Origin of the sequence: Microbacterium deminutum (assembly GCF_039530205.1) — a bacterium.
Taxonomy (GTDB): domain Bacteria; phylum Actinomycetota; class Actinomycetes; order Actinomycetales; family Microbacteriaceae; genus Microbacterium; species Microbacterium deminutum.
On sequence record NZ_BAAAOG010000005.1, the window covers coordinates 1 to 111408 of the forward strand.

108 protein-coding genes (1 of these 108 only partly in view) are annotated in these 111408 nt (G+C 67.8%); 57 read left to right on the forward strand and 51 right to left on the reverse strand.

The features are described 5' to 3' along the window. The first annotated feature begins 200 nt into the window (after nucleotides 1–200). Entirely contained in the window at nucleotides 201–803 is a 603-nt protein-coding gene (locus ABD212_RS12950) for a TetR/AcrR family transcriptional regulator (RefSeq protein WP_344095271.1), read from the forward strand. A 36-nt stretch (nucleotides 804–839) separates the two neighbouring features. On the opposite strand, the gene ABD212_RS12955 is transcribed toward ABD212_RS12950, so the two are convergent. Both ABD212_RS12955 and ABD212_RS12960 read right to left on the reverse strand, forming a co-directional pair. Further along, nucleotides 840–1793, reverse strand: a complete 954-nt coding sequence (locus tag ABD212_RS12955) for an amidohydrolase family protein (RefSeq protein ID WP_344095273.1) — start codon at nucleotides 1791–1793, stop codon at nucleotides 840–842. A gap of 21 nt (nucleotides 1794–1814) precedes the next feature. Beyond that, nucleotides 1815–3098, reverse strand: coding sequence for an MFS transporter (locus ABD212_RS12960; protein ID WP_344095274.1), 1284 nt, complete (start codon nucleotides 3096–3098; stop codon nucleotides 1815–1817). Nucleotides 3099–3188: 90 nt separating this feature from the next. Between ABD212_RS12960 and ABD212_RS12965 the strand changes: the two genes are divergently transcribed. Next, nucleotides 3189–4091, forward strand: a complete 903-nt coding sequence (locus ABD212_RS12965; RefSeq protein WP_344095276.1) for a LysR family transcriptional regulator — start codon at nucleotides 3189–3191, stop codon at nucleotides 4089–4091. A gap of 312 nt (nucleotides 4092–4403) precedes the next feature. On the opposite strand, the gene ABD212_RS12970 is transcribed toward ABD212_RS12965, so the two are convergent. From ABD212_RS12970 to ABD212_RS12980, 3 genes are read right to left on the reverse strand one after another with little or no spacing between them, the layout of a single operon-like run. Beyond that, nucleotides 4404–4565 (reverse strand): hypothetical protein, encoded by a 162-nt coding sequence (locus ABD212_RS12970; RefSeq protein WP_344095278.1) that lies wholly within the window; start codon nucleotides 4563–4565, stop codon nucleotides 4404–4406. Nucleotide 4566: 1 nt separating this feature from the next. After that, complete coding sequence (locus ABD212_RS12975; RefSeq protein WP_344095280.1) at nucleotides 4567–5025, reverse strand: DUF6325 family protein; 459 nt, start codon at nucleotides 5023–5025, stop codon at nucleotides 4567–4569. A gap of 31 nt (nucleotides 5026–5056) precedes the next feature. Then, a complete protein-coding gene (locus ABD212_RS12980; RefSeq protein WP_344095282.1) occupies nucleotides 5057–5440 on the reverse strand; it encodes an SHOCT domain-containing protein in 384 nt (127 codons plus the stop codon). A 207-nt stretch (nucleotides 5441–5647) separates the two neighbouring features. Between ABD212_RS12980 and ABD212_RS12985 the strand changes: the two genes are divergently transcribed. Next, entirely contained in the window at nucleotides 5648–7891 is a 2244-nt protein-coding gene (locus ABD212_RS12985; protein ID WP_344095284.1) for a winged helix-turn-helix domain-containing protein, read from the forward strand. 4 nt (nucleotides 7892–7895) lie between these two features. Here ABD212_RS12985 and ABD212_RS12990 read toward each other — a convergent pair whose 3' ends face one another. Next, nucleotides 7896–8222 carry a carboxymuconolactone decarboxylase family protein gene (locus ABD212_RS12990; protein ID WP_344095286.1) on the reverse strand — a complete coding sequence of 109 codons (327 nt, stop codon included), beginning with the start codon at nucleotides 8220–8222 and terminating at the stop codon, nucleotides 7896–7898. A gap of 151 nt (nucleotides 8223–8373) precedes the next feature. Between ABD212_RS12990 and ABD212_RS12995 the strand changes: the two genes are divergently transcribed. From ABD212_RS12995 to ABD212_RS13020, 6 genes are all read left to right on the forward strand, one after another. Next, entirely contained in the window at nucleotides 8374–10740 is a 2367-nt protein-coding gene (locus ABD212_RS12995) for an arylsulfatase (RefSeq protein WP_344095288.1), read from the forward strand. 65 nt (nucleotides 10741–10805) lie between these two features. Then, complete coding sequence (locus ABD212_RS13000; protein ID WP_344095290.1) at nucleotides 10806–12245, forward strand: DUF2252 domain-containing protein; 1440 nt, start codon at nucleotides 10806–10808, stop codon at nucleotides 12243–12245. Nucleotides 12246–12368: 123 nt separating this feature from the next. Further along, nucleotides 12369–13001: a hypothetical protein gene (locus tag ABD212_RS13005; RefSeq protein ID WP_344095292.1), complete on the forward strand. Its 633-nt coding sequence runs from the start codon at nucleotides 12369–12371 to the stop codon at nucleotides 12999–13001. A gap of 324 nt (nucleotides 13002–13325) precedes the next feature. Next, nucleotides 13326–16106: a hypothetical protein gene (locus tag ABD212_RS13010; protein ID WP_344095294.1), complete on the forward strand. Its 2781-nt coding sequence runs from the start codon at nucleotides 13326–13328 to the stop codon at nucleotides 16104–16106. Between the two features lie 429 nt (nucleotides 16107–16535). Further along, nucleotides 16536–17816: a glycoside hydrolase family 88 protein gene (locus ABD212_RS13015; RefSeq protein WP_344095296.1), complete on the forward strand. Its 1281-nt coding sequence runs from the start codon at nucleotides 16536–16538 to the stop codon at nucleotides 17814–17816. Nucleotides 17817–17969: 153 nt separating this feature from the next. After that, nucleotides 17970–18677: a response regulator transcription factor gene (locus ABD212_RS13020; protein WP_344095298.1), complete on the forward strand. Its 708-nt coding sequence runs from the start codon at nucleotides 17970–17972 to the stop codon at nucleotides 18675–18677. A 21-nt stretch (nucleotides 18678–18698) separates the two neighbouring features. On the opposite strand, the gene ABD212_RS13025 is transcribed toward ABD212_RS13020, so the two are convergent. The 4 genes from ABD212_RS13025 to ABD212_RS13040 are packed head-to-tail and all read right to left on the reverse strand — an operon-like array spanning nucleotide 18699 to nucleotide 23357. Next, nucleotides 18699–21356 (reverse strand): ABC transporter permease, encoded by a 2658-nt coding sequence (locus ABD212_RS13025; protein WP_344095300.1) that lies wholly within the window; start codon nucleotides 21354–21356, stop codon nucleotides 18699–18701. After that, complete coding sequence (locus ABD212_RS13030; RefSeq protein WP_344095301.1) at nucleotides 21353–22093, reverse strand: ABC transporter ATP-binding protein; 741 nt, start codon at nucleotides 22091–22093, stop codon at nucleotides 21353–21355. Before ABD212_RS13030 ends, ABD212_RS13025 begins: the two co-directional genes overlap by 4 nt. Further along, entirely contained in the window at nucleotides 22090–22764 is a 675-nt protein-coding gene (locus ABD212_RS13035; RefSeq protein WP_344095303.1) for an ABC transporter ATP-binding protein, read from the reverse strand. The genes ABD212_RS13030 and ABD212_RS13035 overlap by 4 nt, the downstream gene beginning before the upstream one ends. Then, nucleotides 22755–23357 carry a hypothetical protein gene (locus tag ABD212_RS13040; RefSeq protein ID WP_344095305.1) on the reverse strand — a complete coding sequence of 201 codons (603 nt, stop codon included), beginning with the start codon at nucleotides 23355–23357 and terminating at the stop codon, nucleotides 22755–22757. Before ABD212_RS13040 ends, ABD212_RS13035 begins: the two co-directional genes overlap by 10 nt. Before the next feature lie 112 nt (nucleotides 23358–23469). Here ABD212_RS13040 and ABD212_RS13045 point away from each other — a divergent pair, with 112 nt between their 5' ends. Then, nucleotides 23470–24783 carry a sensor histidine kinase gene (locus tag ABD212_RS13045; RefSeq protein WP_344095307.1) on the forward strand — a complete coding sequence of 438 codons (1314 nt, stop codon included), beginning with the start codon at nucleotides 23470–23472 and terminating at the stop codon, nucleotides 24781–24783. 95 nt (nucleotides 24784–24878) lie between these two features. Beyond that, complete coding sequence (locus ABD212_RS13050; protein ID WP_344095309.1) at nucleotides 24879–26216, forward strand: hypothetical protein; 1338 nt, start codon at nucleotides 24879–24881, stop codon at nucleotides 26214–26216. A 53-nt stretch (nucleotides 26217–26269) separates the two neighbouring features. Here the strand turns inward: ABD212_RS13050 and ABD212_RS13055 are convergent, their stop codons facing one another. Together ABD212_RS13055 and ABD212_RS13060 are read right to left on the reverse strand one after the other, a co-directional pair. Continuing rightward, nucleotides 26270–27901 carry a family 43 glycosylhydrolase gene (locus ABD212_RS13055; protein WP_344095311.1) on the reverse strand — a complete coding sequence of 544 codons (1632 nt, stop codon included), beginning with the start codon at nucleotides 27899–27901 and terminating at the stop codon, nucleotides 26270–26272. Between the two features lie 40 nt (nucleotides 27902–27941). Beyond that, nucleotides 27942–28577, reverse strand: coding sequence for a TetR/AcrR family transcriptional regulator (locus tag ABD212_RS13060; protein ID WP_344095313.1), 636 nt, complete (start codon nucleotides 28575–28577; stop codon nucleotides 27942–27944). Between the two features lie 94 nt (nucleotides 28578–28671). Here ABD212_RS13060 and ABD212_RS13065 point away from each other — a divergent pair, with 94 nt between their 5' ends. Together ABD212_RS13065 and ABD212_RS13070 are read left to right on the forward strand one after the other, a co-directional pair. After that, on the forward strand, nucleotides 28672–30837 hold the full coding sequence (locus ABD212_RS13065) for a glycoside hydrolase family 3 protein (RefSeq protein WP_344095315.1): 2166 nt from the start codon (nucleotides 28672–28674) through the stop codon (nucleotides 30835–30837). Between the two features lie 76 nt (nucleotides 30838–30913). Continuing rightward, a complete protein-coding gene (locus ABD212_RS13070) occupies nucleotides 30914–32230 on the forward strand; it encodes an MFS transporter (RefSeq protein WP_344095317.1) in 1317 nt (438 codons plus the stop codon). On the opposite strand, the gene ABD212_RS13075 is transcribed toward ABD212_RS13070, so the two are convergent. Next, entirely contained in the window at nucleotides 32214–32402 is a 189-nt protein-coding gene (locus tag ABD212_RS13075) for a hypothetical protein (protein ID WP_344095318.1), read from the reverse strand. The genes ABD212_RS13070 and ABD212_RS13075 overlap by 17 nt on opposite strands. A 612-nt stretch (nucleotides 32403–33014) precedes the next feature. Between ABD212_RS13075 and ABD212_RS13080 the strand changes: the two genes are divergently transcribed. From ABD212_RS13080 to ABD212_RS13100, 5 genes are read left to right on the forward strand one after another with little or no spacing between them, the layout of a single operon-like run. Then, a complete protein-coding gene (locus ABD212_RS13080) occupies nucleotides 33015–33704 on the forward strand; it encodes a hypothetical protein (protein WP_344095320.1) in 690 nt (229 codons plus the stop codon). Further along, complete coding sequence (locus tag ABD212_RS13085; RefSeq protein ID WP_344095322.1) at nucleotides 33682–34095, forward strand: phage holin family protein; 414 nt, start codon at nucleotides 33682–33684, stop codon at nucleotides 34093–34095. Before ABD212_RS13080 ends, ABD212_RS13085 begins: the two co-directional genes overlap by 23 nt. Then, on the forward strand, nucleotides 34092–34655 hold the full coding sequence (locus tag ABD212_RS13090) for a DUF3618 domain-containing protein (protein ID WP_344095324.1): 564 nt from the start codon (nucleotides 34092–34094) through the stop codon (nucleotides 34653–34655). Before ABD212_RS13085 ends, ABD212_RS13090 begins: the two co-directional genes overlap by 4 nt. Beyond that, nucleotides 34652–34780 (forward strand): hypothetical protein, encoded by a 129-nt coding sequence (locus ABD212_RS13095; protein WP_344095326.1) that lies wholly within the window; start codon nucleotides 34652–34654, stop codon nucleotides 34778–34780. The genes ABD212_RS13090 and ABD212_RS13095 overlap by 4 nt, the downstream gene beginning before the upstream one ends. Before the next feature lie 2 nt (nucleotides 34781–34782). Continuing rightward, a complete protein-coding gene (locus ABD212_RS13100; RefSeq protein ID WP_344095328.1) occupies nucleotides 34783–35679 on the forward strand; it encodes an SDR family oxidoreductase in 897 nt (298 codons plus the stop codon). A 66-nt stretch (nucleotides 35680–35745) separates the two neighbouring features. On the opposite strand, the gene ABD212_RS13105 is transcribed toward ABD212_RS13100, so the two are convergent. Both ABD212_RS13105 and ABD212_RS13110 read right to left on the reverse strand, forming a co-directional pair. After that, the gene (locus ABD212_RS13105) at nucleotides 35746–36510 is read right to left on the reverse strand and encodes a glycosyltransferase family 2 protein (RefSeq protein WP_344095330.1); all 765 of its coding nucleotides are present in this window, start codon (nucleotides 36508–36510) and stop codon (nucleotides 35746–35748) included. After that, on the reverse strand, nucleotides 36507–37382 hold the full coding sequence (locus tag ABD212_RS13110; protein WP_344095332.1) for a phosphatase PAP2 family protein: 876 nt from the start codon (nucleotides 37380–37382) through the stop codon (nucleotides 36507–36509). Before ABD212_RS13110 ends, ABD212_RS13105 begins: the two co-directional genes overlap by 4 nt. Nucleotides 37383–37679: 297 nt before the next feature. On the opposite strand from ABD212_RS13110, the gene ABD212_RS13115 reads away from it, so the two are divergent. After that, on the forward strand, nucleotides 37680–37808 hold the full coding sequence (locus ABD212_RS13115) for a hypothetical protein (RefSeq protein WP_344095334.1): 129 nt from the start codon (nucleotides 37680–37682) through the stop codon (nucleotides 37806–37808). Between the two features lie 85 nt (nucleotides 37809–37893). On the opposite strand, the gene ABD212_RS13120 is transcribed toward ABD212_RS13115, so the two are convergent. Genes ABD212_RS13120 through ABD212_RS13130 form a run of 3 tightly spaced genes read right to left on the reverse strand, consistent with a single transcriptional unit; the run spans nucleotide 37894 to nucleotide 40067 of the window. After that, on the reverse strand, nucleotides 37894–39372 hold the full coding sequence (locus ABD212_RS13120) for a phytoene desaturase family protein (RefSeq protein WP_344095336.1): 1479 nt from the start codon (nucleotides 39370–39372) through the stop codon (nucleotides 37894–37896). 2 nt (nucleotides 39373–39374) lie between these two features. Then, nucleotides 39375–39887, reverse strand: coding sequence for an SRPBCC family protein (locus ABD212_RS13125; protein ID WP_344095338.1), 513 nt, complete (start codon nucleotides 39885–39887; stop codon nucleotides 39375–39377). Nucleotides 39888–39896: 9 nt separating this feature from the next. Then, nucleotides 39897–40067, reverse strand: coding sequence for a hypothetical protein (locus tag ABD212_RS13130; protein ID WP_344095340.1), 171 nt, complete (start codon nucleotides 40065–40067; stop codon nucleotides 39897–39899). A gap of 298 nt (nucleotides 40068–40365) precedes the next feature. Between ABD212_RS13130 and ABD212_RS13135 the strand changes: the two genes are divergently transcribed. After that, the gene (locus tag ABD212_RS13135) at nucleotides 40366–40659 is read left to right on the forward strand and encodes a hypothetical protein (RefSeq protein WP_344095341.1); all 294 of its coding nucleotides are present in this window, start codon (nucleotides 40366–40368) and stop codon (nucleotides 40657–40659) included. 28 nt (nucleotides 40660–40687) lie between these two features. Here the strand turns inward: ABD212_RS13135 and ABD212_RS13140 are convergent, their stop codons facing one another. Then, nucleotides 40688–41035 carry a hypothetical protein gene (locus ABD212_RS13140; RefSeq protein ID WP_344095343.1) on the reverse strand — a complete coding sequence of 116 codons (348 nt, stop codon included), beginning with the start codon at nucleotides 41033–41035 and terminating at the stop codon, nucleotides 40688–40690. Continuing rightward, complete coding sequence (locus ABD212_RS13145) at nucleotides 41035–41295, reverse strand: HAD family hydrolase (RefSeq protein ID WP_344095345.1); 261 nt, start codon at nucleotides 41293–41295, stop codon at nucleotides 41035–41037. The genes ABD212_RS13140 and ABD212_RS13145 overlap by 1 nt, the downstream gene beginning before the upstream one ends. A 291-nt stretch (nucleotides 41296–41586) precedes the next feature. On the opposite strand from ABD212_RS13145, the gene ABD212_RS13150 reads away from it, so the two are divergent. Together ABD212_RS13150 and ABD212_RS13155 are read left to right on the forward strand one after the other, a co-directional pair. Further along, entirely contained in the window at nucleotides 41587–41928 is a 342-nt protein-coding gene (locus tag ABD212_RS13150) for a DUF7882 family protein (RefSeq protein ID WP_486341488.1), read from the forward strand. A 26-nt stretch (nucleotides 41929–41954) separates the two neighbouring features. Further along, nucleotides 41955–43034 carry a fatty acid desaturase family protein gene (locus tag ABD212_RS13155; protein WP_344095634.1) on the forward strand — a complete coding sequence of 360 codons (1080 nt, stop codon included), beginning with the start codon at nucleotides 41955–41957 and terminating at the stop codon, nucleotides 43032–43034. A gap of 163 nt (nucleotides 43035–43197) precedes the next feature. Here ABD212_RS13155 and ABD212_RS13160 read toward each other — a convergent pair whose 3' ends face one another. The 4 genes from ABD212_RS13160 to ABD212_RS13175 all read right to left on the reverse strand — a co-directional run bounded on the left by ABD212_RS13160 (nucleotide 43198) and on the right by ABD212_RS13175 (nucleotide 47558). Then, entirely contained in the window at nucleotides 43198–43992 is a 795-nt protein-coding gene (locus ABD212_RS13160) for a shikimate dehydrogenase family protein (RefSeq protein WP_344095349.1), read from the reverse strand. Between the two features lie 176 nt (nucleotides 43993–44168). After that, complete coding sequence (locus ABD212_RS13165; RefSeq protein ID WP_344095351.1) at nucleotides 44169–44579, reverse strand: hypothetical protein; 411 nt, start codon at nucleotides 44577–44579, stop codon at nucleotides 44169–44171. A 117-nt stretch (nucleotides 44580–44696) separates the two neighbouring features. Next, entirely contained in the window at nucleotides 44697–46607 is a 1911-nt protein-coding gene (locus ABD212_RS13170) for a potassium transporter Kup (protein ID WP_344095353.1), read from the reverse strand. 162 nt (nucleotides 46608–46769) lie between these two features. Further along, nucleotides 46770–47558 carry a CPBP family intramembrane glutamic endopeptidase gene (locus ABD212_RS13175; protein ID WP_344095354.1) on the reverse strand — a complete coding sequence of 263 codons (789 nt, stop codon included), beginning with the start codon at nucleotides 47556–47558 and terminating at the stop codon, nucleotides 46770–46772. Nucleotides 47559–47783: 225 nt separating this feature from the next. Here ABD212_RS13175 and ABD212_RS13180 point away from each other — a divergent pair, with 225 nt between their 5' ends. Next, complete coding sequence (locus tag ABD212_RS13180) at nucleotides 47784–48470, forward strand: response regulator (protein WP_344095356.1); 687 nt, start codon at nucleotides 47784–47786, stop codon at nucleotides 48468–48470. Here ABD212_RS13180 and ABD212_RS13185 read toward each other — a convergent pair. After that, nucleotides 48442–49599: a sensor histidine kinase gene (locus ABD212_RS13185; RefSeq protein WP_344095358.1), complete on the reverse strand. Its 1158-nt coding sequence runs from the start codon at nucleotides 49597–49599 to the stop codon at nucleotides 48442–48444. The two genes, ABD212_RS13180 and ABD212_RS13185, sit on opposite strands and share 29 nt — an antisense overlap. 93 nt (nucleotides 49600–49692) lie before the next feature. Between ABD212_RS13185 and ABD212_RS13190 the strand changes: the two genes are divergently transcribed. Continuing rightward, nucleotides 49693–49920, forward strand: coding sequence for a hypothetical protein (locus ABD212_RS13190; protein WP_344095360.1), 228 nt, complete (start codon nucleotides 49693–49695; stop codon nucleotides 49918–49920). A 19-nt stretch (nucleotides 49921–49939) separates the two neighbouring features. On the opposite strand, the gene ABD212_RS13195 is transcribed toward ABD212_RS13190, so the two are convergent. After that, entirely contained in the window at nucleotides 49940–50665 is a 726-nt protein-coding gene (locus ABD212_RS13195) for a PNPOx family protein (RefSeq protein ID WP_344095362.1), read from the reverse strand. Nucleotides 50666–50970: 305 nt separating this feature from the next. Between ABD212_RS13195 and ABD212_RS13200 the strand changes: the two genes are divergently transcribed. The 3 genes from ABD212_RS13200 (at nucleotide 50971) to ABD212_RS13210 (ending at nucleotide 54949) form a co-directional block, all read left to right on the forward strand. Next, entirely contained in the window at nucleotides 50971–52551 is a 1581-nt protein-coding gene (locus ABD212_RS13200) for an alkaline phosphatase family protein (RefSeq protein ID WP_344095364.1), read from the forward strand. Nucleotides 52552–52655: 104 nt separating this feature from the next. Then, nucleotides 52656–54119 carry a glutamate-cysteine ligase family protein gene (locus tag ABD212_RS13205; RefSeq protein ID WP_344095366.1) on the forward strand — a complete coding sequence of 488 codons (1464 nt, stop codon included), beginning with the start codon at nucleotides 52656–52658 and terminating at the stop codon, nucleotides 54117–54119. A gap of 140 nt (nucleotides 54120–54259) precedes the next feature. After that, entirely contained in the window at nucleotides 54260–54949 is a 690-nt protein-coding gene (locus ABD212_RS13210) for a hypothetical protein (RefSeq protein WP_344095368.1), read from the forward strand. A 77-nt stretch (nucleotides 54950–55026) separates the two neighbouring features. Here the strand turns inward: ABD212_RS13210 and ABD212_RS13215 are convergent, their stop codons facing one another. Continuing rightward, on the reverse strand, nucleotides 55027–55698 hold the full coding sequence (locus tag ABD212_RS13215; protein WP_344095370.1) for a VOC family protein: 672 nt from the start codon (nucleotides 55696–55698) through the stop codon (nucleotides 55027–55029). Between the two features lie 197 nt (nucleotides 55699–55895). Between ABD212_RS13215 and ABD212_RS13220 the strand changes: the two genes are divergently transcribed. Beyond that, complete coding sequence (locus ABD212_RS13220; RefSeq protein WP_344095372.1) at nucleotides 55896–56456, forward strand: GNAT family N-acetyltransferase; 561 nt, start codon at nucleotides 55896–55898, stop codon at nucleotides 56454–56456. 35 nt (nucleotides 56457–56491) lie between these two features. Here ABD212_RS13220 and ABD212_RS13225 read toward each other — a convergent pair whose 3' ends face one another. Then, nucleotides 56492–56887 carry a DUF1801 domain-containing protein gene (locus ABD212_RS13225; RefSeq protein WP_344095374.1) on the reverse strand — a complete coding sequence of 132 codons (396 nt, stop codon included), beginning with the start codon at nucleotides 56885–56887 and terminating at the stop codon, nucleotides 56492–56494. A gap of 84 nt (nucleotides 56888–56971) precedes the next feature. Here ABD212_RS13225 and ABD212_RS13230 point away from each other — a divergent pair, with 84 nt between their 5' ends. Both ABD212_RS13230 and ABD212_RS13235 read left to right on the forward strand, forming a co-directional pair. Continuing rightward, nucleotides 56972–58207 carry a low temperature requirement protein A gene (locus ABD212_RS13230; protein WP_344095376.1) on the forward strand — a complete coding sequence of 412 codons (1236 nt, stop codon included), beginning with the start codon at nucleotides 56972–56974 and terminating at the stop codon, nucleotides 58205–58207. A gap of 188 nt (nucleotides 58208–58395) precedes the next feature. Beyond that, nucleotides 58396–58668 (forward strand): nickel-binding protein, encoded by a 273-nt coding sequence (locus ABD212_RS13235; protein WP_344095378.1) that lies wholly within the window; start codon nucleotides 58396–58398, stop codon nucleotides 58666–58668. 9 nt (nucleotides 58669–58677) lie between these two features. Here ABD212_RS13235 and ABD212_RS13240 read toward each other — a convergent pair whose 3' ends face one another. Then, nucleotides 58678–61590: a helix-turn-helix transcriptional regulator gene (locus ABD212_RS13240; protein ID WP_344095380.1), complete on the reverse strand. Its 2913-nt coding sequence runs from the start codon at nucleotides 61588–61590 to the stop codon at nucleotides 58678–58680. A gap of 162 nt (nucleotides 61591–61752) precedes the next feature. Here ABD212_RS13240 and ABD212_RS13245 point away from each other — a divergent pair, with 162 nt between their 5' ends. Beyond that, a complete protein-coding gene (locus ABD212_RS13245; protein ID WP_344095382.1) occupies nucleotides 61753–62250 on the forward strand; it encodes a hypothetical protein in 498 nt (165 codons plus the stop codon). A gap of 7 nt (nucleotides 62251–62257) precedes the next feature. Further along, nucleotides 62258–62626, forward strand: coding sequence for a DUF4440 domain-containing protein (locus ABD212_RS13250; protein ID WP_344095384.1), 369 nt, complete (start codon nucleotides 62258–62260; stop codon nucleotides 62624–62626). A gap of 39 nt (nucleotides 62627–62665) precedes the next feature. On the opposite strand, the gene ABD212_RS13255 is transcribed toward ABD212_RS13250, so the two are convergent. Both ABD212_RS13255 and ABD212_RS13260 read right to left on the reverse strand, forming a co-directional pair. Continuing rightward, nucleotides 62666–63139, reverse strand: coding sequence for a GNAT family N-acetyltransferase (locus ABD212_RS13255; protein WP_344095386.1), 474 nt, complete (start codon nucleotides 63137–63139; stop codon nucleotides 62666–62668). 58 nt (nucleotides 63140–63197) lie between these two features. Then, entirely contained in the window at nucleotides 63198–67517 is a 4320-nt protein-coding gene (locus ABD212_RS13260; RefSeq protein ID WP_344095388.1) for a Tc toxin subunit A-related protein, read from the reverse strand. Nucleotides 67518–67791: 274 nt separating this feature from the next. Here ABD212_RS13260 and ABD212_RS13265 point away from each other — a divergent pair, with 274 nt between their 5' ends. From ABD212_RS13265 to ABD212_RS13275, 3 genes are all read left to right on the forward strand, one after another. After that, the gene (locus tag ABD212_RS13265; protein ID WP_344095390.1) at nucleotides 67792–68229 is read left to right on the forward strand and encodes a VOC family protein; all 438 of its coding nucleotides are present in this window, start codon (nucleotides 67792–67794) and stop codon (nucleotides 68227–68229) included. Between the two features lie 79 nt (nucleotides 68230–68308). Next, a complete protein-coding gene (locus ABD212_RS13270; RefSeq protein ID WP_344095392.1) occupies nucleotides 68309–68632 on the forward strand; it encodes an ArsR/SmtB family transcription factor in 324 nt (107 codons plus the stop codon). Beyond that, nucleotides 68629–69132 (forward strand): SRPBCC domain-containing protein, encoded by a 504-nt coding sequence (locus ABD212_RS13275; protein ID WP_344095394.1) that lies wholly within the window; start codon nucleotides 68629–68631, stop codon nucleotides 69130–69132. Before ABD212_RS13270 ends, ABD212_RS13275 begins: the two co-directional genes overlap by 4 nt. Before the next feature lie 45 nt (nucleotides 69133–69177). Here the strand turns inward: ABD212_RS13275 and ABD212_RS13280 are convergent, their stop codons facing one another. Next, nucleotides 69178–69684 carry a 2'-5' RNA ligase family protein gene (locus ABD212_RS13280; protein ID WP_344095396.1) on the reverse strand — a complete coding sequence of 169 codons (507 nt, stop codon included), beginning with the start codon at nucleotides 69682–69684 and terminating at the stop codon, nucleotides 69178–69180. A 21-nt stretch (nucleotides 69685–69705) separates the two neighbouring features. Continuing rightward, nucleotides 69706–70146, reverse strand: coding sequence for a DUF1801 domain-containing protein (locus tag ABD212_RS13285; protein ID WP_344095398.1), 441 nt, complete (start codon nucleotides 70144–70146; stop codon nucleotides 69706–69708). A 160-nt stretch (nucleotides 70147–70306) separates the two neighbouring features. On the opposite strand from ABD212_RS13285, the gene ABD212_RS13290 reads away from it, so the two are divergent. After that, on the forward strand, nucleotides 70307–72904 hold the full coding sequence (locus ABD212_RS13290; RefSeq protein ID WP_344095400.1) for an ATP-binding protein: 2598 nt from the start codon (nucleotides 70307–70309) through the stop codon (nucleotides 72902–72904). Between the two features lie 123 nt (nucleotides 72905–73027). Further along, a complete protein-coding gene (locus ABD212_RS13295) occupies nucleotides 73028–73567 on the forward strand; it encodes a hypothetical protein (protein ID WP_344095402.1) in 540 nt (179 codons plus the stop codon). 22 nt (nucleotides 73568–73589) lie between these two features. Here ABD212_RS13295 and ABD212_RS13300 read toward each other — a convergent pair whose 3' ends face one another. Together ABD212_RS13300 and ABD212_RS13305 are read right to left on the reverse strand one after the other, a co-directional pair. Then, nucleotides 73590–73949 carry a hypothetical protein gene (locus ABD212_RS13300; protein WP_344095403.1) on the reverse strand — a complete coding sequence of 120 codons (360 nt, stop codon included), beginning with the start codon at nucleotides 73947–73949 and terminating at the stop codon, nucleotides 73590–73592. 25 nt (nucleotides 73950–73974) lie between these two features. Continuing rightward, on the reverse strand, nucleotides 73975–75633 hold the full coding sequence (locus ABD212_RS13305) for a caspase family protein (RefSeq protein ID WP_344095405.1): 1659 nt from the start codon (nucleotides 75631–75633) through the stop codon (nucleotides 73975–73977). Between the two features lie 951 nt (nucleotides 75634–76584). Between ABD212_RS13305 and ABD212_RS13310 the strand changes: the two genes are divergently transcribed. After that, entirely contained in the window at nucleotides 76585–77334 is a 750-nt protein-coding gene (locus tag ABD212_RS13310; RefSeq protein ID WP_344095407.1) for an AfsR/SARP family transcriptional regulator, read from the forward strand. Nucleotides 77335–77397: 63 nt separating this feature from the next. Here ABD212_RS13310 and ABD212_RS13315 read toward each other — a convergent pair whose 3' ends face one another. Continuing rightward, nucleotides 77398–78000, reverse strand: coding sequence for a TetR/AcrR family transcriptional regulator (locus tag ABD212_RS13315; protein WP_344095409.1), 603 nt, complete (start codon nucleotides 77998–78000; stop codon nucleotides 77398–77400). Beyond that, nucleotides 77997–80648 carry a PEP/pyruvate-binding domain-containing protein gene (locus tag ABD212_RS13320; protein ID WP_344095411.1) on the reverse strand — a complete coding sequence of 884 codons (2652 nt, stop codon included), beginning with the start codon at nucleotides 80646–80648 and terminating at the stop codon, nucleotides 77997–77999. The genes ABD212_RS13315 and ABD212_RS13320 overlap by 4 nt, the downstream gene beginning before the upstream one ends. A 151-nt stretch (nucleotides 80649–80799) precedes the next feature. On the opposite strand from ABD212_RS13320, the gene ABD212_RS13325 reads away from it, so the two are divergent. From ABD212_RS13325 to ABD212_RS13335, 3 genes are all read left to right on the forward strand, one after another. Then, nucleotides 80800–81147 carry a DUF4190 domain-containing protein gene (locus tag ABD212_RS13325; protein ID WP_344095413.1) on the forward strand — a complete coding sequence of 116 codons (348 nt, stop codon included), beginning with the start codon at nucleotides 80800–80802 and terminating at the stop codon, nucleotides 81145–81147. 122 nt (nucleotides 81148–81269) lie between these two features. Continuing rightward, complete coding sequence (locus ABD212_RS13330) at nucleotides 81270–81941, forward strand: glycoside hydrolase family 99-like domain-containing protein (RefSeq protein WP_344095415.1); 672 nt, start codon at nucleotides 81270–81272, stop codon at nucleotides 81939–81941. A gap of 82 nt (nucleotides 81942–82023) precedes the next feature. Then, complete coding sequence (locus ABD212_RS13335; protein ID WP_344095417.1) at nucleotides 82024–82566, forward strand: methyltransferase family protein; 543 nt, start codon at nucleotides 82024–82026, stop codon at nucleotides 82564–82566. Nucleotides 82567–82616: 50 nt separating this feature from the next. On the opposite strand, the gene ABD212_RS13340 is transcribed toward ABD212_RS13335, so the two are convergent. Genes ABD212_RS13340 through ABD212_RS13350 form a run of 3 tightly spaced genes read right to left on the reverse strand, consistent with a single transcriptional unit; the run spans nucleotide 82617 to nucleotide 84673 of the window. Continuing rightward, a complete protein-coding gene (locus tag ABD212_RS13340) occupies nucleotides 82617–83729 on the reverse strand; it encodes a substrate-binding domain-containing protein (protein ID WP_344095419.1) in 1113 nt (370 codons plus the stop codon). Beyond that, complete coding sequence (locus ABD212_RS13345; protein ID WP_344095421.1) at nucleotides 83726–83947, reverse strand: hypothetical protein; 222 nt, start codon at nucleotides 83945–83947, stop codon at nucleotides 83726–83728. Before ABD212_RS13345 ends, ABD212_RS13340 begins: the two co-directional genes overlap by 4 nt. A gap of 48 nt (nucleotides 83948–83995) precedes the next feature. Then, nucleotides 83996–84673: a hypothetical protein gene (locus tag ABD212_RS13350; protein WP_344095423.1), complete on the reverse strand. Its 678-nt coding sequence runs from the start codon at nucleotides 84671–84673 to the stop codon at nucleotides 83996–83998. Between the two features lie 34 nt (nucleotides 84674–84707). On the opposite strand from ABD212_RS13350, the gene ABD212_RS13355 reads away from it, so the two are divergent. The 3 genes from ABD212_RS13355 to ABD212_RS13365 are packed head-to-tail and all read left to right on the forward strand — an operon-like array spanning nucleotide 84708 to nucleotide 86767. Further along, the gene (locus tag ABD212_RS13355) at nucleotides 84708–85052 is read left to right on the forward strand and encodes a hypothetical protein (protein WP_344095425.1); all 345 of its coding nucleotides are present in this window, start codon (nucleotides 84708–84710) and stop codon (nucleotides 85050–85052) included. 18 nt (nucleotides 85053–85070) lie between these two features. Continuing rightward, nucleotides 85071–85307 (forward strand): hypothetical protein, encoded by a 237-nt coding sequence (locus tag ABD212_RS13360; RefSeq protein WP_344095427.1) that lies wholly within the window; start codon nucleotides 85071–85073, stop codon nucleotides 85305–85307. Continuing rightward, nucleotides 85304–86767: an FAD-dependent monooxygenase gene (locus tag ABD212_RS13365; RefSeq protein WP_344095429.1), complete on the forward strand. Its 1464-nt coding sequence runs from the start codon at nucleotides 85304–85306 to the stop codon at nucleotides 86765–86767. Before ABD212_RS13360 ends, ABD212_RS13365 begins: the two co-directional genes overlap by 4 nt. A 6-nt stretch (nucleotides 86768–86773) precedes the next feature. Here the strand turns inward: ABD212_RS13365 and ABD212_RS13370 are convergent, their stop codons facing one another. Continuing rightward, the gene (locus ABD212_RS13370) at nucleotides 86774–87169 is read right to left on the reverse strand and encodes a VOC family protein (RefSeq protein WP_344095431.1); all 396 of its coding nucleotides are present in this window, start codon (nucleotides 87167–87169) and stop codon (nucleotides 86774–86776) included. 90 nt (nucleotides 87170–87259) lie between these two features. Between ABD212_RS13370 and ABD212_RS13375 the strand changes: the two genes are divergently transcribed. The 4 genes from ABD212_RS13375 to ABD212_RS13390 all read left to right on the forward strand — a co-directional run bounded on the left by ABD212_RS13375 (nucleotide 87260) and on the right by ABD212_RS13390 (nucleotide 91743). Next, nucleotides 87260–87670 (forward strand): nitroreductase/quinone reductase family protein, encoded by a 411-nt coding sequence (locus ABD212_RS13375; RefSeq protein ID WP_344095433.1) that lies wholly within the window; start codon nucleotides 87260–87262, stop codon nucleotides 87668–87670. A gap of 168 nt (nucleotides 87671–87838) precedes the next feature. After that, complete coding sequence (gene opgC, locus ABD212_RS13380) at nucleotides 87839–89008, forward strand: OpgC domain-containing protein (RefSeq protein WP_344095435.1); 1170 nt, start codon at nucleotides 87839–87841, stop codon at nucleotides 89006–89008. A gap of 9 nt (nucleotides 89009–89017) precedes the next feature. After that, nucleotides 89018–90397 (forward strand): FAD-binding oxidoreductase, encoded by a 1380-nt coding sequence (locus ABD212_RS13385; RefSeq protein ID WP_344095437.1) that lies wholly within the window; start codon nucleotides 89018–89020, stop codon nucleotides 90395–90397. Next, nucleotides 90394–91743 (forward strand): class I SAM-dependent methyltransferase, encoded by a 1350-nt coding sequence (locus tag ABD212_RS13390; protein WP_344095439.1) that lies wholly within the window; start codon nucleotides 90394–90396, stop codon nucleotides 91741–91743. Before ABD212_RS13385 ends, ABD212_RS13390 begins: the two co-directional genes overlap by 4 nt. Before the next feature lie 11 nt (nucleotides 91744–91754). Here ABD212_RS13390 and ABD212_RS13395 read toward each other — a convergent pair whose 3' ends face one another. Then, nucleotides 91755–92117, reverse strand: a complete 363-nt coding sequence (locus ABD212_RS13395) for an MmcQ/YjbR family DNA-binding protein (RefSeq protein ID WP_344095441.1) — start codon at nucleotides 92115–92117, stop codon at nucleotides 91755–91757. A 122-nt stretch (nucleotides 92118–92239) separates the two neighbouring features. On the opposite strand from ABD212_RS13395, the gene ABD212_RS13400 reads away from it, so the two are divergent. The 3 genes from ABD212_RS13400 to ABD212_RS13410 all read left to right on the forward strand — a co-directional run bounded on the left by ABD212_RS13400 (nucleotide 92240) and on the right by ABD212_RS13410 (nucleotide 95906). Continuing rightward, nucleotides 92240–93019: an ion transporter gene (locus ABD212_RS13400; protein ID WP_344095443.1), complete on the forward strand. Its 780-nt coding sequence runs from the start codon at nucleotides 92240–92242 to the stop codon at nucleotides 93017–93019. A 41-nt stretch (nucleotides 93020–93060) separates the two neighbouring features. Next, nucleotides 93061–94767, forward strand: coding sequence for a SulP family inorganic anion transporter (locus ABD212_RS13405; protein WP_344095445.1), 1707 nt, complete (start codon nucleotides 93061–93063; stop codon nucleotides 94765–94767). 152 nt (nucleotides 94768–94919) lie between these two features. Beyond that, nucleotides 94920–95906, forward strand: a complete 987-nt coding sequence (locus ABD212_RS13410; RefSeq protein ID WP_344095447.1) for an aldo/keto reductase — start codon at nucleotides 94920–94922, stop codon at nucleotides 95904–95906. A gap of 5 nt (nucleotides 95907–95911) precedes the next feature. On the opposite strand, the gene ABD212_RS13415 is transcribed toward ABD212_RS13410, so the two are convergent. The 5 genes from ABD212_RS13415 to ABD212_RS13435 all read right to left on the reverse strand — a co-directional run bounded on the left by ABD212_RS13415 (nucleotide 95912) and on the right by ABD212_RS13435 (nucleotide 99794). Next, nucleotides 95912–96991, reverse strand: coding sequence for a DNA polymerase IV (locus ABD212_RS13415; protein ID WP_344095449.1), 1080 nt, complete (start codon nucleotides 96989–96991; stop codon nucleotides 95912–95914). A gap of 66 nt (nucleotides 96992–97057) precedes the next feature. Further along, entirely contained in the window at nucleotides 97058–98365 is a 1308-nt protein-coding gene (locus ABD212_RS13420) for a DUF6895 family protein (RefSeq protein ID WP_344095451.1), read from the reverse strand. A 5-nt stretch (nucleotides 98366–98370) separates the two neighbouring features. Next, nucleotides 98371–98634 carry a hypothetical protein gene (locus ABD212_RS13425; RefSeq protein ID WP_344095453.1) on the reverse strand — a complete coding sequence of 88 codons (264 nt, stop codon included), beginning with the start codon at nucleotides 98632–98634 and terminating at the stop codon, nucleotides 98371–98373. A 149-nt stretch (nucleotides 98635–98783) separates the two neighbouring features. Then, on the reverse strand, nucleotides 98784–99467 hold the full coding sequence (locus ABD212_RS13430; RefSeq protein ID WP_344095454.1) for a DUF72 domain-containing protein: 684 nt from the start codon (nucleotides 99465–99467) through the stop codon (nucleotides 98784–98786). Nucleotides 99468–99617: 150 nt separating this feature from the next. Beyond that, entirely contained in the window at nucleotides 99618–99794 is a 177-nt protein-coding gene (locus ABD212_RS13435) for a CsbD family protein (protein ID WP_344095456.1), read from the reverse strand. A 316-nt stretch (nucleotides 99795–100110) separates the two neighbouring features. On the opposite strand from ABD212_RS13435, the gene ABD212_RS13440 reads away from it, so the two are divergent. From ABD212_RS13440 to ABD212_RS13460, 5 genes are read left to right on the forward strand one after another with little or no spacing between them, the layout of a single operon-like run. Further along, nucleotides 100111–100962, forward strand: a complete 852-nt coding sequence (locus ABD212_RS13440; RefSeq protein WP_344095458.1) for a DUF2510 domain-containing protein — start codon at nucleotides 100111–100113, stop codon at nucleotides 100960–100962. A 3-nt stretch (nucleotides 100963–100965) separates the two neighbouring features. Then, entirely contained in the window at nucleotides 100966–101796 is an 831-nt protein-coding gene (locus tag ABD212_RS13445; protein ID WP_344095460.1) for a sulfite exporter TauE/SafE family protein, read from the forward strand. A gap of 9 nt (nucleotides 101797–101805) precedes the next feature. Further along, entirely contained in the window at nucleotides 101806–102255 is a 450-nt protein-coding gene (locus ABD212_RS13450; protein ID WP_344095462.1) for an FAS1-like dehydratase domain-containing protein, read from the forward strand. Continuing rightward, on the forward strand, nucleotides 102252–102656 hold the full coding sequence (locus tag ABD212_RS13455) for a MaoC/PaaZ C-terminal domain-containing protein (RefSeq protein ID WP_344095464.1): 405 nt from the start codon (nucleotides 102252–102254) through the stop codon (nucleotides 102654–102656). The genes ABD212_RS13450 and ABD212_RS13455 overlap by 4 nt, the downstream gene beginning before the upstream one ends. A gap of 3 nt (nucleotides 102657–102659) precedes the next feature. Beyond that, a complete protein-coding gene (locus tag ABD212_RS13460; protein WP_344095466.1) occupies nucleotides 102660–103796 on the forward strand; it encodes a UDP-N-acetylmuramate dehydrogenase in 1137 nt (378 codons plus the stop codon). A gap of 141 nt (nucleotides 103797–103937) precedes the next feature. Here ABD212_RS13460 and ABD212_RS13465 read toward each other — a convergent pair whose 3' ends face one another. The 3 genes from ABD212_RS13465 to aceA form a co-directional block, all read right to left on the reverse strand. Continuing rightward, nucleotides 103938–105137: a pyridoxal phosphate-dependent aminotransferase gene (locus ABD212_RS13465; RefSeq protein ID WP_344095468.1), complete on the reverse strand. Its 1200-nt coding sequence runs from the start codon at nucleotides 105135–105137 to the stop codon at nucleotides 103938–103940. Nucleotides 105138–105257: 120 nt separating this feature from the next. Then, complete coding sequence (gene aceB, locus ABD212_RS13470) at nucleotides 105258–106913, reverse strand: malate synthase A (RefSeq protein WP_344095470.1); 1656 nt, start codon at nucleotides 106911–106913, stop codon at nucleotides 105258–105260. Between the two features lie 105 nt (nucleotides 106914–107018). Further along, nucleotides 107019–108335 carry an isocitrate lyase gene (gene aceA / locus ABD212_RS13475; protein ID WP_344095472.1) on the reverse strand — a complete coding sequence of 439 codons (1317 nt, stop codon included), beginning with the start codon at nucleotides 108333–108335 and terminating at the stop codon, nucleotides 107019–107021. Nucleotides 108336–108497: 162 nt separating this feature from the next. Between aceA and ABD212_RS13480 the strand changes: the two genes are divergently transcribed. Continuing rightward, a complete protein-coding gene (locus ABD212_RS13480) occupies nucleotides 108498–109976 on the forward strand; it encodes a helix-turn-helix domain-containing protein (RefSeq protein ID WP_344095474.1) in 1479 nt (492 codons plus the stop codon). A gap of 156 nt (nucleotides 109977–110132) precedes the next feature. Here ABD212_RS13480 and ABD212_RS13485 read toward each other — a convergent pair whose 3' ends face one another. Then, a protein-coding gene (locus ABD212_RS13485; RefSeq protein WP_344095476.1) for a PucR family transcriptional regulator crosses the window boundary here: on the reverse strand, nucleotides 110133–111408 show its 3' portion. Its footprint extends 257 nt past the window's final position; only the last 1276 of its 1533 coding nucleotides appear in the window; the start codon falls outside the window, past its right edge — the gene reads right to left on this strand; its stop codon occupies nucleotides 110133–110135.

Below are 111408 nucleotides of genomic sequence, written 5' to 3' on the forward strand. Positions count from 1 at the left end.
GCTCACCGGCATCCTCGCCTACGTCGGCGCCTACCCGAACTTCACCCTGGTGCTCTGGGTCGCCGGCGCCGCCGCCCTGATCGGCGCGGTCGTGATCATACCGATCAAGAAGGTGAGGTAAGCCGCGACCGTTTCTCCCCGCGGTATCCTCGGGACGGCAGGGTCGGTCGCGAGGATCCTCGCCTGGGGAGCTGACGGACATGGGTGGTCGGGGTGCGTACGCCAAGGGCGTGGCCAAGCGCGAGGAAATCCTCGCGGTTGCGCTCGAAGTGGTGGCGAAGAACGGATGCCGCAAGGCGACCACCAGCGAGATCGCGGAGCGCGTCGGACTGACCCAGCCCGGTCTGATGCATCATTTCGGCTCACGCGAAGAGCTGTATCAAGAGGTGCTTCGTGCTCGCGACGTTCATGACCTCGACGAGTACTACGCGCCGAATCCTCGCTTCGAAGGCTTCCTCTCGGTCATCCAACACAACACCCAAGTGCCAGGCCTCGTACAGCTCTACGCCGAGTTCGCCGCCGAAGCGAGCATCGTCGGGCACCCGGCGCACGACTACTTCGTCGAGCGCTACGCGTGGGTTCGTGGTCTTCTCTCCAGCGCCATCGAGCGTGCGCAGGAGGAGGGCGAGATGGGTCCGGATCTTGACGTTGCCGAGGCGGCGGACCTCATTGTCGCGACCTCGGACGGATTCCAGGTGGAGTGGCTGCACGATCCGACGATCGACATGGTCGGTCGGCTCACTCGCGTGTGGGAGCTGCTTCGCCGCTCATCGTGGCCCGAGAGTGGTGCTGGCCCGACCTGAGACCATCCAGCCGATCACCTTTCTGCCCACCACGCGTCAGATGCGCAGCAGCGCCTCGGCGTTGCGGTGGGCGATCTGCTCCCGGTCCCTCTCCGAGAGCGGAGCGGACCGCAGGTTGGTCGTCGCCCGTGTGCTGCTGGCGAAGGGATGGTCGACCGAGAACAGGATGTGCTCGACTCCGAACGTCGCGAGTGCGCACTGCAGCGGCGCGTCGGCGACGTACCCCGAGGTTGTCAGGTGCAGGTTTCGTCGCAGCGTCTCGGCCACCGTGAGGGAGTGGCCGGTCACGACGGGCGTGAGCATGTCGTCGATCCGATCGAGGTGGAAGGGAAGGCCCTCGCCCATGTGTCCGACGATGAGGGTGAGGCTGGGGAGTTCCTCGAACACACCGTCGACGACCATCCGGAGCACGTGCATCGCGGTCTCCGAGTGCCAGCCCCAGCCCGAGGTCGAAAGGCACGCGGCGACCGCCGGTTCCAGGTCGAAGTAGTACGCGTCCATCACGGTCGGCGGCGGCGGGGCGGGGTGGAGGTAGAGCGGAACCTCGAGGCGCTCGGCGGCGGACAGGATCGGGCGCATCGAGGGATGGTCCAGGAAGACGCCGCGAGTCTGCCCGTGGATCATCGCACCGACGAAACCGAGCTCCTCCACGGTGCGGGTGAGCTCATCCGCAGCCGCCAGCGGATCGGTCACCGGAAGGGAAGCAAAGGCGGAAAAGCGGTCAGGATGACGCCCCACAGCACTCGCCAGCCGCTCGTTGAGGAGCCTGCTGACGTCGATCGACCGGGCCGGCGGGAGGTTCTGCACGGTCCACCCGAGCGCCGAGAGCACTTGGACGTCGATGCCCGCGGCATCCATCACCTGAAGCCGCCCTTCGTCGACGTCGTCGAGCTGCTCGACCCGGGCGCTCGCGCGCAAGCCGAAGTCGAGGTTCGCGGACTGGATGATGTCCCGGGGGAACATGTGCTCTTCGAGCGCGATGACCTTCATGGCGCCGCCCCGTCGTGATGGTCAGCGGGCATCGCGACGGCTGGTCGGCACCGAGAGTGCGAGCACGGCGCCGATCAATCCGACGATCGCGAAGACGTAGAAGTTCCATTGCACACCGAGGCCCGAGGTCAGCACCCATGCTCCGAGGAGCGGCCCGACCATCGCCCCGGGACGGCCGGCGGCGAGCGTCCAGCTCAACCCGTTTCCGCGGATGTCGGCGGGGTAGCGCGACAGCACGAAGGCATTGATGAGCGCCTGAGTGCCGTTGAGGCCGAATCCGCACACCAGCATCAAGAGGAGCAGCGCCCAGAGGTCGGGCTTCTGTGCGATGAGGACGAGGCTGACGGCGCCCGCGAGAAAGGCGATGATCGTCACGAGCTTCGGGCCGACGGCATCCGCGACCTGTCCGCCGAGGATCATGCCGGCGCCTGCGCCGACCGCGACGACCGCCGTGAGCAGCAGCGCGGAGCCGAGTTCGAATCCCGACTCCTGCATGATCGTGGGGAGCCATGCCGTGACACCGAACACCAGCAGGAGTGCACACGCCGCCATGAGCCAGAAGAGGATCGTGACGAGGCGAAGGCCAGGCTGAAAGAGCGGGCGCAACCCCAGGGCCCCTGGGCGGTCCTCGGCTGTGACGGTGGGAAGTGCGATTGCCCGCGCTTCGGTCAGGGCACGTGCCTGTTCGATACGGCCCGTCCGCACAAGGTGCACAGGACTTTCCGGGAGGAGGCGGATGACGAAGGGGATGGCGAAGAGCGCAGGAACCGCGCCGATCAGGTAGATCCAGCGGAACGACTGCCCGGGAAGGAGAGCCGCGCCGATGAGCGGGGCGCAGAGTCCGCCGAGGGCGATGCCCGACATGGCGATGCCGACGTTGCGGGACCTCCGTTCCCCGGCTGAGAGGTCGGCCACGAGCGGGAGCAGATTGGCGGGAACCATGCCGAGACCGATGCCGACGGCTGCGCGGCCCACGATGAACAGCCCAGCGGATGGTGCGACGCCGCAGAGCAGCATGCCGATCGGAAGCACGATCGTTGCGGTGATGAGGAGCCGACGCGGACCCACTCGATGGGAGAGGATGCCGGTGAGCGCGGCGCCGACAAGCATGCCGAGCGCCGTGACGGCACCGGAGATGCCGCCCAGAGCCGTGGTCATCCCGAAGCTCTGGTCCGCGAGCATGGATGGCAGCGTGACGCCCAGGGCGGCGAGATCGTAGCCTTCGAGGATGAGCAGCACGAATGCGAACGCCAGGAGTGTGGGCTCCGAGATCACGCGGATGTCGGTGCGGGAATCGGTCGCCATCGACCTGCTCCGTTCTGTCGGGTGGGCACAGATTCGCACACGCTCCGGTAGTAGTCCAATGCATTCCAAGGCAGGACTACTATGCACAATGTGCATATCGAGAACGTGGACTTGAATCTCCTCCGCCCTCTGGAGCTTCTGCTCCGCGAACGCAACGTCTCGCGCGCGGCTGATCGGGCGAACATCACGCAGTCCGCCATGAGCCGCACCCTCGCACGGCTGCGTGCCGCATGCGGCGACGAGCTGCTCGTGCGCACTCCTGCGGGATACCAGCTGACTCCACGCGCGCGGATGCTTCAGGACGAGCTCGCGACGCTGCTGCCGGCTATCCGCGCGATGTTCGAAGGCGCGTCCTTCGACGCGGCGACGGCGACCGACACCATCCGGGTCTCGGCATCCGACTATCCGGTGACGATCCTCGGTGAGGAGCTCTTCCCGCGCTTCACGACCGAAGCGCCGAACATGTCGCTCATCATCACGCCGATGGCGAGCGCGACTTTCAGCGACCTCGATCAGGGACGCGTTGACCTTGTGCTGACGCCGCTCGCCGGCATGCCGCACCTGCGCCGCGAGCAGCTGTTCACCGAGGACTTCGTCTGCGTGCTCTCGCGATCGCATCCGCTTCGGGCCGCGCGGCTCACCGTTGCCGACCTCGCCGCATATCCGCATGCGACCGTCGCCGGCATGTTTCCACAGCAGACGATCGTCATCAGCCAGCTCGAACGGCTGGGTGTGCAGACGAAGACGGAGATCCGCGTGCCGTACTTCACCGCCGCGGTCGCAGCGGTGCGCCGGACGCAACTCATCGCGGTCCTCCCGCGTCGGTTGGCCGAGCGGCACGCCGACGACTCGCTGCGGATCGCCGAGCCGCCCCACGAGATCACGGGCCTCGACTACGCCATGTTCTGGCACCCGCGTGTGGACGCCGACCCCACGCACCGGTGGCTGCGCGCGCTCGTCACGCAGGTAGCGCTGCGTTCGACGAAACCTTGAGGTCGTGGATGGACCCGCGCGAAGTCCCTGCCCCGGTCTGCTCGACGCAACAGATCGGCGGCAGCTGAACCGAATCGAGCCCGATCCCGGTGATCGAAATCGAACATGTCATGTCGGAGCACGTGGACCGCGGCCGCGTCGGTCGAGGCTGACGCGGTCGCGATATGCGGTCGGTGTGGATGATCTGTGCGGGCGCCGGTGCGCGGGGCTTCCGGGAGATCGCCGAGTGCGTCGGCTGATCGATCTGCCAACGCAAGAGGCGAACCCGGAGCGCCATTCGGCACTCCGAGTTCGCCTCGATCGGCGGAGCGCCTAGATCCGCCGCCGCCGGCCGGGCGTCACAGCGGCCGCGACGACCGCCGTCTTGGCAACCGGGGACGGTCCAGGACCGACCGCCGAGGCTACGACCGCGGCCTTGGCGACGGGGGCGCCGACGACGCCGACCCGTCCTACTCGTGCTGCTCTGAGTGGCATGTCAGGCTCCTGTCGTCTCGAGTTCGCCATCGGCCTCGATCGAGGCGATGATCGCTTGGATGGGGATGCGACCGTTGGCGATCAGCTGACCGCCGGCCCGGCGCGCGGCTGATGCGAATGGTGCCGCCCACACGTTCTCATACACCAGCACACCGGCGACACTGCCCGGGTCCATCGCATTCGCGAGGTGCACGACGTCGTCCGCCGCCAGCAGCTCCGCGAGTCCGGCCTCCAGTTCGGCGAGCTCGCCGAGGTCGCCGGCATCCGAGAGCTCGAGGGCATCGACGGTGCCGTCCTCGTCCTTGGTCAGGATGATCGCATCGATCACCCGGATCGTGCCGGCATCGACCAGTCGCAACAGCTCCTCCGCCATCTCGCCGGTGAAGTTCTGCTGTCCTTCGGGGAACTCGATGACGAGGAAGTCAACCGGTCCCAGTTCGGATAGTTCGTATTCGCTCATTTCAGTCCGTCCTCTCTCGTTGATGGTTCGGTCAGGCCGTGGCGAGCGCCCGAGTCTTGAGGGTGTCGAACTCGGCCTGGGTGATCGCGCCCGAGTCGAGCAGCTTCTTGGCCGACTCGATCTCGGCGGTCGGTGACGTGCTTCCCGCGACCTCGCGGATGTAGCTGTCGGTCTCGGCCTGGGCCTGGCGCGCCTGGTCAACCTGCCGCTGCGACATCTTGCGGCCCCGGGCGATGAGGTAGATGAACGCCGCAAGGAACGGAACGAACACCAGGAACAGCACCCAGAGGGCCTTGCCCCCACCGCCGAGCTCGGGGTCGCGGAACACGTCCATGATGATGGTGATGAAGATCCAGATGCACGCAACCGCGATGTACACCCAGAACGTCCACACGAGGAAGTCCCAGATACTCATGTCGAAATGCCTTTTCGTTCGGGCGGATGCACGGTCGCCCCCGCTGATGGGGGCCAACGTATCGGCGACCCTTGTGCCGAGGCATCACGCAGATCGTGTGATGTCGGTGATCCCGGCCGCGGCATACCGGATCGTGTCGCTCCGCGCATGTTGGCTCGCGGTCCCCGCCGCCTGGTGGCCGCTCCGCACCGCCACTAGGCTTCACGCGTGACCGGGCCCACTCCCGAACCCGGCGTCGATCCGTTCGATCTGGACAGATCGCTTCTCGACGCCAAACTCTCCGTCCCCCTTCTTCGCCGTGACTTCGTCAGTCGCGTCGAGACTGTCGAGAGAGCGCGTACCAGCGGTGCGCGCGTCGTCGCGGTCAGCGCCCCCGCCGGATACGGCAAGACCAGTCTTTTGGTCGAGTGGGCTGCCACGGAAGACCGTGCCGTCGCCTGGGTTCTGCTGGATCGGTTCGACGACGATCCCGTCGGCTTGCTCTCGCTGCTGGCGTCGGCGTTCGTGCGGGCGACCGGCGCCGACCCCACTGTTGTTCCCGACATGCGCGTACATGCGCTCGCAACCCTCGGCCGCGCCGCCCCGAGGCTGGCCGCGGTGCTGCGCACGAGCGAGAAGCCGTTCATGTTCATGGTGGATGACCTGCATCTGCTGACATCGCCCGCATGCCATGACGTGCTGAGCGTCGTGCTCGCCGGAGTGCCCGAGGGATCCCAGTTCGTCGGTGCGAGCCGCACGTCCCAGCCCTATGTGCCCAGCCACCGTGCGATCGGGGATGTCCTGGAGATCGGGGTGGAAGATCTCGCGATGGATTCGGCAGCCGCCCAGCAGATCTTCCGCCACGCCAAGGTGGAACTCTCGGCCACCATGGCGCAGGCCGTCATCGAACGAACAGAGGGATGGCCGGTCGGCCTGCATCTCGCGGCCATGATCGCGCACGACACCAAGGACGCGGCCGCGGTCATCTCGGGAGAAGACCGCTACGTCGCCGACTACCTCTACGGCGAGTCGTTCAGTGCTCTGCCGGAGGCTGTTCGGCGATTCCTGCGTCGCACCTCGATCCTCGACAACCTCACCGAAGAGCTGTGTCTCGCCGTGATCGGAGAGGCCGGACCGGGGGGCCGCCTCCGGGAGCTCGAAGCCTCGAACGTCTTCTTGATCCCGCAGGATCGCACCCGAGAGTGGTATCGCTATCATCCCCTCTACCGGGAGTTCCTCCTCGGGGAACTGCGTCGCGAAGAGCCGGACATCATCCCGGAACTGCACGCGCGCGCAGCCGCGTGGTTCGAATCCCGGCGCACACCCGCGATGGCCATCGAGCACCTGCTCCAGACCCCGGACCGCGGTCATTGCGCCCTCTTGATCGACAGTCTCGGTCTGATGACGTATCAGACAGGAGAGATGGCGACGCTCCAACGGTGGCTGGCGTCGCTCGGGGACGAGCGGATCGAGGCTTACCCGCCGCTCGCTGTGCTGTCGGGTTGGATGGCGGTGCTTTCTGGTCATTCGGCCGAGGCGGACCGCTGGGCGAGGATCGCCGACGCCGCGATCTTCGACGGCGTGCCTGCGGACGGGACCGCGTCGTTCCCCTCGACTCGCGCGATGCTGCGTGCGGCGATGTGTGCGGGTGGCCCGGAGCAGATGCTCGCCGATGCCGAACTTGCTTTCGCCGTCGAGCCGCCGTGGAGTCCATGGCGACCCCTAGCGGTGAGCCTGGTGGGCGAGGCGCACCTGCTCGATGGGCGTCCCGACGACGCGGCCCCATACTTCATCGAGGCTGCGCAGCTGGGGGCGGCGACGGGGAACGTCGATGTCCAGGCCAGGTGCAACACCCACCTCGCCATGATGGCGATGGCCCGCGGCCAGTGGGAGCGCGGATCGGAACTGATCCACGCCACGCTCACGCTCATCGAGGAGCACCGCCTGGAGGACTACGCGACCACGCTGCTGTCCTTCGCCGCGGCGGCGCGGCTCTCGCTGCAGCGTGGAGACACCAGGGCGGCGGAACGCGAGCTCACACGAGCGATGCGCGCCCGTCCCGTCAGCACGTGGGTCTTGCCCACGGTTGCGGTGCGGCTGCGGATCCATCTCGCGACGACGTACTGGGCCATGGGCGATGCATCCACAGCCCGTCACCTGGTGCGCGAGATCGAGGATGTGCTGCTGCACCGGCCGGCCCTTGGCGCGCTCGTCGAGCAGTTCGCCGCGTTGCGTGATCTGGTCACCACGACCGCGGCAGGCGGCACCGGCGGTCCGCCCCTGACTCCGGCGGAGCTGCGGCTGCTGCCCTACCTTCAGACGCACTTGACGCTCCCCGAGATCGGCGCGCGGCTCTTCGTGTCGCGCAACACCGTCGGCACCGAGGTCAGCTCGATCTATCGCAAGCTGGGTGCCACATCGCGCAGCGAAGCCGTGGAGCTCGCGACGACCCTGGGGCTGCTCGGGGCGTAGCGACTCAGTCGAGGACGGACTCCACGTCGACGCCGAGCGCGAGTGCGAGGCTGGATGCCGCCGAGACCACCCGTGGCACCCCCACAACCGAGGCGATGCCGGTCAAGACGTCGACGATCTCGTCGGCCGAAGCTCCCGCGCTGAGCGCCGCGTCGGTGGATTCGCCGAAGGTCGGCTCCGAGCCTCCCACCGCGATCAGCGCGGCGAGCCTGGCGAGTGACAGCGTTCTCGGATCGACTGCGGCCGGCTCGGATGCCGCGCTGAGCGCGTCCTCGAGCTGGCGTGGATCGTTCACGGCGAGACGGCGCAGTCGGTCTCGGTAGTTCGCCATCCGTCATCCCTTCGCCACGGGACGATTCCCGTCCCAGCCGAAGGTACGTTGCGGGTTCGCTCGCTGCATCACCCAGATCGCATGACGCGCCGCGCTGTGCCCGGGGCTAGCGTGCAGTCGCGGACATCAATCCAAGCCAGGAGGAACGCTCATGATTCCCGATCGCCATGCACGCGCAATGCTGCCGATCCCTGACCGGGCGGCGCCCGGTCTGACGACGTACGACGCCAAGGATCCCGCGACCTCGTTCCCGCCGATCGAGCCGCTGCTTCCGCCGGACGGGGCTCCGAATGTGCTCATCGTGCTGATCGATGACACCGGGTTCGGGGCATCCAGTGCGTTCGGGGGACCCTGCTACACGCCGAACGCCGAGAAGCTGGCGGCGGGAGGGCTCAAGTACAACAGGTTCCACACGACAGCGCTGTGCGCGCCGACCCGCGCGGCCATGCTCAGCGGCAGGAATCATCACTCGGTCGGGATGGGCAGCATCACCGAGACGGCAACGTCGGCACCTGGAAACAGCTCGGTGCGACCCAACACCAAGGCTCCCCTGGCGATGACGCTCAAGCTCAACGGCTACTCCACCGCCCAGTTCGGCAAGTGTCACGAAGTGCCGGTGTGGCAGTCGTCGCCGATGGGACCATTCGACGCCTGGCCGTCGGCCGGCGGAGGGTTCGAGACGTTCTACGGCTTCATCGGGGGGGAGAACAACCAGTGGGAGCCCGCGCTGTACGACGGCACGACACCCGTCGAACCGCCGGCCACGCCCGAGGAGGGCTACCACCTCACCGAGGACCTCGCCGACCGCGCGGTCAGCTGGATCCGCACCCAGAAGGCGCTGATGCCCGACAAGCCGTTCTTCGTGTACTTCGCCCCCGGCGCCACCCACGCGCCGCACCATGTCCCCAAGGAATGGGCCGACAAGTACAAGGGCCAGTTCAGCGATGGCTGGGACGTGCAGCGCGAGCGCACCTTCGCGAAGCAGAAGGAACTGGGGGTCATTCCGGCCGACACCGACCTCACGCCGCGGCACGCCGAGATCCCGGCGTGGGATGACATGCCCGAAGAGTTGAAGCCGGCGCTCGAGCGTCAGATGGAGGTCTACGCCGGGTTCATGGAGCACACCGACCATCACGTCGGACGAGTCATCGATGCCATCGAGGATCTCGGGGTGCTCGAGAACACCCTGATCTACTACATCATCGGCGACAACGGAGCGTCCGCTGAAGGCACCCTCAACGGGGCGTTCAACGAGATGGCGAACTTCAACGGGATGGCGGCCGTGGAGACGCCGGAGTTCATGATCTCCAAGATCGACGAGCTCGGCTCGCCGACCTCCTACAACCACTACGCGGTCGGGTGGGCATGGGCGATGAATGCGCCGTTCCAGTGGACCAAGCAGGTGGCCTCGCACTGGGGCGGCACCCGCAACGGCACGATCGTGCACTGGCCGGCCGGCATCGAGGAGAAGGGCGGTCGACGCACCCAGTTCACCCATGTCATCGACATCGCGCCGACGATCCTCGAGGCGGCCGGCCTTCCCGAGCCGACGCTGGTGAACGGAGTGCTGCAGTCGCCCATGGAGGGCACGAGCATGGTCTACTCCTTCAACGACCCGTCAGCGCCCGAGCGTCACGACCTGCAGTACTTCGAGATGTTCGGCAACCGCGGGGTCTACTTCCAGGGCACCAGCGCGGTCACCAAGCACCGCACTCCGTGGGTGATGACCGGCGGTGCGCTCGCAGCATTCGACGACGACGTGTGGGAGCTCTATGACGGCACCGCGGACTTCAGCCAGGCCCGCAACCTGGCCGCCGAGCAGCCCGAGAGGTTGCACGAATTGCAGCGGCTGTGGCTGATCGAAGCGGTCAAGTACAACGTGCTGCCGATCGACGACCGCGGAGCCGAACGGCTCAACCCGGAGCTGGCCGGGCGGCCGACCCTGATCCATGGCACGTCTCAGCTGCTGTTCCCGGGCATGGGCAGGCTGTCGGAGAACAGCGTGATCAGCATCAAGAACAAGTCCTTCTCCGTCACCGCCGAGATCGACGTTCCCGAGCGCGGGGCGGAGGGTGTGATCATCGCGCAGGGCGGACGCTTCGGCGGATGGAGTCTGTACTTCGCCGACGGAAAGGCGACGTTCGTGTACAACCTGCTCGGCATCCACCAGTTCACCAGCCGAGCAGACACGGTCCTGGATGCCGGCAAGCACCAGGTGCGGACGGAGTTCGCCTACGACGGCGGCGGTCTTGCCAAGGGAGGAGACCTCACCCTGTACTACGACGGGGCCGCTGTCGGCACCGGGCGCGTCGGCGCGACTCAACCCATGATCTTCTCGGCGGACGAAACCACCGACGTGGGCTACGAGTCCGGGACATCCGTCAGCGCCGACTACACCGCGCAGAGCAGTCGCTTCACCGGCAAGATCCACTGGGTGCAGATCGACATCGGAGACGAAGACAACGACCACCTGATCGATCCCGACGAACGCCTGCGGATCGCCATGGCGCGGCAATAGCCGACGCAGGAACCCAGGCCATCGGCCAGCATCGAGGGTCGGTCAGGAGATTGAGGAGACTTCAAATGAGCAATCCATCTGCAACGGTGCTGGATGCCGTCACCCCGTCCGCCGGCATCAGCGAACGCCGCGAGATCGGACGCGCCGCGAGGGAACGCACGCCACGTTCGAGCCACGGCGGCTGGGCGCCCGCGCCCGATCGGCTCGACCCCGTGTCGTTGCTCGAGGAACAGGCCGAGTCGCGTGTGCCGGAACTGATCCCCGTCCGGCACGCGCGGATGAGGGTCTCACCGTTCACCTTCTACCGCGGCGCGGCCTTGCTGATGGCAGCGGATCTCGCGACCATACCGTCCAGCGGACTGACGGTACAGCTGTGCGGCGACGCGCACCTGTCGAACTTCGGGCTGTTCGGGTCGCCGGAACGTCGACTGGTGTTCGATATCAACGACTTCGATGAGACGCATCCCGGGCCGTTCGAGTGGGATCTCAAGCGACTGGTGGCAAGCTTCGAGATCGCCGGCCGGCACCGCGGGTTCACCGATGCCGAGCGTCGCTCGTTGATTCTTGCCGCGACGCGCGGCTACCGGGAGCACATGCTCGGCGCTTCGGCGGCATCCGTCCTGGACGCGTGGTACGAAACGCTCGACGCCGAACAGGTGCAGGCCTGGGTGCGCGACGAACGCACTGCCGCACATGCAGGCAAGCGCCAAGTGAAGGGGTTCGACGCCGTTGTCGCGAAAGCCCGCACCAAGGACCGACTGAAGGCGTTCTCGAAGCTCGCCACTCGGGTTGACGGAAAGCTCCGGATCATCGCCGACCCGCCGCTCATCGTCCCGGTGGAAGACGTTGTCGGGGATGACCGAACCGCCGAAGAGCTCGAAGCCACGATCCGCGAGCTGCTCGCGGAGTATCAGACGACGCTGCTCATCGAACGGCATCCGCTCTCCGAGTACACCTATGTCCACATGGCCCGCAAAGTGGTCGGAGTCGGCAGCGTCGGCACCCGTGCCTGGATTCTGCTCTTGACGGGTCGCGACGATGCCGACCCCCTCTTCCTGCAGGCGAAGGAAGCGCAGGCGTCGGTACTCGAGCGCTTCCTCGAGCCGAGCAAGTACAAGACCCACGGCGAGCGGGTCGTACGCGGTCAGCGAGTGATGCAGGCCTCCAGCGACATCTTCCTGGGCTGGCAGAGCGCGACCGGCGACGGCGGGTTGGAGCGGGACTTCTATGTCCGACAACTAAACGACTGGAAGGGGTCCATCGATCCCGAGGTGATGGTGCCGAACGGAGCGATGCTCTACGCAAGGATCTGCGGGGAGACGCTCGCGCGTGCACACGCACGATCCGGCGACCGCATCCAGATCGCGGCGTACCTCGGCAAGTCCTCGGTGTTCGATGAGGCCATCGCGGACTTCGCCGAGGCATACGCCGACCAGAACGAGGCCGACTACCGCGCCTTCACCGCCGCGATCAGCTCGGGACGCTTGGAGGCGGCCGAGATCTGAGTCTCGAGCGGCAACGTCCCGACAGGGCGCACAACCTCCCGTCTGAGGGCGCCGCACCGGAACCACCTGACGGACGGAGTGACCATGACCGAACCGACGGGCCGAGCCTATCCAGGCAGACGGATGAACTCTCCCCGCGCCGCCGCGCTGGCCGGAGTGCTGTTCGCCCTGCTCTTCGCGGCCGCCCTGGTTCTGATGCGCACGTCGCTGCCTGATCGCCTTTCGCCCGGGAGTCGCTGGTTGGACGCTGCCGCCGCGACTCGGCTGTCGATCGGTCTGTCGCTCGTGCCGTTCGCGGGAATCGCCTTCCTCTGGTTCATGGGCGTCGTCCGTGATCGCTTCAAAGAGACGGAAGACCAGCTCTTCTCTTCGGTCTTCATCGGCAGCGGGCTGCTCTTTCTCGCGATGGTCTTCGTTTCGGCCGCGATCGCCGGGGGGATCGTTGCCACTATCCCACTGCTCACCGGCCAAGAGAGTCGCACGGGAGTGGCAACATTCGGACGGGCCGTGATGCTGCAGGTGAGCAACATCTATGCACTCCGGATGGCGGGAGTGCTTCTGATCTCGCTGGGCACGATGTGGCTGCGCACCGGGGTCATGCCGCGATGGCTCGCATTCGTGACATATGCAGTGGCGATCCTCCTGCTCTTCGTCACGACGCTCAGCCTGTGGGTGACCCTGGTCTTCCCGGCATGGGTGTTCGGAGTGAGCATCCTGATACTGATCCAGAACTTCCGCCCCCGAGTCGAAGCCTGACCGGATCTACGGGCGATCTCGGGAACTGGTTCAGTTGTACTTCAGCTGGATCCCGACAGCGGCCGCCCCTCCTGCCACTTCAGCCGCTGTGAGTGCTCCGAGAGCTCGCCTCGGGCTTTTAAGCTATTCATAGCGCACTGATAAGATTCAGTTACCCTCCGTTTAGAGCTCAGACCAAGGTGGTTTGTCCGTCAGTACGCAACCGCACTGTGCGTCCGGAAGAGTGCCGCCCCCATCAGTGGAGAATGAATGAACCCCGTACCCTTGTCCGCGTCGCCTCGGCTTCGTAATGCGGCGCTCATTTCTGCCACGCTCCTCTTCGGGTTGCTCGCTCCGATGATCGTCGCGGCGCCCGTCCATGCCGATGAGATCGAGCTGCCGACGGGTGCCATCACGGGCAGCGTCAGCGACGTGGTCGCTGCACCGCTTGTCGATGCTCACGTTGAGCTGTTCGCGCTCGTCGACGGTGCTTGGGCACCGGAGCCGACCGCCGAGGTGATGACCGACGCGAACGGTGACTTCGCCTTCGAAGCCGTTGCCGACGGCACGTATGCCGTGCGTGCGGACGAGGCCGTCGGTTCCGACTTCCTTGCGACCTGGTACCCATCCACCGATGTGATGCCCAGGGTTGATGCCACGGACGGTCTCGTTGTCGTCGGGTCAGCGCCGGTCGGAGGCATCGACATCGTGCTCCTTCCGAGCGCGATCGAGGCTGCAAGCGCCCCGCAGATCACGGGCTCAGCCCAGGTGGGCGCATCCCTGGTCGCCAGCGACGGCGAGTGGAGCGTGCGTGGCCTCACCTTCACACGGCAATGGTTCCGCGGTGCCGACGCCATCGACCGCGCGACCGACCCGACATACTCAGTCGTCCCCGGCGACCTCGGGAGCACCATCTCTGTCGCAGTCACCGCCCACCGCGACGGCTTCGGCTCGGCCACGGTGACATCCGCGGCCACCGGCCAAGTCGCCGCCGGAACGATCACCGCCGCGACGCCGACCATCAGCGGCACTCTCGCGGTCGGCGAGACCCTGACCGCGGAGCCGGGAACCTGGACCAGTGGCACGACCTTCACTTACGAATGGCTGCGCAGCGGCTTGGTGGTCACCGGCGCGACCGGCAGCACATACCAGCTCACCACGGCCGACGCCGGCAGGGCGATCTCCGTCCGCGTGAGCGGAACGAAGGCCGGCTACACCCACGAGGTGACGACCTCGACAGCATCCGCAATGGTTGCGATCGTCGCAACCCCGAAGGTGACGGGAACCTACGCGGTCGGGGAGACGCTCACGGCTTCCGCGGGTGCCTGGACTACCGGAACGTCGTTCACGTTCCAGTGGCTTCGCGACGGCACTGCGATCGCTGGCGCTACCCAGGGCACGTATAAGCTCGCGTCAACTGACAACGGCACGGTCATCACGGTTCAGGTCACGGGCGCGAACAGCGGATACGCGACGATCATGCGCACCTCAGCTGCGCCGGCCAAGGCTGTCTCTGCTGCCACCCCGAAGATCTCGGGCGTTGTCGCGGTCGGCCAGGCGCTCACAGCGACGGCGGGCATCTGGACGACCGGCACGAGCCTCGCCTACCAGTGGCTGCGCGACGGCACGGCCATCTCGGGCGCCACGAGCAGCACCTACAGGCTGGTGTCCGCCGATGCCGGCAGGGCGATCAGTGTGAAAGTCACGGGGACTCAATCGGGCTTCGCCACAATCACGAAGACCTCGGCCGCGACGGGAAAGGTTCTCACGTCGCCCGCGCCCACGATCTCCGGCTCCATGGTGGTCGGCACGAAGCTCACCCCGAACCCTGGTGTCTGGACCAGCGGCGCGACGCTCTCCTACGTCTGGCTGCGCGCCGGCGCCGCAATCACGGGCGCGACGACGAACACCTACACGCTGACGCCGAGCGACTCCGACAAGCTCATCACGGTCAAGGTCACCGGCAGGAAGTCGGGCTTCGCGACCGTGTCGCTGACCTCCGCCAACACCACGAAGACCATGCTCGCGGCGACACCGACCATCGCCGGTGCTGCGAAGGTCGGATCGACTTTGACGGCGAAGCCCGGCACATGGACTGTCGGAACGGCGTTCACTTACGCATGGCTGCGCGACGGAACTGCGATCACGGGTGCGACCGCCAGTGCTTACAAGCTCACCGCGAGCGATAAGGGCAAGCAGATCAGCGTCAAGGTCACGGGCAGGAAGTCTGGCGTCACGACGGTGAGTCGCACGTCGGCGAAGACCGCGGTCGTCGCGGCGGGTACGTTGACAACCGCAACGCCGACCGTCTCCGGTACGAAGCGAGTCGGATACACCCTCACGGCGGTGCCAGGCACCTGGGGTCCGTCCCCGGTGACGCTCACGTTCCAGTGGTATCGCAACGGCGCCGCCATCAGCAACGCCACCGCGTCCACCTACAAGCTCGTCTCTGCCGACATCGGCAAGACGATGACCGTGAAGGTGACCGGATCAAAGTCAGGCTACGCAAGCGCGAGCAAGACCAGCGCGGCGACCGGCTCGATCGCGGACGCCTCGTGGTACGCGAAGAAGTTCGGCGTGTTCACGAGCAAGACGATCTCGGGCTATGGCGATGACATCGTCTCCGTCCCGGCGGGCATGTCCTCGGGAATCATCTCGGCCGACTTCGCGGGCGACGGCAACTTCATCGTCTGGGCCCTCGACAGCGCCTACCACGATCAGGACTTGCTCTTCAACGCGATCTCCTCTGGCGCCGGGTTCACCGGGGCCACCGTATACGGGAAGGCCGACGGCATCTGGGGCGAGCCGACCGCCAACTTCGACATAACCGCGGACGGTGCGTGGACCATCACCCTGTCGCCGATCGAGTCGGCCGCGCCGCTCCCTCAGTCAGGGTATGGCTCGGGCGTGTACAAGTACGACGGTGCCGCGACCAGCGTTGAACTCGGCTACTCCGGGGACAGCAATTTCATCGTGTGGCAGTACTTCGACAGCCCGACGTGGGGCTACGACGCGGACCTTCTCGTCAACGAGATCGGCACGGTCAACGGCCGGTACACGCTGAATCGGGGACCCTCGATCATCGTTATCACCGCTGACGAGGGCGGCTGGCACGCCTACCGCTAGCGGGACTGCCTGATCAGCGGTGGGTCTGGTCTTGGCCTCCCCATAGAGGGTGTGTTGCCCGGCCAGCAATCAGAGACGACCTGCAGACGCCGGGTATCTCATCTCGGACAGGTGGCCGGCGACGTGATCGGCTTGTGCGACCCGAACGACCGCCCCTCGCTCAACGGTGACCGTCTGAGCACGATCGTCCCGTGTCGAGTCCCGCAGGATGATCCTCGACCACATCACACCAGCTCAACCTTTCTGCGGCGCTGATAGCCTCACAGAGTCCGCACGTGTTTGCGACGTTGAGTAGGCCGCCGCCGCGTCGAACCTCCTCAGTCTCGAACGTCGCCGAGACCGGTCGACGCAGAGCAGGTGACGGCACAGTGAGCGCGGCACGAGACCTGCACCACCCAGGCTTCAGATTTCCCCAACGAGGTGAATTCGATGATCAAGCTGCGCTCGGGCCGGTTTCTTCCGCACGGCCTGCTCAAGCCCCTGACCGTCACTCTGGCTCTGACGTGCCTGGCTTGCGGGCTTGGCGGTCGATCTGGTGCGGATGCCTCCCCAACCCCTGGAGAATTCCGCCAGACGAGCCTGGCGGCGGTATCGACGACGCTGCCCACCGATTCTCAGATAGTCGCCAAGATGCGGTTGGTGGGTGACTACTTCATCGCGAACGGCGCGGTTCAGGTCCAGGCCTGGCCCACCGAAGCCCTGGAAGCGATGAGCACCAAGAACACCGACTGGCACAGCGCCGTCCTTCTGCATGGGATCACGCTTCTCAAAGACGCCACCGGCGACACGAAGTACGACCTGCCTCGCAAGAATTGGGCTGACAGGGGGAAGTGGAGGCCGTTCGGCAACACCGGCGACGGCACCATTACGACCCATCCCGACCACTTGGCTGCGGGCCTGACGTATTACGATCTGAAAGCAACGGTGTACCCCACCGCCGATCTCAGCTACTTCGACAGTCAGATGGCGGCGAACATGCGCGACCCCGTCAATCGCTTCACCTGGGTGGACACCGCGTGGATGATGATGCCGACATATGTCGCCTGGTATACCAAGACCGGCAACACCGGCTATCTCACCCGGGCTTTCGACGAGTACCACAACTTGAAGGAGCGCGGTCTTTGGAACTCCACCACCAAGCTCTGGTACCGGGACACGAGATTCGCAGGTGCCAACGCCATCAGACTCTCCAACGGTAAGGAGCTGGTCTGGTCGCGCGGCAACGGTTGGATGTTTGCCGCGCTCGCCCGGGTTCTCCCCAAGATCCCGACAACGGGCGCCGATCATGCCGAGTACCTGAGCACTTTTCGGGCGATGGCGGCGAAGCTCATCACTCTGCAGAACGCGAATGACGGTTTCTGGCGCGCGAACCTGGCCGATGGCAGTTCCACAGCGATATGCCCCATCAAGACCAGTCCGTCCACGTTCAGCGGGGAGAACGGCTGCGCGAACCCCGAGACCTCGGGCACCGCGCTCTTCGTCTACGGCCTCGCTCGCGGGATCAACAACGGATATCTCTCCTCGACGACCTACAAGCCGTACGTCGCCAAGGCGTGGAACGGCATGCTGACTGCGGTGAGTACGAAGGGCGTTCTCGGCTACTGCCAAGGCGTTGGCGACCGACCCAGTGCTGCGGCATCCAACGAAAGCTATGACTTCTGCGTCGGCGCATTCCTCATGGCAGGTCGTCAAGTTCAGCTCATGCCCTGACCCGAATCACTCCCGTGAAATGGCTCCACACGAGACGGGGGTTCACCGAATCGGATGAGTCAGCTGAGCGATGGATCAGGCCACTGCAGCGGGGCTTCCGACGCCGCGAGCGACGGCGCACTCTGGGATTGGACCGGCGGTTAGGCTTCCCCCATGTTCACCGTGCTGGTCATCGAGGATGACGAGACGATCGGTTCGACGGTGACGTCGGCGCTCGGCGCCAACGGCTACGACACGACCTGGCGCAAGGACGGTCGTTCGGGCCTTCACGCGGCGGCCGAAGGCAACCCGGATCTCGTTCTCCTCGACCTCGGCTTGCCTGATCTGGATGGTCTGGTCGTATGTCGCGAACTCAGGGTCGTGGCACCGTCCGCAGTGCTCATCATCCTCACAGCCCGTCGAGATGAACTGGATGTCGTGGCCGGGTTGGAATCCGGCGCGGATGACTACCTGACGAAGCCGTTCGGACTGGTGGAGCTGCTGGCGCGTGTTCGCGCCCACCTGCGGCGGTATCGTGGCGACTCGCCGGCGACCGGCGGACCGCTCGTCGTCGGGTCTCTGACTGTGGATGCCGCATCCCGCCGCGCGTTCGTTCACAATGTCGAGCTCGGACTGCGCGCGCGGGAGTTCGATCTGCTCCTCAGGTTGGCGCGAACACCGGGTGTCGCCGTCAGCCGGGAGGATCTGATGTCGGATGTGTGGGACACGAACTGGTTCGGGAGCACGAAGACGCTCGACGTGCACGTCGGCTCGCTGCGGCAGCGGCTGACTGCGGCCGGGTCCTCGGTCGGCGACGAGGCGCTGCGGTCTCTGCCGCGCATCTCCACGCTGCGTGGGTACGGATACCGGCTCGACCCCTGACTGTGGAGTCCGAGGACCCGGTCAGGTCGCTCGCAGGCTCTCGATCGCGGGCCGCTTCGAGTTCTGCGCCGCGATGAGAGCGCTGATAAGGATCGCGCCGACAGCAGCGACGGCAACGCCGGCGAGACTCCACCACGGCACAGTGAGCGTGTCGGGAGGGGGATCGAAGACGCCGGACAGGACGCCCACCAGTGCGGCGGAGAGACCCCATCCCAAGAGGGCACCCGCGACGAGGCCGCCGACGCTGACGGTGAACGCCTCGACGAGGGCGAGGCTTCGCAGCTGCCGGGGGGTGGCCCCGAGCACGGACGCGATTGCGAAGGACCGGCGCCGCTCCACGATGCCGAGCGCGAACACGACCCCGCCGGATGCCGCGGCCAGGACGAACGCGAAGATGAGCTCGATCCGGGTCAGGCCGGCGAGATCGACGGAGGTCAGACTCGACCCGACTGCCGATCGCGCGGCTCCGATGGGGACGACCGTCGCGCTGGTGCCCAGTTCGTGTTGCAGCGATCGAGCGACGTCTGCAGGATCGGCGGTTCCGGTGTTGACGAGCGCCACGGAGACCGCGGGGTCCCCCGTCTTCTCGGCGACATACGAGGCATTGGCCACGAGGAAGCTGTCCTTCGGGGCGGTCGGGAACTCGTTCGCCACTCCCACGTATCGGAAGGGGACGGTGGTCAGCTCCCCGCTCCGCGGGTTCTGCAGGCGGAGGTTGATCGTGTCGCCCAGGTGAAGCTGGTAGTCCTTGACGGTCTCCGCGCTGACGAGGACGGCATCCCGGGTCGTGGCGAGCTTGTGCATCAGATCCTGCGCGGTGCCGCCCTGGAAGTACGCGTTCTGCAGCGACGCCGTCGCGCCGATGGTTTCCGCCCGCACCCCGAAGAGGTCCTGGAGATCGTTGCCGACGTACGCGTACCGATGCTGCAGGGGCTCCACCGTGTCGACGCCCGGCAGCGTCCGAAGCGCGTCGAGCGCGGCCGGCGAAGTCGCGCTCCCCGGAGGGTAGCTCACTGCGACATCCGCCCCGTTGGTCAGACGGGCGTCCGCTTCGGCCTGCTGCTGGTAGGTGGCGTTGAAGACCGCTGTCGAGATGGCGAAAGCGAGGGCGAGCGAGAGCATCACGATGGAGGTCGCGAACAGCGAACGCTGTCGCGTCATCGTCGCGGACGCGGTCGACGCGAGGTTTCCGGCAACGGGACGGGCCGCCGCAGTGACCGCCCGACGCCCACGTGTGAGCACGACGTCGGTGAGGCGCCAGATGAGCAGGCCGGACCCGACCCACAGCAATGCCGGCCCGAAGAACGCCCAGTAGTCGATCTGGATGGCCGTGACACCCTCCGGCGCGAGGACGAGCGTGTACCCGTTCTGCGTCGTCACGAGCAGGAGAACGCCGGCGATCGCGATGAGCAGCAGATCGAGATAGATGCGCATCCACCACGGGTCGCGTCGAATCGGAAGCTGGGTGCGCGCACGTGCGACCTCCGCCGTACGGAAATCCCTCAAGGCCGGCAGCAGGATGGCCAGCGCCGCGATCAGCAGGCCGGCGGTGAGCGCGACGGCGGGCCAGCCGATCGCCGCGGCGACCGAGGAGCCGAAGGTGGGCGAACCGAACATCGCCCAGCCGATGAGCGCGGCTCCCCCGAGCCCGATGACCCCGCCGACCAATCCGGCGAGGACAGCTTCGACCGCGACGAGCGTGCCGATGACACGGAGGCTGGCCCCGCGCGTGCGCAGCAGGGCCTGATCCCGCAGGCGGCGTGCCCGGGCGCCTCGCGCGATCGCGAAGGTCAGCATCGCGCTGAGAGCCGCGCCGGGGAGACCGAGGAACAGGAACAGCACCGTGGCGTATGCGGCATCCGCGCGGGAGGCATCCAGTGCGGCGCCCAGATTGTCGCCGATCTGACCGGAGCCCGCCATCGCGGCATCCAGGTTGTGTGCCGCCTCGACGACCGACGTATATGCAGACGCCGGGTCGGGCGGCAAGCGGTGGGAGAGCATGACGTGGAGCTGTGTCGTGATCGCTGCCTGCTTCGCCGGGTCCATGCTCGCGGACAGGGTTGCGAATTCCGCCGACGGCAGCAGCAGAACGTTGTCCGGGGGCGCAACCGGCTGCGACTGAGGCGGCGCGCCTACGATCTGGAACAGCGAGTTGGCCTGCGGCAGGTCGATCACGCCGGCGACCGTGACCCGGATGTCACTTCCGCCCTGGGTGCGGATGGTCACGCGGTCGCCCGGTCCGACGTGCAGGTTGGATGCGGTCTGCTGCGCGATCAGCACCCCCGCACGCGCCCCGGTGAGAAAGCGCACCTGCTTGGGGAACGTGCTCGTATACTCCGCGGGGATCTCGAGCACCATTCCGGCGCCGGTCGTCTGCGTCGTCCCTCCCGTCGTCGCGATGAGGGCATCGACGGGCGTGTACCGCACGGGCAGACTGGCGCGGACACCGGTGGCATCCTTCACCGTCTTCGCCACGCCGGCCGTGTCGGCACCGGCCGCCACCTCGACCTGCCAGTCGACCGCGACGGTGCCGCTCGCGCGTGCGGTCATCGAGCCGTTCGCGGCGGAGAGGAACGCTCCGAGGCTGGCGAACAGGGCGACAGCCACGGCGATGCCCGCCACCGTGCCGAGGAATGCCCCTGGGCGGCGGAGCAGACCGCGCAGCCAGAGCCGGGTCATGGCTGAGCCCTGCGCGTGCGTTCACCCGTCAGGGCCCCGTCGATGAGGCGCCACTCCGTCCGAAGCCGCACTGTGATGGCCGGGTCGTGTGTGCTCACGACCAGAGCCGCATCGACGTGATCGGCGACTGCGAGGAGCGCATCGATGACTTCGGTGCCCGTCCCGTGATCGAGCTGGCCCGTGGGTTCGTCGGCGAGGATGAGCTCGGGCTCGGTCGCGAGCACCCGCGCAACCGCGACCCGCTGGGCCTGACCGCCCGACAGCTCATCGGGCAGCTTGTCAGCCAGAGAGAAGATGCCCAGCGTGCGCAGCGCGCGATGCGCACGGTCCCGCGCGGCGGCCTCGGTGGAGCCGGCGAGAACGAGCGGAAGCGCGACGTTCTCGGTGACGTCGAGTGCCGGAAGAAGGCTCGACCCCTGGTACACCATTCCCATGTACGTCGGCCGTCCGACCGGCGAGGCTCCGAATTCCGGCCATTCGATGGAGCCCGAGGTGGGCGTTTCGATTCCGGCCAGCAGATAGAGCAGGGTCGACTTCCCTGATCCGCTCGGCCCCGTCACCGCAATGCGATCTCCGCGCCGCACCTCTTTCGTGATGCCGCGGACCGCAACGACCGCGCGCTGGCCCTCGCCGTAGATGTGACCCGCGCCGACCGTGCGCACGAGGGCATCGTCGTTGCGGTGCGGATGCCGCGGGGTTTCGGATGGCTGAGGAGTGGATGCGAGCGATGTGGTCATGTGGCGATCCGTCCGTCGAGCAGAGTGAGGGACCGGTCGGCGTGCCGCACGACAGCTTCGCTGTGAGTGACCACGATCACCGCGGCCCCGGTGTCCGCGTGGCGGCGCAGCAGGTCGAGGATCTGATGCTCCGTCACGCTGTCGAGCTCGCCGGTGGGTTCGTCGGCGAGAAGCACCGCGGGCTGATTGGCGATCGCGACGGCGAGGCCGGCGCGAGCGGATTCGCCGCCCGACAGGGTTGCGGGGTAAGCGTCGCGTCGCGCGCTCAACCCGACCTCGTCGAGGATCTCGTCGGCATCGACTGACGAGCGGGGCGCGATGCGCTGAGCCAGGAGGATGTTGTCGCGGACGCTGAGCTGGTCGAACAGGTTGGATGACTGGAAGAGAATTCCGACGCTGCGTGCCCGCAGGGCGGCGCGCTCTGTCTCGGCCCGGTGGCTCATTCGTTCGCCGTTGATGCGCACAGTGCCGCCGTCGGGCTCATCGACGCCGGCGAGGCACGAGAGCAGTGTCGACTTTCCCGATCCTGACGGACCGTTGACCGCGACCATTTCGCCAGGGTCGACCGTGAGAGTCACTCCCTGCAGGGCGAGTGTCTCCTCGTCACCGGCTCGGAAGAACCGGTACAGATTGTCCGCGTGGAGACGGGGCGCGGCCGATGTCATTTCCATTGGAACGAATCCGTGATCAGTTTCCACGGGTCGACGTTGTCGGCGCCGACGGGAGACACGAGGACCACGTCGACCTCGTTGCCGTTCTTCCAGAACAGGTAGTCCTCCACCGCCTGCCGGTGGCCCGTGCCGGTCACGGCGTTCGCGGGGGCATCCTGTTCGTAGCGGATCAGCACCCCCGAGCCGCCCTTGCGCGTGAACTCCGTGACGTCGGTCAGCGCGAATCCCGGCTGACGGGCACTGAGCGCAGGGACGAGGTCGCTGTTCACCGTGGCGACGGTCGGGGCAGAAGATGCCTGCTTCGACTGGAACTGCGCGCTGTTGAGCTTGTCGGTGAACGTGGCGGCGGTTCCGCTCGTCGACTGCGCCCATCCCTCGGGCACGCTGATGCTGTACGGCGAACCAGCGGGGCTGTACGTGACGAACGTCTGATTGTCCGGGATGTCGCCGAGCGGGTTGGTCTCGGCGCTCGTGGTGTGCGCGGCGGCACCTGCTCCGCCGGCCGAGCTGCATCCCGCAAGTCCGATCAGGAGCGCGACACCGGCGACGCCGCTGATGATGGCGGTTCGCGTCAGAATACGGAGAGATGGCATAGGGTCCTCCAGTCGGCAGGAGCGTCTCATCCCACGGTATGGACGACGCAGAAAGCGCAGCGTCCGGAACAGGTAATGGGACGGTAAGGCGACGCTGAGAATCGGAGGTGCGATGAGGAAGCGGATCGAGCGCGTCGCTGTGCTGAGCACGGTGGTCGCGTTCATGCTGTTCCTGCTGCCGCTCGCGCTGGTGGTCTTCAACCTGTCGGTCGCCGACACGCGCTCGCAGCTGGAACGCGATGCCCTGGCAGCGGTCGCGCAGATCGATCCGCAGTTCTCCGCCGGCGATGTCCCCGAGCTCACACCGCCCAGCGATTCCCGTGTAGAGCTCGCGCTGTACGACCGAGCCGGCACCAGGATCGCCGGCACCGGGCCAGCGCACGCCGATGCCGCCGCAACCGGCGTGCTCTCCGGAGCGCCCGACCAGCGGGGTCTCGATGACCCGCTGGTCGCGGTCGTCCCCGTCACATCCTCCGAGCAGGTGGTGGGGGCCGTGCGCGCCTCCCTGCCCCTCGCTGTCGTCGTCGCGGGGGACCTCGGCGTCTGGGCGACCATGGTGGTGGGAGCGGCGATGTGCCTGCTCGTGGGTGTCCTTCTCGCCCGTGCGACCGCCCGGCGGGTCGCCGCGCCGATGGAGGACCTCGCCCGCACGGCGCAGGCGCTCGGGGACGGAGACTTTCAGGCCCGAGTGGCTCCGTCGGGTGTTGCGGAGATCGATGCCGCCGGGATCGCGCTCGGCGAGACCGCTGACCGTCTCGGCGCCCTTGTCGAGCGCGAACGTCGTCTTTCGCAGGATGCTTCGCACCAGTTGCGAACCCCGTTGGCCGGCCTGCGGGCGATCCTCGAGAGCGCGCAGGTCGCGCCGCAGAGCATCACGCCCGCCGTCATCGACCGGGCGCTGGAGCGGGTGGACGCGCTCGCCGCCACAGTCGACGAATTCCTGTCGACCGAGCGGACGCCGCGAGGGCGACCTACCGACGTGGCGTCCGAAGTCCGGGGGCTGGAGGAGCGCTGGCATGGTGTTCTCGCCGCAGCAGGCCGTCCGTTGCGGGTGGATGCCGCGGATCGGAGCATGACGGTCGTGACCGTGCCGGAATCGGTTCGGCAGATCCTCGACGTGCTGCTCGAGAACGCCCACGTCCACGGGGCAGGGGAGGTTGTCGTCCGCGTGCGGGAATCGCGCGGGGCGATCGCGATCGACGTCGAAGATGAGGGCGGCAGCATCGCAGCCGGGGACGACATCTTCCGTCGCGGCTACTCCGGCGCGGGCCGAAACGGGTACGGCCTCGCCCTTGCGCAACAACTCGCGGAGGAGCTCGGCGGGCGACTGCTGCTCTCGTCCCGTCTGCCGGTGACGAGGTTCACGCTGCTGCTCCCGCAGGACGCCGATTCATCCGGGCTTCCGGCATCCGGTGCGCCGCGGTAGCAATCGGGGTGTCACCGTGAAACGCGTGGTCTTAGTGGGTGCTGAGAGCCCAGAGTGCTCAATGGGCCTATGCCGATCGGTGGCAGGGTACGGCGATGACCGCAGATGTCGGGACCGCCTTCGTCGTGACGCGACCCCTTCCGAGTCGCGTCGTGTCGGTGCCGGGGCTGGGCAGGGCGGTGTCTCTCGTCACGATGGCCGCGCTCACCGCCATCGTCGCGTGGCTTCGGCTCACGCCGACAGCGCGCGACACCCTGTGGGCGGAAGACGGGCGAGAGTTCCTTCAGCGCGCCGCATCCGATCCCCAGTGGACGACACTGCTGCGACCGTATGCGGGGTATCTGCATCTGGTGCCGCGGATCGAGGCGATCCTCACCGTGGATCTGGTGCCGGTCCAGTGGTGGGCCGACTCGATGACGGCGCTCAGCTGCATCATCGCCGGATGCGTGGCGACGGCCGTCTACATGAGCAGTCGGGAGTTCCTGTCCTGGATGCCCGCGCGGCTCGCTGTCAGCGCGCTCACCGTCCTGACGCCACTGGCATCCCGCGAGGTTCTCGGCAACGCCGCGAACCTGCACTCGATCCTGTTCTGGGGCGTCTTGTGGGTGGTGCTTGCCACCCCTCACACTCGCACCGGGCAGATGGCGGGCGCGGCATTCACTTTGCTCGCAGCGCTCACCGACATCCAGGTCGTCTTCCTGCTTCCCCTGCTGTTGTGGAACCGCCGCGACAGGCGCACATGGCCGATCAAGGCTGCTCTCGTCGTGGGCGCGATGGCGCAGATCACCGCCCAGCTGCTCGCTCCGCGAGCCTGGGGTGGGCGCGGCGCGGTGAGCGCGCTGTCGCTGGCCGAGGGATGGGCGATCAACGCCGTGGCGTCATCGTGGATCCCGATACCCGAACTCGGTCGGGCGCTGTCGGCCGCCCTTCCCGGGGTGTTCCTCTGTCTGCTGATCCCGCTGTCGGCCATGGCGATCATCTGGTGCGTCGGAACTCGCCGCCAGCAGATCCTGTCATCGATCCTGCTGATCGGATCGATCGTGGTGTGGTGCGCGGGGGTGATGGTCGACCCCGCTCCCTGGTACGACTACGCGGCGATGTCGCCGTTGGAACTCACGCACGTGTGGCTCAGCCGATACGGCGTCGTGCCCGCGATGATGCTGCTGGCGCAGGTGGGAGTCGCCGCGGACGCGTTGATGCGACATCCGGCGACCGGACGCCGGATCGCGGCCCGCGGCCTCATGGTCGTGCTGGTGATCTCGTTGATGGTCCAGGCATCCGAGCCGCTCAACCGACGCGGCGCCGGACCCGCGTGGGCGCCGCAGATCGCAACCGCCGATACGCAGTGCGATTCCCGCGGACATCCCGCCGCGACTCTGCGCGAAACCCTCACCTGGACCGTCCGGGTGCCCTGCAGGTACGTCGACGGATAGACGCCTTCACCGCTGCCCGACGGGGCGCATGCAACGGGTGCGGACTGAAGGACTCAGTCGGTCGACGACCGGTTGAAGGCGAACTCGATGAATTGGCACGAGACGTCGGTTCCTTGGAAGACGAAATAGACGGCGTGACGCCCGGAGACGGGTCCGGTCCGGGCTGAGGACGTTGTCGGTGCGTCCGAAGACGCGACCGTCAGTGCGATGTCGGCGATCAATGGGCCGTCGGCTTCGTCAAGGTGGACTTCGACACGGCCCGCTCGAGTTCCGCGCATCGTGACAGCAGCGGTGGCCGAGTCGGCGTCCGGGCCGAAGTCCAGATACTTCACGCCGACGACTGCGCCGGTCGTGAGGTTCGTGACGGCCTGGGCGATGCGGCGCCCAGAGTGGTCGTCGAGGAAACCGTCTGCACCCTCGACAGGTGTTATGACGGGGGCGGATCTGCGCGCAGAGCGACGACCCCTCGCATCCGTCAGGACGCACGCCATGGCCGCGGGCCAGCGGCGGTACGCGGGCAGCGCGTCCTTCGAGAATCCGAGGCTCGTATACTCGGCGTGCGCGAACCCGCCGTCTCCGGTGCGAGTGAGCGCGACCGCGGTGGCCTGGCGACTGCCCTGCGTGCGTCCGGTCTGGCGGTGGTACAGCAGGTACCACGTGCCGTCGACCTCGATCATGCCGCCGTGCGTGTTCCCCACCTTGTCGGTCGGACGCTTCTGGCCGTTGTGCCGCACGTTGCCGAGCGAGACGAGGATGCCGCCGTACTCGAATGGTCCGCGCGGGTCGGTCGCGGTGGCGTAGCACATCGCGTTCGTCGCCCGAGGTCCGACCGCGTAGTAGACCAGCACATACCGGCCGTCGATCTTGCGGATGCTCGGGCCGTTGGCCATTCCCATACCACGCGTCCGGATAAGTCCGGGCCAGGTGCCGGGCACCATCAGGCTCGGCACCAGCACTTCCGACTCGAACTCGCCGGTGGCGGCATCCAGGATCACCGTCCGCATGTCCGCAGGGTCGAGCTCGACCACGCGGCAGGCCGCGAGACCGTAGTAGAGGAAGACACGACCCCTGTCGCAGATCACCGAGGGGTCGTAGGTGAACCGCTTCGCGTTGCCGAGGTGGATGCGCATCCGCTTGCCGGCCGGACGCTCGATGACGGCGACCCCGCCGCCGAAGGCCATGTCACCGTCATCGATGCCGTCGTGGTCGTCGATCCAGCCGGCGGGCTTCTCGCTGTCGGGGTAGCGGACGCGGCCGAGGTACTCGAACGGGCCCGCGGGGGAGTCCGCGACGGCGACGCCGATTCCGGATGCCGACAGCCCCACGCCGTAGTAAAGGTAGTACCTGCCTGCGACCTCGGCGACGTCGGGGGCGAACAGGTTGTGCAGCAGCGGGTCCGCGGTGCCGCTCGCGAGCTGCGCGGCGAGGAAGGGATCCTGCTCGCGGCGGAAGATGACGCCTTCGTACCGCCAGGAGGTGAGGTCGCGGACGGATGCCGACCACGTGACGTAGTCGCCTTCGCACATGCTGCCGGTGCCGGCGAGATCGTGCGATCCGTAGAGGTAGACGCGGTCGCCGAACAGCTTCGGCTCGGCATCCGGGATGTACTCGCAGCTCGGCAGGATCGGGTTGATCGAGGAGGTGGCCGGGCCGTACCCCAACTCGGTGTGGTCGATGCTTCCCACGATCGCTGTCCTTCCCGTCGCATCGGACGCGACGACTTACCTACACCAGCGTAGGTAGGGCGATCCTAAGTTCCTCTCGAATGCGACGCAAATCGGCCGTATGGCCCGGGTGGTGGGCGAACAGGTCGTCGGCGAACGCGGCCCACTGTCCGGTGAAGTCGATCGCGGGGTCACGCAGCCAGTTGAGCTGCAGGCCGTCCATGAAGGAGTGGACCTCGACGGCGACGTCACGGCCGGGTCGGCCCAGCCCCTCGAGGGTCGCGGCCAGCCAGCCGATCGTGCGCTCCCAGCGATCGATGAAGTAACGGTGGGCGGGGTGGTCGGCGTCGAGCGCCTCCGCGGACAGCACGGCATACAGCCGGATGATCTCGGGCTGCGACATGTTCCGGCGGACGATCAGATCGAGCATCCGGCGGACGTCGCCGCGATGGATGTCGATGTCGGCCATGACCGCCTCCGCATCGTTCAGGTCGCGGGCGGACAGCACGGCGAGCAGCAGCTCTTCCTTCGAGGCGAAATGATGCAGCACGCCGGCGCGTGTGATCCCGCACGCACGGGCGAGCTCGGCGATCGTGAACTGCCGGAAGCCGACCTCGGAGATCAGGCGCGTCGCCTCGGCGATCAATTGCGCTCGGCGGTGCTCGGGCATCATCCGCTGACGCGTCTTGGCGGTCATTCCGGCATCCTCCCATTCGACTTGCAAAGCTTTGCCGCTTCTGCCTATCATCCCTTACCGACGCCGATGTAGGTAAGGACGAGGATCAATGTCGATGAAGACGTCAATCGAATCGGAGACGTTCGCCACCGCGGTGGGCCGGATCGTCGATGGCGGCGATCTCGCTGCGCAAGCCGAGTGGCTGCTCTCGCAGCTGACCGACCACGAGAAGCTGTGGCTGCTCGACGGCGATGCCGACTTCTGGCCGGGCATGGGCTCGATGATGCAGGAGGGATACAACCTCCGACCGATCGAGATGGGTCGCATCGACCGCCTCGGGATTCCCGGTCTGCGCTTCAGCGACGGCCCGCGTGGCGCGGTCGTAGGAGCATCGACGGCGTTTCCGGTGGCGATGGCCCGCGGGGCGACGTGGGACGTCGACCTCGAGGAGCGCATCGGCGTCGTGATCGGCCGCGAGCTGCGCGCGCACGGCGCGAACTTCTTCGGCGGTGTCTGCATCAACCTTCCGCGCCACCCCGCCTGGGGTCGGGCGCAGGAGACGTACGGCGAAGACCCGTACTTGCTCGGAGAGTTCGGCGCGGCGCTCGTGCGCGGCATCCATCGCAATGCCATGGCCGTCGCGAAGCACTACGCGCTCAACTCGATGGAGAATGCCCGTTTCACCGTCGACGTGAGCGCCGACGACGCGACTCTTCACGAGGTCTTCCTGCCTCACTTCCGCCGCGTGGTGGCGGAGGGCGTCGACGGCATCATGACGTCGTACAACTCCGTCAACGGGGAGTGGGCCGGTCAGAACGAGATGCTCATGGAGGACATCCTGCGCGGCCAGTGGGGCTTCGAGGGCGTCACCGTCTCGGACTTCATCTTCGGCTTGCGCGATCCGGGCCGCTCCCTCAGCGCTGGTCTCGACGTCGAGGAGCCCTTCCGTCAGCAGCGCGCACAGCACCTGCCCGCCGAGCTCGCATCGAGCCGCGTCAGCTGGGAGCACGTCGACCGCGCCGCGCGCCGCATCCTGCGCACACAGCTCGCGCACCACGCCCGGACGCTCGAAGCCGAACCGGGTCTCGACGTCGTGTTCAGCGACGAGCACCGCGCTCTCGCGCGGGAGGCTTCGCGTGCATCCATCGTGCTGCTGCAGAACGAGCCCGTCGCGGGTGCCCCCGTGCTCCCGCTGTCAGCCGAGTCGCTCACGTCGGTCGCGCTCATCGGGCGCCTCGCCGACCTGCCCAACACCGGTGACCACGGCTCGTCCGACGTGCGCTCGCCGCACGTCGTCACGGCTCTCGAGGGATTCACCGCCGCGCTCCCGGATGCCCGTATCACGAGCGTCACGGACGATGATCCGGATGCCGCAGCCGCAGCCGCGGCATCCGCCGATGTGGCGATCGTGGTGGTCGGGTACACCGCCGAAGACGAAGGCGAGTACCTCGGCGCGGACTCGATGGCCGACCCAGCCCTGCTCTCGCTGTTCCCGCCGGTTCCCGAAGGCGCACCGGCGTTCGACCTTTCGCAGGCCGCGGGCGCGATGGGCGGTGCGATGGGTGGAGACCGGGAGAGCCTGCGGTTGAGGCCCGTCGACGTCGAGATCGTCAAAGCCACCGCAGCCGTCAACCCGCGCACGATCGTCGTCGTCGTGACGGCCGGTGCCGTGGTCATGGAGGAGTGGCGGCACGAGGTCCCCGCGCTCGTCGTGGGCTGGTACAGCGGAGCGGAGGGAGGCCACGCTCTCGCCGACGTGCTGCTCGGGAGCACGGATGCGTCCGGACGCCTGCCGTACTCGATTCCCACGAGCGAAGACCACCTCCCCTTCTTCGACCGCGACGCGACGAGCATCGTCTACGATCGCTGGTTCGGTCAGCGACTTCTCGATCGCGATGGGCACGCCGCCGCGTTCCCGCTGGGCTTCGGACTCTCCTACACGTCGTTCCGGATGGACTCGGTCACCGTCTCCGCGATCGAGGGGGAATCCTTCGACGCGACCGTGCGCGTGACGAATACGGGCCGGCGCGCCGGCCGTCACGTCGTCCAGCTCTACGGAACGGTGGACGCCGAGGACTTCCCCGCCCGGGTGCTGCTGGGCTTCTCGCCCGCCGAGCTGGAGGCCGGCGAGACCGTCGAGATCGTGGTTACAGGCTCCGTCCGTCCGCTGCACAGGTGGACCGCCGGTGGCTTCGTGCCCGCCGCAGCCACGGCGACCCTCGAGGCCGCATCCCACTCGGGCGACCCGGCATCCGCGACCGCCCCCCTTCCGCTCACCTGACCAACCACCCTCACACCCGCCCGAAACACGGCTGCGCCTCGAGGTCGAGGTGCCGCCTCGACCCACCTGGAACGACATGACCACCACACCTGACTCCGTCGCGCCCGCCGAGGCGGACGACCTCGAGCCGATCACAGAGAACACATTCGTCGCGCACGCGGGCGGCCACGACGACCCGCCGCCGCCCATCAAGGGTCTGCGCCGGCTCATGTTCTGGATCATCCCGGCCAACTTCGGGATCTTCTCGATCTGGGGCTCGTCGCTCTTCCTCCTCCTGCCGCAGCAGATCACCGCGGAGTTCGGCGATGCCGACAAGGTCGCCAACCTCGCGATCGCCTCGACGATCGGCGCCTTCGCTGCGATGATCGCGCAGCCTGTCGCCGGCCAGGTCTCCGACCGGACCCGTTCCCGCTTCGGTCGCCGCGCCCCCTGGATCATGATCGGCGCCTTCGCCGGCGCGCTCTCGCTGGTCGGCATGGCCTTCGCGACCTCGTTCGTCGGTCTCGTGGTCGCGGCGACGCTCATGCAGGTCTGCTACAACTTCGCGCAGGGTCCGCTGAGCGCCGTGATGCCCGACCGCGTGCCGACCAAGCGTCGAGGCACCTTCTCGGCCCTGACCGGCATCGGCACCATGCTGGGCGCGCTGGGCGGCTCCATCCTCGGCTCGATGTTCTTCCACAACATCGCCGCGGGGTACATCACCTTCGCAGTCACGTCGGTGGTGCTGCTCGGCCTGTTCGTCGTGATCAACCCCGACTACTCGAGCCGCGACATCGAGATCGAGCCGTTCAAGTTCCTCGACTTCCTCAAGACGTTCTGGGTCAACCCGATCAAGTACCCCGACTTCTTCTGGGCCTTCACGGGCCGCCTGCTGCTGTACACGGGCTACTTCGTCGTGAGCGGGTACCAGCTCTTCCTCCTGACCGACTACTTCCACGTGGAGCACCCCGAGACGGTCATCCCGGTGCTCAGCCTGATCAACCTCGTCGGAATCATCATCTCGACGGTCATCTCGGGCCCACTCTCCGACCGGTTCGGACGCCGCAAGCCGTTCGTGTTCGCGTCGGCCGCCGTGGTCGCGCTCGGCTTCCTGCTGCCGTGGATGTGGCAGGACGTCACCGCATGGATCATCATGACGGCCATCGCCGGGTTCGGATTCGGCATGTTCCAGGCCGTCGACACGGCCATCATGAGCGAGGTGCTGCCGTCGGCCAAGTCGTTCGCCAAGGACCTCGGCGTCGTGAACATCGCCGCCACCCTCCCGCAGACGATCGCCCCGGCCGTCGCCGGCATCATCGTGCTCACGGTCGGCTACGCCGGCCTGTTCCCGGTCGCCATCATCCTCGGCATCCTCGGCGCGTTCGCGGTCTGGCCCATCAAATCGCTCCGCTGACGACCCCGAGCGAGGATTGACGAAGCGCCGTCGGATGGGCCCATCCGACGGCGCTTCGTCCGCCTCTGTTCGTCGGTGGCCGGCCTGCCGACTGCGCGTCGAGCGCGTCGAGGGCGTCGACGAGCTGCTCGATGATGTCGGTGACGTTTGCGCTGGAGGTGTCCAGCATCACGATCACGTCCTTCGGGCTCAGATCGCAGCCGTCGCGGGCGCCTTGCAGCAGGTACCGGAACGCGGTGAGATCGAGAGCGGAAAGGCCCGAGGCGTGACGCCGCCAACGAAGGCCGGGACCTTGACTGCTGACCTCGTTTATCGGTCGGGGCGCTCTTCGAGGTCTGCCGTTGAACTGTCGTCGCCTGACGGCGGAGTGGTCTCGCTCTCCACCCGCGCATCGTCCGGCTCGACAGACAGATCCGCGTCACTACCAGGCGGGACGGGAACCGCAGCGTTCGTGGCGCGAGACGGCGGGACCTCCATTGGGGGGATGGTCATGACTGATCCTTTCTCATCGATCCGGCCCGGTCGACGAGATCCATCACCACCGGGACAGGATCCTCGAAAGGGTACGCCCAAGCGAACGGCTCAGCCAGTGTCAGGTCAGACGTCTGGCGGCCGGAGTGCCGCTGTTGACGACTGCGCTTCGCTGTCGCGCATTATGCACGCGCGTGCTGCTTACGCAAGTCCCAGTTGCCGTGTGACGTGCGGGCGTAGGAAAGAGGTCAGCCCGGCGATGATGCCGGTGATCGAGAGAGGGGCCAGCATGTCGGACGGATATGGTGCGGCGATGCCCAGCGACACCACCACGACGGACCAGGGCGGCTCGCTGGAGACGGCAAAGAACGAAGCGAGAGATCTCAAGGACACCGCGGTCAGCGAAGCGAGTCATGTCGCAGAGACCGCGAAGAGCGAAGCGGTCGCGGTGGCTCACGAGGCCAAGTATCAGGCGAAGGATCTGTATGCACAGACGCAACGAGAGTTGAAGGATCAGGCTCAGGCGCAGCAGCAGCGCGCCGCTGCCGGACTGCGGTCGGTCAGCCAGGAACTGGACTCGATGACCGCGAATTCGGAGAACCCGGGGGTGGCGACGGATCTGCTTCGCCAGGCTTCCGCGCGGCTCTCGAGCGCGGCGAGCTGGCTGGCGGATCGGGACCCGGTCTCGGTGCTGAACGACGTGAAGGCGTTCGCGCGGCGAAACCCCGCAACGTTCATCATCGGCGCCGCCATCCTGGGAATCGTCACAGGTCGCCTCACGAGAGCGCTTGCCTCCAACATGTCGGATGAGCGCTCAGCCTCAGCGGCGGGCAGCGGTTCGCTCGACTCGGCCGCGCGCGCGGAACTGTCGCCCCCGTCGGTGGAGCTGTACACCACTCCACCGAGCATGGACAACCCCCGGGTCTACGCGCAGTCGTCCGCGGGATCGGGTGCTCAGCTGAACCGGGAGGACGGCGGCGATGTCCGATCCGACGCCTTCTGAAGTCAAAGCGGCCAACACCTCGCTGGGTGACCTCGTCGGAGAGGTGACCAGGGATCTCTCGACGCTGATCCGTCAGGAGATCGCGCTGGCCAAGGCGGAGGTGAAGGACTCCGCCGCGAAGGCTGCAGCGGGCGCCGGCATGCTTGGAGGCGCAGCATACGCGGCCGGGATGGCGGTGCTGTTCCTGTCGATCGCCTTGTGGTGGGCATTGGCAACGCTGATCGGCGGCGGATGGTCCGGTGTGGTCGTCGCCGTGCTGTGGTTCGTGATCGCGGCGATCCTGTACGCGGTCGGCCGTTCTCGGCTGACGCGGGTCGAGGGCGCCCCGCAGACCGTGGAAACCCTGAAAGAGATGCCCAACACATTGAGAAGAAATAGGGAGAACCGATGAGCGACTCACCCGACGTGCTCCGCGCCGACATCGAGCGGACCCGTCAAGAACTGGGCAGCAACGTGGACGCGTTGGCCGACAAAGTATCGCCGTCCAAGATGATGGACCGGCAAGCCGACAAGGTGAAGCACGCGTTCGGCTCGGTCCGGGACCGGGTGATGGGCGTCGCAGACGACACCGGATCCGCCGTGGCCGACGCAGGAGCCTCGATGGGGGAGATGAAGGATCGAGCGGTCGCGAAGGCGCAGGGCAACCCCCTCGCGGTCGGGCTGATCGCCTTCGGTGCGGGTCTGCTGCTCGCGTCGCTGATCCCCGCCTCCACGAAGGAGAAGGAGATCGCCGCCGACGTGAAGGATCAGGCGCAGCCTGTGGTCGATGCCGTGACGGATGCCGCAAGGGACGTGGGGCAGCACCTCAAGGAGCCCGCTCAGGAGGCGGTCGCCGCCGTGAAGAGCACTGCCGCTGACGCCGTCGAATCCGTCAAGAGCGACACGCAACAGGCCGCGACAGAAGTAAAGGATCAGGCTCAGACCGCGCAGGAGAACATCTCCGGCGCGTGACCCTGCCGCATGCGGGGCGGGGCGGTGAACGGTCCATCGTTCGCGCACTCGTCGGCCTGCCGCAGGGCGCCTACAACCCCCCGGCCACGAGGGATGTCGACGGAACCCTCTCACACAAGGACTGATCATGCCGAAGGACCAATACACGCTCAGCGACCCGACGAAGCTCTACAGTGACATCGAGCCTGAGAAGCAGCACCAGCCCGAACCGGGACTTGACACGAAACTGGACCCGAAAGCTGACCTCGGCGAGGACACCTACCGCGGCACCGAACGACTCAAGGGACGCAAGGCACTGATCACCGGTGCCGATTCCGGTATCGGTGCGGCCACGGCGATCGCCTTCGCCCGGGAGGGCGCCGACGTCGTGCTCTCATACCTTCCCGGTGAAGAGCGAGACGCCCGACGCATCGTCCGGCTCATCGAGGCCTCGGGTCGCACCGCCGTCGCGTATCCCGGGGACCTCCGCGACGCCGGCTACTGTCGCGAGCTCGTCTCGACGGCTGTGGCCGAGCTCGGCGGCATCGACATCCTGGTAAACAACGGTGGCAAGCAGATCTACAACGAGGATCTGACGACGCTGACCGATGAGCAGTTCGACGACACGTTCAAGACGAACGTCTATGCGATGTTCTGGATCACCAAGGCTGCCCTCCCGCACCTGAAGCCAGGTTCGGCCATCATCAACACGACATCCATTCAGGCCTACTCGCCGTCCGACATCCTGGTCGACTACGCATCGACGAAGGCCACCATCAATGCCTTCACGAAAGCGCTGGCCCAGCAGGTCGGGCCGAAGGGCATCCGGGTGAATGCTGTGGCGCCCGGGCCGGTCTGGACGCCGCTGCAGGTCTCGGACGGCCAACCGCAGGACAAGATCGCCCGCTTCGGCGAGCAGACCCCGCTCGGCCGGATGGGCCAGCCGGCGGAACTCGCTCCGGCGTACGTGTTCCTGGCATCGGCGGAGGCGAGTTACGTGCTCGGGGAAACTCTCAACGTCAACGGCGGGATGCCGACGCCGTAACTCATCCTCCGTCGGGGCTGCCGGAGTTCGTGCGTATGGCCGTTCCCGCGCCGCGCCTGAAGGCGATCACTCGGTCGCCTGCGAGCGGGTGCGCAGCGACATGAGTCGGCGTCCCAGTGCCAGGCGTCCCCATCGCAGTGGCGGGAAGTCGTGCGGCCAATGCACCGCGACCGTGCGAAAGCCACGGTAGACGCGTTGCGCGAACGCGCGTTTGCTGCGGAAGGGACGCATCGAGATACCCATGGGCGTGCCCCGAAGGAATCCGATCCGGTGCCCCGCCCCGATGTGGAACGCCAGGTCCAGGTCGTCGTGGATCTGGGTGTCCTGCCGATGCGTCGCGGAGCGGACCGACTGCCATGCCTCGCGGCGCATCGCGAGGTTGGATCCGAACAGGGGAAGGTGGCCGAGGGCGGGTGCCGTCGCCGCGATGTATGCCCCGAGGTAGATCACGGAGAGGGGAGCCCGAAGCGACTGGGGTCCGTCGCAGAACCGCGCGTCACCCAGAAAGGCGGACACATCGGGCCGGCGGGCGAACGCGGCGGCAGCCTCCTCAACCCACGAGCGTGGGGGTACGCAGTCGGCATCCAGTCGGAGGATCAGATCGCCGGTGGCCAGGTCATATCCGTGGGAGCTCGCGGCAGGGATGCCGGGCTCGCGGCACTTCGTCACGGTCGCGCCGGCCCCGGCAGCGACCTCAGCCGAATCATCTGATGACCTGTTGTCCACGACGATGATCTCGTCCGGTCGGCGGGATTGCCGACGCAGCGCCTCCAGGCATCTCGCGAGTTCCTCGCCGTCGTCCTTCACCGGGATCACGACGGAGATTGTCATTCGGTCTGGCGAGACTTCGGGCGGTCGGTGTCGGTGATCTGCGCGGGGGCCGGTGCATGGGACTTCCGGGTTGTCAGGTAGAGCCGGTGAGCGGTGATGACGAGGGCGAGCCACGCGGCTCCGAGGCAGGCCGCGGCAAGCACATCGGTGAACCAGTGGTGGCCGAGATAGACCCGCGTCGCACCTATCGTCACAGCGAATGCGACTGCAACAGTGATGGTGACGACTCTGCTGGTTCGGTGGCGCTGGCGGAGGACGAGCAGATAGGCGATGACTCCCGCGATCACCACGGCGTTCAGGGTGTGCCCGCTCGGGAAGGATGCCGAATGCTCGTAAGGCGGGATGGCATCCGCGAGCGGCGGCCGTGCACGCCCGATCAGGCGCTTGCCGGCGATCGTCATGAGAAGAGAACCGGCACCGGCGGCCGTGATCAGGATGACGGGCGTCCATGAGCGACGTCGCAGCGCGAGGATCATCATCACCACCACGGCCACGATCGGCATCACGATGACGCCGGCCACATCGGTGAATCCGGTGGCGGCGTAGTTCAGCCAGGGCACTCGGGCACTCATCGCCGCCGCGAGCAGCGGCTGATCCAGACCCGCGACGCCGTCGGCCTCCGTCACCGCGTCGTATACCTGCGCGGCGACCGCTGACAGGGCGACGACCGCCGCCATCCCGACGACCAGTATCACCACCAGAGCGGCGTGAGGTCCTATCCAACCGCCGATGGGGCGTGCCAGGCTCGCCAGGAGCTGGCCGAAACGGGTCGGCCAGCTCGCCAGGTCCTTGGTGCCGACGAAGCGGTCCTGCCTGAGTTCGCCCGCGACCCCGTGCTCGGGCTGAGGGGGCGGGGAGCCGGATACGGTCACCGCAGAGTCTGTTTCATCATGCTGTCACTCAACAGGGCGTCGCGACCTTCCCGGTCGGGGTTGCGAATAACCGGCCCCGCGACGAGAATCACTCCCTTCGACACCGGTGGCCATGGATCACCCCGGCGGCGTGCGCAAGGCATCAGACACCCCGATCCGTCAGAGCCGGTCGCATGTCATGCAATCAACGCCACGACACCGCCGGTCGAGCGGGTGTTGTCAAGCCCGCGTGAGGCGAGGGGCACACCGCGTAGGGTTGTCGAGCGGCGCCCAGCGCGCCGGGAATCGAGCGTGATCGTGAAAGAGAGTGCCGACCCCCGCAACACCCACGGCCAGCCCGATGCCGACACCACTCCCGGCGAGGTCCACGAACTGCCCGACACCACGGACGAGAATGGCCGACCCGTGGACAACCCCTCCGGCTGACGGCGGAGCGATGCTCGCAGGGCCGGGCGCGGGGCGAGCAAAGTAGGCTACGCCCCGCGGCCCGATCGATAGCCCGGGCGTCTGATCAGGCGCCGATCGAGAGGTCGGGCAGGGCACGGCTGCCGAAGTCGTGGCGAAGCGCCGAGAGCGCTGCGAACCAGCCGGCGAGCCCGTGAACGCCGGGTCCTGGCGTCGTGGATGCCGAGCACAGATAGACTCCCGCCGCAGGGGTGCGCCACGGGTCGCGGCTGACAACGGGACGCCGGATCAGCTGAGCCAGGTTCGGAGTTCCGGCGGCGATGTCGCCGCCGGGATAGTTCGGGTTATGGCGCTGCACGTCGATGGCTGTGGCGGATGAGGTAGCCAGGATCGTGTCTCGGAAGCCTGGAGCGAACCGCTCGATCTGGCGGATGACGACGTCTCGGCGATCGCTGCGATCGAGCGCGGGGACATGAGTGTAGGCCCACAGTGTGTGGGCGCCTTCAGGCGCCCTCGTGCTGTCGAACACAGACGGCTGCGAGATGAGCACGTAGGGAGAGTCACTGAGGCGACCCCGTGCGACTTCGCTCTCCGAAACCGCAATCTCTTGCCGAGTACCTCCCAGATGCAGTGTTCCGGCGTCGTGCAGCTCTGGGCGCTGCCATGGCACCGGCTGGGAGAGGGCGAAGTCGACCTTTGCGACCGCGCTTCCATACCGGAACCTGCGAACCGCGAGCGCGTATCGGGTGGGGAAGCGGTCGCCACCGATCCTCAGCAGGGCGTGCGGGGTGACGTCCAGCAGCGTCACCCGAGATGTGGGCAGTTCGTCGAGGCTGTTGATCAGGATGCCCGTCACGACGCGACCGCCATGTGACTCCAGGTCCGCCGTCATCGCGTCGGCGATCGACTGACTGCCGCCGACCGGGATCGGCCATCCCTGGGCGTGTGCGTAAGCAGTGAGCGCGAGGCCGGCACCGGCGGCAGCGAGACTGGGGAGGGGAAGGATGGCGTGCGCTGCCACCCCCGTCAGCATCGAGGGTGCGGCGTCGTTCTGAAAGCGGGCGTTCCACACCGGGGAGCCCTGTTCCAGCGTCGCCGAAGCAAACAAGGCGGCAGTGACGGGGTGGGGAGGAAAGCGGAGCAACGACGACCCGGTGAGGTCCGCGACCTCCCTGGCTCGGGCTGCCAAGGGGCCGACGAGCCTGCGGTACGCCCTGCCGTCTTTGCCGAGCGCGCGCGCCGTGCGGGCCAGATCCCGGTAGGCGATCCCTGCCCGGCCGCCGTCCAGGGGATGGGCGAAGGGGATGTCGGGCGTGATGAAGTCGATTCGTCTGCGGAGTTCGAACTCACGGAAGAATCGTGACTCGAACGCGAGCGGGTGAACGGCTGAGCAGACATCGTGGCGGAAACCCGGGAGCGTGAGCTCGGCTGTCGACGATCCACCGCCGGCTCGTTCTGATTGTTCGAAGACGCACACGGTCAGGCCTGCGCGGGCGAGGGTGACGGCCGCAGCGAGTCCGTTCGGCCCAGCACCGACGACGACGGCGTCGAACTCGGTCGCGGGTCGGTGCGTCCGTGCGGGCATCCTCAGGCCACCATGCCCCGCGAGCCGACGGCGAGATCGCCGGAGGCCTCACGTTCCGCGGTCGTAGGGGCCGGCGCGTCCTCCGGGATGCCTTCGGCCAGGTAGGCGAGTCGATGCAGCGTCTCCGTGTTCCTCCACCACAGCAGGATGTCGATCAGTGGCCGGGGGATCCATCGCACCGGCCCCGCGACCGCCTCTTCCTGGATGCGGACGACGCATCCGCTCGCTCGCGCCTTGACGTCGATCGTCACGAGGGCTTCGCCCAGCGGCCACCCGGTGGGGCGGATGCGCATCCGATGCGGCGGGTTCCACTCGATCGCGTGGGTTTCATCGTTGATCAGCGCCGGCCAGACGCCCAGAGAGTGGCGCAGCTGGGAACCCGGCTCCGGCCAGGAAACGTCCACGTCCCGCATCCGGGTGGCTCCGACGACCCAGGAGGGGTAGAGCCAGCCGTTGGCCAATACCCGAAATACCGCTTCAGGCCGACACTGAAGTACGCGCACGTTCACAGACATCTGCGGGCGTCAGTCGCTGTCGGGGGTGGTGAGGGCGTCGTCGGCGGCCGTCATCGCTGCGGCGCCTTCCTCGGGCGATTCGGAACCGGCATCCGCTGCGGAGTCACGTTCTTCGATCTGACCGTCCGGCGCACTCTTCTCGCTTGCACGATGCGTGCCATCTGGCATGTTGTCGCCCATCTCAGCCTCCTCTGTTCGGTCGGGTCATTGCCGCGGTCCTGCCGCTCGCGGGAACCTCACTCTGCCACCTGCATCCCGCATTGCGGCGGGCTTGCAACGCCGGGCGGGACGTGCAGACCCGGCCACTGCGCAGGGCTCGTCGCGACCGACCACCCGACGTCGCGCCGGTCGCTGGCGTCCCTGACCGGGGCGTCGGCCTGCCCCCCTGCTGCCATTCGCTGGTCGGAGCGCGAAGCATCGGGTAGCCTGGGGTGGTTGCCCCAGACCCCGGCACGAATGTCTCGTGAGGGGATGAGGAATGAAGACGATCCATGTTGCGGGCGGTTCGTTCTTCACGGCGACGGAAATCGCCGACGCGCTGATGTCCTACAGTCTGGAACTCGCGCGTGCAGAGTCGCTGGATGTCGTGGAGATTCCGTTCGTCGATTCCGACGGAGCGGTGGCCCGTGCGCAATTCCGCGTCGGCTGGCGGATCGACACGATCGTGACTTCGACCGCCGGGGATCCGGACGAGCTTGTCGACGTGGACGCGACCTTCGCGATCATCGACAAGACGCAGATGCTGCAGGCTCGACGCTGGGAGCACGACTAGCTCTACGGCAGAGAAACGACCGGTCACGTCAGAGTTCGAAGTCGGGCCATTCGCGCGCAGGCAGACCTTTGCGGATCTCAGCGACAGAGGATGGCATCCCCTGTGTGCGCAGGGTGACCGCTTCTTCACGAAGGTAGGTGACGAGGACCTCGTCGGTGACTTCTTCATGCTCGGATTCTTCGGCGTCGGAGATGAGTTGGCTGGATGGGCCGACGAGCATCTCCGACCGGCCAGGGGAGCCGTCGTCGTTCACGGTGGGGATCTGCACGGTCGCCGAGCCGTTCGCCTGCGCGAGTGCCTGGGCATAGCCCAGCAGTGCATGCGCGATCGCCGTGCCCGTGATCACCGAGTGCCCGGCGTAATGGAGTCTGTCCATCACCGTGCTCCACTCATCGTCGGCGACGGATGCCTCGCGTCGTTCGCGGCCACTGGGCCGTCGATCGCATCGTCTGCGTCGAGGACCTTCAGGAGGCCGGCCAGCTCATGCCGCGGTGGGGATGTCGCCAGCGCAGTCGGGTGGCCACGGTGGGCCGGCTCGGCGAGCAGCTCTTGTGCGCCGAGCATCGGGCGGAGCCGGTCGGCCAGACCCGCGTAGTGGCGGACGTGCTCATCCTTGGCGTGCCCGTGAGGGGTCATAACGCAAGCAAACGCCAGTCCGCCTGCCGGAGAGGGGGGCTGGTGGAATCAGGAACATTGTGCAGTCGCGGAGCGTGCTGCACCGGCCACGACGTCGCCACCCGCGCCGGCACCGCAGCGTTCGGCCCCCACGGGCGGCCCTTGATGCACGCCGCCTGCGAGATGTCAATCCTGCCGGACGGGATTTGCCCATTCGGCTGCATCCGTTAGCTTCAAAGGAAGTTGCCCCAGACCTCGGCCGACTCCACCCTCAACGGATCGTGGATGCGCAGGACGGGAGCAATCATGGGGATGTTCAGGTATGGCTCTCCGGTGCAATCGCGAGAATTCGACGATCGAACGCTCGCACACCTGGCGGTCGTCATCAATGACAAGCTCCGTCGTGGCGAGGCATTCTCGTTCTCGTTCACGGGCGACGGGGGCCCCGCGACCTGCTGGGTATCGCGAGAGGTTCCGCTGAGGTTCGACTTCGACGACTCCGCGCAGGTCTCCATCAACCGCAAGTGGGTGCTCGTGCTGGAGCGTGCCTCCCAGACCGGTCAAGGCCTTCGGGTCGTGCCCGAGCCCTCCAACAGGCCGCCCCTGAGCGCCCCGCGCCCCGCCGCGGAACTGAGGAAGGCCGTGCGCTCGTGACCGTCACGTCGACTTCCGCCTCGCCGATGGCCGCGACCGGTGCGCGCGTCATCACGGGTGCCCGCACGAACGGGTCGAGTGATTTCACCGAGCTGGCCGCGCGGATCCGGGACACCGGTCTGATGCGTCGTCGATACGGCTACTACTGGGCAAAGCTCTGCCTGGTGCCCTTGGTGCTCGCCGCCGCGATCGTGGCATTCATCTGGATCGGCGACAGCTGGTGGCAGCTGTTCACCGCTGCGGGGTTCGCGGTCATCTTCACCCAGGTCGCGTTCCTCGGCCACGACGCCGCCCATCGCCAGATCTTCGTATCCGGCCGGTGGAACGACTGGGTCAGCCTGATCATCGGAGACCTCTTCGTGGGGATGAGCGTCGGATGGTGGCGTCACAAGCACACTCGTCACCACGCCAACCCCAACAAGGAGGGTGCGGACCCGGACATCGATCTGCCTGTGATCTCGTTCACTCCCGAACAAGTGACCCGCCGACGGAACCCGGTCACCAGCTGGCTGATCAGCCACCAGGGCGCGTTCTTCTTCCCGGTTCTCCTGCTGGAAGGCATCTCGCTCCACGCCTCCGGCATCGCGCGTGTGCTGCGGCGTGAACCCATGGACCGGCGCTGGGTGGAGATCGTGTTCCTCGCCGCTCGGCTCGGCGGGTTCATCGCCCTGGTGTTCGCAGTGCTCTCACCCGGTATCGCGGTGGTCTTCCTCGCCGTGCAACTCGGCTTGTTCGGGTTGTACATGGGAGCCTCATTCGCCCCGAACCACAAAGGCATGCCGCTGGTGCCCGCCACCGTGAAACTCGACTTCCTGCGCCGCCAGATCCTGATGAGTCGCAACATTCGGGGAGGGCGGTTCGTGGACATCTTCATGGGCGGACTGAACTACCAGATCGAACATCACCTGTTCCCGTCGATGCCCAGACCGCACCTGCGCCACGCCGCCCCTATCGTCCGCGCCCACTGCAAGCGACTCGGCATCCCCTACACCGAAACCAGCCTCATCACCTCCTACCGGATCGTGCTGAGGTACATCAACCGTGTCGGACTTGGCGAGCGCGATCCCTTCGACTGTCCGCTCATCGCCGAACGGCGCGCTTCCTGAGGTCGCCTGAGCTTCAGCGAGATCATGGCGACGGCATACGAATGCCCGCTCGTCAGCCGCGCCAGGATCTCGCCGCGTCCGAGGCCGCGAACATCCCCGAGCTGCTCGAACCTCATGACCCGACCCGGATGCGGCGCCTCGCCGTGTGAGGACATCGGCATAGCTACGTGTGCAGAAGGAAGTCGGCCATGAGGTCCTGTACGGCTTCGACCATGTGATCGCCGTTCGCGGTGCTGCAGCCGATCTGCTGCGCGGCGGCGAGAAGCGGTGTCATCCCGTGTCCCGCGATCACGTCACCGACGAACATCGAGGGCGACAGCAGGGCGGTGTCGAGGGGGAGCGGATCATCCTCCTCCAGACCGAGCGGGGTCGCGTTGAACACCAGATCGAACCCGGTCGGGTCGGCGCTGCCGGAACTGAGCCGACCGGCGCCGACAGCGGCCAGCTGATCGGCGAGGGCCGCCACCCTGGCCGGGTCGGCGTCATGGACGACGAGTTCGCCGACGCCGGCGTCGAGCAGTGCGTGCGCGATCGCGCTGCCCGCCCCGCCCGCCCCGACCAGCAGCGCGCGCGCCCGCTCGATCTGTGCGCCGTGGTCCTGCTGCGCTTTCACGAACGCGAGGCCGTCGAGCATGTCGCCGTGCCAGGTGGCATCCGGGTTCCGACGCATCACGCTGACCACCCCGAACAGGCTGGCGCGTGGGGAGCTCGTGGCGCAGTATCCGAACGCGGCGAACTTGTGCGGCATGGTCACGAGGATGCCGTCCACGTTGCCGGACGCCGACAGACCGGCCATGACGACGCCGAGTTTGTCGACCGGCACTTCCAGAGGCACGCAGATGCCGTTGTGGCCGCGTGCCCCGAGCGTGCGGGTCAGCCACACCGGTGACCGGACGTACCTGACGGGGTCTCCGATGATCGGAATCAGGCGCGACGCGCCGCTGAGGTGATCCAACACGTGACTGGCGGCCTCTCTCCAAAGGCGGAGCCCCTCGACCGGAGCCGTTCCCGATTGATGATCATGCGGCGCACTGTGTCGTCGGTGCTGAATGCAGTCTCCCCCACCTATCGCGGGGTCCATGGATGCGGCGCGATCGCGACGTGACCGGAGCCGCATATGCGAGGTGCCCGTACCTATTGTCCGCGTGAGGCGTCGTCCACGATGTGTTTGGTGAACTCGTCCGTGAGCCGTTTGGTCGCCGCCTGCTTCTCGGCGATGTTGTCGGCGGTCGCCGACTGCCATTCGGTGGCCAGCCGGTCTTCCAGGTCGCGAATCTGAGCCCGGATCGACTCGCTCGCCTCCGCGTTGGCATTGCGGACCACCCGCACGGCGCTGTCGATGATCCGCCGCTCGAGCAGCACCACGATGCCGACCAGGAGCAGCGTGGTCCCGACATTGGCCATCACGCCGGCGACGTAGCCGGCTTGGCCGGCAGCCGGCGCCACCAACGCCCCGATCAGGATGGCGGCGAGGCCCAGCAAGAGGCATCCGACGAACCAGCCCCACCGGATGCGGATGCGCGTCGGGGTCGGGGTTTCGTTCATGCCACAAGCGTATGCGGCCATCAGGGGGCGCTCGTGAGGGGAGGCGGGGTCCGTCAGGGACTTCACTCGGGCGCGACGGGGAGGTCATGCCCGGTTGCGGCGCCCCCGGCGTCCTCATCAGATCTCGACGCGTGAACCCATCAGGATGGTCCGGTCGGGCGGCAGGTCGAAGTAGCCGGCGGCGTCCGCGGCTCCGCGAGCGGTGGCGAGGAAGAGCGACTTTCGCCAGCGGGCCAGGCCCGCCACATTTCCGGCGTGGAGATCGATCGTTGAGAGGAAATAGGAGGCGTCGTCGAGATCGAGCGGGATCTCCAGGTCGTCTGGGTTCAGCATCCGCAGTGTGGCGGGAACTTCGGGGCGCTCCATGAATCCGAACCGGGCCCGCACCAGAACCACGCCGTCATCGGTGTAGTTGAGGGCGTCCGTGCTGAGTCGTTCCTCCGCCGGCACCGTGGGCGTCTGCGCGGTCTCGATCGAGAGGATGATCACGTTCTGGTGCAGCGATCCGAGGCGCTCCACCGTGGATCGCATCGCCAGTGGTGTGGTCTTGTCACCGCGGTTCAGGTAGACGGCGGTGCCGGGCACCCGCACGACTCCGATGCTGCCGTCATGGATCGCGGTGAGGAAGTCGGCGAGCGGGCCTTCCGCGTGTTCGCGCTGTTCGGTGACGATCTGTCGTCCGCGGTACCAGGTCATCAGGATCAGGAAAGCGACCACGGCGATCGCCAACGGCAACCAGGCGCCGCTAGCGAGCTTCGTCAGGTTGGCCGCGAAGAACAGTCCTTCCAAGGCGAGCAGCAGCCCTCCGCCGCTGATGACAGCCCACAGGGGCGCGCGCCAGGTTTCGCGCGCGTAGTACAGGAACAGCGTCGTGGTGATGAGGATCGTGCCAGTGACAGCCATCCCGAAGGCGTACGCCAGCGCCGACGATTGCCGGAACGTGAGAACGAGCACGATCACCGCGACCAGCAGCAGCCAGTTGATCAGCGGAACATAGATCTGACCGATCGTACGCGCCGAGGTGTGCTCGATCCGCAGACGCGGGAGATACCCGAGCTGCACCGCTTGACGGGCGACCGAGAACGCCCCGGTGATCACGGCCTGCGACGCGATCACGGTCGCTGCGGTGGCGAGGACCACCATCGGCAGCTGCAGCGGACCGGGGACCAGCAGGAAGAACGGGCTCGCGACCGCGGCTCGGTCGTTCAGGATGAGGGCCCCCTGGCCGAAGTAGCTGAGGATGCAGCTCGGGAAGACCAGGATCAGCCAGGCACGCGCGATCGGCATGCGTCCGAAATGTCCGAGGTCGGCATACAGGGCCTCGGCTCCGGTGATCGCGAGCACCACCGCGGCCAGTGCGAAGAACGCCATCGCGGGGTGAGTGACCGCGAAAGCGAGCGCATAGGTCGGCGAGAGCGCCAAGAGGATCTCGGGCTCCCGCGCGATTCCCAGGATGCCGAGCGCACCGATCGCGAGGAACCACACGACCATGATGGGGCCGAACAATCGGCTCACCGCGGCTGTGCCGAAGCGCTGCGCCGAGAAGAGCACGATGATGATGACCACGGTGATCGGGATGACGAACGCCGCGAGCGGCGGAGCGGCCACCCGCAGCCCTTCCACCGCTGAGAGCACCGAGATGGCCGGCGTGATCATGCTGTCGCCGAAGAACAGCGATGCCCCGAAGATTCCGAGGGCCACCAGCGCCATCTTCGTGCGCCGCCTGCCCCCGATCGTCTTCTGGCCGACGAGGGTGAGCAGCGCCATGATGCCGCCCTCGCCCTCGTTGTTCGCGCGCAGGATGAAGCCGACGTACGCGATCGTGACGATCACGGTCACCGACCAGAAGATCAGCGACACGATGCCGTACACGCTCTCCGTCGAGAGGGGGACCGGGTGCAGATCCTCCGGATTGAACACCGTCTGGATCGTGTAGATCGGGCTGGTCCCGATGTCGCCGAATACGACTCCCAGGGCGCCGACCACCAGGGCGGCCCTGGCGAATCGGCGCGTCTGCGCTGCTGTCATCCATACAGTCTGGCGCCAGCAGGCCGGCGACACCCGGAGCAGTTCGATTCCTTCGACCACGAAACAGTTGGGGTCGCGCGGCTTTCATCCCCTCCGTGCCGCCGGCATCGAAGCCCCGAGATCCCCTTGAACACGGGGACCTCGGGGCATCCGCCATTCGAGTCACCGAAGGACGAGCAGCAGGAGGAGCACGGCCAGGACGACGCTCTGTGAGCTGTGCGCGATGATCCCGAGGAGCGCGCTCTGGTAACGACGGGATGGCCAGGACAGGATGAACGTGTTCACCAGCCTCCCCGGGATGGCCCACGGCACGTGCAAGTGGTACAGCGCGAACAGGACCCCGTTCGCGAGCCAGTCCAGCCGGCCGAACACCCCTCGCATCCGGGGAAGGAGGAGCCCGCGGAAGAAGAGCTCTTCGCCGAGCACGGTGTTGAAGAGGAACATGACGAGCGCCAGCGCGAACCAGGTCCAGTTGCCCGAGAAGAACTCCTGCCCGACAGCTGAGTGAAGGAAGTCTCCCAGATCGCGCCCCGCCGGCGCCGGCAGCTTCGGCAGCTCTTCCCTCGCGTAGACAAGGAGCGACAGCGGTATCGCCCACAGCCACAGGAGGCCGCCCTTGCGGCCGGTCTTGGGACTCTGCGGTTCCCGAAGCCAGAGCGCATCCTTGAGCACCGACCAGCGGAGAGTGCCTTGCTCACGGTGTACGAGGATCAGCACCAGAGCGAACTGCCAGATCAGGCCGGCGGTGAGGGTGAGCAGGATGGCCTGGGGCCACGCGGCCGGACCCTGGATCACCGAAGCCAGCCACGGAGCCGCCAGCCAGGCGAGCGCGGCCATCGGCAGGGCGGCTCCGGCCCAGACGCCCAGGATCTGCGCCAATGAGTACTGCGGCAGGGGGTTCGGCCTCGTACCGACCTGGGCGGCCGCGCGGGGTTTCATCGTGGTTGTCATGACGGGGACTCCTCGGGAGACTTGTACGCTGGAGCTCATACTGCGGCGCCCCAGAGTGGTGGTGAACGTGATACAGCCGACGCTATGGACGAGACCGTGGGCACCGCGTCGTCGAAAGGCCTTGAACGTGGCGGCACCATTCGACGAAAGCGGGTCCTCCTTTCGGAGGAGGCTGATCGGCGCCCCGATCCGCCGCGCCCGCTCGCACCGGGCTCTGGCGCACTGATGACCATCCGCGCTCTGCTCGTCGACGATCAGTCGATGGTGCGAGCTGGACTGCGGATGCTCCTCTCAGGCGAGCCGGACATCGATGTCGTCGCGGAAGCCGGAGACGGCATTGCGGCGGTCGCCCAGGCCGCCCGCGTGAGGCCGGACATCGTCTTGATGGACATCCGGATGCCGGAGCTGGACGGGCTCGAGGCGACCAGGCGGATCCTTGCCGCTGATCCGTCCGCACGCGTCCTCGTCCTGACGACGTTCAACCTGGACGAGTACGTCTACCAGGCGCTGCGGGCCGGCGCCAGCGGGTTCGTTCTGAAGGACGATCCTCCGGAGCAGTTGATCTCGGCGGTTCGGACGATTGCAGCGGGCGACGCGCTCCTCTCGCCCGCCGTGACGAAGAAGGTCATTCGCCAGTTCGCCCGGCTCCACCGGCATCCCACACCGCCTGCCGTCGGCACACTCACCTCTCGGGAGCTGAACGTCTTCGAGCTGCTCGCCCGCGGACTCTCCAACGCAGAGATCGGCAAGGCGCTGTTCATCAGCGAGACGACTGTGAAGACCCACGTGACGCGCGTGCTGCAGAAGCTCGACCTCCGCGACCGCGCGCAGGCCATCGTTCTGGCGTACCAGAGCCGTCTCTTCGAGGACGACGACGACCCGATCACCGGTCCAGCGGAAGCCGGGCACTGAGCACGAAACCGCCTTCCGGGCCCGGGCCGGCCGCCAGCTCGCCACCGTAGATCTTCACACGCTCGCGCATGCCCACGATGCCATGGCCGAGCCCGTCGCCGGGCTGCGGCCCATCGCCGTCGTCGCGGATCTCCACCCTCAGATCCCAAGGTGCGTACCGGATCGAGACGTCCGCGCGACTCGCGTGCGCGTGCTTCAGCACGTTCGTCAGGCCCTCTTGTGCGATCCGGTACACGGCGAGGTCGATCGGGTCCGGAAGCGGTATGGGCTCGCCGTGCACTTCCAGCCGAACCGGCAGACCCGCCTCCCGGACCTGGTTCAGCAGGCCGTCGAGCCCCGCCATGCCTGGCTGGGGACTGAGCGCGGCTGCTTCGTCGTCGCGCCGAAGCGCACCCAGCAGGTGCCGCATCTCGGAGAGCGCCCTGCGTCCGGTCTCCTCAACGCCCCGCAGTGCTTCCTTCTCGTCAGCGAAGTCGTCACCGAGTCGGTGCCGGACGGCACCGGTCTGGAGCACCATGACGCTCACCGCATGGGCGACGATGTCGTGCAGTTCCCTGGCGATCCGCGCCCGCTCTTCTGCCACTGCGATCCTCGCGGAGGCCTGGCGGTCCCGCTCGGCGCGGCTCGCCCGGTCCTCCGCGGCCGCGACCTGGTCTCCGCGTTGTCGCACCGCGAACCCCAAGAACCAGCAGACGCCGAAGAGGAGCGGGATGAACACGAGTTGACTCGCCGTGTGCGTCGTTAAGTTGTAGACCACGATCGCGACACCGCCGACGACGACCGCGAGGCCCAACTGAGCCTGCGGGAGATTCGGCAGGCTCCCCAGCAGGAACGCGACAGCCATCGCGAGGATGAAGAGGCCTGTGGTGAGCGGGATCAACTGGCCATCGATGAACGAGACCCCGACCGCGAGAAGCCAGTACGCGATCAGAGCACCGAACGGGAAACGCCGTCGCGCGAACAGCGGAAGCACGATGAGCCCGATCGCCGCGACGCGGAGCCAGCGCATCTCCTGCGGAGCGTCCGATGCGGTGGGCTTGACGAGCACCTCGATCATGGCTGCGGCGGTCAGAAGAACGATCAAGAGGTCGAGCCCGTTGCGGCGGGCGATCAGCAAGATGCGTCTCACATCGCCGAAAATACTCCGCGCACCGACCCGCCGCGTCCTCCTCGAGGACGACCTCCGTAGCGCCTGTCGACCGGCTCCGCGTACGCTCAGCGCATGGCCGTACCCGAGGGGCGCGAGAGCTTCTACATCATTCGGACCGAACCCCAGTCGTGGCTGCTGCTCATCGTCGGGGTCGGCCTCACCGCAGCCTCTCTGACGCTGTACCTCACCACCGACAACGGAGTCGGGCAGCTTGTGATGACGATCCTGCTCGCGGCGGTTGCGGTCTACTCCGCCGCATGCGTGGTGTGGCATCGTCGCCGCCGAACGGGTGCGCGCTGACAGCCCTCGGCGGCGCCGGTCACGTCGATGCGAGTGTGAGCACGATGGCCGCCGGCATCCGTCCCACGATCCCGCTGAAGAAGGGTTTGGAGAGCTTCGAAGCGTCCGTGGGCTCGAGGATGCGCGGGGAGGCGGTGATGTGCTCGCCGCCCTTCCAGGTGAGCGTCCCTCCGCCAGCGGCGACCACGTTGAGCGCCCAGTTCGTCCGAGGGCCCCAGGGCAGGCCGATGAGGACCACCGACGGGTCGAGGGTCGGCACCACCGCGATGGGGGTGGCGTAGTCGGTACCGCTCCTGCGTCCGCGATGGTGGATGACCGCCCAAAGGGGGAATCCTCGTCGTCCCGCGAGTGCCGCCGCGAGCGGTTCGATCGCCTTCACAAGACCGCGGGGCGGCCCGGATGATCCGCGCTCGCCACGTCGACCGCGGACCCCGCGGAAGCCAATTCCTCCCTGGAGGACATCGCCGAAGTGGTAGGAGATCACGGCTGCCATCGCGACCGCCCCCGCGACAGCGCCGACGGCTTCGCCGGTGGATCGGATGCCGCGACGCAGCATCCACGACCCGGCGATCGCATTGGCGGCGCTCCAGCCGACGTTCACGAGCGGGGGCGACATGCCCACCCCCGGAGGATCAGCGAACGGACTGGGAAAAGGACTGCCCTGCACCCCGCTGACGCCGTGGGGCACCGCATTCACGAGCAGCGCGGCGCCGACGGCGGTTCGCATGATCGACCGGACCGACATGCGCTCAGACTACGGCGTGACGTGGGGTTCCGGTCGTCGTGGCCGTCCGCGGATCCGGGGTGCGACCGGGACGATCGGCGATCCTGTGAGACTGGCGTGGCACCAGATGCCTACGATCCGACGGTGAACACTCCGTGACCCGATCGTGAACGGCGCTCGCTGTGCCATTTCGGCGTCCACGTCCTCCTACTACGCTGACGCTGACGGCTGGCGAACACGTCGAGCTGTCCGCAGGGTTCGTGCCACGGCGGCTCAGAACGTTCACCTGAGCGCCGCGTCCGGTATTCCGATCAGGAGGCAATCTCGTGTCCAAGCGTTTCACCATCCTCGCCACGGTCGCCGCTCTTGCGCTCGTCGGCGCCGTCATGCCCGCGGCCGCGGCGATCGGGGATCCCGGCGGCGGGTGGTCCCGAGGCCACGGGCATCCCTCGACCATTCCGGGCGGCTTCAAGCATCTGGTCGTGATCTACGAGGAGAATCACTCGTTCGACAATCTCTACGGGAACTGGGGCTCGGTGAACGGTCAGGCTGTCAACGGCAGCCAGAGCGTCGCACAGGTCGCTCAGAACGGCACGACGTACGACTGCCTGCCGCAGGTGGACGCGAACCTCGCATCGCCGCCCCTGCCGGTGACCTGCACCGACACCGCCCACAGCATCACCAGCCACTTCGCGAACAGCACCTTCATGATCGACGACTTCATCTCGCCGACCGACACCACGTGCCCGCCGATCGTCCCAGGCACGCCCTTCCAGCAGAACGGGTGGCTCAATGGCACCGGCGTCAGCGGCGGATGCACGCGGGATCTCGTGCACCGCTTCTACCAGGAGCAGTACCAGATCGACCGAGGCAAGATGGACCGCTACACGACCGGATCCGACGCGGTCGGCCTCACCCAGGGCCAGTACGACACGACGCAGCTGCCGATCTACCGATACCTGCACAGCGCAGGGGCGCCGCACTACGTGATCGCCGACGACTTCTTCCAAGCCGCGTTCGGCGGGTCTTTCCTGAACCATCAGTGGCTGATCGCGGGCCGCACACCGCTCGACCCCACGGCGACCGTGGACAACTCGGTCGTCGATGCGAACGGCATGCCCAAGACGTACCCGCTGTACACGCCGACCGGCACCGTGAAGGACACGCAGTGGACGGTGGCCTGCCCCGACGGCAAAGACAACTACAACGCGGCGTGCGGCAACTTCGCGGTGAACACCATCCAGCCGGCATCCGTCCCTCATTTCGCGACCGGCGTGCAGCTGCCGCTCATCGCGTACGCCAACATCGGCGATCGCATGACGGCCGCGGGCATCTCGTGGAACTGGTACGCAGGCGGCTGGGATAACGCCGTCGCCGGACACCCTGGCGTCAACTTCCAGTACCACCACCAGCCGTTCAACTATTTCGCCGCGTACGCCCCCGGTCAGCCCGGGCGTTCGCACCTGCAGGACGAGACGAAGTTCATCGCCGCGGCCCAGAGCGGCAGGCTCCCCACCGTCAGCTTCGTCAAGCCGTACGGCGACGAGAACGAGCACCCCGGCTACGCCAGCGAGCCCGACGGCAGCGATCACCTCGTCAACCTTCTCAAGACCATCATGGATGGGCCCGACGGCAAGAAGACGCTCGTCGTCGTCACCTACGACGAGTTCGGCGGCCAGGCCGACCACGTTGCGCCTCCGGTCGTCGACAAGTGGGGCCCGGGAACCCGCGTCCCCGCCGTCCTGATCAGCAAGAAGTTCGAGGAGTCGGGCGTGGATCACACGCAGTACGACACCACCTCGATCATCGCCACCATCGAGAAGGCGTTCCACCTCGCACCGCTGGGGACGCGCGACGCGAAGGTGAACCCGATGTTCACCGGAATCCGCATCGGCCTGGACGGCTGAGACAGGCTGCGCGAAAAGAGAACGACGGCGCCGAGCGCGTGCTCGGTGCCGTCGTTCCCCAAAGGAGCCCCACCAGCACGGTCGGGGCTCGCTAGAGTTCCGTCATGGGGGAGGACGTCCCGGCTCAGGAGTTCAGCCGCGCCGATCGCACGCGTCATCGCGAGAAGGTCCGGCGCAACCTCGACGTGTTCGCGCGGATGCTGCGCGAAGCGCACTTCGACACGGATGACCCGCTGACCGGCCTGGAAGTCGAGTTGAATCTGGTCGACGAGGCCGGTGACCCGGCGTTGCGGAACGCGGAGGCGCTCGAGGCGATCGCGGATGCCGCATTCCAGACTGAGCTCGGTCAGTTCAACATCGAGATCAATGTGCCCCCCGCCCGACTGCGCGAGGGGGGTCTCACCACGTTCGAGGAGGGCTTGCGGCGCAGTCTCAACGACGCCGAGGCGCGGTCGTCGACGGTCGGCGCCCACCTCGTGATGATCGGCATCCTCCCCACGCTCGCCGAAGGGCACCTGCGACCCGACAGCATCAGCGCCAATCCGCGGTACCGGCTGCTGAGCGAGCAGATCCTGAACGCGCGCGGCGAGGACATCTCGATCTTCATCGACGGCCCCGAACGGCTGGTCACCACCGCGGACTCGATCCTGCCCGAGGCCGCGTGCACCAGCACGCAACTGCACGTGCAGACCTCACCGGACTCGTTCGCGGCCTACTGGAACGCCTCCCAAGCGATCGCGGGTGTGCAGCTGGCGCTCTCGGCCAACTCGCCGTACCTCCTAGGGCGGGAGCTGTGGCCCGAGACGCGCATCCCGCTCTTCGAACAGGCCACCGACACCCGCAGCGAGGAACTCAAGGTACAGGGAGTTCGCCCGCGGGTCTGGTTCGGCGAACGCTGGATCACCTCGGTGTTCGACCTCTTCGAGGAGAACGTCCGGTATTTCCCCGCGCTGCTGCCGATCGTCCAGGACGACGACCCGATGGCCGTCCTCGAAGCCGGCGGCATTCCTGCGCTTTCGGAGCTTCGGCTGCACAACGGCACGATCTACCGCTGGAATCGCCCGATCTACGACGTCGCCGGAGGGGTGCCGCACCTGCGTGTGGAGAACCGGCTGCTCGCCGCCGGTCCCACCGTCGTCGACATCATGGCCAACGCCGCGTTCTACTTCGGGCTGGTGCGCGCGATCGCCGAGAACGATCGACCGCTCTGGTCGCAGCTGTCGTTCACCGCTGCCGCCGAGAACTTCCACACCGCTGCGCGTGATGGCATCGACTCCGAGCTCTACTGGCCGGGGGTCGGCCAGGTGCCCGCCACCGAGCTCGTGCTGCGACGCCTGCTGCCGCTGGCGCACCAAGGGCTGGAGGCATGGGGAGTCGAGGCATCCGTCCGCGATCGCCTGCTCGGCATCATCGAAGGGCGCTGCCTCACCGGGGTCACCGGCGCCGGGTGGTTCACGGACAGGATGCATCGCCGAGCCGCAATGGACCGTTACGACGCTCTGCGAGCCACCCTGCTCGAGTACCGCCAGGCGATGCACACGAACGAGCCTGTACACACCTGGGACTGACGAGCGGGAGGCGGCCGCCGCCCGGCGCCGTGCTCCCAGAGAGACGCTCAGCGCATCCGGGCGCCGCTGTGTGGTATCACCCACGCTGGGCCGGGCTCTCTGCATACGAGCGAGTTCGCGTTCACCACGAGGAGGCCGACATGCCGAACCTGAATCAGGGCGCCTGGGTGCCGGGGACAGACGAGTACCGCTTCGGCTACAACTCGATCCCGGTGATTCCCATCACCGGGGCACCGTCCGACGCCAACTTCGCCCGGTGGGCGATGCTGCACGACGGCGCCGACTACCGGCTCTACCTGTTCCGCGGCAGTTCCAGCGACACCCTCTATCAGTTCGCCTGGAACGGGTCGTCCTACGCCTACGGCTATCGATCGATCCCGGTGCTGACCCTGGTCGGATCGCCGCCCGACGTCGATGCGTCGAGCATCCGCATGCTCCACAGCGGCGCGGCATACCACGCGTACCTGCGGCGCCTCGGCGACCCCACCACCCTGTACCAGTACATCTGGCAGCCCGGAACAACTCAGTATCGCTGGGCTGCACCGGGCTACTACGCGAGCCTGCCGGTCGCCGGATTCCCGGCAGACGCCGACTGGACGCGCTGGAACATGCTCCATGACGGCTCGGACTATCGCATCTACACCTTCCGCTACGGCAGTGTCGACCGGATGTATCAGGGCGCATTCGATCCGAGCGCCGCGGTGTACGAGTTCGGCTACCGATCGATTCCCGAGCTTCGGCTCACCGGCTATCCCGCAGACAGTCACCCCGGTCGCTCGGCGATGCTGCACGACGGGCTCGACTACCGTTTCTACTTCCAAACCATCTAGTCGGGCGAAGAGAACGGCGCCGTGAGGATGAGCGTCTTCCCCGCGGGATCCGGGCAGTCCCCGGCCACGAGCGCGTGTCAGTCGGAGGTATCGGTCCAGGACGCGATGTCCACACCGTGGTTGTCGGGTGACGCGAGCGACCACCATGCCGGCGCGTACGCGTCGTCGGCGAGTCTTCCTCCGGCGGCGAGTGCGGCATCCACCCGCGCCTGAGCCTGGTCGGCCGGCACGAAGACATCGAAGTGCGTCCGGCCTCTCGCCGGAGAGTCGCCGGTGATCGGGTTGAAGGCGAGCTGCGGCCCGCACCGCAGCGGATCGACGGCATCCGTGTCGCCGAAGGCCTCGTAGCCCAGTGCGGCTGTGAAGAACGGTCGCACGTCGGCCCCGGAGTGCTGGGCGACGTAGATGCCGATCGACTGCGCGAGCGAGGGATCGGGCGTCAGCAGGAGCTCGGCGGCCGCCCGGGACACGGCGGCAGCGAACTCCGGGGCGGCTGCGGCGATGCCCTCGGGGCTGCGGTTCGGGATGCGCACGACGACTCCCTCGGGACGCACGTCGACGTCGGGCAGTACGCCGAATCGCTCGGCGGCCTCAACGACAGGGGCGATGAGTTCCGCCGCGTGGGCGAGGGATTTCGCGGTGAAGACCGTCTGCGGGCCCGTGCCTGTGACACGCCAGTCGGAGACACCCGGCGCCCGGTGGAACTCGGCCGCGGAGATCCAGTCTGATCCGCTCGTCGACTCGCCCATGTGAACTCCTTCGCAGCCGTCCGAGTCCCAAACCGCTGATGAGCGATGACTCCGTGCTCCACCGTAGTCGGGGGTCGCGGCGGGCGGCCAGCGTGACCTGGCACTGCCGATGTCCGCGGAGGGATCGTCCAGCGAGCTATCGGACGGCGCACCCGTCGGCTGTTGAGGGTGCGGCTGGCTTGCGTGACAATTGCGGCATGGCGCTGACCACGAGGATGCTGACGCCGGAGACCTGGGAGGACTTCGCCACGCTCGTCGAGTCGAATAACGGCGTGTGGGGTGGGTGCTGGTGCATGGGGTTCCACCCAGGTGGTTCGACGGGAACGCGAGACGGCAACCGTGACGCGAAGCACGAGCTTGTGACGCAGGGCGCAGTCCGGCAGGTACTGGTGTACGACGGCGACAGGTGTGTCGGCTGGTGCCAATTCGGCACCCCCCCTGAACTCCCCAACATCAAGAGCCGCCGCGTCTACGACGCCGAGGCGCAGGATCCACCTGACTGGCGGATCGGGTGCATCTTCACGAATTCGAAGGACCGTGGCAGAGGGATCGCGGCGGCCGCTGTGCGGGGCGCCCTGGACGAGATCAGACGTGCAGGCGGCGGGACTGTGGAGGCGTACCCGGAACAGACCGAGGATCGGCCGCCGCAACGCGGCGCATTCCTCCACACCGGCCCGGAAGAACTCTACGCACGGCACGGATTCGTGCGGCAGCGGCGCATCGCCAAATGGCGGTGGGTCATGCGCGCCGACGTCTGACCGCCAACCCGCGCCTCGGCGTCGGGCTGGTCCGCTCAGCCTCCTCGATTCGCGGCGACGGCTTGAGTGATGAGCCGGCGAAGCGAAGCGTCGTCGACCGGGGAGTCCTCGAGGTAGTCGATCGCTCGGACCGTGGCGCTGTCGAGTCGTGTGTTGAAGAGGCTCGTCGGATCATCCAGTCGTGCGCCCTTGGGGAAGGTGAGCCGGACTGCGCTCTTCAGGAGATCCGCCATGCAGATGTTCCCCTGGCACACCCAGGTGGCGACACCCTCCGGCTTGGACGGCTTCCTCCACTTGATCTCCTCGACGATCTCCCCGTCGGCGCTCAGGATGACGCGACGAAGCTGAGCGAGTGTGGCCGCCCGCCAACCGCCGGCGTTGGCGATGATCGCATCGATTTCCTGGGCCGCAGAGGAGTCGTCAGAGCTCATGGATTCATCATCCTCCGCCTCCCTCGAAACCGGTCCAAGTCGTTTCAGGCCTTGATACCGCGCCCTCACGCTAGGGTTCTAGCCATGTCGGGGCAGGGTGACGACCGCGGACGGCTTTCGCGGGTGCTCCGAGTGCGCACGGCGAGTGAGGGCGATGCGGTCACCACGCTCGAGTTGTTCTTCGATCTCGTCTTCGTCTTCGCCTTCACCCAGGTGACTTTCCTGATGGCTCATGGTGAGCCGCCGGTGTCGATCCTTCAGGGCGGTGTCGTGCTGGCTCTGCTGTGGTGGTCTTGGTCGTCGTTCGCATGGCTCGGCAATCAAGCCCACGCGAACGAGGGATTGCTTCGCGCGGCACTGATCGTCGCGATGGCGGCCGTCTTCGTGCTCTCATTGACGATCCCCGAGGCGTTCCACGATCTGCCGGGCGGGCTGTACGCGCCGCTCGTCTTCGCGGGCTGCTACGCCGTGGTGAGGCTCGTGCACCTCTCGACGTACCTCATCGCAGCCGGGCGGGACGTGGCGCTGCGGCGCCAGGTGCTGCTGAGTCTGACCACCTCGGCTTTGCCCTCCATCGTTCTGCTGATCGTCGGCGCCCTGGTGGACGAGCAGTGGCGCCTCGTCGCATGGACGGCCGCGGTCATCGTCGATCTGCTCGCGATCTACGTCACGTCGAACGTGGGCGGTTCGTGGCGGCTGCAGTCCGCAGCGCACTTCACCGAACGCCACCGTCTCGTCGTGATCCTGGCGTTGGGAGAATCGATCGTCGCGATCGGTGTGGGAGTCTCGCTGGACCCGATCACCGCGTCGATCGTCATCGGCTCGCTTCTCGCGATGGGCCTGAGCGTCGCCCTCTGGTGGGCCTACTTCCAGCGGATCGCCGACGATGCAGAGCATCTGCTCGAGCGCGTCGACGGTGCCGCGCGCGCGAAGCTCGCGTCGGACGGGTACACCTACCTTCACCTCCCGATCGTCTTCGGCATCATCCTCACGGCCCTCGGTATCGAAGAGGTCATGGCTCACCTGGATGAGGATCATCTCGGCTGGTTCGGCGCGTCGGCATTGGCGGCGGGCGTCGCCCTCTTCCTCGCATTCACAGGCGTGTTCTGGCTGCGGATGTCGAAAGCTGTACTCGCCGCGAGGTTCGCCTGCGCCGTGGTGGTGGCAGCGGCGATTCCACTCTGGTCGGCGCTGCCGGGGCTGTGGTCGCTCGGGGGTGTCCTCTCGCTGGTTTCCATACTCGCCGTGGTCGAGTCATGGCCGACCCCGGGCCCAGACGCGAGCGCGGCCGATTCGTCGTCGACGCAGGGCGAGGGGTGAACACCGTGGATCGCCTCGGCTTCCCGGCTGGACCGATCGTGCGACATCCAGCGCCGCACGTCGGGCATCAGGTCGGTCAGGCTGACTCGACAGACCTCGGGCGCGTCGACTCCTCGGGTCGAGCCGATGCGACCGTGTAGCATGACGCCACCGGGCAATTTCCTTCCCGGAGGCAGGTTGGTGACGCTGTGCCGTATTTCCTGATCGAACGCCAGTTCGACCGCCAACTCGTGCCGCCGCTCGACGGGGTCGCCGAACTCAAACTCATAAACGATGACGAGGACGTACGATGGGTGTTCTCCTTCCTCTCGATCGACCGTACGAAGACGTATTGCCTGTACGAGGCGCAGTCGGCTGACGCGATCCGGGCTGCCGCCGCGAGAGCGGGGGTTCCCGCCGATGCCGTCATCGAACTGGCCGGCCGCGTCCTGCCATCCGGGGAGCTGGTCGGAACCGAATAGTCTGCGTTCCTACACGAGGCCCTGGTCTCGGGCGTATCGAACCGCCTGGGAGCGGTTGGAACTCGCGGTTTTGGTGAGGGTGCTTCGGATGTGATTGGCGACGGTGTGCTCACTGATGAACAGCTTCACCGAGATTTCGCGGTTCGACATTCCCTGGTCGATCAGGCGGAGGATCTCGATCTCTCGGGCCGTGAGCCCGTCGACGCGCCCGCGCAGTCTCGGATCGCCATCGATGATCTGAACAACTCGCAGCCATCCGGCCTTGGAGGCGTCGACGCGGACACGATCGGCGAGTGCGAGAGCCTCCCGTGACCGGGCACCGCGGGAGGCGAGCCAGCGTGCGGTCTCCGCGCGCGTGTGCGCTGCGTGAAGATGGGACCCCACCCGGGTGTCCAATTCAAGCGCGGCTTCGAAGGATGCCCCGGGGTCGCCGATCTCGACTAAGGCGTCGAGCTGGCCGAGGTAGCGATCGGCCGCTCCGAAGCACGACACGAAGACGCCGGACATCAGGTTGAGCCCGCTGTACTCGGCCATCAGCGGACGCAGCTGCGCCGCGGCGTCGTGATCTCTGAGGAATACGGCCGCCTCCGTCATGAATGCCAGGACCGCGGGCCACTCGCCGGACTCGTGCGCTGCCGCGGTGTCGTGTTCACGCAACCAGGTGAGCATCCGAGCCGCGGGCCGCGCCATCCCGAGCTCCGTGTAGATGCCGAGCAATCCGGGCGCCCAGTGCTGGTGGGGCGATTCGTCGCCTGAAATCACCCCCCGGACGGAGCCCAGGTCCGCGAGCTCACGTTTGATCATGTATAGCTGCTGTGCAGCGATATTCGACCGAGAATCCGAGAGAAAACGGGTTTCGGTCTTCGCTGCGCGCCGGTACGCTTCCCGCGCTTCGTCGAGTCGCCCCGCGATGAAGTTCAGGCCGTAGATCAAGCAGTCGCGCCAGTAGACCCAGTAGTTCCCGAATCGGTCGGCAGCGACGGTCAGTTCGCCCTCAGCGCCTTCCAGCGCCGTCCGATCGCCCACGAGATAGGCCGCGGCCGCTCGGTAGGTGCGAACTCCGTACAGCCACTCGTCGACGGCACCTGGCGTTGGCGAACCGGCGGTGCCGCGATCCCATATCTCGCCCACGCGTTCGTATCCCTCGAGCAGCCCCTGCGGCCTGAAGCTGTGCGCGTAGCCCTTGTACATCACGCGCAGCAACAGGCTCTCGTCACCGATCGTCCGTGCCTGCTCGGTTGCCGCAGCAGCGAAGGCGCGAGCCTCATCGGGCTGTTCGGATCGCGACGTGGCGCGTGCAAGGGCGGCCAGCGCTTCGATCCGCTCAGGTTGTGTCGCCTCGTCGGGATCCGAATCGAGGGATTGCTGCAGAAGCTGGACCGCGCGGCCGCCGTGAAGCCCGGGCCGCACCGTCGAGTCCTCGTACTCGATCGCACCCCGAAGGCGGTCTCGCGGTCCGCCGGACGCGCAGACTCGCTCCGCCAGCGAGCGTGCCCTCGCGAAGTCGGCGGCCAGCCGCCAATTCGCCGCGGCCGAGAGCAGGAGTTCGTTGCGCCTGTCGTTCGCATCGCACAAGGCCGACGCTCGCTCGAACTGACGCGCAGCCTCCTCATGAGCGCCCCTGGATGCCGCAAGTCGCGCCATTGCATCGGTCTGTTCTATGGCCTGGTCCCGGTATCCCAGAGAGACCGCGTGCGAGAAGTGATAGGCGAGCCGCTGCGTCAGCCGAGGCGGGGGTGGCGACCTCCGCCCCAGCATCCCGGCGGCGCGAGCGTGAAGGGTCGGCCGCTCGCGTGACGCGATGCTGTCGAGGAGCGCTTGTCTGGCAATCGCGTGCGGGAACCGCAGGTCGTCGGTGGAGCCGTGCGCGGATTCCAGCAGGCCTGCTGCCACGGCTTGATCGAGCGCCTCGTAGACCGCGCCGAGTGGTTCACCCGTCATCGCGGCGATCTCCTCAGGGACCACATCCATGCCCAGCACCGCGGCGTGCTGCAGCAGTCCTCGCTGCGCGGCGTCGATGGAGTGCAGCCGCGCACGCAAGAGGTCGTTCACCGACTCCGGCAGGGTGATGCCGCCGGCGGTGTCCGTCCGAGCATCGTTCGCATAGCGCCACGCCTCACGGAGGAGGAATGGATTACCACCCGTCAGGTAACTCAGCCGGGCGGCTGTCTCGCGCACGCTTGCATCCGGCCCGACCTTCCGTCGGCGCGCATACTCGACCACTTCCTCCACTGTCAGCGGCGACAACGGTATTCGGCGTGCTCCTTCGAACGAGTGAAGCGACGCGAGCACCTCATCGGCGATCCCCGGACGGTCCGGTTCCGTCGGGCGCACGCCACCGAGTATCAACACTCGACTGGCCGCGAGCCCCTCGATCAGCCGCGGGAGCAGCCGGAGGGCAGTCTCGTCCGCCCATTGCAGATCATCCAACACGATCACAATCGGACGACTTTCGGCAGCCTCCCCGATCAGCTCGACGATCGCGGATGCCAGTCGGAGAGGGTCCAACTGGCGGTCCGTCTGGGAGATGAGTCGTCCCCGATCCTCCGGATGAGGATCCCTGGGATCGACCGTCTGCCGGATGAGCTGGCTGGCCGAATCCCGAGCATTCGGTCCTCGAACGAGGTCGAGCATCCTGCGCAGAGGGACGTCCAGAGGCTCGAAGGGCGCCCCGAACTCGGCTACGCACGAACCGACGAAGGGCGCCGAGCCCAGCTCGGTGAGGCGCGTCGTCGCTTCGCGGATCAGTCTCGTCTTGCCGATCCCCGGTTCGCCGGTGACGAACAGAGCGCGGACCGACCCTCCGATGACGTCGGGCCACATCGACATCAGCTCATCGAGCTCTCGAACACGCCCGACAAAGGGCGGTTGGTCGGCGGTCCGCCAGCCGGTCGGCAACGGCGGTGCTTTCCACGCCCCCATGTCGCAAACCTATGCCGCCCTGCGGACCCCGTCGACCCTTGGCGGCGTGCAGCAAGCCCTCAGCCTCCAAGAATGGGCATTTCTGGTCATGTGGCATGCTGCACCCGATTCTTAGCCTCGGTGTTGCACCCGCAACCGTCGGGCTCATCAAGGAGGACCGAAATGTCACCGAAGTCAGCCGCAGTGTCCGGTTCGCAGGCGTTTGCGTTGCGGTGGCTCGGCACCGCGGCCGCGTTGGCGCTCGTGCTCCCGACCGTGGTCGGGTGTGACGTGAGCAACGCGTCCGGCCGAGCACAGGAGGGTCTGAACGCCGAACCCGGCATCGTGTGCGCGATGGCGATTCCTGATCCCGCCGGCCGGCAGACGTGGGCGCCACCCTTGGCCCTCGTGGGCCGCTGGCAGTCGGCCCGCGGCGTCGCCTGGTACCTGGAGATCTCGTTGAGCGGGCGATTCTCGTTCGAGGCGGATCAGCGGGTGGTGGATGCCGGGGTGGTGACGGTCGCGGGCGACGAGCTCACCTTCTCTTCGTACCAGGGCGGACGCCCGAGGAGCTATCACTGGTCGACCACCGCCGGGCCGGCCCGGACGCTCCACCTGGACGGCGTTGCGTGGATCGCCACGGCAGGCTGTCTCAGCCCTCTGCAGGAGAACGTGCGATAGTGACCAGATGCACGACCTTGGCACGCAGTTCTTCGTCGATCTCGAGTCGCAGGTCTGGGACGCGTTGGCAAGCGGGGACGCAGACGCCGATCGCGAACTGCTTTCCGATGACTTCGTCGGGGTCTATCCGACCGGCTTCGCGAATCGTGGCGACCATGCCGGGGAAGTGGCCGATGGGCCGAGCGTCGCGAAGTACGCCATCACGGATGCGAGACTGATCGACGTTTCCGCGGATGCCGTGATGCTCTGCTATCGCGCCGATTACCAGCGGCCGGCCCACAGTGCGGTGGACGTGATGTTCATCAGCTCGCTGTGGGTCCGACGCCAAGGGCGCTGGTGGAACACCTTCAGCCAGGACACGCCAGCCGCATCCTGAGCCGGCTTCGGAGTCCGAGTTCGATCTCCGCCACCCCGGTCAGAGTTCGAGAGCGTAGTAGAAGGCGCGGTCGCCGGTGTCTGGATCCGTGCCGCGGAAACCGTGCCGTTCATAGAAGCGCTGCGCGTCGACATCCTCCTCATCGACGTTGATCTCGATCACCGACACACCACTGTCGACGGCGTCCGACACGAGTCGCTGAATGAGCGCCGACCCCAGGCCCTGCCCACGACGAGGCGGAGCGATGTACAGCTCGTCCAGGAGAGCGACCGGCCCCTCGTTCCAGACGTTGCTTCGCATCGTCACGAGAGCGACACCGACCGCCGGCTCGCCGATCAGGTATGCAATGGTGTTCGATTCTGCGAGCAGCGATTCCAGGCGTCGCGTGAGGGCGACGGCCCCAGGGGTCGGAGTATCGAACTCGGTGTTGAAGTCGTGCAAGAGGCGCGCGACGACCGCGGCATCGCTCGGTCCGGCGCGGTGAGCAGCTGCTTCACCAGACAGCTCCGACATGGCGAGATGGTATCGGTTCGGGCGGCACAGCCGGCGGCGCTGTGATATCGGCGACCGCCTACGGCACGTCGTATTCCACCCACAGCAGGACATCGCGCGCGCGAGCGAGTCGAGCCGCCTCGGCTCCCTTCTTGATGGTGATGTTCACCTTCTGCGCGGGCGACGTGCCCGTGGCGGCGTTCAGCGCCTGAGCGTTCGCGGGGATGCCGTCATTGAGCACCCCGGTGTTCGACATCGCGATGCCGTCGTCGATCGTGAAGTTCGTCGCAGGGCCACCCCCGAACTTCACGGTCGCGTCGAAGCTGCCACCCTCGACGCCCGGAAGCAGCACCGCGAGATTGGTCACCGTCGCAGCCTCCGGCAGAGCGAGCGCGTCCAGCTGCAGCCGCAGCTTCGCTGCTGCTCCGGACTTGGGCAGCTTCGCGAGACCGGCGGGGTCGATGGCGAGCGCGGAGACGAAGGTCGCGCGGCTGGTCACCGGGGCAGCGGCCGCGGCATCCGATCGCGGCACCTCGTACGCCGCCTGCACGTCGAACGTGATGCGCACGTCGGTGACTCTGGTGAGTCCGACCGCGTTGGCCGCCTTCGGCAGTTCGAGGGTCCACACGGTCGTGAAGCCCGCGCCCTCGAAGGGCAGCAGGTGCTCGCCCGGCATGCCGTGCAGCTCGAGGTCGCGTCGCACCCGGAACTCGCTGACCGGGTACGCATCGGCGAACCGGACCAGGGGCACGGGAGCAGCCGACGGCTCGCGGCGCAGCAGCGAGAATCCCGCATTGGTCAGGATGCCGCGCACCGGCACGGGTGTGCCCGGCGCCTCCACCACGACATCGACCGCCCGGATGCGGTGCGCATAGGTTCCGGGATGCGCGGCGATGAGAGTCTCGTCGTTCATCGCGAAGGTGCAGCGGCCGGTGCTGAGGAGCTGCCCGTAGGCGAGGGGCAGATCGCGCGCCAGGGAGCAGGTGTAGGTCACGGGCACCGTGATGCGCGCCGCGCCGAGGCGCACTGCCTCGAGTTCGGCGAGGTCGAGCATCAGGCGATCGACGCTGCCGACGTCCCGCATCCGGGCATCGAAGTATCCGAGTCGGATGACGCGAATCGACCGTGCCAGGGAGTACGCCAGTGCTCGCTCAGCGAACCACGCGGCTTGCGCGGCGAGGTCGAGGTAGCGCCGGAGCGACCGCCGGGCGACCCCGGCCAGGGCGTCCCAGAAGTCACGGTTGAGGAAGCGCTCGTTCTGGTAGATCCCGAGATCTCGCGCATAGGCGAGTTCGGTCGCGGCGATCTCACCCTGCAGCCGCGCGATCGTCACGTTGCGCTCCTGCACGCGCTGCGCTGCCTGCGCGGCGGGGAGGGCTTCCTCGCGCAGCGCCTTCAACTCCCCGTCGCGCTTGGTCGCGGCATCCGCCATGCCCTGCAGGGTCGTGGTGCTGAGCACGGCGAACGCGGCGAATCCGCCGAGGACGCCGAGTCCGCCCGCCGCGCTGCCGAGTCCGGCCGATGAGCTTTCCGCGCCGCCGGCCCCCGCTTCGGCGCCGAGGCCGAGCGAATCGCCCACGCCGCTCGAGCTCAGCGAGGACCAGCCCGATGATGCGGACGACCCGATGTCGACCAGCGAGCTGACGCCGTCCTTCATGCCCGAGAAGTAGTCCTTGAACTGGCTGAACAGCGAGTTCGCGTCTTCGATCTCCTTCTTCTTCGCCTCGATCTGCTTCTCGACGTTCGCCACGAGCTTCTGGGCGACGACGACGCCGGCTTGGGCGATCTCGACCTGCTCCGCGGCGATCGCGACGGTTGCGCTGGCCTTGCGTTCCTGCGCCTTGGCGGCCAGCATGTCGAGATCCAGCTGTTCGACCCGGCCGAGGTAGGCGAGGTAGTCGGTCTGCGCGCCCTTGGCGCCCGTCGCCCAGCGCCCTGCGGCGCCGGTGAGGGTCTCGTACCGCAACGTGGGCACGGCGTCGTCGCTGTAGCCGTAGAAGTTGAGACCGGCCGCGAGCTGGTGCAGGGCGAGACGGGCACGGTCGAGCTGGTTGCGCTTGCGCGGATTCTCGATGAGGCCGACCCACGGCGTCGGCATGAACAGGAACGGCAGGTACGCGCTCGTCCCCGGATCCTCGCCGTGGAGGAAGATCACGGCCTTGTAGAGCTCGCGCGCTCGCTCCAGGCTCGCCGCGTCCTCGGTGCGGTACAGCGTCTCGGCCCACGCGAGCAGCGCGTCGCCCTGCACCAACCGCGCGTACCGCTCTTCCAATGCGTGCAGGATCGGAGGCGAGGGCGTGAGGATGTCGTTTCCGCTGCCGATCTGCGGCGTGAGAGGGAAGGGATCGTTGCGGAAGCGTTCGTCGTCGTACAGGAGACGTGCCGTGTACGGGCGGTCGCCGAGCGGCTGCTTCTCTCGGAAGCGCGCCCCGACCACATGGAACTGAGTTCCGCTCGTGGTCGTGTCGTTGATCATCCCTGCGGCGGTGCCGAGCATCGCCATGCCGACGTGGAACCCCGTGACGACGTTGAGCACCTCGACGGCGCCGGGCAGGTCGCCCATGCCGGCGCGGGCCATCGCCCGCAGCATCGGCACGAGGAACTGCAGCTGGTACACGCGGAGCCTCGTCGCCTGATCCCGCGCGATGCGGAAGTGGACCACGTCGAGCCAGAGATCCTCGGGCCTCGCAAGCTCCCAGAAGCGCTCGAATCCGTCCGGAGGATAGGTCGTGCCCGTGCCGGCCAGCTCAGTGATGCTCCCCACCTTGAGCCGGCGGCGCCGCGAGAAGCTGATCGGGCGCGGGAAGTTGCCGACACTCATCGACGGCTCCCAGTCCTCACCAGGCTTCGGCTGCGGCCCGCCATCCTCGAGCAGGTGGCGGGCTTCCTCGGCGAGGCGGTGGGCGGTCGGGAACTGACTCTTGTCGATGGCGGCGATCAGCTCGGCGATCTTGAGCTCTGCGGCGCCGAACTTGAGGAGGAAGTCCGCCGAGCGGTGGACTTCGTCCATGCTCCCGAAGTAGGTGTTGTACGGAGTCATCGACTGGGAGCCCGGGAGGCTCTTGTGGTAGTCGAGGAACTTCTTCCGGGCCTCGGTGAACCAGATGCCCGACATCCCGCCTGCGACGATCGTGCGAAGTGCGAAGAGGTTCTCGGCGAAGAACGGCTGCTGGCGCGCCAGCCACTCGTCGAACCGCAGGAAGAACGGCGCGGCGCCGACGACGTTCGGCCAGAGGATGGGCCTTCCCTGCTCGCCGGGAAGCTGGGGCACGATGATGTTGTCGTGCGGCTCGACGGGCCCCTGCGCGGTGTCGCTCAGTGCGCGCGAGAGGGTATGGATGTTGAGCTTCACCCGCGAGGACGTCACCGTGTCGGGCTCGGTCAGCGGCAGGCGATATCGGTTCATGACCTCATCGACGCCGACGGGCGCCAGGCTCAGCAGCGTGTCCAGGTGTGCGCGGTCGGTCTTGGTGCCTTGCGCGGGCAGCGATCCCGCGGGCACGCCGAACCCGAAGCCGGAGGCTTTGGCGGCGGTCAGGATCTTGGTCACGATGGGCACCAGAAGCTTGTTGAGCGGAACCTCGGTGCGGTCCTCCGTGCGGAAGTCCTGGAAGAATCGGGTCGTCAGCTGCTCTTCGACGAGCCCGGGGAACGTCTTGGGATCGCCCGTGAATCCGAGCTTCTGCTGATGCACGAACAGCACGAACACGCCCCGGAGGTAGTCGCGGTAAGACTGATCGTCCGGCAGGGCCCAAGGCATTCCGCCCCAGCCGATCCCGGGCTTCACACGCTCGGGGTCGATCACCAATCCGGGTCGATCGAGCAGTTCCTTCGCCACTTCGCCGAACGGCTTCAGTACAAGTTCGTTGTTGCGCAGCGGCACGGGGTCGACGATGTGCGCGTCGCCGGCAATCGCTCCGTCACGTTGCAGAGCGGCGGTGACGTCGGCGAGCAGACGTGCCCTCACCGTCGGCGGGAGCAGCGCGAGCGTGCTGTCGGGCGCCGGTGCGGCGAGGTCGCTGAGGACGTCATCGACCAGAACGCGGCGGGTGCCGATGAGGTGGTCGGCGAGGAGTGCCAGCTCGGCCGGTGTTGCGGCATCCGTCCCCGCCACGGTCACGAAAACGGGGGCCCTGCCTTCGACCATCGCCCTCGTCAGCGCCACCGCCGACTGCGGCTGGCGTGCGGCCCGGATGCTGGTCTCGGCGCACCACGCATCGGCGGGCACAGCGATTTCGGCCTGTCCATCCGGGCCCGTCGTCGCTTCAGCGACCGAGTGCGGCTTCCTCCTGGTTCCGGCCGCCGTCAACGCCTCGACGAGGACGCCTGCCAGCGGGGCATCCGTGGCGGCATCCGTGACGTGAACGTGCACGAGCATGAGCTCGGTGTCTTCTCGCATTGCTTCCCCCTCGGAGCCGTCGAGTCGCCCTTGTCGGAGAGTCCGGACCGGGCGCCGTGATACATGAAGTGGATGGATGCTGCTCATTCGCCGCCCCCGGGCACTTCATCCGCGAATACGCCCCGGCAGCATGCCGGCCCGACCCCCGTTCATTGTGTGGTCGAATCCGCTCCTCCGTCAGCAGGAGCGACATCCCTTGGTGGCAACGCGCTGATCTTCGTGATTCGAGCCCCTTCCGCTGGAGCCGGCCGACCCGGCTCGGTAGCGTGCAACCATGGCCATCAAACTGGAGAATGTCGGCATCGCTGTTCGCGACCTCGAAGCAACGATCGCGTTCTTCACCGATCTCGGTCTCACCGTCGTCGGCCGCGACACTGTCAGTGGCGAGTGGACGGACACCGCCGTAGGCCTCGACGGGAACCACGCCAACATCGCGATGCTCCAGACGCCGGACGGTAACGGTCGCCTCGAGCTCTTCGAGTACATCCACCCCGAAGCGATCGAGACGGACCCCACCCGTCCCAACGAGATCGGCATGCACCGGGTCGCCTTCTCCGTCGACGACATCGACGAAGCCCTCGAGATCGCCGCAAGGCACGGCTGCCGACCGCTCCGCGGTGTGGCGAACTACGAAGACGTCTACAAGCTGACGTATGTCCGCGGTCCCAGCGGCATCATCGTGATGTTCGCCGAGGAACTGAAGGACAATTGACCCCGGATCGGAGGACAGGTCGCTGGTGGTGTGGTGCGTAACGTAGCGGTTACGTAACCAATGGGGTACACTTACTCCCATGGACGCAGTACTGCATGCTCTGGCCGACGGGGGTCGACGCACGATCCTCGACGCGCTGCGCGACAGCGAGGCCACCGCGGGGGAATTGGCCGCCCTGCTGCCCATCGCGCGTCCAGGCGTCTCGCGACATCTTCGAGTTCTTCGAGAGGCGGGTCTGGTCGAGGTGCGCAGCGAGGCGCAGCGGCGCATCTATCGGTTGAGCGCAGAAACCCTCGCCGAGCTCGATGACTGGCTGAAGCCCTACCGAGACCTCTGGCGGACTCGGATGAACGCCCTCCACACGGAGGTGGCTCGCGGCAACACGACAAGGAGAACAACATGAATGACACGGCACTCACAGGAGAGCTGCTCCTGGATGACGGGGTCGGCACTGTCCGCCTGGACGATGTCTACGGCACCCGCATCGACGATCTCTGGGACGCGATCACCAGTCCCGCTCGCGTTGGGCGGTGGCTCGGGACGGTCACCGGCGAGCTTCGCCTGGGCGCGACCCTCCAGCTCAGCTTCGTGAGCGGGTGGGACGGACCGGCGCGCATCGAGGTGTGCGAGGCGCCACGCCACCTGGTCCTTGTCGCCAATCCCGGTCAGGCCGATGAGACGCGGATGACAGCCGAGCTCACCGCCGAGGGCGCACGCACGCGGCTAGTGATCGAGGAGTCCGGCTTCACGATCGACGCACTCCCGTTCCATGGTTCGGGATGGCAGACGCACGTCGAGGATCTCCGCTCATACCTGGAGGGGCGGGCGACCAGCCACTGGGAGACCCGATGGAAGGAACTCACTCCCGCCTACCTGGAGCTGGCCGAACGGATCGCCAGGTAGGTCCACGGGAGACGCAAGGGCAGCCCGTCGGGTGAGCCGGCCGGGTCAGTAGATCGGTGTCACCCGGGCGACCGCAGAGTCCCACCGCCGGAGCGCTATCCCGGTACCGGTGTGCGCTGGGCCGAGCAGGAGGAGCGCCTCAGGCAGGACGTCCAGGCGGAGCCGCCGGGCGAGGGTCACGTGCGGGGTCCAATGGCCCGGCGTGGTGTGCGCGGCGTCCTCGCCGGGCGGGAGGGCCGCATGGACGACACGGTGCAGCCGCAGCAGATCCTGGCTCGGTACGACCCGACGCGCAAGCACACCGCTGTCGCCGTGCCGGAAGACGATCGGCTCGGCGAGGGTGATCACTACCGGAAGCTGGGCGACGGCATCCGCGAAGCCCATCTCATTCAGGACCGGGCGCACCATCAGCGTCAAGTGGGGCCGGTTGCTCGCCGCCCGGCGGGAGGCGAGGCTGGGCAGACCGGCATCCGCCAGGCGATGCCAATCGGCGCGCACCCGAGATTCGGTGTCAGGATCCAGCACGAGCTCGATGCTGACCAGGTCAGGCATCGGGAACGACCGTGTCGGCGGCTACGCATCGGCTTTCCACAGGATCTGGCGAATCGGCCCGTCCTGGGACTTCGACTCCACGAACTCGTATGAATCGTGGACGATCTGCTCGAGGACCGGCAGGTCGACATCGCTCAGCCGCCTGACGTAGAGGCAGTATCCCGTGGTGGAGTGCTTGCCCAGTTTCGCGAGAAGCTCCGAGTGACGTGACGTCCCGTCCATCAGGTAGATGGTGAGCCGGCCTTTCCTCGGATAGAAGCCGATCGTGTGACCGTCGCCTTCGCGGCCGCTGTCGTACTGGTAGTGATAGGTGCCGAACCCGATCGTGCCGACATTCCACAGTGTCGGCTCACGCCCACTGATCCGCTGCATCATCTCGATCAGCGTCTGGCTGTCCTGGCGCGTCTGCTCATCGAGCGAAGCGATGTAGTGGTCGACTGAGCGGTCGTCGTGGTCTGTCATTCCGCCTCGCTCATCCTGCCCATGAGGGAATCGATCTCTGGACGCTACCCACCGCGAGTGCCGACTCACAAGTGTGGCCCTACTGGACGACACCGGGGGACGAGTCCGAGAATGGCGCCATGGGGCGCCGGGGACGGACCTGCAGGCGATGGATGCCGCGGTGAGCGGCACGTCGTCCGCCCGCGTCATCCGCACGCCGGACCAGCGGCTGCGGGTCTTCGTCAGCTCGACCCTGCGCGAGCTCGAGCCCGAAAGGGCCGCGGCCCGGGCGGCGATCGAGCGGCTGCATCTCGCCCCGGTGATGTTCGAGCTCGGCGCTCGACCGCACCCGCCGCGCGAGCTGTACCGGGCCTACCTCGCGCAGAGCGATGTTTTCGTCGGCCTGTACTGGGAGCAGTACGGGTGGATCGCGCCCGGCGAGGACGTCTCGGGGCTCGAGGATGAGTACCGACTGGCGGACCCCGAGCTGCCCAAGCTCATCTACGTGAAGCAGCCCGCGCAGCGCGACGAGCGGCTGGCGGGACTGATGGAGCGCATCCGCGCCGACGACACGGCCTCGTACAAGCCCTTCTCGGACGCGGACGAGCTCGCGGGACTGCTCGAGGCCGACCTTGCGACGCTCCTCGCCGAGCGGTTCGATGCCGGGCGCGCGCCGAGCTCGACCAGCCTCGCCGAGCCGACCACGGGTCGCATCCCAGTGCCGAGCACGGACGTCGTGGGAAGGGGCAGGGATGTCGCGACCCTGCTCGCGTGGCTCGGCGGCGGTGAGGATGGGGTCGACGTACGCCGGCTCATCACGCTCGTCGGGCCGGGCGGGATCGGCAAGAGCCGGCTCGCGATCGAGGTCGCCCGGCTCGCGAGCGATCGGTTCGATCGGGTTACCTTCGTCCCGCTCGAGCACGTGCGCGATCCCGACGACGTGCTCCCGGCCATCGCCCGCGAGCTCGGTGTGCGGGCAGGAGATGACCTTCCGCTGGTGGAGCGGCTCGCCCGCGCACGCGCCGGCCGCCGCGATCTGCTCGTGCTCGACAACTTCGAACAGGTCATCGAGGCCGCGCCCGTCGTGGCGACGCTGCTTGCGCAGCTCGCCGAGGCCAGCCTTCTGGTGACGAGCCGCACCCGCCTCCGTGTGCGTGGGGAGCAGGTCTTCGACGTCGACCCGCTCGAACTTCCGGGCGACCCGGACGCATCCGCGATGCCCGACATCATCGGCGCCTCCGCGGTTCGGCTCTTCGCGGACCGCGCCAGGGCCGCCGACCAGCGGTTCGAGCTGACCGACAGCAACGGCCGGGACGTCGCACGCATCTGCCGGGCGCTGGACGGGGTTCCGCTCGCCATCGAGCTGGCGGCAGCCGGCATCCGGGTCCTCACGCCTGCGGCGATGCTCAGCCGGCTCGACGGAGTGCTCCCGCTGCCGGCGGCCGCCGATCGCGACTCCCCGGAACGTCAGCGAACGATCCAGGCGACGGTGGAGTGGAGCATCGACCTGCTGGGCGAGGACGCGCACGCGCTGTTCACGCGACTCGGGGTGTTCGCGGGCGACTTCAGCCTCGACGCGGTCGAGGCGGTCACGTCGGATGCCTCGTGGACCGCCGGCCTGCTTCAGACGCTCCTCGAACTCGTCGATGGGAGCCTCCTGCGCGAGCACGACGTCGACGGCCTGCCGCTCTTCTCGATGCTGGCGCCGGTCCGCGAGATCGCGACGGCGCGGTTCGAGCAGGAGACGGATGCCGCGGCAGTCCGCCTCGCGCACGCCGGGTTCTACGTTCGCCTCGCCGCGCAGGTGGAGCCCCTGCTGCGGGGATCAACGCAGCATCCCGCGGTCCGTCGGCTGGAAGCGGAGCGCGACAACCTCCAGTCGGGCTACCGGCATCTCATCGCGGCAGGCGAGGTGGACGCCGTCGCCGACGCGGTCTGGCGGCTGCTCTTGTATTGGTGGATCGAGGACCTTCTTCCGGACGCGAAGGCATGGATGCAGGACGTGCTGGGCAGAGGGGTCCGGCTCACAGGTCGCACGCTGGCAGTCGCCCGGCTGCTGCCGGCGTGGGTGTCGCTGTGGCAGCCGGGCGACGAGATCGACGTGGCGGCGATCGAGGAGAGCGTCGTCCTGTTCCACGAGGTGGAGGACGTGTTCAGCGAGGGATGCGCTCTGACCATCCTGGGCATCGCCTACGGCGCGACAGCGCCGCCCGACCTCGACCGCGCGGAGGATGTCCTGCGACGGGCTTTGGAGTTGGTGCCCGTGGATCTCGACCCCTCGTTCAATGCCGTGTTCAGAAGCGTGCTCGGGACGAATGAGTTCCTCCGCGGGCGTGCCGCTGAGGCCCTCGCCCTGTTCGAGGCCGCGCGGGCAGACGCTGTGCGCGTGGGCGACCGATTCGTCGAGGGCCTCACACTCACCAACGTCGGCTGGAGCCGGCTCGCGCTCGGCGAAGCGCATCCCGAGTTCTTCACCAGGCACCTCGAGATCACGTTGTCCTTCGGCAGCGAGGACGGCGTGGGGTACGCGTTCGAAGGGCTGGCCGCGTGCGCGATCGTGCTCGGTGACATCGAGCGGGCCGGAATCTTCCTGGGAGCGGCAGAGACGATCCGGCAGCGCACCGGCATCTTCGACCGCCGCTCGTACGTCACCTACGGGCCCTTCGTCGAGCGGGTGCTCGCGTCAGAGCGCGCGGGGGAGTTCGTGGCTGCGCGCGACCAGGGCCATCAGACGACCCGTGCGGATGCCGTCCGCCTCGCCCTCGAAGGGGGGCCCTGAACACGATCCGCCGTATCAGCGGTGGCGGGCTGTCCTCTTCGAGGGTGACTCGTGAGTGACGGGTCGCCTTGGCCCGCGCGGGCCGTGAGGGCCCGCTGGGCGGGCCGGAAGGAGGGAGCCGCCATGGCACCCAAGAAGACACTCCGCGAGACAGCCCTGTGGGCGATGCTCGCCAACCGCCATCCGAGTCTGTGGGAGGAGATCATCGGCCCGAACGGACCGCTCGGCAAGGTCGCGCTCAACCCGCAGCCGCTTCCGCCCAGGGCGTTCGAGTCGCAGAAGCTCGCGTCGGTCCGCGCGGGCGACTTCGACCCGCAGCCCGACCCGCCGGGGGATCCCGCGATCGGCGTCCGCTACGGACTCAGGACGGCGTTCGCGGTCGTCCGCGCCGCCGGCGTGGCACGGCTGCTCGGAGTCGCATTCGACGACATCCCGGACATCTGCCCTCCCGAGCCGGACCCGTTCCCGCCGCTTCCCGACCCCCCGGACCCGATCCCGTGGCGGACGGCGCTGAAGGTCGTCCCGGACTTCTACGCCGACTACGCACTCGGACTGGCGATCGGACTGGAAGCCACCGCGGGTGACTGGGAACAGCTCCCCGGTGCCGGGGCGCTCGAGAGGCTGCACGAACGGGCGATCGGAGTCGCACCCGTCCGCGAGTGACGGTCGGGGCCCGCGCAGTGCTCTAGCCCCTCATGGGGAACTGCACCGCGTTGCCTTCGGCCCGCACCACCGCGGGTTCGGCGAACTGCTCGCCCGCGACGAGTACCCGCACCGGCAGTTCGGGCACGGCAGGCGGCGCAGGGTCGGGCGTTGTCACTGCGTCCTCGGTCGGCCGCTCCTCGACGGACACCCTGCCCCCGCTCAGCACCCGGACGCGGCCGTTGAGCCAGGCGACGAAGTTCTGCCGAGGACCGGGGTACTGCAGGACCCGCCCCAATGCCGTTCGCACCTCGGACGCGTCGAACGAGGAGAGGTCGGGCTCGTGACCTTCCGCGATGGCACTTGCGATCTTCTCGAAGATCGCGAGGCTGTCATCGGCCATGAGCCCGTCCCCTTCTCCGGTCCGCTTAGAGGGCTGCAATCACGTAGGGCAGAGCCTGCAGGCCGAGCTGGCCGACCTTGCCCCAATCGACGGACGAGGCTGCACTGCTGACAGTGTCGGCGACAGTGCTGGCGACATCGCTGACGGTTGAGGTGACCGAGTCCCATGCGTCACTCAGCCAGCTCTTGCTGTAGTCCGGCTGCTGGAAGGACTTGCCGCCCTGGTGCGCCTGCACCGGCTCGATGGCGGCCTTGAGCCACGCATTGAGCGCCTTCACCTCGGTCGGGTTGCCCAGGACCGGGGCCACGATCTGCTGAATCTGAGCCACGGCCTGCTCCTTCGGGATTGCGGCGGTGAAGTCCTTGCCCGGACCGCCGATCCCGAAGATGCTGAGGACCTGGCTCGCAGCCTGCCCGGCGACCCGGGGGTCGATGCCGAAGCTCTGCGCAACCGGTCCGACAATGTCCGGGAGTATGTCTCCGAAGAGATCTCCCCATCCCTTCTGGTTGACGCCGGATCCCGCGGCACTTGCTCCTGCGCTCGAAGCGCTGGTTGTCGTCACACTCACGTCGCTCTCCTTTGGTGATTTGGTTGCATAACCTTCCGAGGTCGCGCCCTTCGGCGCAGGCTTCTTCGCGCTGGGTTTCGCCACTCCTTCCTTGCCCTGACTGGTCGTCAGCTCCTTGCCCTTCGCACCGATTCCGAGCCCCTCCAGGAACGAGTCGAAGCCGTCCCCGTCAGGGGGCGTGGTCGGTGTCGACGGAGTCTCGGGTTCCGACGGCGTGTCCGTCGACATGGCATCGCCGTACGTGATCAGCGTCTGCGTGAGCCAGCCGCCATGAGCCATCGGCGCTTCGATGGCCGGCGTCTGGCTCATGTTGAGCCCCTGCAGGCGCTGATCGACCCGATCCCGCAGCGCCTCCGCCGCGATCGTCACGCCGCCGGCCTCGAGCTCGCGGCCGAGGGCCCATGTGAAGGCCGACAGTCCGTCGGTGGGAGGACTGCCGGCGGCCGCCGTCTGGTCGGCGAGGCACGCCGCGAACAGCACTCCATTGAGCTCGGGCTGGCCTTCGCCGGCCTTTGCCGGCGGCGCTGCATTCCCGCCGAACGCCGCTGCCGAGAACTGCTTGGCCACGGCACCGGTGTCGGAGGTCGCGGCCCTGCCGAACGACTTGAACGAAGTGGCCTGGGTGATCATCGCCGCATCGGCGGCGGCCTGTTCGGGCGGCGGCTGCCACACCTTGGCGCGCGCCGCATGCAGGCCATCCGGAGCGAAGAAGAGCTTTTCGAGCCCCGCGGAGTGGCAGGCGTCAAGCGTGCAGGTGAAGGTGCCCGGAGGAACCTGCTGGCTGAGCTGCACAAGCTCGGTGTCCTCGAGGAACTGGTCGTACAGGCACAGCACCTCGGTGAATGTCGAGCCCTTCACGTAGCGGTAGCCGTGCGACGACTGGAAGAACACGACCTGATCGCCGGAGCTCACCCCCGAGAAGAGCGCTGACAGCTGAATCCTGACATTGGCCAACGTCGCCGCGTTGTTGTGCAGCAGCGTGATGTCCTGAGGCAGGAAGCCGTAGTAGTTCTGCAGCAGGCCTCGGAACCGCTGGGTGTCTGCGACGCAGCTGTTCAGGTTGTTCCGGGGGTCGGGATACGTGTCGATCCCCACCAGGAGCGCGCGCTTAGCCATCGACCGGCCCTCCTACGGCTGCCTGCCCGACGAAGCGGGTCCAGGTTGCGATGCGAAAACGTGGAGTCACCAACTCGTGCAGATCCATGTCGAGTCACCTTCCAACTGCGCCGATGGAATGGACGGCCTGGAAACCCAGCCCGACCGGGAAGAGTCGGATTCTGATGCGATCCGGCACGAGCGATCATCGACGCCCGCCGTCACGAGATCGTCACTCGCGGAAAACCGCCCTCACGGCCGCGGCTCATGGATCCGCGCCGCCCAGGGCCTCGGGAGGGACGTCGAAAGACTCCAAGAACTCCGTCGCCAGCCGGATGGCATCCTCCGGTGACACGACCCGGTGAGAGGCGCGCGCGATGATGTGATGCGCGCTCCGGCTGGACGACTCCGCAGTCGTGACGCGTATGAAGAAGTGACCTGGCTGCACCTCGACCACAAGGGTGCAGACACCGAACATCGCTGATCCCGTCATCCCCGTCCTCGCCACGTCTCGTGTGAATCGACGTCGTCTGTCGGGCGGGGGTTGGTTTCGCGACGAGCCATGCGCGCGATGATGCCGGCGGACCACAGTCGGGTGTTCTCTGCGTCAGTCCAGGGGTCTGGGTAGTCGCCGGTCATGCTCCGCCGATTGCCCGCATCCCCCGGTACGAGGATCGTCTCGGCTGAGCGTCACAGGAGCGTTGCGGGAGTGACAGCGACGACCGGCTTGCACAACGACGACCCGGGCCACCGGCTGCGACCGGCGTTGCGACCCCCGACAGGCGTGCGGCATCATGAGCGCAGAAGCCGGATGGATCTCTGCGGCTTCTGATCCGGCGACGAGAGGAGCCGACCCCGAGCAACCAGCGCGTAACCGACCCGAGCGGAAACGTGGTGACGATGCCGTGACGCGGCATGTCTACCGTCCATAGCGTCGACGTCTCCAAGAGAGGTTCTGGAGGGGGTCAGGTCATGAGTGTGGCGGATCTGGAGTCGCGCCAGGCTTCTTCTGACGTGGTGTATCTCCTCGGGAAGCCCGCGGTTCTGCAGGACGGTCAGCTGCTCGTCGTGCCGGAGGGCTGCAAGCGATTGCTGGCGTTCGTCGCCCTGCAACGCGGGCGAGTCGATCGCAGGCTTGCTGCCGGCTCGTTGTGGCCGGATGGGTCCGAGGACCGGGCGGCGGGGAATCTGCGGACGACACTGTGGCGGCTTCGCAGTGCGGGGATCACCGTCTTGGACTCCGACAAGCTGAGCGTCTTCCTGCGCGAGAGGACGACCACCGACTTGGACGCTCTCTGCGAGTGGGCCGATCGGCTCATCGCGGGAACGGCGACGGAGACGGACATGCATGTGCCCGAGTGGACGACGACGGTCGCCGAACTGCTGCCCGGCTGGTATGACGAGTGGGTCATCTTCGAACGCGAGCGCATCCGCCAGCGCATGCTGCACGCTCTCGAGGTGCTCAGTCACGTGCTGCGTGCCGACGGCCGATATGGCGAGGCGATCGACGCCGCGATGGATGCCGTTGCCGTTGAGCCGCTCCGTGAGAGTGCTCACCGTGTCCTGGCGGAGGCGCATCTTGCCGAGGGCAACTGCGTGGAGGTCCAGCGGGCGTATCTGCGGTATCGCGAGATCGCGCACCGCGAACTCGGCATCGAACCGAGCTGGGGCTTCCAGGCCTGGCTGCAGGAGTCCGTCCTCGCGCAGAGCCATAGCCGCTGACAGTGGCTTCGGGTACGTGGCCGCGACGCGACCCTGAGTAGGTTCCGCGTCGGATCCCGTTCGTCAGCGGATCGATCCGGTCAGATAGCGCTGCACGGTCGGCGCCACTGCCGCCACCACGGTCTCGGGATCGGCGGAGGCGAGCGGTTCCACCCGGACGATGTATCGGGCCACGACAAGGCCGACGAGCTGGCTGCCGATCAGGCTCGCGCGAAGCTCCCGGTCGGGCGCGTCCACCGCTGCGGCGATCCGGCCGAGCACCTGTCTGCTGATGAATTCGCGGAGCATGCGGTTCGACTCGTCGTGGGTCATCGCCGAGCGGACGAGGATGATCATCGCGCTGGCGTTGCCCGCATCGTCCCACTCGGTGACGAGCTTCCGGAGGAGTCGCTCACCCAGGCCTTCCACGCCCCCGGAGAGCAGCGACGCGATGAGCGCGCTCGGATCGACCGGCATGTCCATCGCCGCGCGGAAGAGCCCCGCCTTGTCGACGAAGTAATGCCTCACCATCCCGGCGTCGACGCCCGCCTCGCGGGCGATGTCCCGCAGGGATGCCGCGTTGTAGCCGCGCTCCGTGAACATCCGTCGCGCCGCGGCCAGCACCCGCGCGCGGGTGTTCCGGTCGCCGGGTGGTCGGCCCCGCCTCGGCGCGGGCGCGGATGTCACGACGCAAGCCCCTCCGCGGATGCGTCGGCGCTCGACGCAAGGGTCACCACGCCGCTCGCTCCGTCGACGGTCACCTCGGCGCCGGTCGTGATGGTCTCCGTCGCGCGCGGCACGCCCACGACAGCGGGGATGCCGTACTCCCGCGCGACGACCGCCCCGTGGCTGTTCGCGCCACCCATCTCCATCACGAGCCCTCCCGCGGTGAGGAACAGCGGCGTCCAGCCAGGGTCGGTGGACGGTGCCACCAGGATCTCTCCTGGCTCCAGCTGGGCGCCGACCGGGTCGAGGATCACCCGCGCCGGCGCGGTGACGGTGCCGGCAGAGGCGGGTGTCCCATGAAGCGCACCGGCCTGGGTGGCGGCCGACGCCGAACCGAGGGCCTCGAGCTCCGTCCCATCGGACAGGAGGACTCGCGGGACGTGCCGGCGTCGCAGCTCGGCGTCGTAGCGCTCCCGTCGCTCGCTGATCGTGTGGCGCAGATCCTCTCCCGCCGCGGCGCGCTTCGTCTCGTCGAAGTCGAGGAAGAAGACGTCGTCCGGCTGGGCGATGCGGCCCGAATCGGTTAGCTCTCTTCCGATCTGGAGCATCGCGGCGCGTGCACGGCTCATCGCGGTGATCACGAGGAACTTCGGCATCTCGCGCATGCCGACGAGGGCCCGAGCACGCTGCAGGCAGAATCGGACGGCAGCGGCGCGAACGCGGCCACGCCGGCGAGCACGCCGGATCAGCGTCCGCATCATGGTCTTGGCGTCGCGCGCCCCGTCTTCGAAGTGCTGCTCGGGTGTGGTCGCCTCGGGATCCAGGCGGAGATACCCCGACAGCACGCCGAACAGGTGAGCGGGGTCATCCGACCACCGCGGCATGCCCAGGTCGATCTCTGCGACGGCGCGGTGGCCGTACCGGCCCAGGAAGTCCGCCATGCCGTCCTGCAGCACGGCGGGAAGGGCGCTCTCGCGGTAGCCGTCGGCGAGCTCGCGTGCGGTCTTCGTGCTCAGTGCGGACGCCGCATCGGCATCGTCGCGCACGCACACGGCGACGCGCCACAGGTCGACATCCATCTCGGTGGTCACGTTGTCGGGCGCACTGCGGACCACGGTCTGCAGGTCACCGGTCTCCGCATCGTCACCCAGCAGCCGGCCGGCGAGGCCGAGCATGGCGAAGCCGAAGGCGGCGCCGGGCAGGCTGCGCGGAGCGAGCGGCATCGCGCCGAAGAGCAGGTCGACGACTCCGTCGACGCGGGTCGGGATGTCGCCCACCGCCCGGACGTCGCTTGCGCGGACCTCGTCCACGAGCCGCCGCACGCGGCGCTGTGCGGCCGCCGGGCTGACCACGGCCTGAGCGACGACGAGCGGCATCCGGACGTGCATGGCGAGACGAAGCGCTGGCCGTGCGAACCGACGGCGTGAGCCGGGCAGCACCGAGAATCGCGGGTCGCTGAACAGCCCCCGGAGCACCACGGCGGAGCGCGCTTCCATCACGTCCAGCGCCCGGGGCATGATCTCGCGCCCCACGGAGGATCGAACGATCGGCGTCGCGTCGAGGAAGATCCGGTCGCCGGCTACTGCGAAACCGCCCGGCCCGTCGACGATCCGCTCGGGTCGACGGCCGGTGAGATCCCGGAACGCCGAGCCGACGACCCGGACGGCGGCGATGCCCATCGGAGTCATCGGACGGTGCAGCCCCTGCGCGAGGCTGATGCAGAAGTAGACGCGGATGCCGTCATCCGGAGGCGGTGCGTCGCGAACCGGGATGGGGTAGAGGGTCGTGATCGGCCGGGACTGCGTGAGCCACACGTGGCCGTCGGCATCCACAGCCCACTCGATGTCCTGCGGGCTGCCGAACGCGGTCTCCACCCGGTCGCCGAGCGACGCGAGATCCTGCACCTGCGCGTCCGTGACGCTGGCCGCACGCTTGTCGCCCAGGCCGCCGCGCCGACGGTCGAGGATCCGGCCGGTCGCGGTGTCGACGACGAAGTGGTCGGGGTCCACGGCGCCGGACACCACCGCGTCGCCGAGGCCGTACGCGGCGTCGAGCACGGCCTGCCGACGCCGTCCGGTCACCGGGTCGGCGGTGAAGAGCACGCCCGCCGACTCGGCATCCACCATCAGCTGCACGATCACCGCCAGCGCGACGCCTGAGCCGTCGATCCCCTGGGCTTCGCGGTACGCGACCGCCCGGTCGGTCCACAGCGACGCCCAGCATCGATGCACGGCGTCGAGCACATCGTCTATGCCGGTGACGTTGAGGTAGGTGTCCTGCTGTCCGGCGAAGCTCGCGCCAGGCAGGTCCTCCGCAGTTGCCGACGATCGCACCGCGACCCGCCCCTCGTCCCCGGACTCCAAGCGCGCGTACGCGTCTCGGACGGCGTCGGCCACCGACTGCGGGAAGGAAGCACCGAGTACCGCGGCGCGCGCCGCCGCCGCATCCCTGATCGTTCCGCTCTCGACGGTCGTGCCCTGCACCGCCTGCCGGTAAGCCTCGGTGGTGATGCAGAAGCCCGGCGGCACGTCGAAGCCGGCACGGATGAGCTCCCCGAGGTTGGCGGCCTTGCCGCCGACCGCCTCGAGGTTGTCGGCCGACAGGTGTGCGAGATCGAGGACGAGGGCGGTGTCACCTTCGACGGAGACTGCTCGACTCGGTGCGACCATCTCTCCTCCTTCAGTCAGGTAATTCTACAGTTGTGGAGTAATCTGAAGGGTCGCACAAAGCAGGTGGCTCTATCAAGTGGTCGGCTGCGCGGGCGAACGCTGTCAACATGCTGTTCACGCTCGTCTCGCCTCGCCACTACTGTGAGGCGTCATGGGGTATCAACAGCCGTACTATGTGCAGATTCAGAAGCCGCCGTCGAACGGGCTCGCGATCACATCGATGATTCTGGGGATCGTCGCGATCGTGATCGGCGTGTGGGCGCTCATCCCGTTCCTCGGGGCGTTCGCAGCCGTCACGAGCTTCGTTCCCGCGGTGATCGCGGTCATCCTCGGCCACATCGGGATGGCGCGAGCACGCCAGATGAATGAGGTCGGACGCGGGCAGGCGATGGCGGGACTCGTCACCGGATACATCACCCTCGGGATCATCGTCCTGACGACCGCCTTGTGGCTGCTGTTCATCGTCGGAACCGCGGCGACGACGAGCGGAAACGCTTAGCCGACCGTCGACTCTGCTTTGCGTGCCGCGGCTGCCGCCGATGCCGCGGCGCCGGACGGTTGAAACCCGTGACTTGTCGGACCGCTCGGAGACGGGTCGGATGACCACAGGGAGGAACGATCATGTCAGCAGATGTGGAAGTCGCCGCCATCTATTTCCCCAGCTGGCACGACGAGCCGCGCCGGGCACCATGGCTGGGCGAGGGGTTCACCGAGTGGGATCTGATCAAGGCTGGGCGGCCTCGGTTCGACGGTCACTACCAACCTCAGATACCGGCCCTCGGGTATCTCGATGAATCCATGCCCGAGAACGACCCCGCGACCGTCGCTCAACTCGGATTCGACTCCGTGGGCGCCTATGGATGGCCCGCCGAACCATGGAGTGCCTTGCCCGCCGGGCAGATCACCTTCGAGTACCAGGACTGGCGTGGAGCTGCCGAAGAACACTGGCACACCATGCGGGACGAGCAAGCGGTCGACTTCGTCCCCACCGTCGCCATGGGCTGGGATTCCACCACGCGGGTCAATCAAGAGGACAGACTCGTCGTCTCGGATTGGCCGTGTTGTCCGGTCGTCGTGAACAACACGCCGGAGTCGTTCGGGGCATCCGTGGCGGCGGCCCTGACGTTCGCGGCCGAGAACGAACGCACCCACGTCGCAGTCGTGAACGCCTGGAACGAATGGACGGAAGGCAGCTACCTCGAACCCGACTCTCGGACCGGGGATGCTCACCTCCAGGCGCTTGTCGGGCCGTCCTTGCGGCCAGGTCGTCGCACACGGTCCCCGACGCTCTGAACGGCGTACGGCAGGGACCGACCGCGACGCCCGAGTGACACCGCCCCTGGACAGCGGCGACCTCGGCGCGAATACTCGGCGCATGGGCAGGACATCTGCCGTCATCGGGTCCGTGATCTTCTTCCTCGTCGCGCCCGGCGTCGTGGCGTTCCTCGTTCCGTTCCTGCTGGGGCAGGGGCAGGTGGAGGCGTGGCGTCTCGATCCGCCGGTGGTGAAGTGGGCCGGGCTCGCGCTCGGCGCCGCGGGAACGATGGCCCTGATCGAATGCTTCGCTCGCTTCGCGCTGAAAGGCCGCGGCACGCCGGCGCCGATCGCGCCGACCGAGCATCTCGTCGTCACGGGTCTGTACCGCTACGTCCGCAACCCGATGTACGTCGCCGTGCTGGCCATCATCCTCGCGCAGGCGATGTGGTTCGCGAGCATCGCCGTGCTGATCTACGCGGCGATCACCTGGGCTTCGTTCACCGCCTTCGTCATCGGCTACGAGGAGCCCACGCTCGCCCGTTCCTTCGGCGACGAGTATGTCGTCTATCGTGCGAACGTCCATCGCTGGATTCCGCGTCTGGTTCCGTGGCACGGGCCTCCCGACCCGTCATCGCCAGCGCACGTCGATCGGAATGCCTGATCGGCCGTGCGGAGTTCGCGCTTCGCAGGCGCGCTCCGCGCCAGATCTGCTCAGACCGCCCGTGACGGCGGCGGGGCGGTGGACTCCCGCGGGGTGAGCGTGGGGCTGAGCAGCACTCGGCGCACGGCCCGCCCCGGTTCGGCAAGGCGGCGGACGAGCAGATCCGCAGCGGCCTCTCCCACCGCGGCGCGTGGCGGGCTCACCGCCGTGAGCGCGGGGGTGACCAGCTCGGCGACCTCGTCGTCGTACGCGATCAGCGAGAGATCCTCCGGGATGCCGATGCCTCGGGCGAGGGCAAGATCGACGAACGCCATCGCTTCGAGGTCGGAGTGCACGAGCAGTCCCGTCGTGCCGGACGCGAGCGCCGTCTCGAGGATTCCTTCCACCACGGGGGAGAACTCCGGGCTGCCGCGCTCCGGGAGAACCCGCTTGAAATGCCCTGCGGCAGGGATGCCGAGCTCTCGGCAGGCAGCATCCCAGCCGGCCGCGATCTTGCGGGAGGTCGGCGATGAGCGGGAGACGACGAGCCCGACTTTGCGGTGCCCGAGACCGGCCAGGTGACGGGCAGCGAGCATCCCGCCGAGTGCGTGATCCGTGGTGACCGACTCGGCGGGTTCCCGGTGAGGGAGCACGACTGCATCGCGCTCGGCGAGCACGCTGGGGACGCCGCATCCGGCCAGCCATTGGATCAGGTCGCGGGCATGCGGCCCTTCCATGTTCGGTGCCACGATCAGACCGCGGACGTGTTCGATCTCGACGAGACGCTCCAGTGCCGGCCGCTCATCGTGCAGCTCATACGAGGCTCCTCGCAGAAGGACGCGGAAGCCCTGCCGGCGCGCCTCGGCCTCCACGCCGCGCACGACGGCCGGCCAGGAGTAATCCAACGAGGGCACCAGCATCGCAATCGTGCCAGGCGCGTCCGCGCTCACACCGTCGCGGGTTCCGAGGGCCGCGGGCCGCTCCGCAGACACGGCGCCGCCGTGCACGCGATCGAGGAGTCCTTCGTGCTCCAACTGCGCGAGGTCCCGACGGACGGTGACCGGTGTGACGCCGAATTCCTCGATCAGCTGCGAGTTCCTCACGACGCCGCGCCGCGCGAGGGCCTCGAGAATAAGCGCCCGCCGCGCAGCGGGCAGAGGTGGATGGGGCGCCGACTCGGTCATCGGCGCCGGTCCTGGGTGAACTCCGGGTCCGCTACGTCGGCTGTCGTCAGCCGGTCCGCGATTCCGGTGCCGGCGTCCCACGTCGCGCGGTCGAGTGCCGAAGGCACCGGCAGCGCACGATCAGGAGGCATCAGCATCTCGCACAGCGCATCGGCGAAGGATTCCGGCGCGCCCCCCGCCTGCCGCTCGAAGAGGGTGGTCAGGACGCCGGTGAGCACCGCCGCCTCGCACGTCCCGATTCGCCGCTCGAAGAAGGCATGAAACGATCATAAACAGTCATAAAGGAAAGAAAAGGGTTCATCCTGGACGAAATCGATTGCCAGTGTGCGAAAGCCCGAAGGGGGCCCGTCATGCCAGCTGTCTCGCCCGTTCCGGGCATCGGGGCCGTCTCGACCGACGCCGCGATCACTGCGGTGATGTCGACCATCCGGCGCAACATCACGAAGTTCGGCGACCGCTTTCCCGACGACACCACGGTGGGCGACCGGTACCGGCTGCGTCCACCGCACGGTGGCATCGGGCTCGGCGGCAATCGCGGGGGGACGACGAGTTTCCGGACCGGGATGCGGTGGCTGGCTTGGGAGCACACCGGCGAGGGGGAGTTCCGGGGTGCCGCGCTCGCCGACACCGCCGACTTCGAGCGTCGCCTCCGCGCCGGTCAGGACCTGGAGACCCACGATCTCGGATTCCTCACACGCTGTCGACTGTGGCTGCGTGTGAGGCTGCTCGGCGACGAGGGTACGCGCGCGGCATCCCTCCGGGCGGCGGACCATCTGATGCGGCGCTTCCTCGAACCCGCCGGGATCATCCAGGCCTGGGGCGACCTCTCCGACCCGACACAGCGCGGCCGCACGATCATCGACAGCCTGATGAACATGCCGCTTCTGGCATGGGCGCGGCGCGAGATCGGCGAGACGCACTTCGGCGAAGCCGTTCGCCGGCACACGTCACAGCTCCGCGAGCACATGCTGCGGGCCGATGACTCGACGTTCCACACCTTTTCTGGGATGCGGCCACCGGCACGGCGTTGCGCGGCTCGACCGAGCAGCCGCGATCGCGGTGTGCGGGCTTCTCGAAATCGCTCTGTTGGAGACGGATGCGGATCGCGCTGCGCTCGCATCCGAACACGCGCACCTGATCCTCACGTCGCTGATCAGCAGCTGCACGCCGACGGCACCCGAGGCCTCGGACGCGCTGCTGCTGCACAGTGTCTACGACCTGCCCAAGGGCAACCGAGTGGACGAGGGCAGCCTGTGGGGCGACTACTTCTACCTCGAGGCGCTCACGCGTGTCTCGCGTCCGGGATGGCGGGGGTACCGGTGAAGCGGAGGTCGGCGTCGCATGATCCTCGACTCACTCCGACTCGACCGCAAGGTCGCACTCGTCACCGGCGCGCGTCGCGGCCTCGGCGAGGCGGCCGCCGCGGCACTCGCCGAGCCGGCACCGTGCGCGAACTGGGCGACCAGCTCACCTCGAAACCGGCGGACCCGCAACCAGTACATCCACCAGAACGGCGTGAGAAGGCGCCAGGCGGTGCTCTCGTCTATGCGCGGCGAACGAGCAAGGCTGGGGTCATGACAGATGTGATCGTGGTCGGCGGCGGACCTGCAGGGATGATGCTGGCCGGTGAGCTCGCGTTGGGGGGCGTCGACGCGACCGTCGTGGAGCGCCGCGCGATATCGGATCTGACGGGGTCCCGCGCGGGCGGATTCCACTCGCGCACCATCGAGATCCTCGACCAGCGCGGGATCGCCGATCGGTTCCTGGCCGAAGGGCAGATCGCGCAGACCGCGCGGTTCGGCTCATCGGTGCTGGACATCGGCGGCCTGCCGACGCGGCATCCGTATGGGCTGGCCATCTGGCAGAACCGGATCGAGCCGATCCTCGCCGGCTGGATCGAGCAGCTGGGGGTCCACGTCGTGCGGGGCAATCAGGTGACCGGCTTCGTCCAGGACGAGAGCGGCGTCGACGTCGTGCTCGACGACGGCGAGACGATGCGTGCGACCTATGTCGTCGGGGCGGATGGCGGTCGCAGCGTCATCCGCAAGGCGGCCGGTATCGACTTCCCCGGCTGGGAGGCTACGCGCAGCAACCTCATCGCCGAGGTCGGCCTCAGACAGGAGCCGCCACCGGGCATACGCCAGGACGAGTCGGGTGTGCACGGTCTGCAGCTGTTGCCGGACGGGCGCACGTACCGGGTCGTGACGACGGAACGTGAGCTCCGCACCGCCGCCGAACCGAGCCTCGCCGACCTCAGCGACGCGCTCGTCACGGTCTATGGAAGCGACTTCGGCGTACACGACCCGACCTGGATCTCGCGGTTCACCGATGCGACTCGCCAAGCCGCGTCCTACCACAGCGGGCGAGTCCTTCTCGTCGGGGATGCCGCGCACATCCACTATCCCGCGGGCGGCCAGGGGATCGGGCTGGCCATCCAGGATGCCGTGAACCTCGGATGGAAGCTCGCCCAGGTCGTCTCGGGCATCTCGCCGGGGTCGCTGCTCGACACGTACCACGCCGAGCGGCACCCTGCCGGCGCGCGTGCGCTCCGGCTCTCGATGGCGCAGACGGTCCTGCAGCGCGCGGACCCCCGCACCGCGGCCCTGAGCGAGACCATCGACGACCTGTTGATGACCGCGTCGTCGCGCGCGCAGATCGCCGCACGCATCCACGGACTGGATGTCGCGTACGACCTCGGCGACGGCCATCCGCTCCTCGGGCGACGGATGCCGGACCTCGACCTCGACACCCCGGCCGGTCCGACGCCGGTGTATGCACTCCTGCACGATGCCCGGCCTCTGCTGCTGGACTTCGGTCGACGGCGGATCGACGTCGGACCATGGAGAGACCGGGTACGCGCGATCGACGTGCGGTTCACCGGCAGATGGGAGCTGCCTGTGCTCGGCGAAGTCGCGTCGCCCAGCGCAGTGCTCGTCCGACCGGACGGACACGTCGCCTGGGTCGAAGCCGGAACCACCGAACCGCTCACGGACGCGCTCACGCGCTGGTTCGGCGCGGAGCACCTCGACGAAGGCTGACCGCACTCAGTGCGGCGGATTGTGCATGAACTCGAGCCGGATGCCGTTGTCGTCCTCCACGAACGACGCGTAGTAGCGCTCGTTGAACCGCGGATACGTCTTCGGTTCACGCACCGCCGACCAGCCGGCGCCGAGCGCGATGGCATGCAGCCGATCGACCTCAGCCTGCGAATCGACGGCGAAGGCGAGGTGCTGCCACCCCACCCGGCCGTGCCGGTGAGGACCCGTGCCCGCTTCGCGGGCGGGAAACAGGATCAGTTCGAGTTCGTCATCCGATTGCCACGAGACCGAGCCGTCCGCGTCGAGGCGGGTGAATCCGAGTGCTTCCATCACCGGATCGAACTGTGCGATCGAGTGCGGCAGATCGTCGACGGTGATGCCGAGATGGTCGAAAGCAGCCATGTCGCCAGCTTTGCGGAAGCGTCCGACATCCACCCGAGCCGCGCGGGCACGCGCCGCACGTGGAACAGCCGCACTTGGACTTGCGATCTGATGGATGCCGAGATCGCGAACGCACTCGCACTGGGGCCGGACTCGACGATGGCCGATCACACGGTGGACATCACCACGATCGGCGCCCGATCCAACCAGCCGCGCCGCATCGAGATCTGGTTCCACAGCGTCGACGGCACCGTCTACCTCACCGGCCTGCCGGGTCCGCGTGGCTGGTACGCGAACCTGCTCGCCCATCCGCGTTTCACATTCCATCTCATGCACGGCGTGACCGTCGACCTTCCGGCAGCGGCGACACCGGTCACCGATGCGGACGACAGGACGGCGCTCCTCGGCGCGATCATCGCCGGCATCGACGACCTCTACATCCGGCGGGGATCGCCGCGGCGAGTTGCGCGACCGCACCGCTGGATCGCGGACAGTCCTCTCATCCGTGTCACGTTCGACTGAGGCGTGCTGATGGGCGCATCCCGCCGGCAGAGGTTCCGATGCAGACCCCTCGCGGGATTCGGCCAGGGATCGTTCACGTCGCACGCCACTGGTCGTCACATGCTCGAAACGGCGCATCCGTAGACTCGTCTCGTTCACTCGTCCGGCTCTGAACGAGGGGAGCGATCGGTGCAGATAGCTGCTCGCCCCCGGCGGCGCGATCTGACGATCGACGTACTCCGCGCGTTCTGCATCGTGAGCATGACGGCCGCGCACGTCGCCGCCGGGAGCGTCGTCTACGGCGCCACCCATGCCCTGCTGTGGTTCGACGGCGCGATGGGCTTCGTCCTGCTCTCGGGCCTCGTCGTCGGCATGGTGCATCGGGCGACGGCGGAACGGCTCGGTTTCAAAGCGGCACGGACCAAAGCGTGGCACCGCGCCGGCGTCGTGTACGCCGCCCACGTCGCGATCTGCGCACTCGCGTTCGTGGTGGCGACTCTGAGCCCGCTGCAGGACGCCCGCTATGCAGGGGCGCATGACTTCGATGCCTGGTGGCAGCCGGTGCTCGCGGCGCTCACGCTTCAGATCAACCCGACCAACGCCTCGATCCTGTCGCTGTACGTCATCCTGCTGCTGCTGACGCCGATCGCGACCTGGGCGCTGCTGCGCAGGAAGCCCTGGATCCTTGGGGCGATGACGATCGCCCTGTACATCGCCGGTCAGGTCTTTCCCGATGCATTCACGCTCCCGCGCATGCCGGGCGTGCAGGGGCAGATCGACTGGGCCACCTGGCAGGCGCTGTATTTCTCAGCACTCGCGATCGGCTGGTTCTGGAGCGCGATTCGCGGACGGCTGCGCCGCCCTAGCGGCTGGACGAGCCTTCTCGTTGTGGCCGCGTCGGCGGGCGCGCTCGCGCGAGTGCGATTGCGCGTGATTCCCGACGCGCAGGCGGGGAGCTGGCGGTTCGTCGACTGGCTCTTCGACGACGGTGCCCTCGGGCTCGGGACCATCCTGCTCGCGCTCGCGGTGATCGGCGGTCTCTACGGCGCGCTCGCGCCGCTGAGCGAACGTGCGCCACGATTAGCCGGGGAGCTGGGTCGCATCGGCCGGCGGAGCCTCGACTGCTACGTGATCCTCAGCACGTTCGTCATCCTCATGCCCGTCTTCTGGCGCCCGGACACCCGTTCGATCGAAGCGGTCGCGTATGGCGCCGGGCTGCTGGGTCTCATGTGGGTCTGGTGCTGGATTCGCGACAGGCGCGTCGCAAAGCACAGCACCCGCCCACCTGCGGAGGATCCGGCTGGCCCAGCCGGAACGGCGACACCCTTCTCCCTTCTCACGGAATCGGCCGCGGACTAGCGTGGAGCCGTGTCCGCTCCAGCAACCGACGCACGGACCGCTCACGTCGCCGGCGTAGAGCGACTTCTCGAGAGCTATCGCGCTGTCCCGCCGGCGGCGACGGTGCGGCTCGCGAAGCGCACCTCGAACCTGTTCCGATCACGCGCGAGGACAGCGGCCGCCGGCCTCGACACGTCGGGACTGACCGGTGTCCTGGCGGTCGATCCCGACACCCGGACGGCCGACGTCGGAGGCATGTGCACCTATGAGGACCTCGTCGCCGCCACCCTGCCCTACGGCCTGACGCCGCTGGTGGTGCCGCAGCTGAAGACCATCACCGTCGGGGGCGCCGTGACCGGACTCGGCATCGAGTCGGCATCGTTCCGCAACGGGATGCCGCATGAATCGGTGTGCGAGATGGACATCCTGACCGGAGCGGGAGAGGTGGTCACCGCCTCGCCGAGCGAGCATGCCGATCTGTTCCGCGCCTTCCCGAATTCGTACGGGACGCTCGGCTACGCCGTGCGCCTGCGCATCGATCTCGAGGTCGCGAAGCCGTTCGTGGCCCTCACGCATCTGCGGTTCCATGCGCTCGCCGAGCTGGTGGCGGCGATGGATCGCATCGTCGAGACCGGTCAGCTCGACGGAGTCGCGGTCGACTACCTCGACGGCGTGGTGTTCAGCGCCGACGAGAGCTATCTGTGCGTGGGCGTGCAGACGGCGGCATCCGGCCCCGTCAGCGACTACACCGGCCAGCAGATCTACTACCGATCGATCCAGCACGATGAGGGCCGCAAGGACGACCGGCTGACCATCCACGATTACCTCTGGCGGTGGGATGCCGACTGGTTCTGGTGTTCGGAGGCGTTCGGTGCGCAGCATCCGCTCGTCCGCCGCGTCTGGCCGCGGCGCTACCGGCGCAGCAGCTCGTACTGGAAGCTCATGAGGCTCGAGCGGCGGTTCGACATCGGCGATCGTCTCGAGAAGCTCCATGGGCGGCCGCCGCGCGAGCGCGTGATCCAGGACATCGAGGTGCCGATCGAACGCTGCGCCGAGTTCCTCGACTGGTTCCTGGCGAACGTCCCGATCCAGCCGATCTGGCTGTGCCCGCTGCGGGTGCGTGACGATGACGGCTGGCCGCTGTATCCGATCCGGCCGCACGAGACGTACGTCAACGTGGGCTTCTGGTCGACGGTGCCGGTCGGATCGACCGAGGGCGAGACGAACCGGATGATCGAGCGCACGGTGAGCGAACTCGAGGGGCACAAGTCGCTGTACTCGGATTCGTTCTACCCCCGGGAGGAATTCGACGAACTCTATGGCGGAGACGCCTATCGGGCGGTGAAGGAGCGGTACGACTCCGATTCACGTCTGCTCGACCTGTACGCGAAGGCGGTCCAACGGAGATGACCACATTCAGGGAGCGCTCGGATGCCGCAGGCCCCGCGGAACCCGCGGACGCCGCCGCAACGCCGACGCCGGGACGGCTCACCCTGGCGGAGGTGCTCGAGATCTTCGCAGGGAGTCGGCTGCCGCTGCGGATCACGGCGTACGACGGGAGTTCGGCGGGGCCACCCGACGCGTCTTTCGGACTGGACCTGAAGACGCCACGCGGAACCACCTATCTCGCCACCGGCCGAGGTGATCTCGGACTTGCCCGGGCCTACATCGCCGGTGACATCGACATCCGCGGCGTGCACCCGGGCGATCCCTATCAGCTGCTCAAGGCGCTCGCGGACAACCTCGAGTTCGCACGACCCTCGCCGCGCGTGATGGCCCAGGTCATCCGCTCCATCGGCTTCGAGCACATGAGGCCGATCGCGCCGCCGCCGCAGGAGGTGCCGCCGCGCTGGCGGCGCGCGGCCCAAGGACTCCGGCACAGCAGGAATCGCGACGCCGAGGCGATCCACCACCACTACGACGTGTCGAACACGTTCTACGAATGGGTGCTGGGGCCGTCGATGACCTACACCTGCGCCTGCTATCCGAGCCCCGTCGCATCGCTCGAGGAAGCACAGGAGAACAAGTACCGGCTCGTGTTCGAGAAGCTGCGGCTGAGGCCCGGCGACCGGCTGCTCGACGTCGGGTGCGGCTGGGGCGGGATGGTGCGCTACGCCGCGCGTCGTGGCGTCACGGCGATCGGGGTGACGCTGTCGCGGGAGCAGACCGCGTGGGCTCAGCGCGCCATCGCCGAGGAGGGCCTGACCCAGCGGGCCGAGGTCCGCTTCGGCGACTATCGGGACATCGCGGAGGGGGGCTTCGACGCGGTGTCGTCGATCGGGCTGCTCGAGCACATCGGCGTCCGCAACTACCCGGCGTACTTCCGCTTCCTGAGGTCGCGGATGCGCCCGGGCGCGCTGCTGCTCAATCACTGCATCACCCGTTCCGACAACAAGACCGAGCCATCGGCGCAGGGATTCATCGACCGGTACGTCTTCCCCGACGGAGAGCTCACCGGCTCGGGCCGCATCATCAGCGAGGCCCAGGATGCCGGTCTCGAGGTGCTGCACGAAGAGAATCTGCGTCCGCACTACGCATTGACGCTGCGCGACTGGTGCGCCAATCTCGTCGAGCACTGGGACGAGGCGGTCGACGAGGTCGGACTTCCTGCCGCCAAAGTGTGGGGCCTGTACATGGCCGGATCACGACTCGCTTTCGAGTCGGGCGGCATCCAGCTGCACCAGGTGCTGGCGGTCAGGCCCGATGCGCGCGGCGACGCCGTCGATCTGCCGCTGCGGCCCTGGTGGACCGCGTAGCGTCCTGACGGCTACGTCGCCTCGAAGTCCCGGAGCTTCTTCGGCAGGGTCGCCAGGACGAGCTCGTACGACGTGTCGATCGCCTCGCGGAGCTCGTCGTCGGGAATGCCTCCGCCGGCATTCAACACGTTCCAACCGGATCTTCCGATGTACGGCGAAACCCTCGCATCGTCGGGATATCGCAGCAGCCATTCGTCGGCTTCGTCCCGGCTCTTGGCAGCCTTGACCCCGATCGAGCGCCCGTTGCCGTAGAACACGAAGATCTTGGCGCGCTCGCGCGGGCCCACCTTGAACACGACGTCGCCCTCCCAGGGTTCGTCCTCCCAGGCACCCGGCTTGGCGCTGCAGTAGGCGTGGAGAGCTTCAGGCGTCACCGCGCCAGTATCCCGCACCAGCATCGTCGTCAGGGTGCTGCGGCGGAATCATCCATGGCGGGTGAGTCCGCCGCGTCGCACGCGGGCCTACGCTCAAGGATCCGCGAGCGATGGGTGAGGCCATGAAGAAGCCACGAAGCGAACTGAAGAGCACCGGCTATGAGATCTTCATCGGCATCCTGTCGATCCTCTCGATCCTCAACCTGGTGCTGCTCCTCTTCGTCCACCAGAAGTCGCTCGACACGGTCCTCGACGTGATGAACGGGCTCTTCAGCCTCATCTTCCTGTGCGACTTCAGCTATCGGATCTCCACCGCCCCTTCGGCGAGCGCCTACTTCTTCAGGCACTTCGGCTGGGCCGATCTGCTGGCCAGCCTCCCCTTTCCGCAGCTGAAGATCCTGCGGATCTTCCGCCTGATCCGCGTGTATCGACTGCTCCGCAAGGTCGGCATCCGCACGATCGGGCGCACCCTCGTCAGGGACCGCGCCGGCAGCGCTCTGTACGTGCTGCTGCTCATGGGGATCCTCGTGCTGCAGTTCGGGAGCCTGACGATGCTCGCGATCGAACAGCACGCCGCGGGCGCGAACATCACGTCCGCGTCCGACGCCCTGTGGTACACGATCGTCACGATCTCGACCGTCGGCTACGGCGACCAGTATCCGGTCACCGACCTCGGCCGGCTGTGCGGCGTCGTCATCATCGTCGTGGGCGTCGGCATCTTCGGGACGTTCACGGGGTATCTCGCGACGGTCTTCCTGTCGCCGAAGGACGCGGATGCCGAAGCCGCACCCGCACCCGACAGCGAGCAGCCCGCGAACGAACTGCCGCCGGTGGAGGCGCTTCGCAAGCGCCTCGACGATTCGGAGAAGAAGCTCGCCGAGATACGGCGACTGCTGGTCTGACGGCGCACGCCGTTCCTGGAAGAGAAACGTGAGGGAAGAGGATGGCCGCCATCTCGAGAGTCGTGCCGGAATGGATGCGCGAGTACAAGCCCAGCTGGTTGTCGGCGGACCTGATCGCCGGGGTCACCCTGGCTGCGATTGCGATCCCCGAGGTCATGGGCTACACCTCGATCGCCCAGACGCCTGTCATCACCGGGCTGTACACGATCATCTTCCCGACGCTGCTGTTCGCCCTGCTCGGGTCGTCGCGGCTGCTGGTGGTCGGCGCCGATTCCGCGACGGCGGCGATCCTCGCCGCCGGCCTCGCCGGCCTCGGCATCGCGGGCCTGTCGCCGAACACGGCGGAGTGGGTCGCGTGGACGAGCCTGGTCGCGCTCGTCTGCGGCGTCCTGCTGGTGCTCGCCCGCCTGCTGCGGCTCGGGTTCCTCGGCGATTTCCTGAGCGCATCGGTGCTGATCGGGTTCCTCACGGGAGTCGGCATCCAGGTCCTGACGGGTCAGATCCCAGGGATGCTGGGGATCCCCAAGGGGAAGGGCAACTGGTTCGAGCAGCAGTGGTACATGATCACGCACATCGGCGACGCGAATGCATGGACGGTCCTGTTCGCGGCCGGGACGCTCGTCATCATCGTCGGATGCCGGCTCATCAGCCGGAACATCCCGGGAGCCGTGATCGCCGTCATCCTGTCGATCATCGTGTCCAACGCGCTCGACGCATCGAGCCACGGGGTCGCAGTGATCGGTCCCGTGCAGGGCGGGCTGCCGCCCTTCGGCCTGCCCGCGGGCATCACGCTCAGCGACATCCCGGCGGTCATCGGCGTCGCGCTGTCGTGCTTCTTCCTGATCATCGCGCAGAGCGCGGCGACGTCGCGCAGCTTCGCGATGAAGCACAGTCAGCGCGTCGACATCAATCGGGACATCGTGGGACTGGCGGGCGCGAACTTCGCGGCGGGTCTCACCGGCACGTTCGTCGTCAACGGCAGCCCCACGAAGACCGAGATCCTGGACGAGCAGCGTGGCCGCAGCCAGATGGCGAACATCGCCATGTCGGTGGTCGTGCTGATCGTCGTGCTGTTCCTGACGCGATTCCTCACGAACATGCCCGTCGCTGTGCTCGCCGCGATCGTCTTCATGATCGGGCTCGGGCTCGTCGACTTCAAGGGTCTGAACCGCATCCGCGCCGCCCGGGTGAGTGAGTTCGTCATCGCCTGCTTCACCGCCATCGTCGTGTTCAGCTGGGGAGTCGAACAGGGCATCATCCTCGCGATCATGCTGTCGATCGTCGAGCTGGTGCGACGGGCCTACTCACCGAAGGACTTCCTGGTGGGCGTCGACAAGGCGGGCGCGCCGACCTACGTCGCCGCGACGGCGGGCTCCGAGAGCCTGCCCGGACTCATCGTGTTCCGATTCGACGCCCGCCTGTTCTACGCGAACGCCAGCCTGTTCGTCGACGAGATCCGCAAGCTCATCGACGGCGCACCGACGCCCGTCCGCTGGCTGGTGCTCGACTGCTCGTCGATCGGTGACGTCGACTACTCGGCGAGCCTCAACCTCGCCGACCTCATCACGGCGCTGCACGAAGAGCAGCGGGTGTTCGCGCTCGCCGCCGTCGACCCCACGCTGATGGGGGCGCTTCGCGCATACGGCACGCTCGAATCGTTCGACAATGCGCACATCTACCCGACGGTCGCCGACGCGGTCGAGGCGTTCCTCAAAGCCCCGGTGAACCAGGCACCGCCCGGCGAGTAGCCCGCGACCGCCGGCGCCGGATGCCGTCATCCCGCGCGCACAAGCGGCGAAACCGTCGCCGGCTCCGCCGCTTGTGGCGTCGAGGCTCCGGGTTCAGGGGAGCGGGGTGGGATTCTGCGGATCCGGCGGGACGGGTGTGTGACGATGGGCCTATGGACTACACGTACCTCGGTCGGACAGGAACCTCGGTGTCGCGCATCGTGCTGGGCACGATGAACTTCGGCGACCGCACCTCGGAAGAGGACGCGTTCGCGATCATGGATCGAGCGCTCGAGCTGGGTGTCAACTTCTTCGACACCGCCAACGGATACGGCGGCTCAGGCGGTCGCGGGTTGACCGAGGAGATCATCGGGCGCTGGTTCTCGGCGAGGCCCGGTGTGCGCGACGACATCGTCCTCGCGACCAAGGTTCACTCGCCGATGGTCGATCCGACGCCCGAGGGAGACGTCGTCAACGCCCGCGGCGCGGGAGCGTGGCAGGTGCGCCGTGAGGCGATCGGATCCCTGCGCCGCTTGCAGACCGACCGGATCGACCTGTACCAGTTCCACCACATCGACCGGCACATCTCGTGGCCCGAGCTCTGGCAGTCGATGGAGGTCCTCGTCGCGCGCGGCGAGGTCGTCTACACGGGCAGCTCGAACTTCGCGGCGTGGAACATCGCGCAGGCGAACGAGGTCGCGCAGCAGCGGAACTTCCTCGGACTCGTCAGCGAGCAGTCGCTGTACAACCTCGCGCAGCGGTCGATCGAGCTCGAGGTGATCCCTGCGGCCCAGCACTACGGCCTCGGCATCATCCCGTGGTCGCCGCTGGCCGGCGGGCTGCTGAGCGGGGGATCGTCCGACCCGACTGCGCGATCGGGTTCCGCCGGAGTGAAGTCGGCGCGAGAGGAGCGCAGGGACCAGCTCGACGCGTACGAGCGGTTCGCGCAGGAGCGAGGATGGACCCCGTCGTCGCTCGGGCTCGCCTGGCTGCTGCATCAACCGGGGGTGACCGGCCCCATCATCGGGCCCCGTACGGTCGAGCAGCTCGAGTCAGCCGTGTCCGCCCTGGAGATCCGGTTGAGCGACGAGGATCTGTCAGCCCTGGATGAGCTCTTCCCCGGCCCTGGCGGCCAGGCTCCCGAGGCATACGCCTGGTAGCGGGACTACCAGCCGCTGCGTGTGGGGGAGTGACCCTCCCTCGCGTCGTCCGGCATGGCCATCTCGGCGCGGACGCCCAGCAGGCGCACCGGACGATCGGGCTCGATCCTCTCGACCAGCTCCATCGTCTTCGCCAGCACCAGATCGGGGTCGAAGGTCGTGGGGATCTTCTTCGTGTAGATCTTCGTGAAGAACGGCGCGTACCGCACCTTCAAGGTGAGGCCGACGACAGGTCTGCCCTCGGCGCGGACATCGGCGAGCACCTGAGCGAGCAGCTCCCGAACAGCGCCGTCGATCTGAGCGGGCTCCGCGAGATCCTGCTGGTACGTCGTCTCGCGTCCGTGCCCGCGGGGCACCCAGGGCGTATCGTCGACCACCGATGAGCCGTCGCCGCGCCCCAGCTGCGCGTACCAGAGGCCCATCCTCGGCCCGAATTCCGCGACGAGAGGGTCGGTGTCGGCGGTGGCCAGGTCGGTGACGGTTTGGATGCCGAGACCCGCCAGCCGCCGGGAGATCTTGGTGCCGACTCCCCAGAGCTCGATCGTCGGCCGGAATCCCATGACCTCGAGCCAGTTCTCGGCGGTCAGCCGGAAGACGCCCTGCGGCTTGCCGAACCCGGTCGCGACCTTCGCGCGGACGAGCGTGTCGCCGATCCCGACGCTGCAGTGCAGGGCCGTCCGATCGAGGACCGCCGCCTGGATGCCACGCGCGTATGCCTCCGGGTCATCGGTCGAGACGCCGACGAAGGCCTCGTCCCAGCCGAGCACCTGCACGACCGCTCCGGGCTGCTCGCGCAGGGCTGCCATGACCTCTTCCGAGGCTGCGGTGTAGGCGGCGGCATCCACCGGAAGGATCACCGCGTCGGGAGCCTTGCGCGCGGCTATGCGCAGCGGCATCCCGGAGCCGACACCGAACTCGCGGGCTTCGTACGACGCGGTCGACACCACCGCGCGCTCGGTGGGGTCCCCGCGACCTCCGACTATGAGCGGCTTGCCGGTGAGCTCGGGATGCCGCAGCACCTCGACGGCGGCGATGAACTGGTCGAGGTCGACATGGAGCACCCATCGCCGCGGATCGCCGGTCATGTGACTAGTCTGCGACGCGGTGGCGGTTTCGACTCTCTATCGGTGCAGGAGGTAGTCGTCACTGCGTCAATCGTTGCCCGACTCCCTTTCCCGGACGACGATCCCTTGTGTGATCGCATCCAGAGTCTCGCTCGCTGCGTTCTGCCACGCGTCGGGCGGCACCCCGAACAACTGCGCCGCCACCCGGCACTCTTCGGCCTCACGGAAGTCACGACGACGGAGTGCTCTCATGACGACAAGTTCGTTCAAGGTCGGTACCAGCGTGCGCCGTTCCGAGGGGTCGCACCGCTCGAGCGCGGAGCGCCAGTGTCGTCGGTCAGAGCCCAGCCGGACTTCGAGTGCCGAAACCGCGCCTTCTGCATACTCGGGTCCGCGGATGCCGCGAGGCGGTGCCATGCCATGGCGAAGGGACGCTGCGCACAGAAAGCCCATGACGAACGCGGTGTGATAGGAGGCGGCGCGCGCGTAGCGTCGGCGTTCCTCGCCGTCGAGGGCGGTGAGGCGCTTCGGATCCAGATTGCCGCAGGGCAGGACACCCACCTGATCCTCGAGGTCAGCGAGCACGCGGAAGGCGAACGTCGCTGTCGGACTCCAAGGTTCCCTGAGCTGCGGCCACGCCATCAACAGCTCGGCGGTCAGGTCGTAGTCCTCTTCGTCGAGGTAGCGCACGACGAGCGCATCGACGTCCTTCAGGAGCTCCTCGATCGGTCGTCCGAAGTTGCGACGGGGGGCTCGGCCGAAATCGGAGACGTAGAACAGGAGGTGCGTGAGCCCGTAGGCGTCTTCTCTCGAGTCGGTCAGCAGCTCCAGCGGCTGGTGCAGCGCCGTCCCCGCTTCGCCGTCGACCAACTGCCGAAGCGGTCGCTTCCATACCTCTCCGATCCACCGCCGCTCCGCGTGCACAGTCGCGGGTTCATCGACCGCGTGGGTCATCGTCCTCTGACAGCGCTCGAACGCGAAATCGTCGAACAGGTCGTCGTGAAACCCGAGGACGCTGAGCAGGACGTGCGGGACACAGCGTTTGAAGACTCTGTCCGGATTCAGCACCATGTCCGCAAGAGCCTGCGGTGACCGGACGTGAGGGACGAGCTGTCGTGCCAGCGCGTCGACGCGGTCCACGACCGCCGTAGCCTGAGTCACCCCCGCCGCGGCGTACGCGAGCATCGTCGCCTCTGCGATGACCTTCTCGGGTCCGAAGCCCAGGGCCGGCCGCACCTCGTCGGCGTACCCGGATTCGCCGAACTCGGAGACGACGGCCGCGGCGAAGTCGAGCGCTCCGATCAGCCGCCGTTCCAAGTCCTCGGCCGGCCATCCCACGTCGGTGTGAGACCGGCTGTCGCGTGCCGCCGATCCGAAGTCGACGGACGAGCCCACTGCTGCTACCTGTTTGTCACATTGAGGGCGTCAGCCAAGCCCGCGAAGCCTCGCATGCCGCCGCCTCCGAAGAACCGCTCGACATCGTCTGCCCTGAGCACGCAGGCGATCGTGCTGAACTTGCCGAAGATTACTCCGTGCAGGCCCGCGTCGCGCTCGACCAGTTCCGGTCCGATCTCGGTCACGAACTTTCCGATCGCGTCGAAGTTCAACGATTGAGACTTGACGAACCGGGCCGTGATCTCTTCATGTTCCAGTGCTTCAGGCATTTCTGTTCCTAACCAACGGGCCGAACCCCATGCTCGGCAGGTCAAGGATCCTCCGGCACGGTGCCGGCGTCAACGATCCGACGGAGCACCCGGCCTTCCATCGTCTAAGGCGTCGATGACTTGCCGGTCGCTGTCGGCACGGGTGCCGGCTAGCTGCGCGCGCTGACGAACTCCTTGAGTGTTCGCGCGTTGCGCACGGCGTTTCCGCCACCGTCGTTGTTGAAGTAGGCCAGCACGCGGTGGCCGGACTCGCGCCATTCGATGAGCCGATCGGCCCACCATCCGAGATCCTCGTCCGAGTAGGAACCGCCGTAGAGGCTGTCATGACTCGGCCCGTGCAGCCGAACGTACACGATCTCGCTCGTGGCCCGGAGCCTGCAGGGCAGACCTGCACCGCTCATCACGCAATACGCCGCGCGGTGCCGTGCAAGCAGTTCGAACACGGGCTCGGCATCCCATGACGGATGGCGGAACTCGACGGCTGTCGGCATCCAATCCGGAATCCGGCTGAGGAAGTACGCGAGCCGGTCGTCGTCCCGCTGCATCGACGGCGGCAGCTGGGCGATGACGACGGCGCGCCTGTCGCCGAGTTCGTGCCACCCCTGGCCCATCCGCGTGATCCACTCCTCGGGGCCGTACAGCTTCCTGCCGTGCGTGAGCCCACGCGCCGCCTTCACCGACATCGCGAATCCCGAGGGCAGGCGGCGCCGCCAGCTCAGGAAGCGGGATGTCGGTGGCCACCGGTAGAAGCTCGCGTTCAGCTCGACGGTGTCGAACTCCGCGACATATCGGGCGAGCCGATCGCCGGCAGGAAGTCCGGGCGGGTACAGCACGGACTCCCAGTGGTCGTAGCTCCACCCCGACGTCCCGATCCGGATCCGCTGGTCAGTCGTGGTCGTCTCCCGTCGCGTCGTCCGCGCCGCCTCACACGACGGCGGAACGGTGCCCCCGCTCTGAGAGCGGGGGCACCCGTGACGACTACGTCACTTGTCGTCGGTGAGGGCGTCCTTGACGTCGTCACCGGCCTGTTTCACATTCGCCATGGCCTGATCGGCCTTGCCCTCGGCTTGGAGCGACTGATTGTCGGTCCAGTCGCCGACGGTCTCCTTGGCCTTGCCTTTCATCTCTTCGGCAGAGTGCTTCATGTCATCCGTACCCATGTGTTCTCCTCACCGGAGTGGCGCCGTGCCACTGACGTCTGGCTGCGCGACCGCCGGCTGCGGAGTCCTCGCCGACACGGTTCCCGGTCGGGTTCCCCGCACCGCTGCGATGCGCATGCGACGAAGATAGGTCGTCGGTCTCGGCCTCGACGCCGGGTTGCCAATGCGCGATCTGCGGCCTATGCTTCCGCCTCCGAAAGCGGCGTTCGACGCCGCCTTCAGCAGCCGCTGACCGCCGTGCCGAGACCGGATGCCGGAGCCTCCGGCATCCGCTCTCGCACGTCGGCGGCACCCGGCCGGCGGTAGTCTTGCCGTCATGACGACGACGCCCCCGGGCTGGTACGACGACGGACACGGGGCGATGCGCTGGTGGGACGGCGCGAACTGGACCGAGCACGTCGCGACGCCCGACGTCGAGGAGCCCGAACGGCAGCCGACCGAGGCGACCGTGCCGCTGTACCCGGGCATGGCGGCGGATGCCGAGACCATGCCGCTGTACCCCGCTTCGGGGGAGGCCTATCCCGGCGGATTCGCCGCGACACCGGGAGTCACCTACCCGGGTGGCTATGCCGGGGAATACCCGACGGACGGCGGCGCGTTCATCGCTGCGACCGAGCCCCACAAGTCCCGGCTGTGGATCGTATGGGTGATCCTCGGCGTCGTGGTCCTCGGCATCGTGATCGGGTTCGCCGTGCTGATCCCTCTCTACTTCCTGGCCCTCCCGTCAGGGGGCGCTTCGTCCAGCCAGTCGCCGGGAGGGACCTCCACAGCGCAGCCCTCGGACGCTCTCCCGTCCAATGCCGATGAGCAGGCGGCGGTGGACACCGTCGAACTCTATGACCGCGCCTACCAGACGGTCGATTGCGACGCCTTCCTGAAGGCGACCACCGAGGACTTCCGCACGGGGATCGAGGTCCCCGATTGCGATGCATTCACGACGGTGGCGCAGGACTTCACGGATGCGACCGATGACTACCTGCTCACGGTGACGTCGATCGAGCAGGTCGGAGACTCCATCTCGGTATTCACGACCGAGTCCTTCACGAGCATCTACGACCAGGACGGCAACAAGACGGACCAGCCGCAGCCCTACCAGGCGGACTACGAGTACGTGGTGGTGCCCGTCGCAGACGGCTGGGCGATCGACGACTTCTACAGCGCGGACTGATCCATGAGCGTTCCGGATGCGCGCCCCCGCAGCGCGCGCTTCGTCTTGACGTGCATCGGCGTCGGGCTGCTGGCCGGCCTCATGTCGGGTCTGTTCGGAGTCGGCGGCGGCACCGTGATCGTGCCGCTGCTCGTGCTGATCCTCGGCTTCGACCAGCGCTTCGCGGCGGGCACCTCGCTCGCCGCGATCGTGCCGACGGCGACCGTCGGGGTGGTCTCCTACGCGATCCACGGTTCCGTCGCGTGGATCCCTGCGCTGATCCTCGCCGCAGGCGCCGTCGGCGGCGCCCAGATCGGCACGTGGCTGCTGCCGCGTCTCTCGCTGACCGTGCTGCGGTGGTCGTTCGTCGGCTTCCTCGTGGCGGTGATCGTGAGCCTCTTCATCGTGATCCCCTCACGTGATGCAGAGCTGCCGCTCAACGCGGTGACGGTCATCGGGTTCATCATCCTCGGTGTGATCACCGGAACGCTCGCCGGGCTGCTGGGCGTGGGCGGCGGCATCATCGTCGTCCCGGCGCTGATGATCCTCTTCGGCGCGAGCGATCTGATCGCCAAGGGCACGTCGCTGCTCATGATGATCCCGACCGCGGTCTCGGGCACGATCGGCAACTTCCGGCGCCACAACGTCGACCTCTTCGCGGCTGCGCTCATCGGTCTCGCCGCCTGCACCACGACGGCGCTCGGCGCGTGGATCGCGACGCTCATCAACCCGTTCACCGCGAACGTCCTCTTCGCGGTGTTCCTCGTCGTGATCGCGGGCCAGATGGCCCTCCGCGCGCTGCGCGGTCAGCCCGCGCGGCGCCCGCGCCCCGGGCGGGCTGCGCCTCCTCAGTAGGATGGCACGGTGCCAGTGAACCCCGATCTCGTCGGTCGCGTCTTCCCGCCGACGCCCCCGTACGTCGTCGGCCGCGAGAAGGTGCGGGAGTTCGCCCGTGCCGTGTTCGCGGATGATCCGCAGCACACCGACCCGGAGGCCGCGCACGCCCTGGGCTACACCGATGTCGTCGCACCGGCGACCTTCGCGATCGCTGTTGCCGAGCAGACGCTGCAGCAGCTCCTCGCCGAACCCGACTCGGGCATCGTGCTCGCTCGCACCCTCCACGCCGAGCAGCGCTTCCGCTACAGCCGGCCCATCGTCGCGGGCGATGAGCTGACCGCACAGGTCGTGGTGACCGGCATCCGCACCCTCGGGGGCAACGCGATGGTCACGAGCGACACCGAGATCACGGATGCCGCAGGCGGCCACGTCGTCACCGCCACGTCCGTCCTGCTCGTCGGGCAGGACGACGCATGAGCGCGCTCACTGTCGGAGATGTCGTCGCCGAGCGCACCGTGCACCTCACCCGCGAGTCGCTCGTGCGCTACGCCGGCGCATCCGGGGACTTCAACCCGATCCACTACCGCGACGACATCGCCGCGGCCGTGGGCCTGCCCGGCGTCCTCGCGCACGGGATGCTGACGATGGGCCTGGCGGTGCAGACGCTCGTCCCGTGGCTCGGGGATGTCGGCCGCATCATCGACTACGGCGTGCGCTTCACGCGCCCCGTCGTGGTCGACGCCGAAGAGGGGGCCGACGTGTCGGTCGTAGCCAAGGTCGGCGCGGTCGACGAAGACACCGCCCGCATCGACCTGACGGTGACGTACGACGCAGCCACGGTCCTGGTCAAGGCGCAGGCTCGCGTCCGTCTCGCCTAGCCGATGCCCGAGGTCACGCCGATCCCGCTGGCGCAGCTCACGACGCTGCGCACCGGCGGCGCTCCCGCACGGATGATCGATGCCGCGACCGCGGACGAGCTCGTCCACGCGCTTCGCTCGGTCTGGAGCGAGGCCGAGCCGTGGCTCGTGCTCGGCGGCGGATCCAACCTTTTCATCGGCGATGAGCCCTTCGACGGCACGGTGGTGCGAGTGCGCACCCAGGGAATCGAGCGGATGCCGTCCCCCCGGCCCGGGTTCGCACGGCTGCGGGTGCAGGCGGGGCATGAGTGGGATGCCCTCGTCGCCCACGCGGTGGGCGAGGGCCTTGCAGGCATCGAGGCGATGTCGGGGATCCCGGGGACCGTCGGCGCGGCACCGGTTCAGAACATCGGCGCCTACGGTCAGGAGCTCGTCCAGACGCTCGTCGAGGTCGAGCTCATCGACGAGTCGACGGGCGACGTGTCGGTGGTGCCCGCTGCCGAGCTGGGCCTCGGCTTCCGCACGTCGGCGCTGAAACATCATTACGGTTCCGAGCCCGCCCGGCGTGCCGTCATCCTGTCGGTCACCCTCGAACTCGCCGAGGTCGGCCACTCCGAGCGGCCGATCGCCGGCGAGCAGCTGCGATCGGCCCTCGGGCTTCAGCGGGGTGAGGCCGTCTCCGTCGCATGGATCCGCGACCACGTCATCGCCACGCGCCGCGGCAAGGGCATGGTGCTCGACGACGAGGACCCCGACACCTACAGCGCAGGGTCGTTCTTCCAGAACGCGATCGTGTCGGCCTCGTTCGCCCGCACGCTCCCGGCGGAGTGTCCGCGCTGGCCGGTGACACCCGATCTCGACCCGGTGCTCGTCATCCCGCTCGCCGCGTTCGACGGCTACGTCCCGCTGCGACCGTCGGTCGAGTCGGATGTCAAGGTCAGCGCCGCGTGGCTCATCGAGCACTCCGGCGTGCGCAAGGGGTTCAAGCTGCCGCGTTCGCGCGCGGCGCTCTCGTCGAAGCACGCGCTCGCACTCACCAACCGCGGCTCGGCGACCGCGGGCGAGCTCGCCGAGCTGGCGCGCTTCATCCAGGGCCGGGTGCAGTCCGAGTTCGGGCTCATCCTGCAGCCCGAGCCGATACTGGTGAACGTCGAGCTGTAGCCGCACCATTCGCCGCGTTGGGGCGCGTCTCGTCTCGGTCGCTGCGCTCCCGCGCTCAACGACCGGTGCCCGCGACCCCGCCGGTCGTTGAGCGAGCCGCAGGCGAGACGAAACGCGCCGAACCGAACGCGCAGCACGGCGTCAGGCGAAGAGCTCCTGCATGCGCCGCACGCCCTCGAGCAGAGCCTCGTCGCCGAGCGCGTACGAGAGTCGGAGGTAGCCGCTCGGGCCGAAGGCTTCGCCCGGCACCACGGCGACCTCTGCCTCGTCGAGGATCAGGTCGGCCAGCTCCAGGGATGTCGTCGGCGTCTTGCCTCGCCAGGTCCGCCCCAGCAGCCCCCGCACGTCCGGATAGACGTAGAAGGCGCCGAGCGGGTTCGGCACGGTCACTCCGTCGATCTTCGCGAGCTCCGCCGTGATGAGCTGCCGTCGTCGGTCGAACGCGACGCGGAACGCCTCGGACTCGGTCTGGGGACCGGTGAGGGCCGCGAGCGCCGCTCGCTGGGCGATGTTGTTCACGTTGCTCGACAGGTGCGACTGCAGGTTGGCGGCGAGCCGGATCGCGTCCTGAGGCCCGACCATCCAGCCCACTCGCCATCCGGTCATCGCATAGGTCTTCGCGACGCCGTTGACGAGGATCGTCTGGGATGCCGCATCCGGAACCGACTCGACGATCGAGACGGCACGCGCGCCCTCGTAAGTGAGGTTCTGATAGATCTCGTCGGAGATGATCCAGATGCCGTGCTCGACGGCCCACTCGCCGATGGCCTCGGTCTCTTCGGGCGTGTAGACCGCTCCGGTGGGGTTCGAGGGCGACACGAAGACGAGCACCGTCGTCTTGTCGGTCCGTGCCGCCTCGAGCTGCTCGACCGTGACCTTGTAGTCCTGCTCGGCGCCGGCGAACACCTCGACCGGCACGCCGTCCGCGAGTGCGATCGCTTCGGGGTACGTCGTCCAGTACGGCGCAGGCAGGAGCACCTCGTCGCCGGGGTTAACCACGGCCTGGAACGCCTGATAGACGGCCTGCTTGCCGCCGTTCGTCACAATGATCCGGGATGCCTCGACCTCGAGCCCCGAGTCCCGCAGCGTCTTCGCGGCGATCGCCTCACGGAGCACCGGCAGACCCGCTGCCGGCGTATACCGGAAGTTGGCGGGGTCGCGCAGGGCCTCGGCCGCGGCATCCACGATGAACTGCGGAGTCGCGAAGTCCGGCTCGCCGGCGGCGTAGGAGATGACGGGCCGGCCGGCGGCCTGCAGCGACTTCGCCTTGGCGTCGACCTTGAGGGTCGCGGACTCGGCGATGGCGGAGAGTTTGCGGGACAGGGAAGCGCGTTGAGTCACACCTACGAGCGTAGCCGGGTGCGCCAGGCTGCGCCGGGCGGCCATCGGGTGTGGGCGTTCCGGGACCGGGCGGTCTCCCGCCCGGTCCGGTTGCCATCCCGCTGCGCGGGAGCGCGGCCCCTAGTCGGCGTCCACGAGGAAGCGCGAGTACGCGGTCAGCGTCAGGAACGCCGGGAACTCGTCGCGCAGGGCGACATCGCGGAACACATCAGCCGCGTCCGCGAAGCGGTCCCCGTCCCGGCGCTCGACCTCGCCGAGCACCTCGGCGATCAGGCTCTCGACGTGGTCGCGTGTGATCGCAGTGCCGTCCTCGGTGGTGCGGTCCTGGTGGATCCACTGCCACACCTGCGAGCGCGAGATCTCGGCGGTCGCGGCATCCTCCATGAGATCGTCGATCGCGACGGCACCGAGCCCCCGCAGCCACGCTTCGAGGTAGCGGATCGCCACCGACACGTTGGCCTTCACCCCCGCCGAGGTCACCGGCAGGCCGATGTGCACATCGAGCAGATCGGATGCCGTCACCTCGACGTCGTCGCGCTGCCGGCCGACCTGGTTCGGGCGCTCGCCGAGCACCGCGTCGAACTCGGCGCGCGCGACCGGAATCAGGTCGGGGTGCGCCACCCAGGTTCCGTCGAAGCCGTCGCCGGCCTCGCGCTTCTTGTCGGCGGCCACCTTCTGGAACGCTCGCTGCGTCACCTCGGGATCCCGCCGGTTCGGAATGAACGCGCTCATGCCGCCGATCGCGAAAGCGCCCCGCTTGTGGCACGTCTTCACGAGCAGTTCGGTGTATGCCCGCATGAAAGGCACCGTCATCGTGACCTCGCTGCGGTCGGGCAGCACGAATCGAGCCCCGCGACCGCGGTAGTTCTTGATGATCGAGAAGATGTAGTCCCAGCGGCCGGCGTTCAGGCCCGCGCAGTGGTCGCGCAGCTCGAACAGGATCTCCTCCATCTCGAAGGCGGCGGGCAGCGTCTCGATGAGCACCGTGGCGCGGATCGTCCCGTGCGGGATGCCGGTGAAGTCCTCGCTGAAGGTGAAGATGTCATCCCACAGCCTGGCCTCCTCGCTCGACTCGAGCTTCGCGAGGTAGAAGTAGGGACCCCGTCCGTTGGCGATCAGCTCGGTCGCGTTGTGAAAGAAGTACAGTCCGAAGTCCACGAGCGAACCGGATGCCGACAGCGCGCGTCCGGTGCGGTCGATGAAACGGATGTGCTGCTCGACGAGGTGCCAGCCACGCGGGCGCATCACGATGGTGGGCGTCTCGCCGGCGGTGACCTCGTACAGCTTGCCCTCGGGGCTCGTGAAGCTGAGCTCGCCCCGGATGGCGTCGCGCAGCGACAGCTGCCCTTCGATCACGTTCCGCCAGGTCGGGCTCGTCGCGTCCTCCTGATCGGCGAGCCAGACCTTGGCGCCGGAGTTGAGGGCGTTGATCGTCATCTTGGGGTCGGTCGGTCCGGTGATCTCGACCCGCCGGTCTTCGAGCCCGGGACCTGCGCCCGCGACCCGCCACTGGGCATCCTGCCGGATGTGGGCGGTGTCGTCGCGGAAGCGCGGATCACGCCCGTTGCCGATCTCGTATCGACGGCGCATCCGGTCGGCGAGCCGGTCGTGACGTCGTCCTGCGAACCGGTGGTGCAGCTCGGTGAGGAACGCGATCGCGTCCGGGGTGAGGATCTCGTCGTAGCGGTCGCGCATGGTGCCGACGATCTCGATCGCGGGAACGTGAGTACGGGTGGTCGTCGTGATCGGCGGAGAGCCGGTGTCTGTGATGGTCATGGTGTTGCCTTTCTATGCGTGGTGCCCCGGTCGTTGGGAGCGAGACGAAACGAGTGCGCGCATCCGGTCGTTGGGCGAGCGAAGCGAGACGAAACGCCTCGGGGTTCAGTGGAACTGCTGGGCCTCGGTGGATCCCACGAGGGCGAGGGTTGCGCTGTCTGGGTTGAGCGCGGTCGACACCCGGTCGAAGTAGCCGGTTCCGGCTTCTCGCTGGTGCTTGGTGGCGGTGTAGCCGCGGGCTTCGGCGGCGAACTCGGCCTCCTGCAGCTCGACGTAGGCGCTCATGGCGCGGTCGGCGTAGCCGCTGGCGAGGTCGAACATCGAGTAGTTGAGCGCGTGGAATCCTGCCAGCGTGATGAACTGGAACCTGTAGCCCAGGTCGGCCAGCTCCTGCTGGAAGGTCGCGATCTGCCCGTCGTCGAGGTGGCGCTTCCAATTGAACGAGGGCGAGCAGTTGTAGGCGAGCAGCTTGCCCGGGAACCGCTCGTGGATGGCGGCGGCGAAGGCCCGTGCGAGCTCGATGTCGGGCTCGCCGGTCTCGACCCACAGCAGGTCTGCGTAGGGCGCGAAGGCGAGGCCGCGGCTGATGACGGAATCCAATCCGGGGGTCACCCGGTAGAAGCCCTCGGGAGTGCGCTCGCCGGTGGTGAACTCCTGGTCGCGCTCGTCGACATCGCTCGTGAGCAGGTCGGCCGCCAGCGCGTCGGTCCGAGCGATGATGACCGTCGGCACGCCGGCGACGTCGGCGGCGAGCCGAGCGGCGTTCAAAGTGCGGATGTGCTGCTGGGTCGGCACCAGCACCTTTCCGCCCAGATGTCCGCACTTCTTCTCGCTCGCGAGCTGGTCCTCCCAGTGGATGCCGGCGGCTCCGGCCTGGATCAGCGACTGCGCGAGTTCGTACGCGTTGAGGGGGCCGCCGAAGCCGGCCTCGGCATCCGCCACGATCGGCGCCAGCCAGTCCTGCGTGAGCTCACCCTCGGCGTGCTCGATCTGGTCCTGGCGCAGCAGCGCGTTGTTGATGCGGCGGACCACGGCGGGTACCGAGTTCGCGGGGTACAGGCTCTGGTCGGGGTACGTCTGGCCCGCGAGGTTGCCGTCGGCAGCGACCTGCCAGCCGCTGAGGTAGATCGCCTTCAGCCCTGCGCGCACCTGCTGCACGGCCTGCCCGCCGGTGTATGCCCCGAGCGCGCGGATGTAGTCCTCGGTGTTCAGCAGGTTCCAGAGGTTCTCGGCGCCGCGCTGGGCGAGCGTCGAGTCCTCGCGCACCGAACCGCGAAGGGCGATGACGTCCTCGGCGGTGTAGGTGCGCTCGATGCCGTCCCATCGCGGGTCGGCCGCCCAGAGCTCCCGGAGTTCAGCGGCGGTCTGCGTCTGGTCGCCGACGCGGAGGGGTGGCTGGCCGGGCGTGGACTGGATCGTCATGTCGGTCTCCTTGATTCGGATGCCTCGGCGGGTTCTCGGCTGCGGAGCTGTCGAAGCACAGCGGGTGGTCTCAGGTCCACTGTGGGTGAAGTTCATCGGCACTGTCGACCGAACCCCATGTGAAGTTTCAAGGTATTTCCGTTTTCGTGAGAGAATGCAGGCATGTCAGCGTCGTCGTCGCCAGGAAGCCTCGCCCAACTGCCCGACGATGGAGAGGTGGATTCCCTCACCATCGGCCGCCGCATCCGCCAGCTGCGCACCGACCGAGGGATGACGCTGGAAGAGCTCGCCGCGGCTGTCGACCGGGCGCCGAGCCAGCTGTCGATGATCGAGAACGGTCGCCGCGAGCCCAAGCTCACCTTGCTGCGGTCCATCGCCCGCGCCGTCGGCACGACCCTGGACGCGCTGCTCGAGTCGGAGCCGCTCGACGAGCGGGCCACGCTCGAGATCGCGCTCGAGCGCGCCATGCGGGGCCAGACGTTCCAGGCGCTCGGCATCCCGCCGTTCCGCATCGGGAAGACGGTGCCGAGCGAGGCGCTCAAGGCGATGCTCGCGCTGCAGGGCGAGATCGAGCGCCTTCGCGACGAGCGTGCCGCGACCCCGGAAGAGGCGCGCCGCGCGAACGTTGCCCTGCGCAAGCTCATGCGAACGCAGAACAACTACTTCCCCGAGCTGGAGGAGCACGCGCGCCGCATCCTCGACGCCGTCGATCACCCGGGCGGACCGCTCACCCAGCGGACGGCATCCGACATCGCCGCTCACCTCGGCTTCACGCTGCATTACGTGCCCGATCTGCCGCAGACGACCCGCAGCGTCGCCGACATCAAGAACGGGCGGCTGTATCTCTCGAGCCGCTTGACCTCGAAGGGCGACCCGCGAACCGCGGTGCTGCAGGCGCTGTCGAGCCGGATGCTGGGGCACCGGGAGCCGACGAGCTACGCCGAGTTCCTCCGCCAGCGTGTGGAGACGAACTATCTCACCGGCGCGCTGCTCATCCCCGAAGCGCATGCCGTGCCGTTCCTCGAGGACGCCAAGCACGACCGCGCGATCTCGATCGAGGACCTCCGCGACGCCTATTCGGTCTCATACGAGACGGCGGCGCATCGGTTCACGAACCTCGCGTCGGTGCATCTCGGCATCCCGGTGCACTTCCTCAAGGTCCACGAGTCCGGCACGATCACGAAGGCGTACGAGAACGACGACGTGAACTTCCCGACCGACCGGCTCGGCGCCATCGAGGGGCAGATGTGCTGCCGCCGGTGGACCTCCCGCGTCGTCTTCGAGGTCGACGACCACTTCAACCCGTACTACCAGTACACCGACACCGGCAACGGGACGTACTGGTGCACCGCCCGCGTCGAACAGTCGAGCGAAGGTGCGCACTCGGTCTCCGTAGGAGTGCGCTTCGACGACACGAGGTGGTTCCTCGGCCGCGACACACCCAACCGCGGGGTCTCCAAGCACTCCGTCGAGGTCTGCTGCCGCAGGGCGCCGGCCGAGCTCGAGGCGGCGTGGCGCGACAACTCGTGGCCCAACGTGCGCACGCCACGAACGCTCCTGGCGACGCTGCCGACGGGGGCGTTCCCGGGCGTCGACACCACCGACGTGTACGAGTTCCTGGAAGCGCACGCGCCGCGTTGATGCCCAGCACCGCGGTGGCGCCCGCCGCCGCGGACTCCCCGCCACCCGCGCTGGGTCGGTGACGCTGTCACGAGATCAGCGATTCGGCGACTTCAGCCGTTCGCGGCGGGAATCTGCCTGAAATCACGAGAATCGGCGACTCGGGGCGACTCGCGCTCAGGCGTCGAGCGTCCGCAGGGCCGCCCACAGCTCGGCGCGCGTCGCGAAGGACGACAGGTCGCGGCCCAGCTCGCGTTCGACGACGGCCAGGCGCGTCCGCACCGTGTGACGGTGCACGTCCAGTGCGCGGGCGGATGCCTCGTGCGAGCAGTCGTTGTCGAGCCACGCCTGCAGCGTCGCGAGCAAGTGCGTCCCGTGCTCCGCGTCGTAGGCGGTGAGGGGTGCGAGCTCGGCGGCGGCGAGCGCGCGGGCGTCGCTGGACAGTGCCGAGAGGACGCCGGAGCGTGCGATCGACGAGAACTCCGTCACCGGCGCCGTGCCGCGATCGCGTGCCACCCGGGCCTGGTCCACCGCTCCGGCGAACTCGTCGTACGAGGCCGGGCTTGAGACCCCGATACGCACGTCGAACCGCTCGGCGACCTCGTCGATCGGCCCGCGATCACCCGCCTGCACGACGATGACGAGCCCGTCCTCGCCGCGACCGAAGAAGAGCGCGCCGCGTCGTTCGTCCACGCGCAGTTCGAGCAGCTCGGCGATCCCCTCGGCGCGGGCGGCTGCGGCATCCGTCAGCCCCACCAGCACCGGGGCGGGAGGCAGCGGTCCCCACAGGTCGCGCACCACCCGGCGGGCGAGTCCCGGCTCGCCGCTGAGCAGCGACTGCACGAGCGCCGCCCGCAGATCCCCACGGGCTCGGCTGAGGCCTTGGTGCTGCTCGAGCGCCAACCCGGCCATCGCGATGACCGCGGTCACGACACCACGCCCCTCCTGGTCGAGATCGCCGACCGCCATCGCGATCACGCCGCGCAGATGCCCGCCCCGGCCGAGAGTCTGCAGCGTGAAGCGGGTCTCGCCGAGCCGCAGCGCCGACGCCGCTCGCGCGCCGCGCCGCAGCACGGTGTCGACCTCGCCGCGGAGGTTCTCGCTCGCCTGCGCGGCGAGTCCGCCCGTCGGATGCTCGCGCACCAGCTCGCCGGCCGCGTCGTAGAGTCCGACCCACGCGTCGAGCTGTCGCGCGAGTTCGGCCAGCGTGGCGCCGAGGCCGTCAGGACGCAGCGCGGCGAGTGCGATCGCGCGCTGGGCCGCGAGGGCCCAGCTTCGACGCGCGTAGGACTCCGCGGCGATCGCCTCGGCGTTGGCGCGCGCCACCGCGATGAACGGCGTCCGGTACGGGACTTCGAACAGCGGCATCCCGGCATCACGGCACGCGTCCGCGAGACCGGCGGGGATGCCGGCACGGACCACCTCGGTGCCGAAGCCGAGCCCGACGACGCCG

What these genes read in the sequence shown, in the direction of transcription:
- ABD212_RS12950 (WP_344095271.1), top strand. Translation starts at nt 201, where the DNA reads ATGGGTGGTCGGGGTGCGTACGCCAAGGGCGTGGCCAAGCGCGAGGAA.
- ABD212_RS12955 (WP_344095273.1), bottom strand. Translation starts at nt 1,793, where the DNA reads ATGAAGGTCATCGCGCTCGAAGAGCACATGTTCCCCCGGGACATCATC.
- ABD212_RS12960 (WP_344095274.1), bottom strand. Translation starts at nt 3,098, where the DNA reads ATGGCGACCGATTCCCGCACCGACATCCGCGTGATCTCGGAGCCCACA.
- ABD212_RS12970 (WP_344095278.1), bottom strand. Translation starts at nt 4,565, where the DNA reads ATGCCACTCAGAGCAGCACGAGTAGGACGGGTCGGCGTCGTCGGCGCC.
- ABD212_RS12975 (WP_344095280.1), bottom strand. Translation starts at nt 5,025, where the DNA reads ATGAGCGAATACGAACTATCCGAACTGGGACCGGTTGACTTCCTCGTC.
- ABD212_RS12980 (WP_344095282.1), bottom strand. Translation starts at nt 5,440, where the DNA reads ATGAGTATCTGGGACTTCCTCGTGTGGACGTTCTGGGTGTACATCGCG.
- ABD212_RS12990 (WP_344095286.1), bottom strand. Translation starts at nt 8,222, where the DNA reads ATGGCGAACTACCGAGACCGACTGCGCCGTCTCGCCGTGAACGATCCA.
- ABD212_RS12995 (WP_344095288.1), top strand. Translation starts at nt 8,374, where the DNA reads ATGATTCCCGATCGCCATGCACGCGCAATGCTGCCGATCCCTGACCGG.
- ABD212_RS13000 (WP_344095290.1), top strand. Translation starts at nt 10,806, where the DNA reads ATGAGCAATCCATCTGCAACGGTGCTGGATGCCGTCACCCCGTCCGCC.
- ABD212_RS13005 (WP_344095292.1), top strand. Translation starts at nt 12,369, where the DNA reads ATGAACTCTCCCCGCGCCGCCGCGCTGGCCGGAGTGCTGTTCGCCCTG.
- ABD212_RS13015 (WP_344095296.1), top strand. Translation starts at nt 16,536, where the DNA reads ATGATCAAGCTGCGCTCGGGCCGGTTTCTTCCGCACGGCCTGCTCAAG.
- ABD212_RS13020 (WP_344095298.1), top strand. Translation starts at nt 17,970, where the DNA reads ATGTTCACCGTGCTGGTCATCGAGGATGACGAGACGATCGGTTCGACG.
- ABD212_RS13025 (WP_344095300.1), bottom strand. Translation starts at nt 21,356, where the DNA reads ATGACCCGGCTCTGGCTGCGCGGTCTGCTCCGCCGCCCAGGGGCATTC.
- ABD212_RS13030 (WP_344095301.1), bottom strand. Translation starts at nt 22,093, where the DNA reads ATGACCACATCGCTCGCATCCACTCCTCAGCCATCCGAAACCCCGCGG.
- ABD212_RS13035 (WP_344095303.1), bottom strand. Translation starts at nt 22,764, where the DNA reads ATGGAAATGACATCGGCCGCGCCCCGTCTCCACGCGGACAATCTGTAC.
- ABD212_RS13040 (WP_344095305.1), bottom strand. Translation starts at nt 23,357, where the DNA reads ATGCCATCTCTCCGTATTCTGACGCGAACCGCCATCATCAGCGGCGTC.
- ABD212_RS13045 (WP_344095307.1), top strand. Translation starts at nt 23,470, where the DNA reads ATGAGGAAGCGGATCGAGCGCGTCGCTGTGCTGAGCACGGTGGTCGCG.
- ABD212_RS13050 (WP_344095309.1), top strand. Translation starts at nt 24,879, where the DNA reads ATGACCGCAGATGTCGGGACCGCCTTCGTCGTGACGCGACCCCTTCCG.
- ABD212_RS13060 (WP_344095313.1), bottom strand. Translation starts at nt 28,577, where the DNA reads ATGACCGCCAAGACGCGTCAGCGGATGATGCCCGAGCACCGCCGAGCG.
- ABD212_RS13065 (WP_344095315.1), top strand. Translation starts at nt 28,672, where the DNA reads ATGAAGACGTCAATCGAATCGGAGACGTTCGCCACCGCGGTGGGCCGG.
- ABD212_RS13070 (WP_344095317.1), top strand. Translation starts at nt 30,914, where the DNA reads ATGACCACCACACCTGACTCCGTCGCGCCCGCCGAGGCGGACGACCTC.
- ABD212_RS13080 (WP_344095320.1), top strand. Translation starts at nt 33,015, where the DNA reads ATGCCCAGCGACACCACCACGACGGACCAGGGCGGCTCGCTGGAGACG.
- ABD212_RS13085 (WP_344095322.1), top strand. Translation starts at nt 33,682, where the DNA reads ATGTCCGATCCGACGCCTTCTGAAGTCAAAGCGGCCAACACCTCGCTG.
- ABD212_RS13090 (WP_344095324.1), top strand. Translation starts at nt 34,092, where the DNA reads ATGAGCGACTCACCCGACGTGCTCCGCGCCGACATCGAGCGGACCCGT.
- ABD212_RS13100 (WP_344095328.1), top strand. Translation starts at nt 34,783, where the DNA reads ATGCCGAAGGACCAATACACGCTCAGCGACCCGACGAAGCTCTACAGT.
- ABD212_RS13105 (WP_344095330.1), bottom strand. Translation starts at nt 36,510, where the DNA reads ATGACAATCTCCGTCGTGATCCCGGTGAAGGACGACGGCGAGGAACTC.
- ABD212_RS13120 (WP_344095336.1), bottom strand. Translation starts at nt 39,372, where the DNA reads ATGCCCGCACGGACGCACCGACCCGCGACCGAGTTCGACGCCGTCGTC.
- ABD212_RS13125 (WP_344095338.1), bottom strand. Translation starts at nt 39,887, where the DNA reads ATGTCTGTGAACGTGCGCGTACTTCAGTGTCGGCCTGAAGCGGTATTT.
- ABD212_RS13130 (WP_344095340.1), bottom strand. Translation starts at nt 40,067, where the DNA reads ATGGGCGACAACATGCCAGATGGCACGCATCGTGCAAGCGAGAAGAGT.
- ABD212_RS13135 (WP_344095341.1), top strand. Translation starts at nt 40,366, where the DNA reads ATGAAGACGATCCATGTTGCGGGCGGTTCGTTCTTCACGGCGACGGAA.
- ABD212_RS13140 (WP_344095343.1), bottom strand. Translation starts at nt 41,035, where the DNA reads ATGGACAGACTCCATTACGCCGGGCACTCGGTGATCACGGGCACGGCG.
- ABD212_RS13145 (WP_344095345.1), bottom strand. Translation starts at nt 41,295, where the DNA reads ATGACCCCTCACGGGCACGCCAAGGATGAGCACGTCCGCCACTACGCG.
- ABD212_RS13150 (WP_486341488.1), top strand. Translation starts at nt 41,587, where the DNA reads ATGTTCAGGTATGGCTCTCCGGTGCAATCGCGAGAATTCGACGATCGA.
- ABD212_RS13155 (WP_344095634.1), top strand. Translation starts at nt 41,955, where the DNA reads ATGGCCGCGACCGGTGCGCGCGTCATCACGGGTGCCCGCACGAACGGG.
- ABD212_RS13165 (WP_344095351.1), bottom strand. Translation starts at nt 44,579, where the DNA reads ATGAACGAAACCCCGACCCCGACGCGCATCCGCATCCGGTGGGGCTGG.
- ABD212_RS13170 (WP_344095353.1), bottom strand. Translation starts at nt 46,607, where the DNA reads ATGACAGCAGCGCAGACGCGCCGATTCGCCAGGGCCGCCCTGGTGGTC.
- ABD212_RS13175 (WP_344095354.1), bottom strand. Translation starts at nt 47,558, where the DNA reads ATGACAACCACGATGAAACCCCGCGCGGCCGCCCAGGTCGGTACGAGG.
- ABD212_RS13180 (WP_344095356.1), top strand. Translation starts at nt 47,784, where the DNA reads ATGACCATCCGCGCTCTGCTCGTCGACGATCAGTCGATGGTGCGAGCT.
- ABD212_RS13190 (WP_344095360.1), top strand. Translation starts at nt 49,693, where the DNA reads ATGGCCGTACCCGAGGGGCGCGAGAGCTTCTACATCATTCGGACCGAA.
- ABD212_RS13195 (WP_344095362.1), bottom strand. Translation starts at nt 50,665, where the DNA reads ATGTCGGTCCGGTCGATCATGCGAACCGCCGTCGGCGCCGCGCTGCTC.
- ABD212_RS13205 (WP_344095366.1), top strand. Translation starts at nt 52,656, where the DNA reads ATGGGGGAGGACGTCCCGGCTCAGGAGTTCAGCCGCGCCGATCGCACG.
- ABD212_RS13210 (WP_344095368.1), top strand. Translation starts at nt 54,260, where the DNA reads ATGCCGAACCTGAATCAGGGCGCCTGGGTGCCGGGGACAGACGAGTAC.
- ABD212_RS13215 (WP_344095370.1), bottom strand. Translation starts at nt 55,698, where the DNA reads ATGGGCGAGTCGACGAGCGGATCAGACTGGATCTCCGCGGCCGAGTTC.
- ABD212_RS13220 (WP_344095372.1), top strand. Translation starts at nt 55,896, where the DNA reads ATGGCGCTGACCACGAGGATGCTGACGCCGGAGACCTGGGAGGACTTC.
- ABD212_RS13225 (WP_344095374.1), bottom strand. Translation starts at nt 56,887, where the DNA reads ATGAGCTCTGACGACTCCTCTGCGGCCCAGGAAATCGATGCGATCATC.
- ABD212_RS13230 (WP_344095376.1), top strand. Translation starts at nt 56,972, where the DNA reads ATGTCGGGGCAGGGTGACGACCGCGGACGGCTTTCGCGGGTGCTCCGA.
- ABD212_RS13240 (WP_344095380.1), bottom strand. Translation starts at nt 61,590, where the DNA reads ATGGGGGCGTGGAAAGCACCGCCGTTGCCGACCGGCTGGCGGACCGCC.
- ABD212_RS13245 (WP_344095382.1), top strand. Translation starts at nt 61,753, where the DNA reads ATGTCACCGAAGTCAGCCGCAGTGTCCGGTTCGCAGGCGTTTGCGTTG.
- ABD212_RS13250 (WP_344095384.1), top strand. Translation starts at nt 62,258, where the DNA reads ATGCACGACCTTGGCACGCAGTTCTTCGTCGATCTCGAGTCGCAGGTC.
- ABD212_RS13255 (WP_344095386.1), bottom strand. Translation starts at nt 63,139, where the DNA reads ATGTCGGAGCTGTCTGGTGAAGCAGCTGCTCACCGCGCCGGACCGAGC.
- ABD212_RS13260 (WP_344095388.1), bottom strand. Translation starts at nt 67,517, where the DNA reads ATGCGAGAAGACACCGAGCTCATGCTCGTGCACGTTCACGTCACGGAT.
- ABD212_RS13265 (WP_344095390.1), top strand. Translation starts at nt 67,792, where the DNA reads ATGGCCATCAAACTGGAGAATGTCGGCATCGCTGTTCGCGACCTCGAA.
- ABD212_RS13270 (WP_344095392.1), top strand. Translation starts at nt 68,309, where the DNA reads ATGGACGCAGTACTGCATGCTCTGGCCGACGGGGGTCGACGCACGATC.
- ABD212_RS13275 (WP_344095394.1), top strand. Translation starts at nt 68,629, where the DNA reads ATGAATGACACGGCACTCACAGGAGAGCTGCTCCTGGATGACGGGGTC.
- ABD212_RS13280 (WP_344095396.1), bottom strand. Translation starts at nt 69,684, where the DNA reads ATGCCTGACCTGGTCAGCATCGAGCTCGTGCTGGATCCTGACACCGAA.
- ABD212_RS13285 (WP_344095398.1), bottom strand. Translation starts at nt 70,146, where the DNA reads ATGACAGACCACGACGACCGCTCAGTCGACCACTACATCGCTTCGCTC.
- ABD212_RS13295 (WP_344095402.1), top strand. Translation starts at nt 73,028, where the DNA reads ATGGCACCCAAGAAGACACTCCGCGAGACAGCCCTGTGGGCGATGCTC.
- ABD212_RS13300 (WP_344095403.1), bottom strand. Translation starts at nt 73,949, where the DNA reads ATGGCCGATGACAGCCTCGCGATCTTCGAGAAGATCGCAAGTGCCATC.
- ABD212_RS13305 (WP_344095405.1), bottom strand. Translation starts at nt 75,633, where the DNA reads ATGGCTAAGCGCGCGCTCCTGGTGGGGATCGACACGTATCCCGACCCC.
- ABD212_RS13310 (WP_344095407.1), top strand. Translation starts at nt 76,585, where the DNA reads ATGAGTGTGGCGGATCTGGAGTCGCGCCAGGCTTCTTCTGACGTGGTG.
- ABD212_RS13320 (WP_344095411.1), bottom strand. Translation starts at nt 80,648, where the DNA reads ATGGTCGCACCGAGTCGAGCAGTCTCCGTCGAAGGTGACACCGCCCTC.
- ABD212_RS13325 (WP_344095413.1), top strand. Translation starts at nt 80,800, where the DNA reads ATGGGGTATCAACAGCCGTACTATGTGCAGATTCAGAAGCCGCCGTCG.
- ABD212_RS13330 (WP_344095415.1), top strand. Translation starts at nt 81,270, where the DNA reads ATGTCAGCAGATGTGGAAGTCGCCGCCATCTATTTCCCCAGCTGGCAC.
- ABD212_RS13335 (WP_344095417.1), top strand. Translation starts at nt 82,024, where the DNA reads ATGGGCAGGACATCTGCCGTCATCGGGTCCGTGATCTTCTTCCTCGTC.
- ABD212_RS13340 (WP_344095419.1), bottom strand. Translation starts at nt 83,729, where the DNA reads ATGACCGAGTCGGCGCCCCATCCACCTCTGCCCGCTGCGCGGCGGGCG.
- ABD212_RS13355 (WP_344095425.1), top strand. Translation starts at nt 84,708, where the DNA reads ATGACTCGACGTTCCACACCTTTTCTGGGATGCGGCCACCGGCACGGC.
- ABD212_RS13360 (WP_344095427.1), top strand. Translation starts at nt 85,071, where the DNA reads ATGATCCTCGACTCACTCCGACTCGACCGCAAGGTCGCACTCGTCACC.
- ABD212_RS13365 (WP_344095429.1), top strand. Translation starts at nt 85,304, where the DNA reads ATGACAGATGTGATCGTGGTCGGCGGCGGACCTGCAGGGATGATGCTG.
- ABD212_RS13370 (WP_344095431.1), bottom strand. Translation starts at nt 87,169, where the DNA reads ATGGCTGCTTTCGACCATCTCGGCATCACCGTCGACGATCTGCCGCAC.
- ABD212_RS13375 (WP_344095433.1), top strand. Translation starts at nt 87,260, where the DNA reads ATGGATGCCGAGATCGCGAACGCACTCGCACTGGGGCCGGACTCGACG.
- ABD212_RS13390 (WP_344095439.1), top strand. Translation starts at nt 90,394, where the DNA reads ATGACCACATTCAGGGAGCGCTCGGATGCCGCAGGCCCCGCGGAACCC.
- ABD212_RS13400 (WP_344095443.1), top strand. Translation starts at nt 92,240, where the DNA reads ATGAAGAAGCCACGAAGCGAACTGAAGAGCACCGGCTATGAGATCTTC.
- ABD212_RS13405 (WP_344095445.1), top strand. Translation starts at nt 93,061, where the DNA reads ATGGCCGCCATCTCGAGAGTCGTGCCGGAATGGATGCGCGAGTACAAG.
- ABD212_RS13410 (WP_344095447.1), top strand. Translation starts at nt 94,920, where the DNA reads ATGGACTACACGTACCTCGGTCGGACAGGAACCTCGGTGTCGCGCATC.
- ABD212_RS13415 (WP_344095449.1), bottom strand. Translation starts at nt 96,991, where the DNA reads ATGACCGGCGATCCGCGGCGATGGGTGCTCCATGTCGACCTCGACCAG.
- ABD212_RS13425 (WP_344095453.1), bottom strand. Translation starts at nt 98,634, where the DNA reads ATGCCTGAAGCACTGGAACATGAAGAGATCACGGCCCGGTTCGTCAAG.
- ABD212_RS13435 (WP_344095456.1), bottom strand. Translation starts at nt 99,794, where the DNA reads ATGGGTACGGATGACATGAAGCACTCTGCCGAAGAGATGAAAGGCAAG.
- ABD212_RS13440 (WP_344095458.1), top strand. Translation starts at nt 100,111, where the DNA reads ATGACGACGACGCCCCCGGGCTGGTACGACGACGGACACGGGGCGATG.
- ABD212_RS13445 (WP_344095460.1), top strand. Translation starts at nt 100,966, where the DNA reads ATGAGCGTTCCGGATGCGCGCCCCCGCAGCGCGCGCTTCGTCTTGACG.
- ABD212_RS13455 (WP_344095464.1), top strand. Translation starts at nt 102,252, where the DNA reads ATGAGCGCGCTCACTGTCGGAGATGTCGTCGCCGAGCGCACCGTGCAC.
- ABD212_RS13460 (WP_344095466.1), top strand. Translation starts at nt 102,660, where the DNA reads ATGCCCGAGGTCACGCCGATCCCGCTGGCGCAGCTCACGACGCTGCGC.
- aceB (WP_344095470.1), bottom strand. Translation starts at nt 106,913, where the DNA reads ATGACCATCACAGACACCGGCTCTCCGCCGATCACGACGACCACCCGT.
- aceA (WP_344095472.1), bottom strand. Translation starts at nt 108,335, where the DNA reads ATGACGATCCAGTCCACGCCCGGCCAGCCACCCCTCCGCGTCGGCGAC.
- ABD212_RS13480 (WP_344095474.1), top strand. Translation starts at nt 108,498, where the DNA reads ATGTCAGCGTCGTCGTCGCCAGGAAGCCTCGCCCAACTGCCCGACGAT.